This window comes from Leptospira sp. WS58.C1, assembly GCF_040833995.1.
Classification (GTDB): domain Bacteria; phylum Spirochaetota; class Leptospiria; order Leptospirales; family Leptospiraceae; genus Leptospira_B; species Leptospira_B cinconiae.
The window spans coordinates 3,513,830-3,629,172 of record NZ_CP162137.1 but is presented as its reverse complement, the minus strand read 5'-3'; the positions used below and the strand labels follow the sequence as shown (position 1 = coordinate 3,629,172).

Below are 115,343 nucleotides of genomic sequence, written 5' to 3'. Positions count from 1 at the left end.
ATACAAATAATGGAAAAGGTGGAAATGCTTCCAGTTCCGTTCTGGATATTTCCGGGGCGGGAGGAAGAAGGGACATTATCGTAACTTGGGCGCATTCTAAAGAACATGCGGTTCATATGGCCTCAGGGGCATACAGAGTTTGTTATAAAAAAGGTTCCGATTTTAGCGGGGAAGGAGATTCCGGGGTAACCTGTGATACAGATGTTATGTATGCAGGAGATCCTTACACTGCGAATTATAAAACGATCACGGTGAGTTCCGCTGGGACATGGTATATTAGAGTAAAATCTTTTTCTCAATTTAATGCAACGGGTTCCCCATTCTCTAAGCCGATCCAGGCAAAAGTAAGTTCTCCAGGATACTAAAGAAATATTATGAAGAATAAATTTACATTATTCGCTCTTATTTTTTCGATCTTCTCTATCGGCTATCTTTTCGCTGAAAAGGAGACTTATATAGCTCCGAATTGGAGCAAACTTTTGGATCCTGCGGGAAATACGGATAATAAAAAATATTATAAAAGGGATTCGAAAAGAAAATTCAAGTCTTCGGAAATTTTAGTGAAGTTCAAGGACAATGCAGGTGACTCCGTTAAATCTTATGCAGTCGGTTCCTTTAATGGAAAAGTTTTGAACAATCTAGATGAGACTGGAATTTCACAAGTAGAGTTGAGAGAAGGACAATCCGTGGAAGAGGCATTAGCCGAGTATTCTTCTCATCCCGATGTGGAATTTGTTCAGCCTAACTATCTATATCATGCAAGTACATCTCCAAACGATCCGATATACGGTCAGTTGTGGGGAATGAATAATACAGGGCAGGTTATTGCTACTGCTTCTTACTCGGGTCCTCCTACAAATAATCCAGGTACCAGCGGCGACGATATGAGAATGGAGAGTGCATGGGATGTGAATACGGATTGTTCTAATACTATTGTCGCAATTCTCGATTCGGGAGTGAATTATAATCACACCGATCTAAACGAAAATATGTGGAGCTCAGCTTCTTGTGTTTCGGATAAAGGTGTTTCTTTAGGTTCTTGTTCGAACGGATGGGATTATGCGGATAACGATTCGAATCCTATGGATTTAAACGGTCATGGAACTCACGTGGCAGGTACGATCGGCGCCAAAGGAAACAATGGGACCGGAGTTGCAGGAGTTTGTTGGACTGCGAAAATTATGGCGGTTCGAGTTTTGGATCAGTTAGGCTCCGGAGACACTGCTACAATTATCAAGGGGATCAACTTTGCGGTACGGAATGGAGCTAAGGTCCTAAATTTGAGTTTGGGCGGTCCGGATTATGATTCTGCCATGCGTTCTGCAATTGCAAATGCAGGCAGAAAATATGACGCGTTATTCGTGGTTGCCGCAGGAAATGAAGATAACGACCTCAAATCCGACAATTCCTATCCTTGCGAGTATGATGAAGCGAATATTCTTTGTGTGGCTGCTTTAGACCAAAAGTTCCAGTTAGCAAGTTTTTCCAATTATGATTCTTCCAAGAAGAGAGTGGATATAGGTGCTCCAGGTACGAATATTCGTAGTACCTGGGCAGGTGCAGAGGCTACTTCTTCTTTAGCGTTTGCTAGTTGGACAAAATCGAATTATCAAGGAACAGATTGGAACTCGACAAATTGTCCTCCGACAGTACTTTATCTATCTACTAGTTGTGCTACCGCAATCCTAGGCACTTCTAATTCCGGGTATACATCAAATACTTACGCTTTGACTTTTGCTCCGATCACAATCCTTTCGGGCGCAGATGCGGTTACCGCGAGAATGAATTTATTTTTGGATACGGAGGCTGGATTTGATGGCATCAATATGTACACGTCCGTTTCCGGTAACGAGTTCGATATATTCAATTCGGTTAATAAAGTAGGAAGCCTTTCGGGAGAAACGAACGGAAAATTGATTTCAAATTTCGAGGTTGCAGCCCCGAATTGTGTAGGTTCATCGAATTGTTCTTTCGGGTATGAATTCATTTCGGACTCTTCTATCAATCGGGCCGGTGTTGCCATAACGGCATTTAATCTGATAACTTTAGATATTGATAATATAAACCAATATAATACGATCAACGGAACCTCGATGGCTACTCCTCATGTGGCCGGAATTGCAGCTCTGTTGAGATCCTTTAATCCTAAATTTACTTATTCGGATACGATAAAAGCTATAATCTCAGGCGGTACAAGTACCAGTTCTTTACAAAACATTACTAAGTATGGTAAGGCCGCGAATGGGGACGGAGCGATTCGGAATTTGGAAGCGCCGATGGATTTGAGCATAGATGTACCTTAGATCTTTGTTAAAGACGATTTCGATCTTTCTTTTTATATCGTTTGGCGCTCTTTCTATATTTTCGCAGGGATTTCCGAAGAACCTTCCTTCTGAAAAAGGAAAATATGTGAAGCCTGGGCGGATCGTTCCAAACGAATATATTTTCAAACTAACTTCCGGAACTAGCTCGGAGAGGATTAAGGAACTAGTTCCTAATGCTACGGTCCTGAATATAGAAACAATTATGGAAGACATGTATAAGGTAACGTATAAGTCCGATCCCGGCATTGGTATTCTAAAAGCGGCGGCTTCCAAATCCGGCTTCGTCGAATCGGTACAACATAATTTAGTCTATAAATCCTTTTAGAAATCGTTTCAGTAAATACTTTATAAAAATAATATACAGTTATTTTTCGGAAAATCCTGCGTGTATCCATTTTGCGATTTGGTCGAGAGCATTTTTGGCTTCAGGGATACTTCTTCCTAAATTAAAAAACCCGTGGATCAAAGTTTCATAAGTTTTGATCTCCAATTTTACTTTTGCTTTTTGAAGAAGGTCCGCATATGCGAGTCCCTCGTCCTGTAGTGGATCAAATCCTGCGATCAACATATACGTTTTAGGTGTATGAGAAAAATTCGTTTGTTGGAAAGGTGTGACTCTTGGATCCTTCCAATCTTTAGAATTAGGCACGCTATGATATTTGAAATAACGAAGTAGATCTCTAGTAAGAGCGTATCCGTTTGCAAATTCGTCCACACTTTTTCTTTCTTGGATTAGGTCAATCCAGGGATAGATAAGTATTTGGAATTGAGGAAGAGTCAGTTTTTCTTTTTTAGCTCGAGTTGAAATGGAGATCGCTAAATTTCCACCTGCAGAATCCCCGCCTACTGCGATCCTTTTAGGATCAATTCCCAGTGACTTTCCATTTTCCCTTACCCATTTATAAGCGGAATACGCATCTTCCCAAGAAGAAGGATACATATATTCGGGACCTAATCTGTAATCGACTGCAAGTATCGCCCTTCCGGAAGTTTTTGCTAAGTATCTCAGAGGCGGATCGTGAGATTCCAGATCTCCGATCACAAATCCACCCCCGTGAAAATACAATAAACATGGTTCCAGGTCCTTAGATATATTAGAAGAATATAACCTAACCTTAATCCTAGGTCCTGTTCCTGGGATGGAAAAATTTTCGATCCTGGGAAGGTCTACCTTTTCCAAATCAAAAAAACCCATTATATTTTTGAAAAGTTTTCTCGCCTTAAGCGGTGGAAGATCTTCCGGTTTCGGCTTTATTTTAGCTAAAATTAATGCGGTTCGGACCTTGGGATCCAAAGTCCTTCCCCTTTTGATATCTTTTCCAAAGACACTGAGTATTGAATTCGGAAGAGAAAGTAAGGCTCTGGCCGCTAAAGTCTCAAACTTTTGCCAGAGCACTTTTTTTCCTTGGTTCCGATTTTCCGTTTGAGTTTTGTTTACCGGATTGTTTATACTTTGCTTTGGATGGAACAGGTAATGTTCGCAAACTTTTAGAGGCTCTCTTTTTACCGGCTTTCAATTCTTTTTGCATATAATACAGAAAGTCCTCATAATCTACCTGCATCGTATGTCTTGCAGAAGTTACGTATCTTTTTTTCATTTTCTTTTCGTAATCTTGGATCTGCTTTTCCATTTCTTGGACCGTAGGCAGGCTGTAATTTCCGGTCAGATATTCTGCCAGCCATTTTCCTTGGAACTCCGCGAGAGGCATGATCGCTCCTAAAGGCTGATACAATCCTACAAAAAATATATTATTTAAATCAGGTTTGAAAGTTCTGTGAAACAAAGGAAGATGATTTTCAGGAGCGGAGATAAATTCAGGTTTGAAGAATGGAAACTTAACGTTATATCCGGTACAATAGATGATCGCATCGATCTCTTCCTCCGAACCGTCGGCAAACTTTACTTTGTTTCCATTATATTCTTGGATCACAGGTTTGTATTTGATATCCCCTCTTCCGAGCCTTACTAAAATATCCTGTGAGATCGTAGGGTGGGCTTCACCCGGCTTGTGGTCCGGTTTAGGAAGTCCGAAATCTTCCATCTTTCCAACGCCGATCTTTAGCATTGTCCCGAATAGAAATTGTTTTAACCAAAAAGGTGTTCCGGGTGGAAGTAACTCTGTTTGTTTATCCAAAGGTTTTCCGAAAAGATAATTCGGGATTACCCAAGCCCCCCTTCTGGAACTTAAGAAAACTTTTTTCGCGACTCCCGGACGGCTTAACTCGACGGAAATATCCATTGCACTATTTCCCATACCTAGGACTACAACTCTTTTACCTACCAATTGGATGGGATGTTCGGGGTCCACATAGTCGTGAGAATGTATTATCTTTCCGTTAAATTTACCTGGAAAGTCGGGCTCCGGCCAACGCGGAGACCAATGATGTCCGTTCGCGACGATCACTGCGTCGTAAAATATTTTTTCTCCCTTCTCGCTAGTCACTAAATACGTTCCGTCGTCTTGGGGTTCAACTTTCGCAACGCCGTTCTTGAATTTGATATGCTTACGAAGACCAAAGTGCTCCACATAATCTAAGAAATATTTTTGGATCGGTTCATGGTTCGGATAATCCGCATACCAATCGGGCATAGGATAATCTCTGTATTCCATTCTATCCCGATGAGTATTAATGTGTAATGATTTATAAATATTGCTGAGACCGTTGTCGTTTTTAAATCTCCAGTTACCTCCTACGTCGCTTCCTCTTTCGTAACAGTCGTAGGGTATTCCTTTGTCTTGCAATGATTTACAAACGGTGATTCCACTAGAGCCTGCGCCAATAACGCAGACTTTCGGCAACTCTTGCATATCGTTCTCCGATTTTTTATTAGAGTAATAAAACGAATTAGTAGTAGAAGTTTTTCGAACGCTTAGTCAAGCCCGAAAATGGATTGAGTTAATAATTCGATATGTTTAGGTCGGACTTATGAAGACAGAAGAGAAAACAAACGTTCATTTCGATTACGACTATATCATAGTGGGTTCCGGTTTTGGTGGAAGTGTTTCCGCTATGAGGTTAAGCCAAAAAGGGTATTCTGTCTTGGTGATCGAGTCCGGCAAAAGATGGACCGCAAAGGAATTTCCGAAAACGAATTGGTCCATTCATAAATACTTATGGATGCCTAGATTGGGTTTTTATGGGATACAAAGATTGAATCTTTTAAAGGATTTTTTCCTAGTCAGCGGTGCTGGAGTGGGAGGAGGATCGTTAGTATACGCTAATACACTTTACGTTCCTTCAGAAAAAACGTTAAATCATCCTACATACAAAAAGATCGGGGGCAGAGACGGGATGCTTCCTTTTTATAAAGTAGCTTCCAAAATGTTAGGAGTAGTTCAAAATCCTCACTTAGACGGATCGGATGCAATATTAAAAGAGATCGCAAATGAAATGGGAAGGGGGGAAACGTTCTCCGCTACTCCAGTCGGAGTATTCTTCGGAGAAAATCCCGGGCAAACTGTAAAAGATCCTTTTTTCTTAGGAGAAGGCCCCGAAAGGACTACCTGCAATCTTTGTGGAGGTTGTATGGTAGGATGCCGTTTTAATTCTAAAAACACATTAGATAAAAATTATCTATTTTTTGCGGAGAAGTTAGGAGCGAAAGTCCTTCCTGAAACGAAGGTAACGGATATAGTTCCTTTAAACGACAGAGGGGAAGCCGATCCGGATGCGAGCGGAGAATTCGGTTACCAACTATCTACTCGATCTACCACCGGTTGGTTCGGATCCCCTAAAAGAAAATTTAAGGCTAAGTCCGTCGTTCTTTCTGCGGCAGTGATGGGGACTGTCGGTTTACTTTTACGTTCGAGAGAAGCAGGACATATGAAACGTCTTTCTCATTGTTTGGGGGATGATGTTCGCACGAATAGTGAAACGGTTTTAGGAGTTACCAAGTTCGGAAAGGATGTGGATTTTTCCAGGGGAGTTGCGATCACTTCCTCCATCCATCCGGATGAACATACTCATATAGAACCGGTCCGTTATTCCAAAGGGTCTGACTTTTTTGGAACGCTTGCGAGTGTGTTGACAGACGGAGGAGGTTTCTTTCCCAGACCGCTTAAATATTTTTTTACTATGTTCACTCAGCCTATCTATTTTTTGAAAGCTTCCTGGCCATTCGGTTTTGCTAAAAATTCCCTTATTCTTTTAGTCATGCAAACCTTGGACAGTAAGGTAAAGCTGGTTCGAAAAAGAAGAATATCCTGGCCTTTCGAGAAGTCCATGACTTCTGCGATTAGTTCGGGAGACAAGGTACCTTCGTATATTCCGATCGCAAACCAAACCGCAAGAAAGATCGCTAAAAAGATAGGAGGTATTCCGAGAAGTTCCTTAAACGATGTTCTTTTGAATGCACCTATTACCGGGCATATTATGGGCGGTTGTGTAATGGGCTCAACTCCCGAAGAAGGTGTGATCGATTTTGAAAATAAAGTCTATGGTTATAAGAATCTAAGGGTTTGTGATAGTTCAATGATTCCCGTAAATTTAGGTGTAAACCCTTCTCTTTCGATCACTGCTATGACGGAAAGAGCGATGTCCTTGATCCCTCCAAAAGATAAGAAGTCCGTCACAAGTTTCGAATTCGAAAGGAAATTCGGGATCACATCTGTGGTCTTTCCAAAAATTTGATCCGAAAAAGATAGACCCAGGCTTAGTTAATGGAAATTCTCTCCGAATCGGGTATCTTCGATCCGGAGAGAATTTTGGGCTTATTAAAAGAAAGTTTAAAGGATTTTTTTCAAACCAAACGGGATTGGATCTCTTTTGCTGGAGTGTTCTTTCTTTTTTTAATCTTTTGGTCTTACAATTACTCCTTTAGATTTGCGCCACTTTTTACCCAGGCATTAAAAGACAATCAGGTCGGATTAAGTTTATTCTACTTTTTATTTTTTGCTGCGGGTGCCTTGGTAATTTATCCGATCTCTCTTTCATTTTATGGAAAACTAAACGAATTCAGACCTTCTATTCCTTTAATCTTAGGTTTTGTGATCGTTCTAGCAATTGTTTGTTCTGCAAGGATCAGGGACTCTGAACTTTTCAATTGGGTTCCTTCTTCTTCGGTAGAAATTGCAATGTTAACGGTGAACTATGTTGGAACCATTCTCGCATACGTTGCTTTGCCTTTAATCTGGATCATTCTCCGCAAAAATTCTCCTGAAAGATTTTTAGGACTAAATAAGTCACCGAAATTCGGGGAAGTATTGTTTTTATTGGGATTGATGCTTCCGATAATCGCGATTGCTTCCTTCTCTCTCTCTTTTCTTTCCGTATATCCGCGATTTGCGGGAAGAATGTCAGACGGCTATTTGATCTATCCTCCCGCTTTATGGATCATTCTATTCGAAATTTCTTATGCGGCAGACTTTGCGGTTTTAGAAACTTTTTTTCGAGGGTTTATGGTTTTTCCTCTGGCATCCAGAGTGGGAAGTAAACCCGCAGTTTTAGCCATGTCATTCATGTACGGTCTACTACATTTTACGAAACCTCAATACGAAGCATTAGGTTCCTTTTTCGGGGGATTTATCTTGGGGATGATCTCTTACCGGACTAAATCGGTATATGCAGGGATTTTGATACATATTGGGGTAGCGCTGGCAATGGAACTTGCCGCCACATTACAGTTTTTATACTTTATGGAATAAAAGTACGGCGAAGGAATATGGGGAGCCGAACGGATCCTAGTTTAGAAAAGTCCTTCATTCAGCAAAGATTTGATCATTAAACTATTCTAGGCCATTGGCGGGCAAAATTCGGTTTTCAGCTTCTTATCAAAGATGTAAGCTTGGAGAAAGAGCTTCCTTCAGGCAAAAATATGATCCAACTCAATCGCCCTAGTTTATTCAAAAATTCTAATTTTTATGCGGGAGAATGGAGAACCTTCTCTCAAACGTTTCCCGTATTCGATCCCGCGACAGGAAAAAAAATAGGCGAAGTGCCGGAGCTTCCTAGGGAGGAAGTGAGGAGGGCTTTGGAATTTGCCGAGAAGTCCCAAAAGGAATGGGCGAAGACTATTCCAAAACAAAGAGCCAGACTTCTTCGGAATTGGGCGGATCTAATGATCCAGAACAAAGAAGACCTGGCAAAAATTATGACCTGGGAACAGGGGAAACCCTTAGCCGAATCCAAAGGAGAGATCGATTACGCAGCTTCGTATTTGGAATGGTTTTCGGAAGAAGCGAAACGAACATACGGAGATTTGATTCCCACTCATAGAAAAGAAGTTCGATTGATGGCATGGAAAGAACCCGTCGGAGTTACCGGGATCCTAACTCCCTGGAATTTTCCTTCTTCTATGATCACTCGGAAAATTGGTCCTGCGCTTGCGGCAGGATGTGTAGTCGTTTCGAAACCTTCGGAACTCACTCCTTATTCCGCGATAGCGTTAGCTGTTCTTGCAGAGGAGGCCGGAATTCCCTCAGGGGTTTTCCAAGTTGTTACCGGTCAGCCGGAACCGATCGCAAATGAGTTTTTAGAAAATAAGATCGTTCGAAAGATCAGTTTTACAGGATCTACTAGAGTGGGGAAAATCCTTTTAGAAAAATCGGCAAAACAGGTAAAAAAAATTTCCTTGGAATTAGGTGGAAACGCACCCTTTATAGTTTTCGCCGATGCAAATATTAAGGAAGCGATACGCGGAGGAATTATATCAAAATTTCGTAATGCAGGACAAACCTGTGTTTGTACGAACAGATTTTTGGTAGAGGAAAAGATCGCAGAAGAATTTGCTCACGGTTTAGCGGAAGAAGTTTCCAAATTTAAAGTTGGGAACGGTTTTGAAGAAGGGATCAATATTGGTCCGTTGATTCATCCTGCAGCGGTCAAAAAAGTGGATTCTCATTTACAAGATGCGATCGAAAAAGGAGGAAAACTCCTTATCGGAGGAAAGCCTCATTCGTTAGGCGGGAACTTTTATGAACCGAGCGTTCTCTCGGGAGTTTCCGAAAGGTCGTTATGTTTTCAAGAGGAGACCTTCGGTCCCCTTGCACCGATAAAAAGTTTCAAAACGGAAGAAGAAGCCTTATTGATTGCAAACGCAAGCGACGTTGGTTTGGCATCTTATGTGTATACAAGTGACCCTGCCAGGATTTGGAGAATTTCCGAGGCTCTTGAAGCCGGAATGGTTTCCGTAAACGAAGGCATTCTATCGACCGAGCAGGTACCTTTTGGCGGTGTAAAAGAATCAGGTATGGGAAGAGAAGGCTCCAAATATGGAATAGAAGAATATCAGGAAATAAAATATATCTGTTGGGGTGGGCAAGGTTAGTCGTAGAAACTTCGAATCCTAGCTGTTAATTTTGTAAAAAAAATTTCGTCTTCTGAGTTCGGACTCCTTTTCGCATTTTCCTTGACGGATGGGTCATTCGGATCAATTTTCTTAGGCTGCCCTTCTTTATGGACCCTTTTTATTTTAATTTCTATTTTTTCGGATCCTTACTCGCTTCTTTATTCTCATTGTATGTTTCCTTTTTCTTTCTGACAATCAAGGACAGAAGTAAGGCGGCGTTTCATTTAGGTCTTTCGAGTTTATCTACTACCATCTTTCATTTCGGATATTTGGTTGCGTTTTGTTCTCCGGAAGAATGGACCATCTTTCACAGATGGATAGTGATCCCATTTCCGATGGTGGGTTATACTCAGCTTTTTATCTTCTTCTTCTATTTCCCGACTCCTAAAAAGGAAAAGTTAGGGCTGGCTTTATATGCGGTTTTGTATGCGGGCGTTATAACTTTAGCGATCTTTTATATTATTCTTTCCTTAAAGTCTACTCGAAGTTTCGTGATGGGTAGCCATTATTGGGATTTCGAAACCCATCTTTTCTATAAAATTTTCTCACTTATTGTTTTTCTTTATAACTTCATCTTTTTGATCGCAGCGGTCTGGAGAGCAATCGTAGAGAAGGGAGCCGAACGAAGATCCGTTATCTACATAACTGTCGCATATCTTACCATTACACTTCTGCCCGGCATTACTAATGCTTTAAGTAGAGAAGGAACCGTCTCTAGAGCGGTGTACCAACAAACAGCAGACATTCTTCTTGTTGCAGGATTATTTTTAATACTCATCGTTTATGTGAACGCTACCAAGGAAAGGACCACGATCTTAAGCAGGATTGTAGGAGTGAGTATGGCGACTTTCCTTCTCGCATTCCAGCTAGTGGGATTTGCCATATTAAACGGTTATGATTCTTCTTTCGATCTGATCAAAAAAGAAGAAGCTAAACTGGTCGTTTTACAGGGAGAAACGCCGCAAGGATTCGCATATTTGACTTCTTTTGATCCGAACGAAGATCGTTTTCGAACAGAACGGGGATTTAAGGATCCAAGATTCGATTCGGAAGATAAATTAGAGATCCGTTTCTTTTATATCGCGAAAAATCTTACAAATTTAGGTACTCTTCCGGCCGAAACAAGATGGGAAAGATCCAATACAATTTTGGAAAATTCCCCCAAAGAATTTTATGCATATAAAGAAGGACTAAAACAATTTTTAGGATCTAAGGGAAGTGAACCTGTCTCCGACGAAGATATACGTGAATTTTTCAGACTTCTCAATAAAAAACTTAAAGTAGTAAGAAGCAAGTATTCTCACCTACCTTCCAAATCGGATGCCCCTGCTATTTATAAACTTTTAAAATCGGAAGAAGTAGGCCTTTCAGCAATATTAGAAAATGTGAAAGGTAAGGCCGAGGCGGATCTTGAGGCGGATATATCGGCTTCGGATCTGGATAAAACGGTCCTTCTTCCATTAACTCCGATCCGAGAAGTGGGAGAAAGGATTTATAGAGGAACGAAATATTATAAAGTAGGAGATGAGAAACCTCAGTATTATGTTTCGTACTTGGTTGTTCATCCTGCAAACGGAAATGTTTACGAAGTTGGATTCACTTACAAATCCTTTCGTACATTCATACATGAACCTGCCTTGATCCTGGTCGTATGTTTACTTGCGATCGTTTTGGTGATCAGTCTTGGATTTCGATTCTTCTTTCAAAATGCTCTTATCAAACCTATGGATGAGGTTGTAGTCGGTTTAACTGAGGTCAATTCCGGAAACTTGGATTATAGACTAGAACCGAGAGTAGAAGACGAGATCGGATTTATCGCTAGATCTTTTAATAGAATGGCAAGGTCCATCCAAGCGGCTCGCAAAAGGTTGGAGCAGTATGCCAACGAGCTAGAGGAAAAAGTAAAGGAAAGAACCAAGGAATTGGAACAAACCTTGGGAGAAGTCCAAGAACTCAAACAGCAACAGGACGGGGACTATTTTTTAACTTCTCTTTTGATCAAACCGCTAGGCGCAAATAAAGCGATTCATGAAAACGTAAAGGTGGATTTTTTACTCGAACAAAAGAAAAAATTCACTTTCAGAAGATATCATGACGAGATCGGTGGGGACTTAAATATCTCCAATCATATAGAATTGAAAGGTAGATCATATACGGTGTTTTTGAATGCGGATGCGATGGGAAAATCCATGCAAGGAGCAGGCGGAGCATTGGTATTGGGATCCGTTTTTGAATCGATCATAGAAAGGACCAGGCTCGTTGATAATATGAAAATACAGTCTCCGGAACGTTGGTTGAAAAACGCATTTACGGAGTTACATAAAGTCTTTGAGAGTTTTGACGGTTCCATGTTGGTTTCTTCGGTAATGGGACTCGTAGACGACGAAGTCGGTATTTTATATTATATTAATGCAGAACATCCTTGGACGGTATTGTATAGAGACGGGATTGCAAGTTTTATAGAAGACGATCTGATGTTCCGAAAACTGGGAACCACCGGAATGGAAGGTCGTATATATATTAAAACATTCCAATTGGAGCCCGGGGACGTGATCATTGCAGGCTCAGACGGCAGGGATGATATTCTTATCGGAACCGACGAGGACGGGGGAAGGATTATCAATGACGACGAGAAACTTTTCCTCAGAATTGTGGAAGAAGGTAAAGGAGATTTAAACGGTATCTATAATTCAATCATTGGAAAAGGTCCTCTTACGGATGACCTTTCTTTGATCCGACTTTCTTTTAAAGAAGATGATTCTGAACAAAAAATTCACGACGAACAGAAACAAAGGATAAAAGAGTTACTTCATAGAGCCAAAGAAACTTCTCAAAACAAAGATGTTGCGGAAGCGATTACTTATTTGCAAGAAGCGGAAAACCTGGACAGCCGCATTCCTGAAGTGAAGAAAAATTTCGTAAAATTATTCTTAAAACTTAAAGATTATCCTAAAGCCGCACGTTACGCGGAAGACTATCTGAATATCAAACCTGTAGATAAGGAAATTTTGTATGTTGCTTCCTTCTCTGCAAGGAAAGCCGGCCAATTAAAAAAAGCCTTGGACTTTGGGGAGAGGTTAAGGCTGAGAGAACCAAACCATTTTAAAAATCTAATGAATCTGGCTCAGGTGTATATCGCTTTAAAAAATTATGAACGGGCGATGTATATGGTTCAATCCGCTTTACATTTGGAGCCTGAAAACGAGGCAGTACTTCGGATTCGGGATGTTCTTCGAAAAAATTGGAATCCGAAAGACGTGTAATTTTTGCGTTTTGCTCGGATCTTTGCAGGCTTTTTCTTCAGCTGATCCCTGAACGTAAAATGTAAATGTGAGTTTTTGCTCGCTTTATAAAAAATGTATCGATTCTCTCAGGCTTCCATTTGAACTTAGGGTATTCATTCTATAAAACCATAATATGCTTCGGAGGTCGTTAATGGACAACGAACGAACCACGGAAAAAATAGCGGCTTTAGGTCCTCTAACTATCGGTAGGATCAGGATCGGCCTGGTTTTTCTATTTTTAGCCTCCCTAGCGGCTTCTTGGGAGCAAAGCACTTTCGAACAGAATATGGCTTACTTGGGTGGGACGATCGCGATGGGGATTGTTTCCGCTATAAATCTGTTTTATTCCTTTAAAAAGGGAACTATCCCGAAACGGATCGGAATGTTCTCCGTTATTTCCGATATAATAATTCTCGGATGTGTGATGTTCTTTGCGGCATCCACCGAAAAAAACATGTCTTCCGGGATTATACGGCAGATCATATTATATGCAATTAACGTAATATTTATCGTATATTCCGGATTACTTCTTAGTCCTAGATTCGTGATTTTAACCGGATTCGTATCCGCAGTCTGTCAAGGGATCGTGATATTGAATTGTTATCTTCATGGTGTTGTGTTTTCGGAAGAACCTTTGGAAGTTCTTTCTCCCGGATTTGCTTCTATCTCCGAACAGGTACTCAAATTGATCTTTCTTATCGTGATCTCCTTCATAGTGAAAAGTGTGATCAACATATTCTCACTTTTGCGTAGTGCGGAAGAGGAAAAATTAACGACGATCTTAATATCCGGAAACGAATTAAGAAAAAGTAAGGGAAAAATGGATTCTGCAGCCGTTTCTTTACGGGAAAAATCCAGATCTTTACGGAATTTTTCCGACGAGTTTTTTGATGTGATCAACAATCATGCCGCTTCGTTTGACGAGATCGGAAGTACTCTCAGCCAGTTTTTATCTCAAATTGAAAGCGCAGCTGCGACAGTAAAGGATCAATTCGGAAGAATCGAACAACTAGTAAACAAAAGCCAAAGTTTGAGGACCTTAATCGATAAGATCGCTGATTATTCTTCCGAATTGAATGAGCGTATTTACTCGGTTCAGAACACAAGTAAGGAAGTGACAAAATTCGTTTCCGGACTTTCCGAATCTTTGGAATCTTTGGGGGAATCGTTTCGATCCGTAGGCGAAGTTACGGACATTATGGCCGAAGTAGCGGATCGTACTAATTTACTTTCTTTGAATGCTTCCATAGAAGCAGCAAGAGCGGGAGTTGCAGGAAGAGGTTTCGCAGTGGTTGCAACGGAAGTTTCCAAACTTGCGGAAAGTAGCGGTCAAAATGCAGCTAGGATCTCGAAGATCATCAGAGAATCCAATAATTACGTGGCTAACGGAAGAAATACCGCTTCCGTAACTTCCGAAAAAGTAAGAGATCAGGAAAATCAATTTACTACGTTTTTGGAAAGATTCAACGAGTTGAATGGACTATTGGAAAATCAGATCAAAATAAACGACGAATTTCTGTTTAGTTTATCCGAATTACGAAAACTTTCTGCGGGGATCGAGACTTCATCCAATGAACAGAATACGGGAGCCTCTATGATCATGGGTGCTATCTCGGAATTACAAAGTTCAATGGATTCTTTATTAAGAAAAAGCGAACTTTTATCGGACACAATCAAAGTTTTGGAAGAAGAAGCAGAACTTCTCGCGAAGGAAAATTGATTCATAGTCCGTCCAAGACCTATTCCATCGATCCATACTAGGCACAGGCTTCAGGAGCCTGGGACAGGCCCCTTATATCGGATAAACTATCGGAATTCGTTTCAGGTTTTTTAAACCATTGCGTTAACTTTCTTTTGCAATAAATTTTCCATGAATAAATTTCGAAAAAGGATCGATTTATTCTTCCTTTTGCCGTCTTGGATATTAGGTAATAAAAATATACCTAAGGCGGGTTTTTCTAATATGGCGATACGTTCCGAAACGGAAAAAATTCTCGCTCAAGGTCCGATTACGATCAATAGGATCCGATTCGGTCTGACATTGCTTTATTTTGCATCCATCGCAATGGGATACAAAAGAAGTACCCTATTCCAAAACTCCCTTTATATTCTCGGGACTTCTATTATGGTGATGTATGTCACCTACTCATTCCTCAAAAATAGGTTTGGGAGCGGAGTATCTCCTTTTTTAGGAAAAGTTTTCATAATAACCGATGTGGTCGTTCTCTGTTTGGTCATGATCGGAGCGACTACCGAAGATTCGAAGCTTGCCTCGAATATTATCAAACAAGTTGTGCTTTATACGATTAACGTTATTTATATTGTTTATGCTGGACTGTTGCTTTCGCCCAGATTCGTATATTTGATCGGACTTTTAACTATCTTCTGCCAGACTTTGGTAACAGTGAATGCGGCAAATACAGGGGTTATTTTTACCGAAGACAGCATAACTTCCATCACCCCCGGTTATGCAGCTATGTCTGAACAGATTACCAAAATGTTGTTCTTGTTGACCACGGCATTCATTGTGGTTGCGGTAATTAAAATCTTTCTTCAGCTAAAGAATGTAGAAGAGGAAAAATCCCAAGCTATCGAAAAGTCCAAGGCGGACTTAGAACACGGCAGGATCAGAATGACCGAATCTGCAGTTTCATTGAGAGAGAATTCGAAAAAGTTAAAAGAGTTCTCGGATGATTTTTCGGAAGTAATCAGCAATCATGCCGCTTCTTTCGAAGAGATCAGTTCTACCATGGAAGAATTTATGGCACAAACAGAACAGTCCGCAGAAACTGTAAAAGACCAATTTTCAAAAATTGAAGGTTTACTGGGAGAAAGTAGAAACCTCAATACTTTGATCGATCGGATTTCCGGACATTCCAATGATTTGAATCGTAATATGGATATAGTATTGGAAGCGGGAAAAGCGGTCAGCGAATTTGTAGATGGGCTCAGAACTTCTTTAGAATCTTTAGGTAGTTCTTTCCGTTCCGTGGGAGAGGTGAATCAGATCATGTCTGACGTTGCAGATAGAACCAACCTTTTATCTTTAAACGCATCGATTGAAGCCGCTAGAGCCGGCGCTGCAGGAAGAGGATTTGCAGTAGTTGCAACGGAAGTTTCCAAACTTGCGGAGAGTAGCTCCGAGAATGCGGATCGTATTTCTAAAATAATAAACGAAAGTACTAAATACGTGCAAGTCGGACAAAAATCCGCTCATACAGCAAATGAAAAAGTGAAGGAGCAAGATACTTTGTTCACAAACTTTTTAGATAGTTTTAAACAACTGAATCAACTATTGGGCGAACAGAAAATAGTGAACGAACGTTTTTTGAACAGTCTTTCAGTTTTAAGAAATTTATCTTCCGATATTGAATCCGCTTCCAAAGAGCAGACTTTAGGAGCAAATGCGATCATGACGTCGGTTTCTTCTTTACAAAGTTCAATGGATTCTTTGTTAAGAAAGAGCGAAATGTTGGCAGAAACCATCAAAATTTTGGAAACCGAAGCGCAAACATTGGCTTCAAAAAGTTAGTCGTACTTCAAATAAAAAATCCGAACTAGTTTACTTAGAAAAACCTTGAATTCTAAACACTAGAGATTAGAAAAGTCGCTCCATGGTTTACTTTAACTCATGGGCGATCTCTTCGCTCATCTGTTCCATTTTTACTTTTATCATTTTTGCCTTTTTAGCTGCGTTAAAGAAGAAGGCGAATTATACAAGTGCGTTCTCTTATCTCTTTCTTTTCGTTTTTTTGATTAATTTCGGATTTTTTTTCTCAGCGATCTTTCCCTATCCGGAAGCGGCTTATCATCGGATAGTCACCGGTCCTGCAGCGGCATTCGGTACGATTTTTCTTTGTATTTTCGCGTATTTATATCCTAGGAACGATCATCCAAAAGAAGCAAAGTATGTGATCGGATCTCTACTTGGGATCTCCGCAATTACGATCTCTTATTCTTACTTTCAGATCTTTACTAATAAGCCTTTATTCCATTTTGAAGGGCAGATCTATAACTACCAGCAGAAGGTGGGTAACCTTTTAGCGATATCCCTTCTTGTATTTCTTTTGGTCATGATCTTTATTCAGGTCCGGAAAATTATCAGAGCAAATAAGGAAGAAAGAAAGGCTTTAATACAAATGTCTTTGGGGATGGACCTTACTTACTTGGTCCCTGTAGTTTCTAATCTTTTGTTTAGGGAAGGTGTGATCACTTTTAACGCTTTCCAGCAATTGTACGTGGGTTTTATGATCTTGGGTTATTTTACCCTAACTATATTATTTATTAATAATACAGTTGATAAAACTTCTTTTATGACCAAGATCATTGGAATTACCGTGGCGACCTGTTTGGTCTTTGCTCAGGCATTTTCAACCGTAGTAAATCTAAAAAATGAGTCCTTATTCGATGAGATCAGTATAAAGGAAGCACAAACTTTTCTGAATACAGGCAAATCCGAGGGTTCTTCGATCGCGTATGCGGTTTCTTTAGGAGATTCTTCCACTAAACCGAAGGTTTTGATAAAATCCCCCGGAATTGAGCCGAATTTAAATTTGGCGCAAAAGGAAATTTTAGAAAATAGAAAGTCCGGAAATTTCCAAAAAAGAACTCCAACTACGAACGTACCTAAATCAAGTTTAGAGAATTACGTACCTTCTCCAAACGATCTGTTTTATTCTTATTATTTGAGAGATGAAGTGGGAGAAAGAACTCTTCTGGTCGCTTTTCCGTATCTACATTACAGAAAGTTTTTGGATGAAACGAATAGCTGGCTAGTGCTATTAACTCTTTCTCTTGTATTCGTGATCTTAGTTCTCTTTCCATTCTTCTTTAATCGGAGTTTAGTACGTCCTTTAAATACTTTGATCCGAGGAGTTGGAGAAGTAAATTTAGGAAATCTTACGATCCGCATTCCTGTGCTTGTGCAAGATGAGATCGGTTATCTATCCGAATCTTTTAATAAGATGGTGGGGAGTATTTTAGAAGGAAGGACCAAGTTAGAAGAATACGCAGACACCTTGGAAGAAAAGGTGGACGCTCGTACAAAAGAAGTTACCGAAAAAATGGAAGAGATCCAATCGCTTAAGGTACAGCAGGATGGAGATTATTTTTTAACGTCTCTCTTAAGCAAACCTTTGATGACGAATTGGAACAGATCGTCTTTGGTTACGACTAACTTCTATATTGAACAAAAGAAAAAATTCGTATTTAAGAATAAAGAATCGGAAATAGGAGGAGATATTTGTATCAGCGGAAATCTCTTATTCGGCTCTGAAAAAGAAAGATGGTCCGTTTTTCTAAACGGGGATGCTATGGGAAAATCCATGCAAGGAGCGGGAGGGGCCATTGTGCTCGGGACAGCTATGAACAATATTATGGCCAGATCCGCAAGTCAAGGAAAGGTCCTGAATATTTCTCCGGAAGATTGGGTGAGAGAGGCTTACCGTGAGTTGGATGATATCTTCAGGACATTCGACGGAGTTATGATGGCTTCGGCAATTCTCGGCCTAATCAACGAAAGTACCGGAAAAATGTATTATTTTAATGCCGAACATCCTTGGGCAGTACTTCTCCGAGACGGCAAAGCTTCTTTTTTAGAAAGAGAATTAACTTTACGTAAACTAGGTTCTCCTTCCGAAATGAGTTTTCGGATTTTGGAATTCGATCTGAAGCCAGGAGACATTCTTTATGTTGGTTCGGATGGAAGAGACGATATCAATGTAACGGAAGACGGGGTGAATTGGACAATGAACTCCGATGAGAATGTGTTTCTCAAAACCGTGGAAGGATCCAAGGGAGACCTGGATAGTATAGTGGATCGTATCCATAGTTTGGGTGCGTTATCCGACGACCTTTCTTTGATACGGATCGGATTTCACGAAAAACTTTCATCGAATATTACGGAATCCAAAACTAGCATCCCGGAATCGGTACTAAGAAAGTACACGGAAGCCAAGGCATTATTACAACAAAGGGAAATAGGTACAGCAGTCGTATTATTGGAGGAAGCGTTACAGTCCGTTCCATCTTTCAAAGCGGCCGCAAGATTATTAGGTCAAGTATATTATGATAGAAAGGAGTATGATCCTTCTTCTCGCTGGTTCGAAAAATATTTAGAATTTGATTCAGATTCTCCGAATATCTGGTTTCTACTTTCGGTATGTTATAAACATTTAAAAGAATATACAAAGTCGAGCTCTGCAGCGGAGAAGGTTCGCAGTTCCCAACCTCATCGTCTTGCAAACCTAATCAATCTTACGGATAATTATAGACTATTGGGCCGTTTTAGCGAGGCTCGTTCCGTCCTGGAAGTTGCATGGTCGATAGATGCGGAGAGTCCAGGAGTCAGAAAGCTGGACGAACTCTTGAAATCGAAGGGCTACTAAAACAAATTTAGATTGTGGAATCGGCCATTTCACAATGTTTTGTAAAAAAGACCCTTTAGAAACCGGTTCGACTCCCGTTTCCATAGCCTGCCATAATCAGGAACTCCAAAAATTCGAGATCAAGCCTTTGGCATTAAGTCTCATTCCAAATCGCAGGGTATCTAAAGGTCAAAGGTAGAATTCGAGGTACCACAATGGCTAATTTATATTACGATAAAGATACGGATCTTTCCGTATTAAAAGGAAAGACCATCGCCGTAATCGGATACGGAAGCCAAGGTCACGCACAAGCTCAGAACATGAAAGATTCCGGGCTGAAAGTTATCATCGGTCTCAAGGAAGGATCCAAATCCAAAAAAGAAGCCGAAGAAGCCGGTTTCGAAGTATTCTCTGTTTCCGAAGCCGCTAAAAAAGCGGACATTATCCAAATTCTAGCTCCGGACGAGATCCAAGCTGATATTTATAAAGCGGATATCGAGCCGAATCTGAAAGACGGAGACGCATTAGTTTTCTCTCATGGATTTAATATCCATTTCGAATTCATCCAACCTCCTAAAACCGTAGACGTTTACATGGTGGCTCCAAAAGGACCGGGACACTTAGTTCGCAGAGTGTATGTAGAAGGCGGCGGAGTTCCTTGTTTGATCGCCGTAAACCAAGATGCAACCGGAACTGCGAAACAAAGAGCGCTTGCTCACGCAGCGGGAGTCGGTGGCGGAAGAGCAGGGATCTTAGAAACTTCTTTCAGAGAAGAGACTGAAACGGATCTTTTCGGAGAACAAGTAGTTCTCTGCGGTGGTCTTTCCAACTTGATCATGGCGGGATTCGAAACTCTAACCGAAGCGGGGTACGATCCTGAGATCGCTTATTTCGAATGTTTACATGAAGTTAAACTGATTACCGACTTGATCTACGAAGGTGGTTTAGCTCGTATGCGTTATTCCATTTCCGGAACTGCGGAATACGGAGACTATGTTTCCGGACCTCGTATCATCGATGCGGGTGTTAAAGCCCGCATGAAAGATGTTCTTGCGGATATCCAAAAAGCGAACGGTTCTAAGTTTGCAAAAGCTTGGATCGCGGAAACTAAAGCAGGCTATCCTGAATTCAATAAGATGAGAGAGAAAAACGCAGGTCATCCGATCGAGGATGTTGGTAAAAAATTACGCAGCATGATGAAATGGCTGAGTAAATGATAAAATTCTAATAAACTTGGATAAAAAAAGGCCGGACTTTTTCCGGCCTTTTTTTTATTACTAAACGATCTTTGTGATCCAATTAAGCGGGATCCTTCTTAGTAAACATCCATGCCCAGGCAAGGAATAATATTTGGAATGGTAGTCGAATCAATGTTAAAAGAAATTTGGGGTCTTTTGATTCGTAAGCGTTCAAGCTCATTTGGATGTTCGCAGGAAAAACCGCGATCAATAGTAAGATAATTCCCCAGGCGGCGAACACTCTGGTTGATTTAGGTAGTAAGGCTAGAGCGAGTAAAATTTCGCTGACTCCCGCCAATATATTCACCTCATAATGATAAGGTATATATGGGGGCATCATTCCGTAATAAAATTCCGGGATAATAAAATGAGCCGACCCTGCTAATAGATAAAATGCAACCATCAAATAAAAAAGAATCTTTCGCACCTTAATACCTCGGGTATTAGACAAAAATAGGAGATCAAATTTATCTATTTTGACCTGAATCATTTAGAATGAACCTTATGGGATGAAGGAATTTCATATTGTCCCAAATAGCAGCGAATTTTTGGCAGAATACGTTGGAAATTTCTTGCCTGAGCCCCTAAAATCAGCCAAAGTTTGGAAAAAAAATCGAAAAAACCCGGGTCTTACGTCCGGCAATTGCTCTTAGAAGGTATCTATCCTTAGGGCAAAAAAATAATGACAAAGCCTAGCTTTTTGCTATTTTGAGACACCCAAGCCAGGAGGCTCTGATTGAAATCCTTAATTTCCATAATCGGAATTTCCCTCTTTTTGTTTTCCACCGATGTGTTCGCACAGAAAAGGTTAGGCCTTATCTTCGGATCCAACTATAAAGGAAACAAAGCCGGAATTCCGGAATTAAATCTTTGCGAGGCGGATGCCAAATATCTACACGATGAGATCAAACGTGTAGGAAAATTCGATGAAATTAAAATTGTTTTAGGTAAGGACGTAACCAAAGACAATATTCAGAAAGAAATTAAGGCTCTTGCTTCCAAAGCAAAAGCGGACGATACGGTTTTTCTTTATTTCTCCGGTCACGGTGCTTTTCAAAGAGATGAAAAAGCAAAGAACGGAATGAGAAACCTGATCATTTGTTATGATAGGCCTCACCTTTCCGACGACGAATTGAACGATTATTTAGAAGGGATCAAATCTCCTAAAACGGTTTTCGTTTTCGACTGCTGCTTCTCCGGCGGGATCGCTAAAAAGGGAAAGGCAACCAGAGGATCTGCCAATGTTCCGATCCCGGAAGGTAGTGATGGAACAGTCAAACAAGACTCTCAGGATTTTTTCTTCCAAGATAAGGCGATTATTTCCAGTGCGGATGATAATCAAACTGCAATCGAAGTCGGTGGAACGATCAATCACGGGATCTTTACGTACAATTTCGGAAAGGCTCTCTCTAAGGGGGATTTAAACCAGGACAACGTGATCACCGCACTCGAAGCATTCTTCGCTTCTAAAGACGAAACGGTGAATATGGCTAAAAAGTACGATCACGAACAGGTGCCTCAGATTTCGGGTAACGCGTCCGGTATCTTCTTAGCCGGAGAAAAAAAGCCCGAACCTCCAAAACCTGTTGAGCCGGTTAAACCTCCCGTAAATCCGACTCCGGTTCCGGATGTACAACCTCCTAAACCTGAGCCTGAAACTCCCGTTGTCACTAACGAAGAACCTCCGGTTGTTCCTACAAATCTGAAAGGTGATCTTGTGATCAAAACCACGATCATCCAAGACAGAGCTTATGCTGTTTCCGATCTTCCTCCGGAGATCCGTTTGACTTCCGGTAAGAAGAGAGTGGGAAATCGGTCTATTAGAGTACTTATCGATGATAAGGAAGTGGATAAAACCATCACTACCGAATCTTCCAATTATTGGGGCGCGACTAAGAGAATGGGAAAACTGACACCAGGTGCAACTTATACCTTAACAGTCAAAGGTGTACCTGCCGGAGTTCATAAGGTGACCATTCAAGCGGACGATTATCCGGAAATTCAAAAAACCCAGGCTGTCCTTCCTAATAAGAGAAACGATCTGGAAGTGGTAACCTCTATGACCGGCTATGGCGCGATCCGAGGAAAAGTATTCTACAGAACCTTGGATAATCCTGTGATCAATCAACCGATCTTCATGCCTACGATCACAAGCGTGACCGGTATCCAAAAATTGAATACCGATCAAAACGGTAACTTCTGGTTTACAAACCTGAAACCGGGGGAGTACGAGATCAAAGCTACATTCGCGGAAGATCTGAATTTGAATAATGCGGATATTAAGGTAAGAGAAGGAGAAGTAACTGAAGTGGATATTATCCTGAACGTAAAACTTCCTTCTACCAAAACCAAATATTAAGAAATTTGAATATTTATAGTCCGTTCAAATATTTCGGCTATAAATTTAGTATATAATTTCGGGCTTCAAGAATGTGAAGACAGGTTCTTAGGTCTCAGGAAGCCTCTCGGGAAATCGAGGGGCTTTTTTTGTTCCTGGTTTGGGTTTTAATCTTTTTGGAAACTATTCCATTGTTTGGAATTGATCCTTCTTTTACGGATTTCGACTAAAATTTTCATTTGTTTTCTATCCAACAAATTTCCCGCTTTTAGACCGAATTCCGGTAAAGCGGTATCGTTTGTAAGATTGGCAAAGGTTTTTCCGATTTTTGCGAAGGAACTCCGTAGATCCGGATCCATTTCGGGATATATCATAAATCGCCTCCGTGCGACCCCATTCGGGAAAAAAGGGAGAAAGTTCCGGCTTTTCCGTCCTTGGAAAGGAAGCTTTCTCCCAAACTGTACTTCGGGACATTGTGAAAATACTTGAGATATTTTTTTTCTTGTACTAAAAGAAAGTACGGAGTAAATTCGGTAAAAATGCAGATCCGTCTGGAAAATAGGACCGGCAAAAGATCGGGTAGATTCGTCGTTTATGAGTACGGAACGGATCTATTCGGCTACGTCTACGTAGACAAATTTTTGGGCCGCGATAGAGGTAAAATGGTCTCCAGATGGTTGATGCAAGACGTCGGTTCCCTGGTTCGTCTTTTGGACCATGAAATATACAAAAGAGAGACCGAAAACTACGAGAACGTTACTATAGCGGTATGAACCCCCTGAATAGGGTCCGTCGACTTGGATCCGAAATTTCCCGTCTGGGCAAGATCATTCAAAAGGAAGAATCCGCTCTTTCCTTATTATCCACTTTCCGGATACTTTCCTTCTTATTCTTTATCGCCTGGGTTGTCGGAGTTTATCTTTTCCGTACAGTATCCGATCTGTATTATTTACCTTCTATTCTTATCTTAGCGATCTTCTATCGTTTATTATCTACATACCAAAAGAGAAGGGAGAAGATCCGAAGATTACATGTCTGGTCCGAATTCCTAACGGCTCAGATTTCCAGGATCGAGTTGGATGGGAAACGTTATCCCAAGGCCAAGAGAGAATATTATAAAAATCTTGTATTAGAGACAGGACTTCCCGCTTGGACGAAAGATCTGGATTTTTTGGGGGAAAAGGGGATTTTTTCTAGAATAGACACCACTGTTATCCAGAAAGGAACTTCCAGATTTTTAGGATACTTTTTGGAAACTCCCGATGAATCCAATGTGATTGCAAGACAAAACGCAGTATATGGGCTTTCCAAAAAAAGTAGGGTCGTACAAAAGTTACTCAGACAATTTAGGTTGTACGAGGCTTCTTTTCCGGCGAGAAGAGAAGGAGAAGAAGAAAAACTTCCCTCTTATATTCCGAAGATCGGGAACTTACAGCCGGAACGTTCAGAAAAGAATAAGATAGATTTTCCCTTTAATTTATTTGAAGAAGAGCCGAACGCTTTTTGGAAATCCTCCTTTGGAAAAATGGCTGGAGTGTTTAGAGTTTTATTTCCTTTTTGGTTAGTTCTTATTTGGCTTTTAGTATTGGGAAGTTTTCTATTCGGGCAAACCTGGGGATTCGGGATCTTCATTCTACATTCCGCATTTTTCGGATCTTATAGAAATAGATCCTTAAAAATGTTACAACCCATTGCGGAAGACTCCGAAACATTAGAGGAATTAGGAAAACTTCTGCTCTATATTCGGTCTTCGAATCTTACCGGAACAAAAGGAGAAGTTTTTCTTTCCAATTGGAAGAAGAAAGAATTAAAAGATTCTTGGAAAACATTCCTGAAAATTTCAAACCTAGCGGCTTATACCCAATCTCCTCTCGCTCATGCCTTATTGAATATTTTATTTTTTTTCGATCTTTGGATCTGGAGAAGGTACTCATCTTGGTGGAATCAGGATGGAACTTCCTTAAAGGCTTCCATGTCGGATCTCGCAGAGTTGGATTCCCTACTTCCGCTTACAAACTTGAGTTGGATAGAGCCTGGGTTTACATTCCCTAAATTAGAAAAATCGAATACGACGATCTATGCGAAGGATCTTGTTCATCCGTTGATCCCCTATGAAAAGAGAGTGCCGAACGATCTGGAGCCTATGCAACCGGGGAAACTTCTTCTTTTAACCGGATCGAATATGTCGGGAAAAACAACATACTTAAGGGCGCTAGGAATTTCGGGAATATTCGCGATGGCAGGCGGACCGGTTCCTGCATCCGAATTTATTACTCCTATCTTAGAAGTACATTCCAGTATACGTAACGAAGACTCTGTAGAAGAAGGAATCTCTTTCTTTTATGCGGAAGTCAGACGTTTAGGAAGAATATTACAAGATATTAAAAATTCCGACAAAGGTAGATTAGTTCTATTGGACGAGATCTTAAAAGGTACGAATTCCAGAGAAAGGACAATTGCCTGCAAAGGGATCCTGAAGAAGTTAAGACAGTACGGAGTATTCGGGATTATTACGACCCATGATCTAGAATTGGCGGACTTGCCCGAGCTTTCTTTGTTTCATTTCAGAGAAGAAATAGAGAACGGCAAAATGACTTTCGATTATAAGATCAGATCAGGTATAGTCCAGTCCAGCAACGCTCTGGAAGTTTTGAGATTAGAAGGTTTGGATCTGGATTAAATTTGACTTCGATTGGTAACCGACGTCTCTCTTTTTTGTCTTGCCGACAAACTCTCTAAAATTCTAATCAAATGAAAAAGATGAAACGTTTACCAAACAATCTTAAATTGATCGGCGGATATGCCATCTACTTTGTTCTCATTCTAATTTTTTATAAAGCGGCTTTTCTTTGGGTGTACTCCTATCGATTAAAAGGTGCGGAAACCAAAGATATATTATGGGCAATCTTGGTAGGACTAAGATTCGATATTTCAGTGATCGGAATGATCTTGGGGCCGTTCGCTTTTCTTTCCTGTCTTCCCTATTTGAATCGTTTTAAGTTTTTTAATTTTTTTTGGGGTTACTTTCCGATCCTGATCAGCGTTTGGATGCTTTCTCATTTGATCGCTGATATTGTTTATTTCGAGAATGCGAACAAACATATCGGCTATGAGGGCTTCGTATTTCTAGGAAAAGATATGGGTGTGATCTTAAAGTCCGCCTTCGAACAGAATCCATTTCTTGCTGTCGTTGCTTCTCTTTTAATTTTGGTATTTTTACCTTTATCCACTTATCTTTTCTTAAAATTTAATCCGTACAAACACGAGCCAGAGTCTTGGAAAAGGGATTCTATTCTTTCATTTGTTGTTTTAGTAATCGTTATTTTTGCGATCCGAGGAGGAGTTCAGGAAACTCCTTTAAGAGCGAGTAATGCAATCGTTTCCGGACATTCTTTCGTAAATAATATCGCGTTGAATGGTGTGTTCACTTCTATCATGGATCTGAAAAGCCAATCCATTCCGAATTATCTGAAATTGGAAACGAAGGAATCGGTCCGTATCGTTCGGGAAGAGATTTCCTATGATGGTGCGGAATTTGTAGGAAAAAAATATCCTTTATTAAGAAAACAAAAACAAACTAATAACGGAAAACCTCCGAATATCGTTTTGATCCTTTTGGAAAACTGGACCGGAAAATTTATAGATCCGATCAGCGACGGAAAAGTTTTCGGAAAGGAACTCACTCCGAATTTTAATAAACTCTTAAGAAAAGGAAGATTTTATACCAGGTTTTTTGCCTCAGGGGGAAGAACTACGAACGGTATGATGTCTATCTTGACCGGTTTGCCGGATCGACCCGGATTGACTGTGGTCCGTACCCACCAAGTCTTGGGAAATTTTTCCGGGATCGGAAATATCTTCAAAGGTTTGGGATACGATACGTTCTTTGTAACCGGTGGAGATTTAAGTTTTGATAATAAAGCGACTTTAATGCCTCATTGGGGATTCGATACCGTTATGGGCGAGAAAGAGATCGCTAAATTGGATCGATTCAAGATCGGAGCCTGGGGTTATGACGATGCGGATGTGCTTCAGGTATTGCATGAAAAAATTTCGGAATCCAAAAACCCCTTTTTAGGAGTTTCTCTAACCTTATCCACACATTACCCGTATCGTGCTCCAGATCCTAGGTTCCGGATCTTTAAAGAAGATGAAAGAGACTTTGAATATCTAAATGTGTATCATTATGCGGACTGGGCTTTACGGGATTTTATGGATCGTGCGGAAAAATCAAAATATTTCGATAATACGATCTTTATCTTCGTAGCAGACCATACTCATCACCGTTATTTGGATTATTATGAAGACAGGAATATTCCGTTTTTAATATATTCTCCTGGAAGAATATTGCCTGCTATCGACGATAGGGACGCTTCTCAATTGGATGTGATCCCTACGATCCTGGGTCTAGTCGGAAAAGAAACGTACTTCTCCGCTATGGGAAGAAATTTGCTTGCTCCCAAAAAGACGGAATCTGCGTACTTTGCCTATGGAAACTTGATCGGTTGGATCGAGTCGGATCTATTCTATATCCATTTCGTGGATGGAAATCGTAACTTAAAATATTCCGCAAAAGGCCCGAGAGAAGAAGTTAGTCTTTGCGATACGCAGCCTGAGATCTGCGATTCTCATTTTAATAAGGCCAGAGCCTTTTTGAATCTAAGTCATGAGCTGATGAATCAGAATTTGGTATTTCCAACCAAAGAAGAATTGCAAAGAAAAGAGTATTAACTATTTCTCTTTTGGTTTTTTGTCCGAGTCGGAACTGCTACCGCCAAACAAACCGGTAACACCATCCCATAGATCTCTGACATATTCTCCGATCACGGATCCAGCGACCCCACCTGCATATGGTCCACCGAGTGGAATAAGATAAGGCCCTAGGAGTGTCATACCAGTATACACACTTCCGAGCCAGATCGGATCCACGTAAGGTATACTTTTTCCGAAAGTTCCCGTATAGATGATCGGGATCTGTAGTCCTTTTCCTATTAATTTTCCGCCGAGACGAAGATGGAGTCTCATATCAATTTTTTGATCGAAGCCTACGGTACCTTTCCCGTCCACATCCATTCCACTGTTCTCAATCTCTAATTTCATATTGGGAAAGTACATTTCATTGCCTGCAACTTTCACATCGGACTTAAGAGTAACGAATTTTAATTCTCGCCCATCTACTCCTTTGAATGCGATAATTTTACCTAAGGTATTCAAGACCGGAACCATGAAGTTTGCGTAACCGACCAGCTCTCCATTTTTGATCGTGATGTTCCCTATACCTTTCATGTTTGCAAAAAGTTCCGTCATGGAGTCCCGGGAATGATTTTTGATCTGTGTTTCAAAGGAAAACCAGCTAGAAAGTTCGCCTTCCATAATTTTTTCGGACAGATAGGGAAGAAGAACCTTTTCCACCTGAAGTCTATGCGCGTCTCCTTCTACTTCTATCTTAGGTATATCCGGATATATTTTAGCTTTTCCTAATATCTCTCCGTTATAGATATAAGCATGGAAATTCGGGATAGAAAGTAGCGGATCCACGTACTTCGCTTCTATTTTGATCTGGGCAAATCTATGTTTGAATGCGAAAATATTATTCAATTCCCCGGTAAAATAGAAAATACCCGGAGGAGAATTGGGATCGAAAAGATCTTCCCTGACTTGGAATAGTTTTCCTAGTTTTAAAAGATTATGATAATCTCCATAATCCGCTTTGATATCGAACTGGCCTAAACTCCTATTCTTCCAATTCACGCTTCCTTTTGCGGTAACCTTTGCTACTCCTTCCCAAACGGCTTCTATAAAAGGAAATGCGACCTTTTTATTGATGAGATCCAGATCAAAGTCCACATTCAATCTGATATTTCCGAAAGGAAGTCCTCCCTTATAAGAAAGGTCTTTAACTTGATTCCGGACTTTGAATTTGAATATAGTACCTTCTTCCTTTACTACTTCCGTTCTTCCGGAAATTTTTGTCTTAGAAAAATCACCGGCAGGAAAGATTGTAAATACTTCTCTAAGTAATGAAAGGGAAAGTTCTTCGGTTTTTAGGACGGCGCTAAACTGCAATTTTTCCCAATTCACCGGAAAGTTTTGCAGGCCTCCTGTCATTTCCAGATCGATAGGTTGATCGTCTATTCTTCCTTGAAAGAGGAGATCCACATCCTTTCCGTAGAAAGAAACGGAGACTTGGGACTTTTTGAAATAAACTATATATTTTTTATCGTGACTTTGTTCGTTGTATACTAACGTAAAATTATCTACTTCTATATTTTTTAAACTGATTGCAAAAAAGTCCTCAGTAGAAAATCCGATTCGAGAATTTACATCGTCAAAAAGTTCTTTTACGTTACTTTTCTGTTCGGCTTCTTTTTTCTTTCCATTCAAATATTCTACTATATCAAAAGTTCCATCTTTTCTTCTTTCTAAATGAAGGGATCCTCCGTTGATGGAAATATCCCGGATCTCTATCATTCTTTTTATCAAACCGAACCAGGAAATATCTATATCTACTTTATCACTAACCGCGATCAGTACATTATCTTTCCGGATCTCTATTTTATTCAGCTCGATCCCTGGAAATGGAAGAAGATACAGGTCCGACCCTTCTACCTTAATGTCCAGGCCGGTGGAGCTTCGAAGCCTATCTAGTATGAATTCTTTATATACATCCTTTCTTTGCATAAAAGGGATATAAACGATCAGTACGAATAATAATATGAAAAATCCGAGCGCGGAAATATACCGGATCTTATTTTCCTCTAAATATCGATTGATTACATCCCAGGAACGCATTTTATTTTCCTTCCGGAAAATGACAATAGGACTTATGACCTTCACCTAGATCTTTCCATTCGGGGGCCTTTTCGGAACAGATCTCTTTTGCGATAGGACAACGAGTGTGGAAATGACATCCTTTAGGTTTATTTAATATACTAGGTACCTCTCCTTGTAGAGGTGTTTTTCGGGTCTTACGATTCTCTACTTCGAATATAGCTCCGAATAAAGCTTTCGTATAGGGATGGGAAGGTTTATCCACGATCTGAGGCTTTGTACCAACTTCCACGATCTTTCCCAGGTACATGACTGCGATCTTGTCCGAGATGGATTTTACGATACCTAGATCGTGAGAAATGAAAAGGTAAGAAAGTCCGAAATCCGCTTTTAGTTTTTGTAATAGAAGAAGTACCTGAGCTTGGTTGGATACGTCTAAAGCGGATACAGCTTCGTCGAAAAGTATAAATTCAGGTTTAAGGATAAGTGCTCTTGCAATCGCAATCCTTTGTCTTTGCCCTCCGGAAAATTCGTGAGGATATCTGTTCAAGATCTCGGGAGAAAGTCCTACTTTTTCTAAAATTTCCGAAGCTTCCTTTTCCGCTTGCTTATCCGTATAATTTTCGTGAATAAAAAGTCCCTCGGTCAATATTTCCTTAATATTCCTTCTTGGATTTAAAGAAGAATAAGGATCTTGGAATACGATCTGGATTTGTTTTCTGAGAGGTAAAAATTCTTTGTCTTTAAGCTCTAAGATCTCTTTTCCTTTGAAAAATATGTAACCTGAATCCGTTTTTAGCAGTTTCAGTATCGCTCTTCCTAATGTGGATTTTCCGCAACCTGACTCTCCTACTAGGCTGAATGTCTCCCCTTCTTCCATTTCCAGGTTTACGTCTTCTACAGCTTTAATGACTGATTTTCTGACGCCAAAGAAACCTTCTTTTCCGTAACTTACGTTCAGATCTTTTATCTCTAAAAGTTTCATCGAGTAAGCTCCTCTTTCTCATTTAAGAAGCATGCGGAAAAATGACCCGTTCCATTCATATTATTTAATCTAGGTTTTGCGGTCTTGCAAGGCGAGAACACGAAATCACATCTTTCCGAATAGTGACAACCTATAGGATAATCTCCGGGAGAAGGTAATCTTCCTTCAATCGGTTTAAAAACACCGGTCCGGGAGAAATGAGAAGGCAAAGAATCCAAAAGATCCTTCGTATATGGATGGTTCGGTTGGTCTAAAACTTGATCCACTGTTCCAAGTTCTACGATCCTTCCTGCGTACAATACGCAAATCCTGTCGGCGATATGGCTGACCAAACCGAAATCGTGGGAGATAAATAAAACGGATAAGTTCATCCTTTCCTTAAGTTTTAGTAGGAGTTCCACCAACTGCGCTTGGACTGTAACATCCAAAGCCGAAGTAGGCTCATCTGCGATCAAAAGTTCAGGATCACACATCAGTGCCATTCCGATCCCAACCCTTTGTAAGATCCCACCGCTCAACTGATGAGGATAACAATTCATCCTTAATTTTATGTCGGTAATTCCTACCGCTCCAAGGAGATATTCGGCCTTATCTTCGGCTTCTTTACGGGTCCCGAGTCCGTGTTCTAAAAATCCTTCCGTCATTTGGTCCTTTATTTTACTCAAAGGATTTAAAGCGGAGAAAGGTTCCTGAAAAACATACGAGATTTTTTTTCCTCGGACCTTTCTTAAAGTTTCGGGGTCGGTTCGAAGAAGATCCGTTCCTTGGAATAGGACCTTTCCGTCCGCATATCTAAACGATTCACGAGGAAGTAATTTAGTGATCGCAGCGGCACAGACAGATTTTCCACAACCCGATTCACCAACGAGTGCTAGAACTTCTCCTTTACGGATCTCGAAATTGATATCTTCTAATAACGGTACAAACCTGCCTGCTTTGGAAAGTTCCAGATTTAGGTTGGATATTTGGAGAATCGCTTCCGAATTCATTCGTACGTTACCTTCTCCTTAGAATCAAAAGAATCACGTATCCCTTCTCCTATAAATGAAGAAAGAAGAATGGTCGCAGCCAATGACAAAGAAGGAAAAGTGATCAACCACCAAGCTCTGAGATTATCCCTTCCTTGGCTGATCATTTCTCCCCAAGACGGATTGGGCGCCGGGATCCCATAACCTAAGAAGTCCAAAGCGCTTAAGATAGAGATCGCACTGATAAGTGCAAAAGGTAAGAAGGTAACCAGTGGAGTGATCGCATTCGGGAGAATATGATTTTTCATAATACTCCAAGAGCTAGCGCCTAACGCTTTAGCCGCATCTACATAAGTCAGGGACTTGGATCTGTAAAATTCTCCCCTCATATACATGCTGATGCCTATCCAGCTCAATGCGGAATAAGTGATCCCTAATACGATAAATCCCCTTCCGAAAAAAGAGCCCATGATCAGTATCAAATATAAAAAGGGAATTGCGGATAAGATTTCGATTATCCTCTGTAAAATGATATCCGTTCTTTTTCCGTAATATCCTTGGATCCCGCCTACGATCGTTCCGAAGATAAATTCTATAATTACTAGTATCAGTCCGAAACTCATGGAATTTCTGTAGGCGTAAAAGATCCGTGTGAATACGTCTCTTCCTCTATCGTCCGTACCGAGCCAATGTTTTAAACTAGGAGAAGAAGGTGGATTTTCGTCGTCTTCGATAGTTTCTAAATTATCTTCGTTATATCCGTAAGGAACAGGAGGAAATAAGATCCAGTTATCATTACTCTCCGCGAAATCATCCCGCAATTTTAGTTTTTTATAATTTATAGGAGAGTACTCCGATCCTCCGAAATCCTTATCGGTATAACGAAAGAAGATGGGGAACTTCCAAGAATTTTCGTACGAAACGATCCAAGGTTGATTATTTGCAAGTATCGGCGCGAATAGGGAAATGATATAAGAGGTTCCTAATATCCAAAGAGAGATCCATGCTTTTGTATTGGATCTGAATTTTTCGAATCTTCTTTTAGCGAGAGAGTTCATGTTTCGAAATTGATCCTAGGGTCGATAATAACGTAACAAAGATCGGAAAGGATATTTCCGATCAATGAAAGAAAACTTTGGATCAGCAAAAGTCCCATCATCAGATTGGTATCTCTTTCCGTAACCGCTTGAAAACTGAGTAGCCCGATCCCGTCTATACTGAATACCAACTCGATGATTAGAGATCCCGCTAGGACTAAACTTAGATTGGAACCGAATCCGGTGGCGATCGGGATCAAACTGTTCCTAAAAGCATGTTTGTAAATAGCATCTTTAAAAGATAAACCTTTGGAAATTGCAGTCCGAACATAATCCTTAGAGATCTGATCCAAAAGTGAGTTTTTCATCAAAAGAGTAAGCATTGCAAAGGAACCGGAAACGTAACATAGTACCGGTAAGAACATATGCTCTGCTCTATCCATGATCTTTTCTAAAAAGTCTAGGTCTTCGTAATTATCCGAATATTCGTGACCTAATGGAAAGACGGAAAATACCTCTCCGGAAGAGAACAAATATAATAACAACATGGAAAGGGCGAATACGGGGATGGAGTATGCGATCAAAATTACGATGCTGGTACCGCTATCAAACGGTTGTCCGCTTTGGATCGCTTTACGAATTCCTAATGGAATACATATCAAATAAGAAAGTAAAAATCCGGAAAGACCGAAAGTGAGAGAAACGGGAATTTTTTCGAAGATAAGTTCATTCACAGGCCGAGAATGTAACCGGGATTCTCCCAGATCCAAACTCGCCACGTCCCATAACCAATATAAGTAAGCAATCGGGAGCGGTTTATCCAGACGTAACTTTTGCTTTAGGATCTCTATTTCTTCGTTATTGATCAAAGAAGATCTGGCCCCGTCTTCGTTGCCGTAACCTCTTAATTTAGCGATCTCTCGTTCTAAGGGTCCACCTGGAGCCAAGTGGGATAAAATAAATACTAGGAATGTGATTCCGAGAATAGTAGGAACGATCAGCAGGATCCTTTTTAAAAAATAATTTCTCATTCGGATTAAAGTTCGTTATATATCGCAACCCGCCTCGGGCATCGAACAATTTTCCATACCGATTGCCAGGGATAAAGGTTTTTTCTCCGGCCGGTTTGGCAATTAACGGAAAGGTTTTAGCTCTAGGTAACCTTTTCCTTTTACGGATCTTCCTTCGATCTCTCCGCCGACTTTGACCGCACCCTCCCAATAAATGAGTCCGGTGCTAGATCTTGCATCAAACTCCTGCTCCTCGAATCTAGGCGAGATATTCAAATTAAATCGTTCGGAAATTAATTTCCATCGTAATTTGTAGGAATTTCCTGTTTGGTCGCTTTTCCAGGCCTTGTCCTCCGGAATAAATTTCAGATCGTTCTCATTTTCTAAAGAAGTCACTTTTCCGTCCGGAGAACGATAAGTACCGAAGGTTTCAATATCTCCCGATCGATTCTTAAAATTGAATGCCATAATATCGGAGCCATCTTCCATTTGAATGCAGATCCAATCCCAGGAAATGTCCTTCGAGGAAAGATCGAACGCAGCGTCCGTACCTTCCGGACTACTCCATTCATGGTCCATCCAACTTGTCCCTGATTTGACATGATATTCTTTTCCTTCTAAATAGAGGGAACCTTTGGTCTCTAAACGAGGAATACTATAGTAATAAGAGAAAAATTTAGGATTCTTTCTGCTCTTGAATGATTTTCCGTTTTTGCCGTGTATTAGTATGTTTTTAGGTTTGGTGCTGAGTTCTAGTTCCAAACCGAAGCCTGATTCCGTCCTAGGAAATGCAGTGATCCTAAAATCCGCAGGGCCGATGACTTCCATTCGATAGTCCCCACTCCATAGATTGGTTTTGTCTTGTCCGGCAACTCCACCTAATTCTCTTTCGATGGTTTGGGAAATTTTGTGCTTTTCGTCTTCTAGATCGGAGATCGCAAAATGTACAGGATATAATGCGACTTTCGGTCCTAGATAAGCTCGGAAGAAGCTTAACTCATATCCTAACTCTTTTCCTTCTTCCGTATCCAGTATACCTATGAAATAACACCATTCCACTCTATATCCTTTATGGAAAAAATGATCCTGGGGAAATTTAAAACCTTTGCCTGGAGTTTCCTTTAGATCGGTTTTGGGAGCGGCAAATCCGATTCCACCCGAGAATAAGAATATACCGGAGAACAGAACTAATACGAAGATCCAAGAAATCCTTTTCGGTTTTTCGATTCTATTGGTTATAAAATTGAAGGGCATATAAATCGACCTTTTCATTCTAATCGGGACAAAGTCCTGGAAAATTAGACCCGACCATGGTTTCTTTTCCTTTTTCAGTATTCAATCGATTCGTTTTTTTATTTTAGAATTGAAGAAGGTCTTAAAATTTAGAATACATCGGGTGGTCTTCGGACCGGTCTTAAACATGGGATCATAATTATGGGAAATCCTAAACCCAGAAGAGAAAGACAGAAAGTCAAAAAATTCCTACAGTATGTTTTCGCGAGAGTATTAGTAGGTACTCTTTCCATTTTTCCTTATGTTCTAAGGGGAAAGATCCTATTTTATATCATTCAGTTCCTAGCCAGAACGACAGGCGCCGTTAAAAAAAGGATCGAAAGACATATACGGACCGCGTTTCCTCAAAAGTCGGATTCCGAGATACAAAAATACATTCTTCATAACCTCAGAAATCTCTCCCATATGGCAAATGAGTTCTGTGAAGAACCGAGAATGGACAGAAAATTCATAGATCAATGGGTGACTTTCCTGCCGGATAAAAAAACTCATACTCGCTTATTTGAGAAAGGTGGGATCTTGGTTTTAGGCCATTTAGGTAACTGGGAAACAATGGGGGTTTCTATCTGCTATACCGCTCCTAAAAACGATCTGTACGTTTTTGCAAAAAGGCAATCTAATCCTTGGTCGAACGCTTGGATCGAACGGAACAGAGCATCCCAAAGGATCAAGTTGGTTTATACGGATGAAAGCCCTAGAAAGGCCTTAACTCTTTTAAAACAAGGAAAGTTAGTCGCTTTTATCTCGGATCAGGACGCGGGCAAAACGGGATCCTTCTTTCCTTTTTTAGGAAACCTGGCTTCCACATTCTTAGGACCGGCAACTTTCTCCAGAATGACAGATGTGCCTATCATATTCTGCAGTAGTTGGTATGATAAGGCCGGAAAATTATATTTTTATGTGGAAGAATTCGAAAGACCGAATTTGGACCCGAGAAAAGACCCGGAACTTTGGGAGAGAGAATTCACTTACAAATGGGTAAAACGTTTGGAAGAAGAAGTCTACAAACATCCGGGAGATTATTTCTGGTTGCATAGACGTTGGCATACTAAGCCGGAAAATAAAGAAGATCTCGATAAGTTTTGGAAAGAATATAGACCTTCTTCCGAAAGTTCTAAGGTTTGATCAGAATGTAGCCGGTTTAGGGGAATTTCTTTTTAGTTCCGCAGTTTCCAGATCTGCTTCCGAAGTTTGGTATGGTAGATCTTGGGATATAAATAATTCCACACAGACTCCGCAGTCTTTTACCACTTCTCTAAAATGGATCTTATTCTCTTCACTTGCTTCCACCCAAAGATCCTTTAACTCTTTCGGATCTTTAGAAAGATCGAATAGACGTTCTTTGGAAGGATTAGAATTGAGATTCATTATATAATGATAATTTCCCTTTATATAACTGATCCCGACTTTATACAAAGAGATCTCGTTATTATTGGTAATGATAATCCTACGGTCCCCATAAATATCTCTGAGTAAGGACCTACCTTCCAAGTTTGCGGAATACCTTTTGATCGCAGGATTGTTTTCCAGATTCAAAATATCTATAAAAGTCGGGATCAAATCCGTGTTTGCCACGGGTTTTTCCGTATTTCTTCTTATCGCTTGCAGGTTTACGGATTCTTTTAGGGAATCCGGAATATATAACAGCATCGGAATGGAAACGGTTTCCACATAGTTGCTATCTATATGCCCCAGGTAGTCATGCTCGAAAAGGGATTCTCCGTGATCGGACGTGAAGATCACTACCGTATTTTCCAAAAACCCTTCTTTTTTTAGATAAGTGTACACATCCTCAAGAAGGCTATCAAGATGTCGGACGGAATTATCGTATTGGTCAGGTACTGAGTCGACTGGGAAGAACTTGGACTCCTCCGGTACTATATATGGAAAATGATTCGTGTTGAGGTGCAGAACTCCCGCGAATCTTTTATCCGAAGTTTTTAATCCGGACAAATGTCTTTTGAATTCTTTGACCGTTTCCCTATCATCGATCCCTATATCGTTAAATACATTTAACCCGCTTCTTTCTTTATCCCAAAGGAAATCGATCCCTGAGTTTTTGAAAAATCCTTCGAAGTTATTCCACTGAAGGTTATGGCTTGTTATATAAAACGTTGAAAGCCCGGCGGATTTCCCATACTCCCAAAACAAAGGATACGTATGTGTCATTGGCACCGGTTGTGCTGGAGAAACTCCGGTCAGTAAACTCGGAAAAGAGAGAAGGGTTGAGCTGGAATTGGAATACGCCTTTTTGAATAAGAAGTATCGGTTTCTGTCCGCAGTTTGGGCGAATTTTGACATGAAAGGAGTGGTGTTTCTTTCGTAACCGTAAACTCCCAAACTTCCTTTTCTTAAACTTTCAGTTACTACGAAAAGAACATTAAATCCCGGACTGGAAACGATTTGAGTGAGCCTAGGTTTGTTCCTAGACTGTAAACCTGCGGATCCTAAACTATCGCCTGTTAGGTGATTGTATAAGTTCCTCCAAACGAACGCGATCGTATTGGTATCCGAAACATATACTTGGTCGTTAAATCTGGTATTATTATGTAGGAAACCACTGATTGTTAAGAATAAGACCACTACTGCTATTCTAACAGGTACTTGGAATTTGTATCTTAAAGGTTCTTTAGTCGCGGTAAACCAAAGAGAAGCGCCTAAAACGATAAAAGAGAGAAGTCCGAAAATCAAAGAAGATTTGGTAAATCCCCCCTGCACGATCGTCCAACTGTTCAAAGGTTCATGGAATATAAAAGAGAATACGAAAAAATTAGGCATGATGCCCGTATACGCGTAATAACCGTACGAACCTAATAATGTTCCCGTATAAAAAGATAGGATCAGAAAGAATACGATATTGAATGCAAGCTTCGATCTTCGTTTGTATAATATTCTGAGAAGAATGATCGCTGCAGAATAGAGAATAACGGAATATACGAATGAAAGGAAATAGAACGCCCACTGTAAAGGTTTGAATGTGGGTAATATTTCATCTCTAACAATAAAATCTGAAACTAGTATTACTACAGGCAGAACCCAGACGGAATAACGGGAGAATATCTCTAGTATATTTTTTTTATTTATAGTTCCCATCTTTATCCAAAATTCCTGATGATATGTAATTCGTCAATTACACCAAGTATATCATACCTTCTCAACGACTAAAAAGAAAGTTATAAAAAATGAATATTAGACCGATGTTCAGTTATGATTAATGTCAATTCCGATTCTTTCTTCTGAATTTTAAATGGAACGAATCCAATAATAAATGAAACTCTCCGGTCTAAATCGAATACGAGGAGTTAGACGTGCTTAGCCGTCGGATCGTTATGTTTTTTGACAAAGTATAATTAGATAGATGGATGAGTTTCCAAAATATTTAGATGGATTTTTTGATATTAGGAAAGATCCAAATCTTGAGAAAGGCAATGAAGAAGCTTTCTATCTTCTTCCAATCCTTCTTCCGCCTATTCATTATTGCAAAGTACCATTCCAAGCTTAGTCAGATGAAAGCTTATCCTTCCCTTTTTTTGGGACATAATTAAAAGTTTCGATTTAAAGGATTATTACAGGGCGGTAAATTCGGCAGAGATTTAGAATTTTTTAAGCATATAAGGAGATTTTGTTGATCCGATAAAAATTCTCTATTCTGTACCGACTCCGGTGGGAACCTTGTAATATAGCATCAACTATACTTTACAAATAATCCAATATATAAAATTTTGGTACATTATATTGGTCAGCCTTAATTTGGGTGCGTCCAATATAAAAAGGTTCGATTTCGATGAGTCCATCCGATTTGGAAGCAAAATTAGAAGGTTTGAGCTTAGAAAATTCTTTGGCGAAAATTTCCCGGGATTTTCCTGGGCAGGCGGTGTTTTCGACCAGCTTTGGTCTGGAAGATCAAGTAATCACTCACGCAATCTATTCCCAAAATTTGGACATTCGTATCTTTACATTGGATACCGGTAGATTGTTTACCGAAACTTACGAACTTCATAAGCGTACGAATGGGATGTACGGGAAACGTATTCAAACATTCTTCCCGGATGCACAAGCGGTGGAAGATCTGATCAATGAGAAAGGTCCGGATTCGTTCTACGATTCCATAGAAAATAGAAAAGAATGTTGTCATATTCGTAAAGTTGTCCCTTTGAACAGAGCTTTAAAGGGAGCTAAAATTTGGATCACCGGAATTCGAAACGACCAATCCGGTTCCAGAGAAAATTTAACCAAAGTGGAGTTGGATACCGGAAGGGATATTTTGAAATTCCATCCTATTCTGGATTGGTCTTGGGAGGATGTGCAACAGTACGTCCAAGACAAAAATATTCCGTACAATCCTCTTCACGATAAGGGATATCCCAGTATCGGATGCGCTCCTTGTACAAGAGCGATCATGCCTGGCGAAGATTTCAGAGCCGGGCGCTGGTGGTGGGAAAATGAATCCACGAAAGAATGCGGACTGCATTGGGTGGATGGAAAATTGGTAAGAAAAAAAGGATCAGAAGTATGACGACTAGAACTCGATTGTCGCATCTCCAACAACTAGAGGCGGAATCCATTTATATACTTCGGGAAGTTGCCGCCCAATTCGAGAGACCTGCGCTTTTATTTTCGGGAGGAAAGGATTCGATCACTTTGGTGCATCTCGCACTGAAAGCTTTTCGTCCGGGAAAGTTCCCGTTTCCATTGGTACATATCGATACCGGTCATAACTTTCCGGAAGCATTACAATTTCGTGATGATCTCGCGAACCGTATCGGAGAAAAACTGATCGTTAGATACGTTCAGGATTCCATAGACCAGGGAAAAGCAGTGGAAGAAAAAGGAAAATTCCCGAGTAGGAATGCGATCCAAACCGTTACTTTATTAGATACGATCGAAGAATTCAAATTTGACGCATGTATAGGCGGAGCGAGAAGGGACGAAGAAAAAGCCCGTGCAAAAGAAAGAGTATTCTCCGTACGAGACGAATTTGGAAGTTGGGACCCTAAACTACAAAGACCTGAACTTTGGAATATTTATAACGGAAAGATCCATGTAGGAGAAAACGTAAGAGTTTTCCCTATCAGTAACTGGACCGAGTTGGATGTTTGGGAATATATTAAAGCCGAGAATATTCCTCTTCCTTCATTGTATTTCTCTCATAGAAGACAGATCGTTTGGAGAGAGAATGTTGTGTTTCCTGTTTCGGAATTCGTAACTCTTGATTCTTCCGATAAGGTGGAAGAAAAAACCGTACGTTTCAGGACTGTTGGCGATATGACCTGCACAGCGGCGGTGGAATCCGAGGCGAATTCATTGGATGATATCATTCGTGAGATCCAAACTTCCAGAACTACGGAAAGAGGATCCAGATTGGATGACAAACGTTCGGAAGCTGCAATGGAAGAACGTAAAAGAGGCGGTTACTTCTGATGGACCTATTACGTTTTATTACTGCGGGAAGTGTAGACGACGGGAAATCCACTTTGATCGGTCGTCTTTTGTATGATAGTAAATCCGTATTCCAAGATCAGTTGGAAGCGATCGAAAGGACCGGACAAGTAAACGGTCAGATCAATTTGGCTCTTTTGACAGACGGACTAAAAGCGGAGAGAGAGCAAGGGATCACGATCGATGTGGCCTATAAGTACTTCTCCACTCCCAAAAGAAAGTTTATTATCGCGGATGCTCCAGGGCATATCCAGTATACTCGCAATATGGTGACCGGCGCTTCCAACTCGGAACTTGCCATCATTCTGATAGACGCTCGTAAGGGAGTGATCGAACAGACTTACAGACATTCTTATATCGCCTCTCTATTAAAAATCCCTCATGTAGTTATCTGTGTGAACAAGATGGACTTGGTGGATTTTTCCAAAGAACGTTTCGATGAGATCGTGAAAGATTATAAAAACTTCGCCTCCGACCTGGAATTTAAAGGATTGGAATTCATACCGATTTCCGCTCTGAACGGGGATAATGTCGTAGATACTTCTCCCAATATGACCTGGTGGAAAGGGAAAACACTTCTGGGTTATTTAGAAGATCTAGAGATCGAAGTGGATGAGACCAAACACGAGCCTAGATTTCCTGTACAGTATGTGATCCGTCCTCAAACGGAAGAGCATCATGATTACAGAGGATATGCAGGCCAGGTCAGAAGTGGAGTTTTTAAAAAGGGAGACGATATCGTAGTTCTTCCGAGCGGATTACGTTCTAAGATCAAATCCATTCATACGTATGAAAGCGAAGTTGAAGAAGCTTTTGCTCCTATGTCCGTTACGATCCTTTTGGAAGATGAAATAGATATTAGTCGTGGGGATATGATCGTAACCGATAAACATCAGCCGACTGTATCTCAGGATATAGAAGCGGAACTTTGTTGGATGGATGCTAAGTCATTAGTGCCTGGAAACAAATATCTTTTAAGACAGACCACAGGTTCCGTAAAATCCGCGGTCAAAGAAATTTCCTTTAGAATAGATATCCAAACCCACGAAAAATTAGAATCTTCTCAACTTGCTTTGAACGAGATCGGAAGGATAAAGATCAGAACTGCCAAACCGATAGCGTTCGATAGTTATTCGGAAAATCGGGGAACAGGAAGTTTTGTTTTAGTGGACGAAGGTACCAATAATACCGTGGGCGCCGGGATGATCGTAGGAGCCTATTGATCTAATTTAATGAATACCGAAGTGGGAAAAGTATATTTGGTGGGTGCAGGTCCCGGAAATCCGGAACTAATGACCTTAAAGGCCCTCAGAATATTAGAAAAAGCGGAAGTAATTTTGTACGACGCATTATTGGATTCTTCCTTTTTGGAATATTTCCCTTCTACTTCTATCGTTCATTATGTGGGCAAAAGGGCAGGCCAACATTCCGCTACCCAAGAAGAGATCCAAGACCTGATCGTTCGATATTCTCTCCAAGGAAAATCCGTTGTTCGTTTGAAGGGAGGAGATCCTTTCGTATTCGGTAGAGGCGGAGAAGAATTACTCACTTTAAGAAAACATAAAATTCCGTACGAGATCATCCCTGGCGTTAGTGCATTAAGTGCGGGATCTTCCGGAGCAGGATTTCCTCTTACACATAGAGGACTGTCTAGACAGGTTCTGGTCATGGACGGTCATACCGTTTTGCAAGAAAACACCGATTGGAAATGGTTCGCGGATTTCAAGGGCACGATCGCTCTGTTTATGGGAACTTCGTCCATTGTACAGATCACTAAAAAATTGATCGATAACGGGGCTTCTTCACTTCTTCCGGTTGCTTTGGTAGAAAACGCAAGTTTAAAAAATCAGAAGACAACGGTGACAAATTTGGGTAGAATTCTCGAAGAAGGTTTATCCAAACAAAGTTCCGGGCCTGGAATTATCTATATAGGTCCCGTAGTTCATCTGATCGGAGAAACCCCTGGACTAGATCTTCGGGGATTTGCCTCTCAAGGAGAAGAAGTATGAACCAACTTCTTCCAGTATTTATAAAATTAGAAAATAAAAAAGTGTTAGTAGTAGGCGGAGGAAACGTTGCTCTCGAAAAACTGCAACACTTGAAAGACACAGGCTGCCTACTCACAGTTATCTCTAAAGAATTCAAATCGGAAACTGTTCGTTTGCTTTCCTCCGTAAAAGAAGCAAAAATGGAAACAAGAGAAGTGCAGGTGTCCGATCTGGACGGTTTCGATCTGGTATATTCCGCCACAAACGATAGGCAAACCAATCGTGATCTTGTGGAATATGCCAAACAAAAAAAGATCTGGATCAATTGTGCGGACGATCCTTCACTTTGTGATTTTTATTCTTCCGCATATTTTGATAGGGGACCGGTCCGTGTGGCGGTTTCCACCCAAGGAGGGTTCGCCGGACTTGCCGGGACCATTCGCACCATTCTAGAAGAGATCCTTCCAAAGGACCATGACCAAGAATTGGAAAACTTATTAGAAATCCGTAATTTGAGCAAACGTAAACTAGGCGATCCGGAAGAAAGAAAAACGGCTCTCAAATTTTTGCTGAGCGAGTTTAAAGAAAAATACTTATCAACGGATACGAAATAATAGGAAGCTAATCCAAAAGGACGAATACGATCGATGTCAGAAGAAAAAGAACTTAGCGAAGTCGAGCATATCAAAACCGCCTCTAGGGGACTAAGAGGAAAGATCGGTACTGCTATCGAAACAGGAGCAGACGGATTCGAGGATGACGACAAACAATTGATCAAATTCCACGGAATGTACCAGCAGAAGGACAGAGACCGTAGAAAGGACGAAGCTGGAGAATTTATCGAAAATCCTACATCGTTTATGATCCGAGGAAGGATCCCGGGTGGAAGGCTTACTTCGGACCAATACATGGTCTGGGACGATCTGGCCGATAAATTCGGTGGAGGTGCCTTACGTTTAACGACTAGGCAATCCATCCAGATGCATACGATCCTTCTGAAGGATCTAAGACCGATCATGCAGGCGGTGCATAAAGTGAATCTTTCCACTATGGGGGCATGCGGTGACGTTGTGCGTAACGTTACTCAAGCTTTAAACCCTTGGGGGAACAAAGAGCTTAGCCAATTGGACCCGATCGCTCAACTTTTATCCGATCATTTTAAATATAAGAGTAACGCCTACGCCGAACTTTGGTTAGGTGAAAATCAGATAAACAAAGAGGACGAACCTGATCCGATCTATGGAACCACTTATCTTCCTAGAAAGTTCAAGGTGGCTGTGACTCTTGCAGGCAATAACTCCGTCGATATTTACACCAACGATATGGGATTCGCGGCCACTTTAGATGCGAACGGTCAGATAGACGGTTATTTCGTATTCGCTGGCGGTGGACTCGGAATGACCCACAATAAGGCGGATACGTATCCTAGAGCTGCTGACTTGCTTGGTTGGATCCCTGAAAAAGACCTGATCTCCGTTGCGGAAGGTATCGTAACTTCTCATAGAGATTTCGGAGATCGTACAAATCGTAAACATGCTCGTTTGAAATACGTTTTAGCTGATAAGGGTGTGGAATGGTTCCGCTCCGAAGTAGAACGCAGATCCGGTGCAAAATTCGATCTCGATCGTAAACTTCCTAAATGGGAAACTCCGAATTATTTGGGTTGGACAGAAAGAGCGGATGGAACTCTTGCATTGGGATTCCATACTCTTTCGGGAAGGATTAAAGATTTTCCTTATAAACCTTTAAAAACCGCTTTGAAAGATATTATTTCCACTTTCAAGCTTAGTGTGCAGGTGACTGCCGATCAGGATTTGGTCTTGATGGGTATTAAAAAAGAAGATAAGGATAAATTAGAAGCTAAATTAAAGGAATATAATATTAATCCTGCTTCTCCTAAACCTTTGTACGATCGCGCACTTGCATGTCCTGCACTTCCTACTTGCGGTCTTGCATTGACCGAATCCGAAAGGACCTTCCCACAATTACTGGAATCCATCCAAAAAGTGATCGATAAGCTGGATCTGAACGACAGAGCTCCTATCGTAAGAATGACAGGATGCCCTAACGGATGTGCTAGACCATATTCCGCAGAGATTGGGATCGTTGGTCAACAAGCAGGAGGAAAATACTCCTTATTTTTTGGAGGAAATCCGGAAGGAACCAAAGTCGGCGACTATGTTGCTAAGAAGGTCCCGTTCGCAGACATTCCTATTCAACTAGAGAAAGCTTTCGAAGTTTGGAAAAAAGAAGGAAACCCGAACGAAAGATTCGGAGACTTTGCCGCTCGATATTCTTTGGATAAGTTCAGGGAATTGCTAGGAGCGATGTAATTCCAGTTTTTAGCTAGAGTCTATTTCAAAAACCTGTAATAGACCCGTAATAGTTTCTTGGAGTGAGTTCTTTTTGCCTTCCCCTTCGCCTGCACATCCTGTGCAGAGCTCCGGGTCGCTTCGCCATCCTGGCTTCGCTTTCAGGCAAAAAGAACTCACTCCAAGCTATTCCGGTTAGAGTATTTTTTTTTAGATAGGTTCTAGAAAAACATCTCAAGAGTCTCGAACTTCCATTTCCAAATTTTCTGAGAAGAAAATCCCGCAAGTAAAAGTCCTGATCCGTACTGCAGAACGGAAGTAACCGATCCCAATTTATCCGACGTATTATCTGTCAAAGAAAGACTAATATCTCCTTCTTCATCCATAGAAATAACGTAAGCTAATTCTCCTTCAATCGGCTTAAAGAAAAACGGAAGAGAAGCGAGTATTCTCTTTAAGAGCGGAAAATTTTGTATCTTATCGATTGCGATATGTCGGGGAGAAGATAAGGCGATCCAAAAATTTTTTTGAGAGTCTGAACTGATCAGAGCGGGACTACCGGGAAGATGTGTGATAAAGAACTGGTCCTTGCCGGCCTTCTTTCCTTTTAACCAGAAGCGAGAAACACGATGCCTATACTTTTCTCCAAAAACTAAAAAATCTTCGGAAGAAGACAAGCTGATCCCGGTAGGATGATAAAGATCCTCTAAAATCGTTTTTACGTCTTGGGTCCTTGGATCGTAGGAAAGAATTCTGCCGTTAGGTTTGGATTCCAATTCTTCCAAATAGGAATCTTCATAAGAAAACTTTCGGCTGACTTCGGTAAAATAAACTGTTCCGTCAGAGGCAATATCCAAACCGTAAAGGTTAGTTAATGGATTTCCTTCCGAATCTTCTCGGAGGAGTACATTTTCATTTCCTTTGGAATCGTAAAATGCCAGACCTAATCCGGAAACGCAGGCGACCAGATTTTCCTTTCCGTCGAATACAATTCCTAGCGCTCTTCCGGAAGTTTTAGCAAATCGTTCCGTTTGTCCGTCGGTTTTGATCTTGTAGATATTTCCATCGGAAGAACCCGTATAAATGGCTCCTTTAGAATCCACCGCAAGACCGAAAGGTTTTTCGACAGGCGATTTTTCGTTGACTACATTAGATATAAATAATATATCTCTTTCTTCTTGGCGGATGATATCGTCCGGCTCGTAGTCGGTCGGATCCGTTTTGTTCCAACCAAATAGAATGAATATCCCGAAAACCAGGAAAATAAAAAAAGAAGGGAAAAGTATTCTGATAGAGGGATTAGAAATAGATCGATAGAACATCAGACATGACCCTTAAATACGGGCCTTTGTCTCAAACTATTTCTCAACACTTCAAAATGTAAATGAAATCCGGTGGCTCTTCCGGTCATTCCGACTTCTCCGATCAACTGTCCTTTTTTGACCTTTGTGCCTGGAGATACCAATACTTTGCTTAAATGTCCATACTTGGTTTCGTAACCCAATCCGTGTTTTAAAATGATCAGTCTCCCGTAACCTCCTCTTGTTCCGGAAAAGGAAACTTCTCCGTCAGCAGATGCATACACAGGTGTTCCTTCTTCTGCCGCGAGGTCGATGCCACCGTGAAAAGTATCCTTTTTAGTGAAAGGGTCCTTTCTTCTTCCGAATTTGGAACTGACTCTTCCTTCTTCCGCTAACGGATCGGAGAAAACTAATCCGTAAAAAAAGTTTTTCTCTTCTTTCGGTAATCCTCTTCCTGGAACGAACCAGGATTTTCTGAGGTCATCATAGTATAAGAACTTGGGAGAGATCCGAAAACGGGCCGCGACTTTTTTGCGTCCGGATTCGTCGGGAGAATGTTCTTCCGAGTCGTAAACACCTCTCATATTCGGGATCAAAAGTTCCATCCCCGGGTAAATGTCTTGGGGAGAGGCTAATTCGTTTACGGAGGAAAGAGTGTCCAGGTCCATTCCGGTCCTGGCCATGATCTTAAAAAAAGTATCCTTAGGTCCAACTTTATAGACTAGGAATCTAAGAGGGACCAGATCTTTTTGGTCCAAGTTGGAAACTGAAATTTGAAGGTTATATTTTATCTCTTCTCTGACTCGAATGATCTTCGTGTCCGAATATTCCAAACTTTTTAATGGGAGACGATCGTAAACTGCTTGGACCTCGCTTAAAGAGATCAGGATGAGTGCGGATAACAAAATTTGGAGATGTCTTTTGAAAGAAGGCATATCTTTTCTCTAGTCGGCAGATCATAAAAAAACAATGACGCAAAAAATCCCCCGTAAATGATTGGAAGGGCCCTTTGGAATGGATTTAGAAAAGGAAGATCAAAAACTCACACCTGGCAGAGACGTTCTGCTCATGGGCCTGATCCAGGTTTTTGTACTGTTTATCGGTATGTATTCCTATATGAAGGTCACCCGATTTCAAGTAGAAAGCACCTTATCCATAAAAACATCCAAGCAGAACTTTGTAAAAGAAAAAGAAATCGTAAACACTTTACCTTCCGAGGTGGTTTGGAACGAACCTGCCTCTGCCGAAAAAGCGGTTAGAGAGTATACCGAATTTGTAGTCACCAAACGTCCATGGTTATTGTCCTTGGACAGAATTATCTGGGGATTATGCTTTCTGGTTCCTTCTTACTTTTTTATTCGAAGGATCGCACGGATCGAAACCGCCGAGTTCACCGATTCCGCAGGTGGGAGAGATATACTTGCGGGAGTTGCGACCGGATTTGCTACATTCTGTTTTGTGAATGTAGCAAGTAGTTTGATCTTTTTTATCATAGGCAAACCCCAATCCAATTATATGGAAATCATACTTACCAAAAATCTTTTTCTAAATTGGAAATTATTAGGATGGACCCTGCTTGCAATCGCATTCGGAGCCGGAATATTCGAGGAATTTTTTTTCAGGGGATTTTTGCTCAAATACTTTGTGGAAAAAAACCTGAGCTCCATAGGACTAATTATCACCTCCGTTATTTTCGGGGTTGTACATTTTAACGGGGGATCTTATGTGGCTCCGATCCTTCTTATCTTTGTGGGATTTTCATTTGGAATTTCTTATTTAAAAACCGGTAATATATGGGTGCCTGTGACCGCACATATCACATATAACGCATCCATGCTTTTGGCCGGATTTCTGCTTGGGGATCGGATCTCTTAATGAACATGCAAAAAAAAATTCAACATAAAATCCTAAAAACCTTATTCGTATTTTTCTTTTTGTCTTCCTTCTCTTCCGTTTATGCAGGGGAAGTTTTCGAATTAGAAGGTGATCCCGGGGAGAACGATATCAGGCTGCTTTCCGCATTGAACCGATTGACTTATGATAGGATATTATCCGACCAAAATACGAAAGGTTTTGCATTCAGATACGTTTCTAAATGGTATTCACCCTTACGATTGGACGTATTCGTTTTAGGACTTGCAAAAAGAGAAAAGATGAGTTTGATCCGGATCGAGTCTTCTAAAAAAGGAGCAGAAAGGGTCTTTAGAAACTTTCTCCAGGAAGAACTCACTAAAAAAGAGTTAACTGGAGGGCTCGGAATTTATAACTCCGCGGACGTTTCGGAAAATGTAAAATTCGAACCTTATCGTAAAAGTTATTTTTGGAGCGAATCCTTAGCATTGATCCATCCGGCTGCTTCCGTCTTTTATAACTCTTATAAATCTCCTGTCTACGGGGGTTCGGATAGAATTAAAGGAATATTCGGTTATCTCATCACGGATCTTTTACTCGCAGGGGTCGGTTATTATTATGCGACTACTACGATGGAGAAGAACAGTGCTCTCGAGTCTTATTTCCTAAAACCTACCGCTTCCGGAAATGTTTTGGATTCTCCCGGAGCGCCTGTATTTATCGGTTTATTGATCATTCCTAGATTGTATAGAATGATCGGCGGTTGGCAGGATACCTATACCCATAATAGGATCATGGAGATCTCGGTTTCCAAATCGTTTTAAGGATCTTTTATGTTCGGAAAAGTCTTACAAGAGTTCCGAAAAAGACCGCTATCGTCTTATTTCACCATTAAGGGCAGAAGGTCTTTATTTCTATATTGTGTTTTGACCGGGATCGTTTCCGGCTTGGGAGCACTTCTTTTTTCCAGAGCGCTCGCCTGGGCGGAATACATTTCTTTAGAATCAATATCAGGTTTACATAATACGCATTCGGGCGGAGAATTTTACGTTTCGCTTGAACCGATTGCCTCCATTTATTTGGGAAGATGGGCGCTTTTGGTACTTCCACCTTTAGGAGGATTAATTTCGGGTTGGATTATCTGGAAATTCTCTACGGATTCCGCCGGTACTGGAACGGATTCCTTGATAGATTCTTTTCATAATAAAGAAGGTAAGGTGGACCCTAAAGTCCCTCTGATCAAGTCGATCGCAACCGTTTTCACGTTATCTTCCGGAGGAAGCGGAGGAAAAGAAGGTCCGATCTCCTTGATCGGCGCCGGATTCGGTTCCTTAGTCGCAAATTTAACTAAGGCGGGTGCAAGGGCAAGACGCACTCTATTACTCGCCGGGACTGCAGGGGGTCTAGGTGCCATATTTCATGCACCTTTAGGAGGAGCATTAACCTCCGTAGAGATGGTATACAGAGAAGATATAGAAAGCGATACATTGGTTCCTTGTATCATTTCTTCGGTAACTGCGTTCCTGACATATTCTTCCTTTAACGGGTTCGGTTCCGTATACAAAGTTCCGGAGATCGGCTTTATTGAATATAAGGAACTCGTCTTTTATTTGTTTTTAGGGATCGTGTGTTATTTGAACGGTGCCTTTCTTATCAAGGTGTTTCAGTTCGTTCAGGAATGGTCTAAGAACTGGAAATTTCCGATGTGGGGCAAACCTGCGTTAGGCGGAATTCCTGTAGGCATCATAGGTTATTTTTTACCTGAAGTTCTTGGGACTGGGGCAGGAGTTCTGCAAGATGTATTGGAAGGTAGCTTTCAATTTCCGAATTACGCTTCTTCTTTGGATCGAGATATACAGATCATTTTTTTCTTCTTACTACTTGCATTCTTAAAAATTATCACCACTTCGTTTACGATCGGAAGCGGAGGATCCGCAGGAATGTTCGGACCTTCCTTATTTATTGGCGGGATGTTGGGTGGAGCGCTCGGCACATTTGCAAAATTGGTTTTGGGCTATCAGGTATCCGTCGCTTCTTTCGTGCTCGTAGGAATGGGAGCCTTTTATGCGGGGATTGCAAGCGCACCGATCGCAGGAATGGTGATGATCTGCGAGATCATAGGAAGTTATTCACTTCTTCCTCCTTTGATGATCGTTTCCATCATAACTTTTGTGCTTTCTCACAAATTGAATTTGTATAAAAGCCAGAAAAATACTCGTTTCCAATCCCCCGCCCATGATTGGGACATGAACCGAGATTTATTGGAAGGAATACGGATCGAAGATATTCGGGATAGGCTCAGGAATATTGCAGAAGTCAAAACATCCGTTTTACTCTCTCAGCTGGAAGAGGAAGCTTTGAAGATCAACGCCAGCGATTATATCGTAATACAAGAGAATGGAAACTATTTTGGGATGATATCCTTACGCACCAGTCGATTATTTTTAGAAGGAAGGGATCTCACTCAAAACCTGATCCTTGTAAAAGATGTCGCCGACACATCCATTCTTCCGATTTCCATCCGAACAAACCTGGCGACCGCATTTAAGGCCCTATTGGATATGGGGATGGATAAGATTCCTGTGGAAGAGAATGGAAAATATTTGGGATATTTACGTTATGCTGACATTATTTCCATATATTTTGAAAAGACTCGATCTGCTAAGCCGGTTTCAAGCACTTAAGCTCAATTTAGCTCCTTCTTTAAAAGCTAAAAATATATGTAGCGTTCATTCTTTTACAATAATCAATGTTTATCTTCAAATTTTAGCTATTTTCACTTTTTTATGAATAAAAACACCTAAAGGCTCTTTTTTTGATTTTAGTGGACAATTTTGGGCTTTCCGCTAAGATACGGAAAATTTTTAAAAAATAACTGATGTGTAATAAAGAGATCAGCCAATTCTAGATGGGTTAGAGTAAGTTAAGGAATTGGTTCAAAGCAGGAAGGGACAATGCGAAACAGAGTTTCTAGTCAAAAAATTATCTCCAGGTCGAGGATTGCCCTCGCAGTTTTGGGGATATTGGGAGTTGGCACATCCGAGCTGACTGCCGGTAGTTATGGGGATATATATGGAGCCCACGCGGGTGCAGCCGGGATGGCCGGGGCAGTTACCGCTACGGTAAACAATTCGTCTTCGGTTTTCTATAATGTTGCCGGATTGGGAAGATTGAACGAAGCGGATTTGTTCATCGCTCAATGGGAACAAAAGGAAAAAGAGAAAGAAGCAGCGGCTAGCGGAGAAACTCCCAAAGACGCAAATGGGAATCCTATTCCTCAGGAAGGTCCTTTGTTGAACACCGAACCTCAAACAGAGGATGGTGGAGCTCCTGCTAAGTGGTACAAAAGAGCTTGGTTTAATTTCAGAGACGGCTTTGCAAATATGGGAAAAGGGATGTTCACGTATCAGCCTCTTCTCCGTCCGAACCGTCCTTATCATGAAGTGTCTTTTTTAGGAACTTACGCAAACCCTACGTTAAAGAATAACGCTCCTAAAAACGAGAACACTAAAAACCCGGATGACAGTTACGTTGGTTTGGGTTTTACAATGAACCTAAACGAAATTTTCGATATAGGTAGAACCATCCGTTTCGGATTGAATGCTATCGTTCCTGCTTCCGGAAATTTGATGGTAGTGAACGATCAAAACCCTACCGTTCCTAGATATCTTAATTCAGGAAAAAGTAATGAACGTCCTACTATCATGGCCGGGGTCGGTGTGGAACTTTGGAAGGACCGTTTGTTTGCAGGGGTTGGTATCACCGCTCTTGCTGGAGGTTCCGGTGCGATCTTGCTAAAAGACGTTCCGATCTCTCCGGATCCAGTAACTGCTAACTCACAGGTAGTATTAACTTTAAAGCCTATCATCAATCCGACTTACGGTCTCCAATTCACTTATGGAAAATGGAGTGCCGGGGTTTCGTATAAAAGAGAAACCTATCTGTCTGCGGACCCGATCCCTGCCCGGGCCCAGACTACTCTTTTAGGGATCCAATTGGATTTTGATCTGGCTTTATTGGATCAGTACAACCCGAGAGTTTGGTCTTACGGTATAGGATTCAGACCGACAGAAAAACTTTTATTAAGTGTAGATGTGAACAGAGAGATCTGGAGTTTATATAAACTTTCCAGGATTAAGGAAAAATATTCCGAGCCTTTGGATTTCCATGACACAACCAATGTTCGTATGGGAGCAGAATATGCTTTCCGTCCTTTCTTGAAGTTTCGAGGAGGGATCGGAAAAAGACCATCCCCTGTTCCACATTACGCGGGGGAAAACAATTGGATGGATAACGATCGTATGATCTATTCCCTAGGTGTTTCCTATATCTTCAACGGAAGGAATTTCGCATTCTTGAAAGATAGATTGAAAAACCCGGTAATTTTCGATTTAGCTCTTTCGAACCAACAATTGAGAAGTGTTGAGATAAATAAATATACTCCTACGGAAAGGAATCCAAACTATAATTATGGCGGTTATATCTGGTCGGTAACCTTCTCCGTAAGCTTATTCTTCTAAACTTCTTCCCATTGTCGGGAAAATGAAATAACATTTGTTATCTAATAGCTCCATCTGAGGCGGAATTCGAAACCCGCCTCGGTTCTTTTTCTTGACCGAATGATCGCTACAGAGATAGTCGAAACTCGGTATAGAGATGGAAAAGAATATTATTGAACTGATCACTCCCGTTTTTTTCGTATTGGTAGTAGTGGAACTGCTTTATTCCGTATTTGGGAACAAACCGTTCTATCGTTTTAAGGATTCCATCAATAATCTTTCAGCCGGGATTTTTATGCAGATATTCACTGTGTTTATCTCTCTGGGATTAATGGCGGTCTATTCCTGGGTATATGCAAAATTTGGAATATTGAACATTTCCAACGATTCCTGGATAGGCTGGGTGTTTTGTTTCGTTCTGGCGGACTTCTTCTATTATTGGTATCATAGGTTCGGACATGAAATAAATATTTTCTGGGCTTCCCATGTTCCTCATCACCAAAGTGAAGATTATAATTTTACGGTGGCTTTAAGACAAGGAGTCACTCAGAATACTTTCTCCCTACCTTTTTATCTTCCTTTGGCAGTGATGGGTTTTCCTCCTATCATGTTCCTTCTTTGTATCCAGATCAATTTTGCTTATCAGTTTTGGCTTCATACTAGAGCGATCCCTAAGTTGGGAATTTTCGAGTGGGTGTTCAATACTCCTTCCCAACACAGAGTACATCACGGAAGGGATCCTAAATATATAGATAAAAATTATGCAGGAACCTTTGCGATCTGGGACAGAATGTTCGGATCTTATAAAGAGGAAGAAGAAGAACCTATCTTCGGGATCGTAAAACCGATGCAGACCTGGAGTCCAGTTTGGACACAATTCCATTATTTCGAAGAATTGTTTCTTCTTTCCTGGAAGACGAAAAGTTGGAAGGATAAATTTTTAGTTTGGTTTAAACCTCCGGGTTGGAAACCGAAAGATCTGGGGGAATCTGTCGTTCCTCCAGAGATAGACCGATCTAATTACCAAAAATTTAATACACATATTCCTTATACACTTCTCGCGTATTCCATTACTCAATTTTTCTTTGGGTTGGGCGCATCTATGGTATATATAGAGTTCAAAAAAGAATTACCTCTATTGGAAATGTGCACTTTAGGTTTTTACGTGCTATGGACTCTTTGGAATATCGGTGCGATCTTCGAATTAAAAACTTCGGGAATCGTCTCCGAACTGATCCGTCTGGCTTCTATCGCCGCTTTGACCTACGTGTATCCTTTCGATTTCACTCATGTGGAACGATTGACTGCGGTTCTTCCGATAGAAACTTTGAAATATCTTCCTATGTTAATGAAACAGGTCGCATTGATCTCGTTTTTCGTGTTGGGAGGTTTTTTGGTTTCTCAAAAACGGTTTTTCAGCATCAAAGGATACACGCCTAAAACAGTTTAATCCCGGTTTTTTGAGCTAGTTTTTAGAATGAAAAGCGCCTTTTCAAAGAAGGCGCTTTTTTTATGGCCGTGAAAATAAATTGACGAAGTGTGTTTCGGCAATATCCACTTAGAACCTATGATTTCCCGTTTTTCCTCCTTGGTTCTTGCGACTATCTTTCTGATCTTACTAGGGACCGATTTTTTTGCACAAGGATCCGACTCCTCCGAAAGTGATACACCCACAGCGATTACGGAAGAAGAGAAGGCCTCCAAGTCCCCGGTCTCGGTATCGTACGCTAGAATAGATTCCGTTCTTTTATATTCAGACTTGGTTTACGTAACAAGGCAATCCGAGGTTAAACTTCCGGTCGGAGTTTCGGAAGTTTTATTGGGAGAAGTCCCGATCGCTTCTTTGGATAAAAGTGTGATCGTCACATTTACGGATCCGAATAAAAAATTTAAGATCAAAGGGATCCGAGTATCGGAAAAAGCTTCTAGAAGAAAAAAATCCCAAGAAGCGGAAGAATTAGAAAAAAGAAAAGAAGGTCTACTCTTGGCATTAAGCACAAAGTCCAGAGAGGTCCAAGACCTTTTGGATTGGGAAACTTCCATCAAATCTATCAAACCCTCTATTCGAGAAAAAGACGGACTAGTGGAGAAGATCGACTCCGAAAATTTTTCCTCTTTCCGAAAAACATACGCAGAACTTGCGGAAGATAATACAAAACTTAGATTATTAAAGCTGGAAGAATTGGATCGAATCCGGGAAGAATTTTATATAGTTACTACTAAACTTGCTCATCTTGCAGAAGGAGATACGCTTCGCAGGAAAGAGATCCGATTGGATGTGGAATCCGATTCCGCAAATGTTTTTCCTTTCGAATATAAATATCTGATACGAGGCGCGAACTGGTATCCTCGTTATACTTTGGAATTGAATCAAAATGGACAAGAGGCGGAATTAGGTTGGCATGCTTTAGTTAGAAATGAAACCGGAGAGGATTGGAAAAACGTTCGATTAGAATTTTCCACGGCTAATCCGAACCAAGACATAGACTTACCTGAGTATCGAGAATATAGGATCGCTTCCAAGGAAGTTGCAGTGTATTCGGGAGATGAGGATTATTCCGCCGCAGACAAAGAGTATAACGCGCCTTCTAAACCTTCCGCAAATGCCGGCAGTGTGATCCAAAGCAAAAAAGAATCTAAGAAAAAAGCTCCTGCTCCTAAGGTTTCTCAAAGAAGTAAGGCAGAAGAGAGAATAGACGACGTCTATTACCAAGAGAAGAACGATAGTCCTTTGATGCAGTCCCGCGCATTGATCGAAGGAAATTATAAGGATAGATCCAATTCACTTCGTGTGGAAGAGAATATGAACAGGCTGCAAGGAGAACTTGCGAGCCAAAAATATTCCTTCGACCAAGGATCTTATGAAGAATCCATTCGATATGGAAAGGAAGCTCTTCGCAGATTTTCCGGTTTGAGAGAGAGTTCCAGAAAAGAATTGAAAGAACTCGAAAACGAAGTACAAAATCTTCTGAATAGATCCTCTCAATTAAGTTCCGATAAAAAATATTCCAATCAGTTGATCGCTCCGGGAATTTCTTCCGAAGGATTTGATTTCAGATATATCGCTCAGTCTCGAGAAAAAATCCCTTCCGATCGAACATTGAACCGGGTCTTTCTTCGCAAAAGAAATATCTCGGTTCGTCCAGGGTACGAGACTTCTCCCCTTACGAACGATGGAGTTTTTCTGAACGTGGTATCTTCGAATACGGAAAGGGAACCGCTACTTGCAGGTCCTCTCGAAATTTATTCCGGCGAAAACCTTCTTGGAACTACAACCGTCTCCACTCTAAAACCCGGGCAAGAGATCAAAATGGAACTTGGTCCTGATCGGGATATCAAGGTGGAAAGAAAGCAGGAAAAACTGGATGATAAGTCCGGGATCATTTCCCGCAAAAAGAATATCCGATATAGAGTTACCATTTCCGTTAAAAATAATAAACGTAGAGCCGTTCCTGTTCGATTGATCGATCGTATTCCTTATACGAACGACGATAGCGTACGGGTAGAATGGGCTCCCGGGACGGATACTCCTAAGTCCAAAACCGAAGACGGGATCCTGACGTATGAATTCGAAATAGGGGCGAATTCCCGCAAAACGATCCAGTTTGAATACACAGTCTCCTATCCTGCGGACAATATCCTGAGAGAAACTCCAGGTTCGGATTCTTATTGAGGCTAATCATGAAAAATTATAAAAAATTAATATATTCATCTCTCGTTCGTTTTACTTTTCTATTCGTTTTGGTTTCTATTCCCATATTCGGAAAAGAATTCAACCTTCCCATCAAGGAAGTGACTGTTCACCAAGGAACTGCTCAGATCCTCAGATCCGGTCGAGTGCAGCTAGAACCGGGCACAAACAAGATCGAGATCTCCTATTTGCCTGTTTCCCTTTTAGAAGAAACCTTAACAGCTGCGGTCACTTCTTCTCAGGTAGAGGTCACGGGTTCCAGGACTTGGAAGGAAGAAGGTACAGCCGCCTCGAATCCGGAAGTCGCTCAACTCCAGAAGAAAGTGCAACAACTGGAAAAGGACATGGAAAGTATATTAGCAAAAGAGAATGATCTAAAAGCAGAAAAGGATCTACTATCCGAGATGCGCAAAAAGGTTTCGGATGTTGTGGGCCGTAATCTTCTCTATGGTAGGGTAGAGGGGGACGGAAAAAACTGGGGGGCCTATCTCAAAAAAACCAGAGATGAAGCAGTTTCTATTTTTGCATCTTGGGAGAAGTTGGAAAAATCCAAACGTAAAGTCCAAACTGAACTGGAAGAAGCAAGAGCACAACTTTCACTCTTATTGTCTCAAGCGGAAAAAAGTACACGTACTACTTGGGTCCAGATCGTAAACACCGGTTCCGAGACTAAAAGTGTGGAACTTCGTTTAAGCTATTTGGTTTCTAACGCCGATTGGAGACCCGCTTACATCCTGACTGCGGATGATGCTTTAAGTAAAGCTAAGTTAGAATATATAGTGGAAATCAGACAAGAGACGGGAGAAGATTGGAGAGGGGTCCAACTTCTTCTTTCTACCACTAGACCGGACCTGTCACTCAGAAGGGACAGGCTTCGTCCATTACGATTATTTGATGTAGAGGTGGACTCAAAGCAGGAAATTCTCACCAACCAAACTCAGGCAGTTGGAGCCGCTCAAATGCCAAACGAAGAATCAAATATTCCTACTACGGAAGAACCTTCTCCCTCCAGCGAAAGAGGGAGTGGATTTCTATTCAGGCTTCCTAAAACGATCACGTTAGCCTCTCAAAAAGAATCTAGAAAATTCGAGATGTTATCCTTTAATGCGCCCATCCAGGTTAAAACGATCGCTTCCCCCAGGTATAAACCATTTCCTCTTTTAGAAGCCGAATTCCAAAATATGGGTGAGTTTCCGATTTTACCCGGTGAAGTTTCTTTGTTCAGAAGTTCAGGACTTGTGGGAAGGACAAAAGTCCCCTATGTTTCTCCTAAAGAAAATCTTTCCGTTTCATTAGGAACGGAAGGTAGTTTAAGACTTTCTTATAGAAAAGATTGGAACCAAACGAAAGAAGGATTGATCTCCACTCAGAAAGTGATGGAGAAGAAAGTTTATCTCAGTTTGGAAAATTTTGGCAAAGAAAGTAAAAAGGTAATCGTAAGAGAACAGATCCCTATTTCCGAGTCTGCCGGTGTAAAAGTGGAAGTGAATGACGAGAGAACCACTCCAGGTTCAAAAGAATATCGTCTTAATTCCGGAATTTTAGAGTGGAGTTTGGAAATTCCGGCTTCCGGCAAAAAAGAGATTAAATTGGAATATAAGGTAACATATCCTAACAATCAGAACTTGGATTTTTTAAGATCATTTTAAGATCTTACTTTGTAAGGTTTCTTTCTCCGCTTCTGTCCACGGAATTTGGGATACCTTGTGTGTCCCAGAGTTCTAATTCCAAATTAAAAGGAAGATGCGCCGGTGCAGAGATCTGAAATTCACCTTCTCCTTTTCTTGCTTGGAAGCAGATCTGTTCGGTTCGTAAAACTCTTTCCGGTTCGCTAGTTCTTTGTGGATTCCAGTTTTGTGTTTTCGTAGGAGAGGAATTTTTTCTTTTTAAATTTAGAATTACACATTGATTATCAGAGTCCGAATTCTCAAAAACGAATTTGACTCTGTAAGAATGTTCCTCCGAATCGGTTTGTTTCTTTTCGATCTCGGAGATCCGGATCTTGGACTTTTGTTTTTCGGGTTCTAGTTCGGTTCGTTTAGACAGAGGTTCTTGTTTTAAAAGATCTTCGATTGCAAGGAAGAAGTCGCTATCTTCTCCGACATTATAAAATTTTCCGTTCCCTGTTTTTGAAAGAGACTGCATGATCCTTTTTTCATCCGGTTTTAATCCAAGTCCTAGGATATACATTTTGAAATTTACGCCTTTTTGTTGTAAGACTTGGAGTTCTTTTTCGGGATTTCCATAACAACTTTCAATTCCATCCGTTACTAAGATCAGATCCGTCGGAGTTTTTCTTCGGATAATATAATCACCTGCGATTCGGATGGACTCTGCAAGCGGGGTCGCCCCGGAAGGGGTTAGGCCGAAAAGTTTGTTTTGAAAGCCGGGACGATTTCCTTTTTCTAATGGTTGATAAAGTCTAGAAGATTGGCAACCGGGGAGACGATTTCCGTAAGCGATAAAACCTACTTCGGTCTCTTCAGGAAGTTTTTCTACAAAATGTCGAACGTACTTCTTAGCTAAATGTACTTTTTGGTAAATCCCTAGATATTCGTTCATGGAGCCGCTTGCATCTAAGATAAACAATTTGGCGCTTTCCGATTGTCCGGGCATAACAAGTTCGGGAGATGTATCCGAAACGATAAAGGAAGGATCAAGAAGTAAGAATATGAGTAGAATATACTTTATATATTTATAATTAATATGGGGTTTATATCTGAATATTTGGAAAAAGAGCATTGGCGATCCGAATACTATATTCCTTATCGGACAGAAGTAAAAACACCTTAGAATCTATCGCAAATAATCTTTTAGTATTTCTATTTATGTCTTATTTGTTATGAGTTGAGTATTATTTCTTATTCCAATAAACGAACTGAGGATAAGATTGTATTTCTCCGAATCGGATCTTAAGACAAGAAACGGATCCATACTCTAGAACCAAACGAAACGAATTCTCCAAAGGAAAACCTAATACGATAGAGGACAAACATCGGATGGGTCCGCCGTGGGTGACCCAGATTGTTTTGTATTCCGATATTTCTCCTTCTTCTTTTTTGAGATTTTCCCAGGACCTTGCTTCTTGCAGACCTTCTTCCCAAGATCTTAAGATCCTTGTTTTTAATTCGGAATAGGTTTCCCCACCTGGTGGTCTTCTGTTTACGTAGTCTTCCATCCAAGGATCCGTTTCGAATCTAGGAAGGTCTTCCCACAATCGTCCTTCCCAATCACCGAAGTCCAACTCTTGGATCTTCGAGTCCACTTTCCAAGCAGGAGCGTTCGATTTAGATTCCTGATGTTTACTGATATATTCCGCTAAACTATAACATCTGAATAAAGGGCTGGTCCGGATAGAATGCACTTTTTCTGGAAGAAGTTTCAGCACATTCTCCGCTTCTTTTTCAAAACTGGAAGGTAGTCCTAGATCGGATTTACCATAACAGGTTCCGGGTTCCACTTCCGGGGTTGTATGTCTGACTAAAAAGATTTCCATGCGGCAACGATCCCGATGAGATATAATAATTCGGTGACTTGTTGGACTGCACCTAAACAATCTCCCGTATATCCGCCTAACCATTTTTTATAAAAATTCCTAAGATACAAATACCCGAAAGTTTGCAATAGAAAAGGATACAAAATAAATCCGAAAACCCGGTCAGATGGAAGATAGTTATTATGTAAGAAAGCGAGCCAAGGAGCCAATCCCCAGATCCCAGCGATGATTACATTAGAGGTTTTTAATGTTTGAATGATGGGTTTTGCCTTGGACAGCTGATCTTCTCTCACATAAGAAAGTGTTTTTGCGGTAAATAGAGCCCAAAACCTACTGGAAGAATGAGAAGAAATTATAGTTATAAATAGCACTTCGATAGAAAAATCTTCCAGAGATTTATAACAGAAAAATTTCAGGAGAAGTACAAGAATGATCCCGATGGTCCCAAAGGCACCGATCCTACTGTCCTTCATGATATCAAGGATCTTCTCCTTAGTCCAACCCCCGCCGAAACCGTCGCAAACGTCCGTAAACCCGTCTTCATGAAAAGCTCCGGTCACCAAAACGGAAACGGCCATTGCCAAAACGATGCTAATCTCCCAGCTCAAAGAAAGATGTGAAACCCACAGGACGAACCATGTCGAAATTCCGACAATCCATCCTACTAAAGGAAAATATCTGGAAGAAGAATTAAGATATTCGTCGGAATGTTCCACCCATGCCGGAACAATGATGCGGGTATTATAACGTACGGAGGAAAAAAAAATGATCAATTCTTTGCGGATAAATCCAAACATGCAAAGACGAACTTATTCATTCCTCCGATTCGATCAGCGAGAATTTACCTCGCGCTTAGTCTTTTTTTTCCGAAACGCCCGCGGATTCGAAGCTTGCCATTTCTCTCAAAAATGCCAATGCGGATTCTAAAATAGGATAGGCGAGTGCGCATCCGGTCCCTTCTCCCAAACGAAGCCCGAGATCTAAGATAGGATCTGCGTCGAAAAATTCGAGAATCAATCTATGACCTTGTTCGGAAGACTTATGAGCAAAAACCGCGTTTCGAACGATCTTCGGCTCAATCCTGGAAGCTGTTAAGAATGCGGAACTTGCGATAAAACCGTCAACTAAGATCAAACGATTCTCTTTATAAGAAGAAAGCATCGCTCCGCAGATCATCGCGATCTCGAAACCTCCGAACTTAGAGAGGACTTCAATCGGATCTTTTGGATTTACTTGGTGTTTTGCCCTGCATTCCGCTAAGATCTTTTTCTTACGATCTAAAGATTCGTCGTCTAAGCCGGTCCCTCTACCCGTAAGGTCTTCCGCGGAACGATCCAAAAAAACGGAAGCGAGTAGGGAAGCACTGGAAGTATTTCCTATTCCCATTTCTCCGAAACCGATCACGTTACAATTTTTTGGGATCCTTGTTGTTGCGATCTCTCCGCCGATACGGATGGCTTCTTCACATTCTTCCCTAGTCATAGCCGGTTCGTTTAGAATATTCCTAGTGCCTGATGCGATCTTTGCAGATATAAAATCAGGATGAATTTGTTCGAAGTTGCCGGAAACTCCTGCATCTATTACTAACAATTTGATCCCATGTTGTTTGCAAAATACGTTGATGGCCGCTCCTCCATTCAAAAAGTTTAATACCATTTGGTATGTGACTTCTTTTGGAAATGCGGAGACTCCGGAGTCCGCGAGTCCATGATCCCCTGCGAACACCATTAAATGAGGATTGGATAATACGGGATCTATAGTGTTTTGGATCGTACCTATACGGTAAGCTAGATCTTCTAATTTTCCCAAAGCGCCTAATGGTTTCGTCTTGGTATCAATCTTATTGCGTAAATGTTTATCTAAGTTCAATTGGTATACATCTTTAGGGCGGATCATATTGTTTTCACTTTCAAAAATTTAAATCGTTAAACCGAAAAAAGGATCGGAAGATCTCTGCTTCGGTTTTAAGTCAAGGAGTCACAGATCTTGCTATAACTCCGTCTATATCGGGATTTGCATGAGCCGCGTCAATCGGTAGGGTTGATAGGATTGTTTTTGCCGCAGAGATTTTTATATAGGCAAATCCATTCGTTTGGATATCGGTCTTCAAACTTCCATCACATCCTGTCCCTGAATTTCCAAAATTAGGATCGGCTAGGTCGAAACCGTCTCCTCCTCCGCCACCATTAACGATATCCGTATCAAAAACTTCCGAAACGGTCATAGGATTTGTATCCTGATTATAAACGAAAGGTGTGATACCTGCGAATCTTTCCCAATAAATTGGATTTCCTACAAAAGTGTTCGGATCGGGGTTCGTATATTCAGGATCCCAACCGCACCAATTGATTAAATCGTTTCCGACTTCAACGATTAAAGGTTCCATAAATACGTTGTTAAAAGGGTTGGAATCGTTTTGTACCCCGATGAAAAAAGGATTTTCGTAAACTATAAAATCGATCCCGCTTACGGGAAGAACCTTAACTCCGGACCAACGAAGTATGATCGCAGATCCGCTTCCGGAATCTTCTAAACTATAAACGTCCAAGGAGCCGTTAAATTTTCCCTGACCGCGAACTCCATCCACCAAACAATCGGAATCTTTGAATCCGACCCCGTTACTTGTCGGTGCAGAAACGATTTCATCGGCTACAAAAATTCCTCTACCTGTTTCCGGATTTTTCGAATCACAGGAACTTAGGAAACCGGATCCCCCTAAACCTAAAGCAAGAAGCGACTCGGCAGCGGATGAACTCTTGGAATCCTCACAATTGACGAGCCCAATAGAGAAACAGGCCAATATTAAGGAAATTTGAAATATTTTCATAAGGATTTCTTGCTCAACCTGTTTCTCTTATTCGATCTTAATTCAATTCAAGCCTGCTCCAAGGAGCCGGATCGAAACCGCTATTTAAACCGCAACCTGCGTTAATGTCGCTTGGATCGGAATAATAATCCAAATCATCGTCTTTGGCGGATGCTAAAGTTGTTTGAGTAGATACGTCTGAAAGGTCCGGACAAACGTAAGTTTTACCGTCTTTAATCGTCCATCTATACCAACCGTAACTTCCTTGAGAGAAGGAAGAATCTGAACGGAAGCGAACATAAATGACTTTTTTATTCGTATCGATCTCTTGGATTTCTCCGTATAAATAACTGTTTCCGTAAGTTTCGTCGAACATGGTTTGTGCGACTAAAGAAAGGGAAATATTGTACGTACCAACGATTTCATTTCCCGGCGCAGTATAAGTCCCGCCCGGGTAATCGGAAGTTCCATTGTAGTAATTGTAATTGCCCGCAATCGGATTTAATCCTGCAACTGCTACTAAAGCAAGTATGTTCTGATCGTCGGATTTTTTTGAATCTCCCAAATCGAAACAATTCACAAATACGAATAGTGAAGTGATGGTTAGCAGCAAGGTCGCTAGTTTTCTGAATCTTTTCATTTTTCTCTCCTGGTTCTGCCGGATATCGCAGAAAAAGAAAATAAAAGCAAAATTACGTTAGTCGATCATTGATCTTGTTCAGATCTGAACGATTGTGTATTTGCGGTGGTTTCTTTTTCCGTTCGAGAGCCCCGACATTTTAACTTTCGGGGCCCCATCGCAGAAAGCGCGGATGCGCTCAAGAGCGAGATTTACGATACTCCCCAACCTCGAGGTTTCAGTATCGCGGGGAAGATCTGGCTTATTCCGTTTAAAACGGACATCACAGTTGCGGGTCAGCGCGGGATTTTCACCCGACTTCCTCCCTGAAAGCGTAATTCCAGGTTTTGGTTTAGCGCTTCCCCTGGCAAGGGAAAAACTATTAGGATACGAAAGGTATCTATTCCTTGCAATATCGGAATAAATCTGCGATATTCAAAGTATAGGGACGGATTGGAACGATTCGGTGCATAATTTAAGATCAATGAGACTTATAGTTCGCAAAAAATTCGGGAAAGATCTTTCATAGACCGAAAATAAAAGAAAGAGTTCTAATAAAACTTCTAGAGAGGAATCCGATGAAAATTACCCGATCCACTTTTCTAAAAGCCGGAATTTTAACCGCCGCAGCTTTATTAGGAAGTCGTAAGGGAAATTTATCCGCTCAAAATACAAACTCCGGGAAAAAGGTGATCATACTTGGTGGGGGACTTTCCGGACTTTATTCCGCGTACATTCTAGGAAAAACAGGAAGTAAGGTAACTCTGATAGAGGCTACCGACAGAGTTGGAGGAAGAGTAAGATCCATACAGGATCCTTCCGGTCATGTGGTGGAGCTAGGAGCGGAATGGGTTTCTTCGGAGGATAAAACGGTCCGCAGTTTGGTTAGAGAACTGGGATTAAAATTGCAACCTTCTCCTTTGATCCCTGATCTGTTTTTAGGGACTTACAAAAAAGCGGGCACATGGGAACTTTCTTCTAAATCCCAGGAGATCCTAAGTAAATTAATATCACAAAATTCTAAATTAGATACGGCTCAACAACAAGCCTTGGATCGGATTAGCTTTTATAATTATCTAATATATCAGGGAGTCAATCCGGAAGACTTGGCCTTGCTTGGCCATAAACTTTCTCTTCATTACGGAGATAGTATTCGCGTTCTATCCGCCGAAAAAGTTTTAAGCGATCTTGCACAATTCCCCCAAAGGAATAGTAGAATCGAAGGTGGAATGGAAAGTATCGCCAAAACCTTGGTGATGAATATAGAAAACACCGAATTCGTTTTTTCGGATCCCGTGCTGTCTGTGGACCAGGATTCTTCGGGAGTTACGGTAAGTACAACTTCCGGCAGAAAATTTAACGGTTCAGCTTGTATATGCACTTTACCTGCGAATCAAATTTCGAACGTAAAATGGAATCCGGGACTGGATAAGGAAAAACTATTGGCCGCATTGAGAGTTCGCTATTCGCAGATCTTTAAATTGTTTTTGGTATTAAAAGAATCGCCATGGGAATCTTCTCCTTTTTCAGTCCATTCGGATGCTGCCGCTCAATTTTTATATGATGCAGGTACCAAGTCGGATACCGGAGATAAGGTTTTAGGAGTTATAGCTAACGGAGATAGATTTTCCGTATTCGATTCTGCCAGCCAAGACCAAAAAGTGGAATATATTCGCCTCACTCTCGATCGTTTGGGTTTGAAGAAGGACTTGCAGATACAAAGATTCTATTTTACGGACGCTAAAAAAGATTACGTACCCAATGGGATCGCCGAATTTCCACCGGGAAGTTTTGGATCGGAGATCATTCTCAGAAAACCGTTTGATCGTATCTTCTTCGCAGGAGAACATACCGGAGAAATTACCGGAACAGTAGAGGCGGCATTAAGCTCCGCGATCAAAGCCGTAAATCTGGTTTAAACAAAAAAACCCGGAATCACTTCCGGGTTTTTTTATCTTAAGATACTAAGTCGGAAGGTTAATCTTCGATCACGCTCATTGCGTATTCGGATATAGCATCCCTTCTTTGTTCCGCAAAGTCTTTGTGGAACCAAAGGTTTTGGATCTTAGAAGCTTCTTTCTTGTTTCCGATGGTGATCTTGGTCATACACTCATCGACTGCGAACTTCATCGCTTCTTTCCCGGTCTCTCCGAGTCCTTTGTTTCGTTTTTTACGAACGATCTGGCCTCCGGATTTTTCCACTCGTTTGACTAAGGCATCGTAATCCTTATCGTCGATACAGAATATGGTCTCTGTCTTTTTGGAATCTCCCATTTTAACATCCACCTCGTACAAAGGTGCGCTGGAAATATGGATGAGTCCTAGGTCGAAAAGTTCCGGCCAATACTCGTAAAAGAAAGAAAGCATTAAGGAACGGATCGCATATCCGTCAAAATCCGCATCCGTGATGATACTTACTTTTTCATAATTCAGTTCGTCTATAGATTTTACTTTTTGGTCCAAAGGAAGACCTAGTATCGCGACTATGTTCTTTAGCTCTTCGTTTGCGATCGCTTTTGCTAGGGAAACTCCCTTGCAGTTCATGGGTTTTCCTCTGAGAGGGAACAGACCATGAAGTTTTGGATTTCTTGCGGGACGAAGACCGGCAATCGCGGAATCTCCCTCCGCTACGAATAATACCCTTCCCGAATCTCCCGGTTTTCCCGTAGGAGGCATGAGTTTAGGTATATTCATCTTACTTGCTTTTTTGAGTCCGCGTTGTGCGTCTTCGAAAGCTTTTAGTTGGGTACGTTTCTCCATTTGGAGTTTAACTTCTTCCAATAATCCGGTTTTTTTAATAAACTTATCTAAGTGTTTATCCACCGCATTACGGATGTCTTCGTTTAAGTCGTTGATCAAATAAGATTTGTCCTGAGATTTAAAACGAGGATTGAGCAGCCTCATGTTCACATACATGTGAAAGCAGTTTCTTACGTCGTTACGAGTACAGCTTGTTTTGAGTTTTTTCTCTAAGGAAACGATCTGGCTTTTTTTACGGACCTCGTCACAAAGTCTATTTTCCAGATACTCGATGGCTGAACCGCCTTGAGGAGCAAATATGGAGTTCACCCAAGTCAGGTTTTTGTTCTGTCCGATCACTAAGTAAGCTTCTAAATGTAATTGGGATCCGGCAGACGGTGCATTGTAATCCAATTTGTAGTAAGTCAGATCGGAATGTGAGAATATCTCATCCAAACCTTTTTTGAACTTAAACTTTTCCTTCTTACCTTTATGAACGAACTGCACTTCCAATCCAGGATTGGTCATTGCAATGTCCTGCAGATACTGTTTCATCAGATCCACGTTGAAGGAAATATCCAGGTTATTGAAATACTTGGGATTAAGTTCGAATTCGACCGAAGTTCCGTGATCTTCTTTGGAGCCTTTTTCGATCGCCTCAATCATATTCGTTTTTTTGCAAATAGGATTCAGTTTATCAATCTGATCTTTTGTGAGAACTGGGCAGTCGTCGAATTTTCCGTGCTCGTCGAAATACAGGAAAGCTTTTTCTGTGTCTTCTTTGGAAAGTTTATAAGAACGGATCTGCTTCTTTGCGTCTTCGTGAATCGTGAACAGTTTTTTGAAAGTGACTGCGTCGTTAGTGGTTTTTACTTTAAAATAAGAAGAAACCATTCTTACAAGGGAGATACCTACTCCGTTCTGGCCGGCAACATGGTCTTGTTTTACCTGGTCGTCGAAGTTCTCTCCGTACATCAAATGTAGAAATACACCTTCCGCATTTTTTGCAGGGATACCCCTTCCGTTGTCGATGACACTTACGGTCTTTCTGTCGGAAGACAATTGGATGACCAATTTGGACATCTTATCCTTTTCAGGAATGGATTTATCCTTTTGGTTTTTGCGGTACTCGTCCACCGCGTTCATACAGGCCTCGTCCAAACATTTTAATTTGGCGGGAACGTCTTCCAATTCCTCATGGACGATTTCGTATAAATTGTCGCTGTTCTTACGGAAAAAATGCTGCTCGAATGTGGAAGTGGAGTTTTGCCCCAACCACATTCCGGTCCTCATCCTTACGTGTTCTACGTTGGAGAGTTTCTTGAAGTGTCGTTCTCCTCCGGACGTGGGCTTCTTTTCGGTTTTGGTTTTAGCAGTGCTCATTCCTTGTCCCATTTATCCTTCAGCTCGGTTAATTCTCCGATCATGAATTCCGTTAATTTTTTATCTTCTTTCACAAGCCCTTGGTATCTGGAAAGGGCGGTTTTGGCCTCTACAATGGCTTCTTCACATTTGCGAACTTCTTCTAAAGTCATCCTGTAGATGGGGATGGAGGCCAACCATTCAAAATATTTGAATTTTGCCTTCTGTAATTTATCCTCGAAATCCTTCTTGGATTTGATACCGATCACTTTTTCGTTCCATTTTTCTTTGATGAAACGGATCAATTCAGAGTTTCTTTCGATCTTCTCTTCTTCCAGACCTGCCAAACGTTTGAATCTACGGATCAAGTGGGTCTTTCTGAAATCGCAGAAACGTTTGATGATCTCTTCCGGTCCGAAATTTTTCAAACGACCGTCGTAAGTGATTACGTTATTGGCTAGAGTTTGAGTATCTTCTTTGGAGATTACCGCTGCGATCTCTTTCGCACTAGGCTTTTCTCCTTTTTTATAGTTCAGTTCTATACGGAAAGTTTGGCTGGAATGATCCACATAGTCTTTCAGCCAGGAATCTTTTCTTTCCAGAATATCATCCAGAAGATTGATTACCTTTTCCCTATTCCAGTTCATAGGTGCATCTGTAAGATACAGAGTATCTCCTTCCCAAGTAAAACCGAAGGTAGTAGTCATGGTAATATTACCGGCCTCGGTCTTGGCCATTTTCACCTCACCCTTGTAATCCTTGTACCAAGGTTTTAAAGGCAGAGGCTTTTTGGTTTTGAGATAATTAACCTGAGAATTAATAATATCGGAAAGTTTGTGTCCCGGGATAAAACAACGGAAGCCAGTTGCAATTCCCATAATATTGTTCAGAAGGACTATAGGTACTTTTCCTACGAAGTGGATCGGTTCGTCTTCAGTCTCGTCGTAGTTTTTTACGTAATCGATATCCGGCAAACTTTCGAAAAATCCCAGATCTTTTACGAAGTCGGAAAGTTTTACCTCGGTGTATCGAGGAGAAGCGATTGCGCTCGGATCTAAAACGTCGCCGAACGTACCTTCTCCCGCAACTAGGGGGTGGTTGTTTGCGAACGTAAAATCCTGAGCCATCTGAGAAAGAGCGTCTTGGATGGATCTATCTCCGTGTGGGTGATATCCCATCGCGAGTCCTGCTACTTTTACGGTCTTCGTGAACCGGTTGCGTGCGTCCGAATTCCACATTGCCCAAAGAATTCTTCTCTGGACGGGCTTTAAGCCGTCGATTTCGTGAGGAATTGCCCGAGAATCGCAGACATATCGAGAATATTTTCTCTGATCGTCGTTGACTTGGTCCTCAAACGGTATTTTAGGGAAGTTTTCTTTACCTGATTTATTGGAATCTTTCATAGGACTTTTATTGCCAAAGGATTTTAGGACGGTTTTACTGTCAACCTTTTAACGTACTACCCGAATTCGTACATACTTTTTAGGAAGAAATCGACTCAAGTTGCAGTAATTCTTACTTTCTTGTTGGGAAACACCGATAAGGAAAGAAAATTTCCCGGTTTTTCCTTGAAGATTCGGACTAAAACGGGAAGTTTTTCAAGAAATCCTCTTTTTCCGGCTGTATTTTTTTGGAACCGAAGTCTCGATCTTATCTCACAGCAACATTCTTCTCACTAGGTTTAACCACCTATTTACTTTTTCTAATGTCTTGTTCTCTTTTGACGGAATGGACGGAAGAAAAACCTTTCGTTTCAGATCTTCCCAGTATTCGGATCTATTCCAATATTAGTTCTATCCCTGCAAGTTCCGAATCTTTCCGGAACCAGCCAGGTCATCTGAGATACTTAGTACTAGTGACCCAAGCTTCTAAGGAAAAAATTTGGACCGGTGAAGTGGATCTTTGGGAAACAAAAGAAGATTTTCATACTTCTCTCCCTAAAGGGATCGTTTTTCCGAAACTCAGTTTTAAGGCTTCCTTATTTTCCGGTTCTGCCAAATTAGAAGACGGGGAATCTCCTCATCCTAAACAAGTTTCCTTTCATCCCCAGGGAGTTCTCTCTTGGAATTGGGAAGGAGAAAGTTTGAGATCCGGAATACAAACTTTATCTCCTAAACAACTCAGTATTTCCGATTGGGGAATCCTATATAATTTTTCCCAATCAGGGATCGTATGGGTTGCTAAAGAATATAGAAGTTTAGGTAAGAATGTGGAATTGAATTGGGAGAATGTTCGCAATAACCGCACTTACTTGACCACGGATTACACAAGCCCGGGCGGTAAAAGTTTTCCATACGCGGACTACGATTATAAGAACCAAATATTTCAATACGTAAATATGGCAGAAGGTAGACTTCCCGTTTGGACTTTCAAAGAGGAAGGTGAATATCGTTGGGTCTGGGGAATTCTTCCGGAGGATCTACTGACTTCAAAGAATATATCGAAATGGAAACAGAAGAGAAGGGATGAATTCATACCTATACATTTTTATGATGCAGCCAATAATATTCCGTTTACTGCCTCGGCCGATTTGAAGAACTATCCAATCATCCTCTTAAAAGATTACGACAATGCCAGAAAATAAGGAAGTTAGAACCAGGTTTGCACCGTCACCTACCGGTTTCCTTCATGTGGGCGGAGCTAGAACCGCTTTATTCAATTACTTATACGCCAAAGCCCAAGGCGGAAAATTTTTATTAAGGGTAGAAGATACGGATCAAGCAAGATCTACCGAAGAATCTTTTAAAACCATACTTGAATCCTTAAAATGGCTGGGAATAGAATGGGACGAAGGTCCTCATGTAGGAGGTCCTTACGGTCCTTATGTTCAATCGGAACGGATTTCCATCTACAAAGAATATACGGAGAAGTTGATCTCCGAAGGAAAAGCTTACCGCTGTTTTTGTACTCAGGAAGAACTAGAAGCAAAGAAAAAACAAGCAGAGGCGATGGGGGTTCCGTATGTATACGACGGACTTCACGCGAATATGAGCGAGGCGGAAGTCCAAGAAAAACTGAAAGCCGGGACTCCTTATTCTGTCCGTTTTAAAACTCCTTCCAAAACTCTGATCTTCGATGATATCATCCAGGGAAAAGTGAAGTTCGATACGAAACTGATCGGAGATTTCATCATTGTAAAATCGGACGGCTTCCCTTCTTATAATTATGCAGTGGTTGTGGACGACGGGCTCATGAAAATTTCTCATGTGATCCGTGGGGTGGGCCATCTTTCCAATACACCTCGTCAGATCCTGATCTATGAAGCATTGGGTTTCCCGGTTCCGGAATTTGCTCACGCATCCGAGATCGTCGGGATGGACGGTAAAAAATTGTCCAAACGTGCTGGAGCGACTTCTATATTAGCATTTCGTGATTTAGGTTATTTACCGGAGACGTTCTTAAATTATATGGCTCTGTTAGGATGGACATCTCCTGACGGCCAGGAATATCTGCCAGGTAACATTCTTCCTAAAACATTCGATGTACATCGTTGCTCTAAATCCCCTTCTACTTTTGACGTATTCAAAAAACCGAAAGGTGGAGATGAAGAAGTTGCGACTAACTTCTCGAGCTTAGATCAGATCGCAGAAGCGATGAACCCGAAATCCAAATTGAATTGGCTTTCTAACAAATACATCAGAGAACTACCGATCCAAAAAGTAGCGGATAGTCTAGCTCCGTTTTTAGAGAACAGAACGGATATTCCGGAAGAATACAGAGATCCTAAAAACAAGGAATTACATTCTTTAGTCGATAGTGTTCGAGTGTATCTGGACAATTTACGCCAGGCTCCAGACTATATTGCGGAATTTTTCGTATCCGACCTGAAGGTCCAAGAGGGGGAAGCGAAAGAAATTCTTTCCCAAGAATTTTCTCCCAAAGTTGTCTCCACATTCTACGAATTATTAAGAAACTCGGATCCAAAGACCGATGAGGATTATAAGGCTTTGATGACCCAAACGGGAGAACAGACCGGCCAAAAGGGAAAGACCCTATTTATGCCGATCCGAGTATCCGCAACCGGCAAGGCCCATGGACTAGAGTTACCTATCCTATTTCCTCTCTTAGGGAAGGAAAAGCTACTCAAACGAATAGAGAAAATCTCGGTACAAGTAGGAATTTCTTTACCTTAGGATTTTTTCGGGGGATTTTTGTTGCAAAACCCCCCTTTCGCTCTGTATTACTATACTAGAGGACTTCTCAGATAAGAAATGAGGGATACGGCCGATTCACTTTTGGTTAAACATCATTCGGGTTCGTACGTTATGTTCCTACCTCCTGATTTAGCTAGCATTCGGGAGTTCAGAAGAGCCCTTCGCCAATCTTTAGAAGAGAATACATTCATCTCTAAAGATATCCAGCAGATCGAACTAGCAGCCGATGAGGCACTCACCAATTCCATTTCCGCAAATTATAATTCTAGTTCGGAAGAAACAATCATTTGCAGATGGATCGTTAACGATTCTAAGTTCACTTTATGGATTGTGGATTACGGTTCCGGTCTGAAAAAAGAAAAGATAGAAGAGCAAATTGCGGAAGCGAAACCTTCTTCCCTACAAGATTTCTTAAAAAAAGTAAAAACCTACCAAGAAGGCAAATGTGAAGTCCTTCCGAACAGAGGAAAGCTTACGCAGCATAGGAACTTGGGAAAAGGTTTACTCATTATGCAATCCTTAATGGACTCGGTAAAGATCATGTATCATTGTAAAGAAGGAAAAATTTCCTCAGACCCTACCGATTCCAGTATCCGCGGGTCTATCATCGAATTAGCATTCGATTCTAAAAAACACTGACTTTGACTTTAAATGAATACGCTCAATTTCTTTTAAGTTCTCCCAAGTTAGAGGATAAGTTATATTCTCCGGAAAAAATGCCGGAAGATATTCTTTGGCCGAATTTTCTTCCGAAGGACAGACCGGAAAGATCATCTAAAATATCATTCTCGGATAAAAAATCAAAAATGCCCCGAGTGGAACATTTGAATTCCGAAGAAAATCGGATCCTTTCCCTCCATCATTTTGCTAATCATGAGCTTATGGCCGTGGAGATATTTGCTTGGGCCATATTAAAATTTCAGAATGCTCCTTCTTCCGTTCGTAAAAGTATGTACAAGACGATCTTGGAAGAACAAAAACATCTGAAACTTTATTTGGGATCGATCCGAGAATGGGGAATGGACCTAGGAGATCGTCCCCTCAATTATATATTCTGGAAACAAACCCCCAATATGCAGACATTGCAGAAATTTTTTGCGATCATGGCCCTTTCTTTCGAAGGAGCCAATTTGGATTTTTCTATGATCTATAAAAAAGCATTCGAAAAATTCGGAGACCAAAAACGGGCCGATATCATGCAGATCGTTCATGAGGATGAGATCCGCCACGTAAAAAGAGGAGCTAAGATCGTATTCTCAGACGGGGTTTCCCAAGAACGACAATGGGAGAAATATCTGGAATATCTGACCCATCCATTTACTCCCAGAAGGGCAAAGGGATTTTTATATTTTCCGGAACTTAGGACCAAAGCCGGATTATCGACCGAGTTTGCAGAGGCCCTAGGAGCTTATACGGACGAATACGATGGTACTACAAATGCTAGAATCGTAAAAAATGTGTTAGGTATGGGGGCTAGTTAAGGCCTAGGAAATCGATAGACATCTGCTTTTCTTGGAAAGAAGCTGTAGTTCAGAATATGTTTCGTTTTGTTTCTTTTGCACGAGTACTGATTCTTTTTTCAGTAGTCATTCTTCTCATAGCTTGTAATTCAAAAACGCCATCCGATTCCCAGATCGTTTCGTTAACCATTCCGGAGGCCGAAGAAAAAAGTCCGGATGTAGTCCTAAAAAAATTGGGCAACCTGGACGAGGATCCGGATCTGGAAACATTCGCCTTAGTTCGCAATGGAACCGAAGAGATACTCGCAGTTTTCAAAAAACAAAACGGAGAATGGACTCTCAAATCAAAGATCGGTTTTAATCTTCTTAATATCGGTCCATTTGTTCACGATCCTAAGGTTTCCGCTTGGAAAGCCGGGGAAGATGAGAATACAAAGGAATCCGGCTACATAGTTAAAAGAATTCTAATGGAAGAACTTCCGGGAGATTCTTTCAATTCTCTCTTTTTGGAAGTTTTAAGCGAAGAACCGCCTTTAGGGCTTTTTTCCGTTCCGTACGTGATCCGCAAAGGTGAAAAAATTCTAGACGGACTTGCTTCTTTAAAGGATCATCAGTTTTTAGCGAAATCGAAACGTATAGATTTTTCCTATAATAAAGAAGAGAAGAATCTCACCATCTTTCCGAATAATCGGACCTACGCTCAAAATTTTAACTTCAACGGATGGGAAATGGTTCCTGACGTTCCGAACGTGGCCGCTCCGGGGTTACTAAGTGTCGAAGCTCCTACGGATTGGAAAAAGGATACTGCATCCGAGGTGGTGATCTGGTTCAAAAACAGAGGATCTTATTCAGGCACTACCTATATCAGTCTTTCTTTTCCTCAAGGAGGAAAAGTGGAAGTGGATTCCGGCAAAGAAGGATTGAGATATTATTCTCCGGGATCTTCCGTATATTCTTTCGAAAAAAAATATATCAACTCCAAGGTTCCTTTAGTGGAAATTACCAAAGAAGGTTGGGCGAGAAACCATAAATACGGAGTTCGTTTTAAATACACTCCTGAAGTGGATGGTGTTCCGAGTTTGTTGGTGCGTTCCAGTTCCAAGTCTTATAGAGAGACGATCAATCTTCCTACGGATTACAGTTCCGTAAAAACCGAAATAGACCAGCAAGGTTTCAAAAGTTACCCTCTATCTTTGGTTCCAAGAGGAAAGTCCAAATAATCGGATAATATCGTGAGTAGTTTCGAAGAACATAAACTTAAACAAGCCAAAGCAGAGATCGTTCGAGCTCAGGTGGAACGTTTCCGCAAATTTTATGCGGATTATTTTCACCTGGAAGAGACGATCTCCATGGTGGAGTATTTTTTCGAAACCATTTACAACTTGGACGGAAAAGAAGCATGGATGCATCTCGCCTTGGACACTTATCAAAAAGTAAAAGGTATGATGAAGGAAACCACCAGAGCGAATCTAGAAACTTTGATCGAATTAAACAATCTAACGGATCATTTAGATTCTGAAATGGCAAAGCTGTTGGTCCAAAGGGATTGGGACGGTAAAAAACTTACCAGAGAAGAATACGACGATCTGTACAAAGCATACGGTCATAAAGAAGAAAGAAAAAAACAGTTAGAGATCGTTCTTCATAACCTCAGAACATTTTATGAACTAGCGCATAAACCTATCTCCGCTTATCTGATCCGACCTGCCAGGTTTATGGCATCTCTATTGGGAGTTTCTCTTTTATTCGAATCGGTGGAGAAGGCATACAACGCAGTTTTACCTGTGTCCCCTGAAATTTTTGTTTCTTTTATCGAGCAAGTGGAGAGAAGAGAGACGGAATATCTAGAGTCCGCTTTTCTGAATGGAAAGCAGCCTAAGGAGTCGTCTGCTTGAACGGAAGATCACGTTTTTCCAGATACAGAAAGCCTGTCGAAACCGGAGATGAGAATCGCGACAGATGGCTTTTGACGTATGCGGATATGATCACCCTTCTTCTCGGACTTTTTATTATTTTATACTCTATTTCGCAAGTAGACCAAAACAAATTGAAACAAGTGGCGGACTTGGTTCGTGGTGGATTCGGTTTAGGAGAATCCTTTTTTGAAGGTTCCAATATCACATTGGAAGAGGATCCTTTATTACAACCAAGGACCCAAATCTATCGTTTCTGGGAAAGGATCTCTTATGCATTAAAAAAGCTGAAAGAGAAAACGAAATTATTCATCGGAATCAACGAAACGGAAGAAATCCGTATACAAGTATTCGCACCATCCTTGGGAGAAGGTGAATTTCATCCGGATGAGGATACAGACTTCACATTCAAAAAAGTCGCGGAAGTCGCGCAAGGTATGGATGTGGACATCACTTTAAGAGTTCAGGTCCCTTATGCAGAGCAAGCTGGCCAAGGTTTTAGAAATACTTGGGAATACAATGCACATCGTGCAAGTTTGATCGCGGAAACTTTGTCGGAAAAATACGGTATTTCTCGAGATAGACTCTCCGTCCAGGCGTATCATGGATTTAGAAAGTTAGGACCGGAAGAAGGTCCCAGCCCGGAAATAAAAGCCTCTCAAGAAAGAATAGAAATCATCATTCGTAAACGAGGAAAGGAAGAATAAGGAATGATCTCTAGACTAAATAAAACTTTAATTCCTTTCGGATTGGTACTCGCATTGGTGGGAGCTTTCTCATCCGGTTGTTCCAAAAAGAAAAAAGTTCCGGCTGCAGCGGAATCTATTTGGAAAGCCGATCAGGATGGAGTGGGGAATTCCAGCGGGTTTGTATGGGTTTCCAAGTATTGTGAAAAGGTCAGACAATGTGCGGACCCGGACATGAAAACCTTGAATCCGGATTCTGAGGCTATTCTAGAAAAAAGACTAAGAAAGGATTTTTGTTTAGAAAAATTTAAAGAATCCAAAGTGTATACTTTGGCTGCGCAAGAACCTAAATTGGTTTTAGGCAGGACCATTTCCTGTTTGAAAGCGGCTACCGAGGCAGATTGTTCTCTGATCAAAAAAGGAGTTTCCGAACTTTCGGAAGATTGTAAATGGTTACAAGCTCTGCAAAACTCCAGAGAGTAAAAATATAAAGGTCTGATAAAAGACCCGGGCTTTCGGCCCAACCGTGGACTAAAGATACGATCTGAAATTTTCGGAGGCGAACCTTGCTCAGAGGTATCAAAAGACTGAATCGTTACGAGAAAAGATTGCTCAGGATCGCAAAACTGGGCGGCAAACTCGTAAAAATCAACCAAGCAGGTTTTTCCAGAAGGACTGAGGAAGGTTTTCGTTTTCCGATCTATAGTTTGGAAATAGGAACAAAAGAAGGTCTTGAAAAACATCCGGTTGGAATTACCGCCGGTGTTCATGGATTAGAGACCATCGGTATCCAGATACTTATCGATTTTTTGGAATATATTATTCATCCTAGATCCACGGGCTTTCTTCCCGAATTAAAAAAAGGTAAATTAGGATTAGTTGTTATTCCAATTGTGAATCCCGGAGGAGTGGCCGCAAAGACTAGGGCAAATCCAGGGGGTGTGGATCTGATGAGAAACTCAGGAATAGATGCGGAGAAACCTCTTCCGTTTTTCGGGGGCCAAAAGTTCTCGAACAAACTTCCCTATTTTAGGGGACACGGATTAGAACCTGAATCCAGAACTCTTTCTAGAACTGTTTTCGAAAAATTCTTTCATGTCCGAGATTCTATCTTGCCTGTTCTGGATTTACATTCGGGTTTTGGAACGGTTGATAATGTTTGGTGGCCTTATGCTTATACTCATAAGCCCTGTCCCGATACGTTTTTATACGAAAGGATCGCTTCTCATTTGAAGGGACATTGTGGTCATATCAATTTTGCGTATGGTCCTCAGAGTGCGAGTTACACCACTCACGGAGATCTCTGGGATAAGTTTTACGATCATTACCAAGAGTTGTATGCGGAACAAGCCGGTTGGAGTTCTAAATTCCTCCCCTTGACATTGGAAGTAGGGACCTGGTCGGATATCAAAGAAGAACCATTGAAGTTATTTTCTAAAAAAGGGATCTTTAGACCTGCCGAACACAATAAGAGCGAAGTTTTGACAAGGTATAGAGGTTTTTTAAGGGACTTTGTACGTTTAGGTCTGACAAAACCTAAGGACTGGACGGAAGCTCAGTAGTTTCTGCCGGTGCTTTGGAGAATTTAAGAAGGCCCTAACTTTTCTAAAATTTCCTTGGGAGTTTCGTAAATCCCTTGGCTTTTATAGATCCAGGCGAGACGATCCAGCTCTTTTAAATGGCCTAATACTTTAGAATCTTCTAAAGTAGGATTTTTCCTTCTTAATTTTTTCAGTTCCGTAAAAAAGGAAAAATTATCCTTGTTCCGATCTAAAAGATGGCCTGACAAGCCTATACATGGGCACGCCTTGTTATCATCGATCCACATTCCGCATTCTTTGGATAAAAATTCGGATAGTTTCTTTTTCGAGCGGGAAAGTTTTTGACGAAAGTTTTCCGCGCTGATTCCTATAATTTCGGCTCCTTCTTCGCTACTCATTCCGTACACCGAGGATAATACGAATACGATCCTGTCTGCGGAATTCAATTTTAATAGAACAGCATGTACACAGCCGAATCGGATCTCTTCTTCCAGGATCTTGCTTTCTACCTGATCTTCTAAGGAAACGGAGTTCGGTTTAGAAAGGTATTCTTGGCGTATTCTGCTTAGATATACGATATTCTTAGGTCTTTTGATCGATAAAAGATGATTGCTCGCGACAGAATATACCCAAGTTGTGAATTTACTCTCGAACCTGAATCCCGAGAGTTTATTAGAAATTTTGAATAATATCTCTTGGGTAGCATCTTCCGCTTCTTGGGGATCCCATAACATTCTTAAAGAAAGATTAAAGATATAATCTTGGATCTTTTCCAAAAGTATTTCCATCGCCCTAGGTCTTCCTTCTAAGGCGATCCGGATCATATCCGTAAACTCGTCTTGTATGGTTACGGATCTTTCCATTCTAAGCTGCGATCCCTTTCTTCCTAAGATAATGTTCCAAATTTCTGGCAGCTTCCGATCTCACCTTTCCTTGGACGAAAGGTGTCCATCCCAAAAGTACTCCGGGAGTGCCTAAAGCCATTCTGGTCCATTTCCAGAGAGGAAATCTATCCTTTTGTCTGACCACTTTTCCGTTTTTAAATAGGAATTCGGATCGGATATGGTTTTGAACCTTTCTTCCGGTTTTTGAGAATAGATAAGTGGCAACCCAATATGCGGTTCCACTTTCAGTGTCAGCGTTTGCTTCTAATAACTCGATCGTAGCGTTCGGATCCATTCTTTCCAAAAGCATGGACCACATTCCTGGTACAGCTCCGCCTTTTAATTTCGGAAAAACAGGATCTGAAAATTCGACGTCTTGTGAGTAAAAGTCCGCGATATTTGCGGAATTTCTAGAATGAAAACTTTTATAAAAGTCTCTGATTTTGGCTTCGTTTGGATGCATGTGAATTTCCTTTTTGATTTCGCATATTAGGATCGAATTTGCCGATTTAGTGTGACTGGATTTAGTAAAAATTTTCGGGAAAAGATAAAAAAAGGCCCGCTAGATGGCGGGCCTGAAAATCATTCGGACAAGCGGATTAAACTCGTCCGAGGCAAGGCGAATAGAAAACGCCATAAGGCGTTGGTGTAAACTCCAGTTAACGAATATGAGTCAAGTGATAACTCTTACTGGAGAGTAACATTTCAATAATATACTATATAGAATCGGAAATCGTTCGGGATTATAGACATGAACGTTTTTTGTTTGCATCCAATTGAATTACAAAAAAATGTTTTTAACACATGATCCGAATTTCGTTTTTATTTTTCCTTCTCCTTTCGAGTTTCGGTTCTATCTTTGCAAAAGAACTTCCGTTCATTCTAAAAACAAACGAACATAATAAAAATATTACACCTGAACTTTACCTTTGGCAAAAAACAGATACTGAAAATATTCCTCCTCCTTCGCATCAGGTCAACGGCTGGAAAAAAATTGGAAGAAACGCCTTAAATTTCAATTTTTCAAAAAGATCCTATTGGTTAAAATTCAGAATTCAATTTAGAGAAGAAATTCGTGAAAATCTTTACTTCGTGATCCGATGGAAAGCTCATGATTTAGCGGAATTATATACCCCAAATGGGGTAAGTCCGATACAAAGAGTGGGAGATACATTATCAAAAAATGATTGGCCCGTAAAAAACGTCCTCTATCCGACATTGCTCTTGCAAGGAGAGCCAGGTGAAGAAAGAGAATTTATCGTTCGGCTTAAATCGGAATCCATTATGTCATTTCCGATCGATATTATGGATGAGGCAGGTCTCAGAGCAAATCTTGCCATAGAAACAGGAGTATTTTCACTCTCCGCATGCTTATACGGAATGCTTATCCTGGTGGCTTTATTGTATTATAGAGCTACAGAATATAAGGAATTTCTACTATATACCTGCTATGCTTTTTGTATGGGAGCATCTTACGACGTAAATTACGGAAATGCAATAGAGCTATTTTGGGAAAATTCCCCTCTTTGGGCCGAGAAAGTGAATTACTTTTTCTTTAATTTGGGCGGCATTTTCGGGTTTCAATTTATCCGAAAATTTTTGGAAACAAAAACTTTTTTGCCTTGGGTAGATCGAATTTTATTCTTTTTTGCGATAGTTTTGGGTTTTACACTTCCGCTTATTTTTGCGACGGAAACCATCGCCTATCTCACTCTTACCAACGAGATCATTTATTCCGTTTCTATTCCGATGATCCTGATTTCAGGGATCTATTTGAGAGGACGGGGAAATCGCAAATTAAATCTGTTTTTGGTTTCTTGGGGATTGTATCTTACTCTAGGATATATTAGTATTTTTTACTATATGGGATTTTTGGAATACGGATTTTTTACGGTCTATTCGGTGCCTCTTTTCTTTCCTGCGGACCTTCTTATCCTTCTTTATAATATTATCCAAAAATATTCCCAGAATTTGGAGGAGAAGAATAGTCTACTCGAGACTTTGAGAGGTTTCCTAGATAAGCCCAGATATGCTCGTTCTAAGATCTCCGGCCTCGATGTAGATGAGTCTCTGAACTCTCTCGAAAATCTGATGAATATGGAGAAATTATTCGCCGAGGAGGAAGTTACGATCCAGATGGTGGCCTCTAAGGTAGGTTTGAGCACTCATCAATTATCCGAACTTCTGAATTCCAGATTAGGTATGGGGTTTGCGGCTTATTTGAATTCTAAAAGAATAGAAGAAGCGAAACTTCTGCTAAAAAACGATACCGAGGACAATATTCTGAATATTGCGTTTGCAGTAGGTTTCGGTTCCAAAACTTCTTTTAATGTGGAATTTAAGAAGGCGACGGGTCTTACTCCTAAACAATACAAAAGTTTCGTACAAAAGGCGGTTCTATAAGAACGTCCTAAAAGTTTAGGTTAACGATACGTATTCCGTTCCGAGCTTAGATAGCCTGGGACAGGTTCTTATAGGAGCCGGGAAATTTTTTCGAGTCCTGAGTGAAACAATTCCGTCTCGGAGATCAGACTGACCACTATACTTCCTAAGTCTTCCTCGAGTCCGAACATGGAACCCGGGTGGACTAATACTTTCTCTTTTTGTAATAATCGAAAGGAGAACTCCTCGTCGTTTAAGAAGGATTTGGATTGTAATATCGTATACCATCCCCCCTTCGGAGAAGTATAAACAATTTGAGGATGAGAAGAACGGAAACTTTCCAGAATCTGCAAATTTCTTTGTATTCTCCTTAATACTTGGCTCTGGATCATATTTCTCCATTGGAATAATTCAGGAAGAGCAAGTTGTATCGGAGTTCCGACGGAAAGATAAGTATCGGAGATGATCTCTAATCTTTCCTTACATTCTTTTTTCCAGTTAGTAGGACCACCAACATGGATCCAGGAAAGTTTCATTTGAGGAAGTGCGAGTATCTTTGATATTCCGTTTACAACAAACAAAGGAAAATCGGTATGAAAGAAATCGATTTGTTCCTGATTTTTTTCATACAAATAGTCCGAGAATACTTCATCTAAAACTAACGCTATCTTTTTGAATTTAGAAATGATCCTTAGTCTTTCGAATTCTTCCGAGGTAAGAGTACTTCCCGTAGGATTATTCGGAGAAACTAAAAATAAGATCCTAGTTTTGTTTGTGATCTTAGAATCTAAATCTTCAAAATCGATTTTCCAACCATCATCCTGATTTAGTTTATATGAATTGAATTCTACTCCTTCCAATACGGATAGAAATTCAAAGAGCGGGTATCCCGGTGAAGGGATGAGAACTTCTTCCCCAGGATTGCATAATAGTTTTATTAAATAAGAATACGCCTCTGATGAAGAAGATGTCAAAAAAAGGTCCTCTTCCGAAATGATATGTCCTTTTTCTTTGTAATAATTTACGATGGATCTTCTCGCGTTGAACGTTCCTTTCGGATCCGGATCATATTCCATACTTTCCGGTTTTTGAAAGGAATGTAGTATTGCTTCTCTTGGATAGACAAGCCCGACTTTAGTAGGATTGGAAACGGTTAGATCTATCCAATCCTGTCCGGAGTTCCTAAAAGATCCTAAAAGTGAATAAAGATCGTTCTCTCCCGGAATAAATTCGAATCTGTCGCTAAAGCGAGGAGTGTTTTCCGAATCCATGCGGTTTTCTTAATGTATAAATCTGTTCCAGAGATACAGAAGAAGGGAAAGTCCGATGCTGATCAGAATGGAAGTCGCAAATGGAAAATAGAATCTGAAATTTTCTCTCTCGATCTTGAAGTCTCCCGGTAAATTTCCGAGAGAAGAGATAAACGGGAGTTTGGAGCCGAAAAGGATAACGGCTCCGATAACCAGGAAAAATGTCCCGATCCAAAGAAATGTTTTACCTAGCGGTTCCATATCAGGTCCACTTGGAATCAAGAACTGGCGGAGAGGGGGGGATTCGAACCCCCGGTAGGTGTTACCCTACGCTTGCTTTCCAAGCAAGTACCATAAACCGCTCGGACACCTCTCCGGTTCTTGGTTGCGATTACGATGATTTTCCAAGGAGCGGTCCGGTCAAGGAGATTCGATCCAAAAGTTCCGAGCGGAGGATTAGGACTTTTTCTCTGAAATAAATTGGGCCGCTCTTTTGGAGAATGCCATGATCGTATAGCTTGGGTCCACGGAAACCGCCGTAGGAAATACGCTGGAATCGCTCACATATAAATTCGAAATTCCATGCACCTTATGTTTCCAATCTACGACTGAAGATTTAGGATCCAATCCCATTCTACATCCGCCGGCTGGATGGGGAGCTGCCATCGCCATAGAAGCGGGTGTTAATGGAAGCGAATCCACAACGCCTATCTCCTCTGGTTTAGTTAAAACGGTTCTTTTCAGATCCGGAAGGATCACTTTATATGCGCCTGCTTTAAAGTTCAGAGTAACTTGTTTACGAATGCAGTCTCTGAGTATCTCTTTAGTAAGCGGTCCGAAGTTGTACTGCACTTCTCTTTTCCCGCTGGATTTGACTTCTATTCTTCCTAACTCGGTGTCCGGATCGTCTATCCAACCTATCGTGCCGCCGAGTCTAGGAAGTTCTTTCATAACCTCGAAATGTTCGGCGCCGAATCCCGGAACCAAAGCACCAATCGCTGCCGGTTGTAATTGATTGGCCATGATTAGATAACCGCCTTCCCTATAAATGCCGCCCGCATAACGTGCCAGTCTGAATTCTTCTACACCGTATGCCGATGGAATATTTCTCCATTGGATAATCGGTTCCTTGTAGAGAGCATGGACGAATGGAGAAGGATTGATCGCCAAAAATTCTCCCAATGCGGGCAACTTTTTTTTGAGCCCGTTTTTAAGAAGAAAGGTGGAACTCCCGAAACCTCCTGCGGCGACCACGACTGTGTCCGCTTTAAAGCGCAATTTCACTTCGGATTCTTTTTGAGAAGGTCTGTCTATCACAACCGCTTCTAATCCGACTACTTTGTCTCCTTCCAGTTCCAATTCTAACGCTTTAGTATCGGCGTAAAGGTCAGCTCCTAATGCCATAGCCATCGGGATATGAGTGATTAATTGGCTTTGTTTTGCTCCGAACATACAACCTTGCATACAATGTCCGGACTTTTGGCAATTCTTGCGAGCTTGGGGAACCGGGTTTCCTTCCCATCCTAATTCTTTCGAAGCCTTACGAACCAATTGGTTCATTTTATTATAATTTTCTTCCTTTGCAGGATGGACATTTAATGTGTCGTCTAACTCTTTCCAAAACGGTTCTAAATCTTCCGGCCCATGACCCAATACTCCGAATTTGTCTTTCCAGAGTTCCAATCTATCTTTAGGAGTTCTATAACTGTCCGCCCAATAATGAACGGAGGCGCCGCCCACGTTCTTTCCATACACTATATTGACAGTACCATCCGCAGTGGTTGCCATATTCCTTTCTGCGGAAACTTTGCCAGCCATATTCAATTCATGATTATCGAATGTTCCGGTATGATAGTAACCTCCTTCTTCGATTAAGGTTACCTTCTTACCTAGTTTAGCTAGTTCATAAGCAACGGTGGCTCCCCCGCAGCCCGTTCCGATCACTAAAACTTCGGTGTGGATCTCCTTGGACTCGCCTAAATTTTTCCATTCGTAAATTTTACCCGACATCGGAACCTCCTACTCGTTTGCGATAATAGATCCTGGATTCGCTTAACTTTTCCGGAGGATTTAAAAACGGTCCGTCATACGAAATCGTTTTGAAAGTGGATTCGTGTCCGTAGTACATTAGAAAAATCGGCATTCTCAAATTTGCCCAAACCGCTCTGACAGTATCCGAGTCGGATTGATTCAACTCCGATAGGAACTTTCTTCTACTTTCCAAGGAAAGTTTGGAGAATCTGGAAAACTTCCAATGGAAGAATGGAAGATATTCCAAAACCAATATTAAAGTTTTAAAGTCCTCGGATAAGAAAGGATCTACGAAATAAAATTCTTCATCCAATCTTTCGAGTACCTTGGCTTCTTTATACGTTGGAGCTCCAACAGCTTCGGGTAAGATAGCTTCCGATAATGCGGCCAGGGTTTCTAATTCCGATTCGGAGAAAAATAATACCTTAGGTAATTGTCCGGAAGATCTGTTTAAAATACAAATAGATCCCCCGAGTACTAGAGCTCCCGAACCGGCGAGTCCCAGTCTCAAGAATGTTTTACGGGAAAAACGCGGGGCTGAATTTGCCATTGCAGTGTTTTCCTTTGATTCTTGGAGTTGTCAATCCTATCCTACCCGTTTCCCTATAGAAAACCAACTTGACGTTCCAAACGTTCGATAATCCTTAGTATTCATGGCAGATAAGAATGACAAAGTTCCGGAAAATGTTCCGGGAAAATTCTATGTTGATAATAGCTGTGTTCCTTGTAATGACTGCTTGGAAGAGGCTCCTCAACTTTTGAAATATACCGACGATGAGTCTAAGGTATATTTCCATAGACAGCCTGCTACTCCGGAAGAAACAATTGCCGCTCGCAAAGCGAAGGAAATTTGTCCTGTCGAAGCGATCGGTGACGACGGAGAATAATCGGTCCGGAGTTTTTCGGTTTTATGCCGATCGAAAAACTTCCCCAGAAATCAAATTACATTTTTCTAATTCTCCTATCCTATTTTAACCCTTTCAAAAAAGAACGCCCACGCGAAAAAAAAGGCTCCATCGGAATCGAATTCCCAATAGTAGATCACTCGTTCTATAACGAAAGGATTAGTTCGAGTGACATTTGAAATCTTAGATCGGTTTATGTTGCGGAAATAAATCCCTTACATTTTAGGATTTTGGGCCTTTTTTACTCGCAATGTACTCGTCTATGCTGTCTTTATATGTATTAGTCGATAGAGCAAGTTCTTGCATTTTATGGAAGAAAGACCGGGCCAAGAAGAAATCAAATTGGATCAAAACCAAGATTTGTACCGGGTCTTAATCGAAACCAGTCGAGAGTTGATCTGCCTCCACGATCCGGAGGGGATTTACTTATACGTTAATCCGATTATTGAAACTCTTACCGGTTTTAAACCGGGAGAATTGTTGGGCCGTGACCCGTACGATTTTATTCACCCTGATGATCGGCAGCGTATTCGTACGGATTCTCATAATCCTGCAAAAGAAGGAAGACCAACGGTCGCTACCCAATATCGTTTTTTAAAGAAGGATGGGGACTATGTTTGGTTCCAAACGTTGACCCAGCCTATACGAAATAAAGAAGGCAAGGTAACTCACTTAAACACAACTTCCAGAGATGTTACGGACCAAGTACAGCTAACGGAGAGTTTGCAGCAGGAAAAAAAATTTTCCTCTATTATGTCGGAACTCGCAAAGGTAGGAGCCTGGGAATCTAATATTGAAACCGGGATTTTATATTGGTCATCTGAAATTTATAAGATCTTGGAGAGAGACCCTTCTCTCGGAATTGATAGGGATACCGTTTACCAAAAATATTCTTATCCCGAAGATCTGGAAAAATTAAAGGAGAATAACTTAAGAGTTTATCAGAAAGGTGAGACTTACTCTGTAGAGCATAGGATGGTCACTGAGACGGGACGAGTTATCTGGGTAAGGACTCAAGGGAAGCCTGCTTATTCCGATGGAAGGATCGTTGGTGTATACGGAGCGATGCAGGATATCACTCTTTCTAAATTGGTGGAAGAAGAGATCCGTCTAAGTGAGAAAAAATTTTCGGAAGCATTTCATAGTTCTGGTAACGGGATCATCCTTCTGGATAGGAACGGCCACTTTTTGGAACTGAATCAGTCATTCGCTAAGATGTTGGGGTATGAACCGGATGAGCTTCTTTTCAAATCTTTCCAAGATATTACTTATCCTGAAGATCTGAATATAGGAGCAGAAGCATTTCGTAAAATAATAAATGGAGAAAGAGATAGCGCTCAATTTGCCAAAAGGTACTTACACAAAAAAGGACATATCGTATGGGTATTCATCACCGGGGTTGCGGTTCGAAAAGATTCAGGAGAGTTGATGTTCATTGTTTCTCAGATCCAGGATATTTCCCGCAAACGGATCTTAGAAAATATCCTTAGAGAAAAGAACGCAAGGCTAAGATCCGTAGGGACTCACTTGAAGGAGAGAATCTCTCAGTTGGAGGAATTCAACCAGATCGTTTCCCATAATATGAGATCCCCGATCGGGAACATCTCCACTTTAGTTAAATTTTTAGAAGAAGCAGAGACGGAAAAAGAAAGAGTCGAATACATGGACTATCTCAAGACGACCTCCGACCAATTACTTACTACATTAAACGAAATCGTAGAAGTTATTAAAATACGACAAAGTCCGAAGGTTGTTTCGGAAGAAATCCTGTTTGAATCCGTATTTTCCAGAGTAAAGGCAATGTTTTTGGGCCAAATATTGGAATATGAGGCGGAAATCATCGCAGACTTTTCGGAATCTCCTTCTATTATTTACCCTCAAGTGTATTTAGAGAGTATATTCTTAAATCTACTTTCCAATTCTTTGAAATATAGATGCGAATCCCCTCATCCGGTGATCCGATTTAAGACATACTGGTCTCACGGAAATCATATTTTGGAAGTGCAGGATAACGGTTTAGGAATTGACTTAAATAAACATGGGGATCAGATTTTTAAATTACACAAAAGATTTCACCGGAACACCGAGGGAAGGGGTTTGGGTCTATTTATGACCAAAAACCAAATCGAATCCTTGGGGGGCGAAATCCATGTGGAAAGTACTCCCGGTCAGGGCTCTAAATTTATCATTCATCTTTCGAAAGCAAATGAATTCACTATCTAAAAAACAGAAACTTTTACTCGTCGATGACGATGCGATTTTTGTGGAAATCGCCAAAAGAACCATCGAAAAAACCGGCGCGGTCGAAAGTTTAAAAGTATTTCAGGATGGAGAAGGTGCGATCAGCTTTTTGCGAGAACATCAAAGCGATCCGGATATCATTCCTGATTTTATATTTTTGGATATAAATATGCCGTTTATGGACGGTTGGCAGTTTTTAGACGAGTACGCCAACTTTGTGAACTCGCTTAGCAAAAAGCCGGAAATCTATATGGTTAGCTCTTCCGTGGATGATTCAGATCTTAGAAGAGCGAAAGAAATTCCATTAGTAAAAGATTATATAATCAAACCTGTGTCTTTGGATTCGTTTAAAAAGATCCTAACAAACCAGTCCTAATTATTCTCCTCCACCTAGGGAAAAGGCTCTTTTTCCTTGGAACTTATATAAGTTATCAGTTTGAATACTATCCAAGCCGGCTTCCGAGATCCTAAGTAATAATTTTGCGATCTGTTCCGGCTGGATCTTTATAAAGCCGTCGCCCGATTCTGTATCCGGAGTTTCCGGATTTACGAATCTGCATCTCCAATGATCCGTTAAAAAGGTTTCGGGAGCCCCGTTCGGATAAACTTTCACTCCTCTATTCGTGATCATTCTGAGTTTCAGATCTCCTGAGACGGCACTTAGTTTTTTTGCCAGCTCTTCGGACGTTCCGGGAACCCAATCTAAAAATACATCCACGCCTACTAATTCTTTTTTTAGAATTGTCCTTTTGTATTCCGGTATATGGATCGCTTTTGCTTTTCCAAAAGAGATAGGTTTGAATTTTTCGGGAAGATGTCCTAGGTTTCCGATAACAGCTTCTCCGAATTCTTTTGTTCCTACTTTGATACGGCTTACACCAGCTTTGTAGATATCTCCGGTGTGGATCCCTTCTTCGATCGTAAGTAACCAAGCGTTTTGGATCTTGGCTGCGATATCGGGTTGTCCTAAGTGGACAAGCATCATGACTGCTGCGTTGATCAGTCCACTTGGATTTGCGATATTTTTTCCCGCTATGTCGGGGGCGGAGCCGTGGATGGCTTCGAACATGGAGACAACTTCTCCTATGTTTGCAGACCCTGCCATACCTACCGAACCAGCGACCTGAGCGACTATATCGGAAATGATATCTCCGTATAAATTTAAGGTAACCACTACGTCATAAGTTTGAGGTCTTTCCGCTAAATGAGCCGCACCGATGTCGATGATCTCGCTTGCAGCTTCTATATCGGGATATTCTTTTGCAATTTCTTTGAAGACTTCATGAAACAATCCATCGGATTGTTTCATAATATTGTCTTTTACCATCGCGGTTACTTTCTTTCTGCCGTAAGCTTTTGCATACTCGAATGCATAACGTATGATCTTCTCGGAGCCTGGTCTGGAAATTAATTTTAGACATTGTACGGTGTCGGAAGTTTGTTTGTGTTCTATACCTGTGTAAAGGTCCTCTTCATTCTCCCTTACGATAACCACGTCTAACTTCGGATGTTTAGTATCCACGTAAGGGTAAAGAGAAATACAGGGTCTAACGTTAGCGAATAGTCCTAAAGTGGTTCGAACGGTAACGTTTAAACTTTTATAACCGCCACCTTGAGGGGTTGTGATTGGAGCTTTAAAAAATACTTTTGTGTCGCGGAGAATATCCCAAGACGCCGGTTCTATTCCTGCACTATGGCCTTTTTTGTAGACCTGTTCTCCGATATCTATAAAGATCGGTTCAATGCTCGCACCTGCCGCTTCTAAGATCCTAAGAGTAGCGTCCATAATTTCCGGACCGATCCCATCTCCTTTAGCGACAGCGATTTTTTTCTTCGAGCTCATACCGACCTCCGGCGAAATAATTATATATTTTCGAATATGTGCTCAAATATCGGATGTAGGAATTCCTACAAAACGTTTTTGAGATAGTAAAATCTTACTTCAACCGATGAGGCAGCCTAAGTCAATCTGGATTAAGTCCAGGGATAGAATTCCAATACATCTCTCTCTTTCAGAGTTTCCGTATCCGAAAATTGGACTCCGAGTCCGTCCGAAAAAATTCCCGCTCGAATATCTCCACTTCCATTAAACTTCTTTTCCGATAAAAAAGTTTGGTCTTTGGTCTCATAAGAGACCGGGAAGAACTCGGTTAGTTTGTTTTTCTTCTTTCTTTCTCCCGCGAAAGGCAGATAGATCGGTTTCTCAGAAGGAAGTCCTAAAAATTTTCTCAAATACGCTTCTACAAATATCCGGAAACAAACCTGAACGCTAAAAGGATTTCCCGGGAGACCAAAAACTGCCTGGTCGTTCTTTTTACCGAACCAAATCGGTTTTCCAGGTTTGATCCTTACTTTATGAAAGATTTCCTTCACCCCGGAGGCTTTCAGAATTTTAGGGACCAAGTCTAAATTTCCCATAGAGACTCCGCCGGAAAGAATGAGGAGATCCGAATCTAATCCTTCCTGCACCGCTTTTTCCAAAAGGATAGGATCATCTCCGGCTCTAGTAACGGATAGAGGGACTATACCATATTTTTGTAATAAAGATCGGATAGAGTAGGAATTGGAATCTCTAATCTGCCAAGGTTTCGGGATTTCACCGGGACCTACGATCTCGTTGCCTGTCGAGATCACTCTCACTCTGGGAAGTTTGGAAGTTTGGATGGAATATTTTCCCAAAGAAGAAAGTAAAGACAAGACGGAAGCGCTAATGAAAGTACCTTCTTTTAGGATCTCTTGGTCTTGTTTTAGATCTTCTCCTTGGATCGCTATATTGGAGAAAGGGGCGGATTTCTCCGTACGAAAGCGAACCTGTTTCTTTCCATTAGAAATTCCTACATCTTCGGAATCTTCTATCTTTATAACGAGATCAAAACCATCCGGAACAGGAGCACCGGTCATAATACGAATGGCTTCTTCTCCGTTTTCCAATTGGAAAGATTCTCCCGCATGTAATTCTCTTGTATAAGAATAGATCCGATTTTCCGAAAAACCTTCGGACTTCAAAGCAAATCCATCCATGGTCGCCCGATGAAAAGGAGGATAATCCCTATCCGCATAGATCTTTTCTCTCAGGACTTTACCAAGAGAATTTTCCAAGTTTGTATTTTCGGAAAAAGAAACACTCGCAGCAGATTCGACGAGTGAAAGCGCCTCTTGGACAGAGATCAATGTCCTTCTCCTCTCATCATTTTTTTTGCGTGGAATACGGCGGGAAGAATGGCCTGCAAACTTTCAGTCGCCCCATTCGTACTTCCCGGAACGGACACCACTAAGGTTTTGCCTATTCTACCTGCGATAGATCGGGATAACATTGCAAATGGAGTCCGATCTTGACCGAAAGATCTCATTGCTTCCGCGATCCCCGGGATCTCTTGTTCTAGGATCTCCTTAACCGCTTCCGGAGTATTGTCTCTGGGGCCGAGCCCGGTCCCACCTGTGGTGACGATCAGATCCAAACCTAGTTTAGACCATTCTAATATTGTATTTCGGATCTGTTCCGGTTCGTCAGGTAAAATTTCCGATTTAACGGTTTCTACATCATGTTCTTTTAATAGATTTAGGATTGCTTTTCCGGAGCCGTCTTCTCTTTTTCCTTGGAAAGTGGAGTCGGAACAAACTAAGATCCCTGCCTTAGAGCCTGCGGCAAATTTCGTGATCTGAGAGTCCGTTTTTCCTCCCTTCTTGTCTAAAAGACGGATCAAGGAAATTTCTAACTCTTTATCGATTGGTTTTAGTAAATCGTAAATCACTAATGAAGCTACGCTTACGCCAGTCAAAGCTTCCATCTCTATGCCAGTTTTTCCTATGGACTTAGCTGTGGCCAAGATTCGGACAGCGTTTTTGTCGGAAAGGACTTCGAATTCTATTTGGAAGGAATCAATGGAGACTGGATGGCAATGAGGGATCAATTCTGCAGTTTTTTTAGAACCTAAAAGTGCGGCTGCCTTTGCCACTCCGAAAAGATCTCCTTTGGGAAGGGTGTTTTCTTTGATCCTGATAATGGTTTCCGGTTTGCAGAATACAAAACCCTCCGCTTGGGCAGTTCTAAGCGTTGTTTTCTTTCCGGTGATATCGTTCATGCTTCCTCTTGGCGGGAATCCGCAGGAATCAATATAATTCTGCGCTGGAAAACTGCGAGTAGTTTACCTGTGTTTTTGTGTAAAAACGTTTTGTTGGAGTTCCTACAGCGTGTTTAAAGATAAGATTAAATGACAAGATCCAGGATGGAGCAGTTCCTACATTTGCAACAGGAACAAGGCCTACTAACAATAGGAAATCCTACCTTCATCTTTTAGTCTTTGTAACTCCGTATAAAAGCGAATGATTTCCCCAAAGATCAAAAGTGCCGGTGTCTTGATCTGGAATTTTTCCGCTTTCTCTAGACAGGTATCCAGATTTGCTAACACCAATCTTTGGGTGGGAAGTGTAGCGTTTTCAATGAAAGCCATAGGAGTGGAGCCTGAATTTCCGGATTCCAATAAATTCTCCCGGATACTTTCCAGACTGTTCAATCCCATATAAACCAAAACCGTTTTATCTTCTAAGATCAAGTCTTCGAAACTTTCCGGATTTTTTCCGGTTTTCTTATGACCTGATAAGAAAAGGATCTCTCTTGCATATTCTCTATGCGTGAGTGGAATTCCCAAACTGGAAGCTGCCCCTGATGCTGTTGTGACTCCGGCTAAAATTTCACATTCAATCCCTAAGGAAGCAAGATATTCTATTTCTTCTCCGGCTCTTCCGTATATGGAAGGATCTCCGCCTTTCAACCGAACTATATTAGAATATTGTTTAGCATATTCCCCTAATTTTCGATTGATCTCAGTCTGGAGACAGCTATGTTGTCCGATCCTTTTACCTACATATTCCAAGACTGCGGGTTTTTTACAGTATTTCAAAACTCCCGCAGAAACCAGATCATCGTACAGAACTACATCAGCTTTTCTTAATAGTTTTACTGCACGAACGGTGAGAAGGTCCGGATTACCCGGGCCTGCGCCTACTAAATATACTTTTCCTGCGGTGAAATTCATGATCCTAACCCTGAGTTCCCGGGTCTTCGATCCCGATATAAACGGTCCCGTCCTCGATATGGACAGGGTATGTTTTTACGGAATATTCTTCTCCGCTGATACAAGCTCCCGTCCTTAAGGAGAATGATTTTTTATGCATAGGACATGCAACTTTAGGTTCTCCTTGAGAATCACCGACCATTCCTCTCGATAAGACCATGTCTTCTGTGTGAGGACATTTATTCTCGCATGCAAACCATTCATTCCTGGAACTGAAATGAAAGATTGCGATTTGTTCTCCGTAAACCTTGGCGCAGACTCCACCATCGTCCGGAAATTCACTTATTGTACTAACGGGTATCCAAACAGGTTCTTTTGCGGTTGTGTTCATTTTTATCTCCTAGTTCGAAACCAATTCTTTTTTAGGCCAGTCTACAGGACGCTTTTGTCCTCTTTCTTCGATGAAACGTACTGTAGGATCTGAATCTTCGCTGTTTATAAAATGTTTATATTTTTTTTGTTTTTCAGGATCTTCTACCACATCCTTCCATTCACAAACGTAGGTCCCGACAAGATGATTCATCTCTTCTTCCAGGTCTTTGTTGATGCCGAGTCTGTCATTGATGATCACATCTTTTAGATATTCTATCCCGCCTTCCATTTGCTCTAACCAAGCGGATGTTCTAGTAAGTTTATCCGCCGTTCTGATATAGAACATTAGGAATCTATCAATATATTTGATGCAGGTCTCTTCGTCCAAGTCTGCAGCAAGAAGGATCGCGTGTTTAGGATTTACTCCTCCGTTCCCGCCGACATAAAGGTTCCAGCCTTTTTCAGTGGCGATGATGCCGAAGTCTTTACCTCTTGCTTCCGCACATTCTCTGATACAACCTGAGACTGCTGATTTTAATTTATGAGGAGCTCTGATCCCTCTGTATCTTTCTTCGATACGGATCGCAAATGCGGTGCTATCTTGTACTCCGTATCTACACCAAGTAGAACCCACACAACTTTTAACGGTTCGCATAGCTTTACCGTATGCATGCCCGCTTTCGAAACCTTCTTCCACTAGGTCTTTCCAGATGTCGGGAAGTTGTTCCATTCTTGCGCCAAGTAGATCTATCCTTTGACCGCCGGTGATCTTGCAATAAAGATCGTACTTTTTCGCGATCTGTCCGATCACGATTAACTTATCCGGAGTGATCTCACCGCCGGGGATACGAGGAACGACGGAGTAAGTTCCGCCTCTTTGGATATTAGCCAGATACTTATCGTTGGTATCTTGGATCTCTCTATGTTTTTGGATCGGTTCGTTATAAATGCTAGCAATGATAGAAGCCACAGCAGGTTTACAAACCTCGCAACCGTTCCCCATACCATGAGAGCGGATCAACTCTTCGAAACTGCGGATCCCTTTTACCTTTGCGATCTGGAACAACTCTTGTCTGGAATATTTAAAATGTTCGCATACATGTTCCGTAACCACTTTCCCTTGTGCGCGAAGTTCTTCCTTCAAGATGGAATTCATCTGAGGGATACAACCACCACAACCTGTTCCGGCCTTGGTACATTCTTTTAAACCTTTCAGATCGGAACAAGAACCGGAACGGATCGCGCCTAAAAGATCTCCTTTAGAAACGTTATTACAAGAACAGATCTTTGCATCGTCAGGAAGAGAGCCGAATGCGGATCCTTCTTCAGATGGAGTACCTACGATCAAGGACTCCGGCTCGGCAGGAAGTTCTACATTATTTAAATAAAGAGTGAGAAGGTTGGAATATGCATCCGCATCTCCTACAAGTATTCCCCCTTTCAGTTTTTTACCGTCAGGAGAAATTACCAATTTTTTATAAACCCCCGTCCGAGGGTTCGTGTAAGCGATAGGAAGATGTTCTGTTTGCCCTAACGCATCGCCGAAAGAAGCGACATCCACTCCGATGAGTTTTAGTTTTGTGGAAAGATCGGAACCTGCATAAGATTTTGTTTTTTGTCCAGGGCTGCAAAGATTATAAGCGAGTATTTCAGCCATTTCATAACCTGGGGCAACAAGTCCGTAGATCATTCCTTTATGAAGCGATACCTCTCCGATCGCGTACACGCCATACACATTCGTCCTTAACTCGTCGTCTACGATGATCCCGCCTCTTTGTCCGACCTCTATTCCGGAGTTTTTTGCCAGTTCATCTCTGGGTCGGATACCTGCAGAAATAATCAACATCTCCACTTCTAAAACGGATCCGTCTACAAATTCCAGTCCTTGGAAATTAGAATCGCCTAATGCTTTTTTGGTTTCTTTGTTTAGATGAATACGAACGCCTAGGGATTCTATTTTTGATTTTAGAACGGAAGAAGCTGCCTCATCCAATTGTCTGGGCATTAAACGAGAAGCGAATTCCACCACATGACTTTCTTTTCCCATGTCTAAAACCGCTTTAGCGGCTTCTAAACCTAATAAACCTCCGCCAAGTACTGCGACTTTGGAGACTTGTTTAGCATAAGTCATGATCTTTTCTAAATCTTCAATAGTTCGATAAACGAAAACTCCTTGTTTATCAACACCTTCGAAATTCGGAACAAACGCGGAAGAACCGGTAGCTATTACTAGTTCATCAAAGGGTAATTCAGTCCCGGCAGAAGTGACGACTTTTCTGGAAACCGTATCCACTGAAATAGCGGGCTCCGAGAGTAATAAGCGGATCCCGTTGGTTCTATACCAATCGGAAGGAGAAAGATAAAGTGAATCTGCGGATCTATTCGTGAAATATTCGGAAAGATGAACCCGATCGTAAGCTCTCCTAGGTTCTTCTCCTAGAATAGTTACTTCAAATTTTTCAGTACCACCGTACTCTGCGATCTTTTCGGCGAATCTATGACCCACCATTCCGTTCCCAAGAATTACTAACTTCCGTTTCATTTTTATCTATCTCCTTTCCCTTTTAGGAGTCGGCTTAAGCCGACTCCAATTCTAAGGATTCGTTTTTTCTATTTCTTTCCCAAACATAAGTGTTCATCATGAACAGAAGGAAGGCGGATAACGCAACCACCACTGACAGAACGACGAATCCTATTGAAAAAGAGCCCGAAACCGCTTTCAGACTTCCTAATAGATTCGGAACGAAAAATCCTCCTAAACCTCCGAATGCTCCGATAAATCCCGTGATAATCCCGATTTCTTTGCTGAATCTAAGAGGTACGAGCTGGAATACGGAACCGTTCCCTAATCCTAAAAAGATCATTAGAGTTACGAAAATCGGAAGTATGATCCCGACAGTTGGTAACCAAGAGACGGCTATCAAACAAGATGCGACTCCTGCGAATACGGTTAGTAAAACTGTAACTCCTCCGAATTTGTCGGAAAGATATCCTCCGATCGGGCGAACCAGACTTGCACCTAAGATACAATAAGAGGTGTATAATCCTGTAGTAACCTTATCCACACCGTATTGATCATGAAAGAAGATGGGAAGAAAGCTGGCTATACCTACGAAACCGCCGAACGTTACGCTATACAGTAAACAGAAGAATAAAGCGTCTCTCGATTTGATCGGTACTAAATATTGTTTTAAAGGTTTTTTGGAAATTGTTCCCGGACAATCTTTCGCAAAAATTAAGAAGAATACGAAGGCAAAAGCTAATGGAATAAGAGCGAGGCCGAAAACGGCATGCCACCCGAAATTTCTTGCAAGATCAGGAGCGAAGAATGTTGCGATCACAGATCCGCTATTTCCGGCACCTGCGATACCCATTACTAAACCTTGGTATTCTTTAGGATACCATCTACTGGCTAAAGGAAGCGCCACTGCAAAGCTTGCGCCAGCCGTTCCTAATAATAATCCAACCACGAACACTTCAGGAAGAGTATTCGCAAATTTCCAACCCATCAAAAGGGTGAACATTGTGATCCCCATTCCTGACAAACCGACAATCTTTGATCCGTAACGATCAGAAAGCAGCCCTAAAGGAATTCTTAATAATGTTCCTCCTAATAGAGGAACGGAAACCAACATACCTTTCTGAGCAGGACCTAGTTTGAATTCTTCTGAAATAAAAACACCCAAAGCGGCGAGCAACATCCATACCATGAAGCTGAAATCAAAGTATAGAAAGGAGCTCACAAGCGATGGAAAGTGACCGATAGATAGAAATTCACGAAACTTTTTCATTTAAAGCTCTCCGTTAACGAGCAAAAATGCTCACACGCAACTTATAGCAAGAGTCATGCCAAATATATGGATTAGTTTTTGAAAAACATCGTATTCAGTTAGAATCATATAAAAATTTAGATTGAGGTCTTCTTTTTCGAACATTAATGTAAAAATCATCGATGTATGATTAAAGAAGGAAGAGCGAAATAGCTAGAAAATACGCATATATTGTACATCATGCTTAATTTAAATGCGCACCAATTGCATTCGCTCAAGTTCCATTAAGAGGTTTTGCTTGTTTAGATGGTCTGTGAATAATTTTTATAATTTGGCATGAAAATTGCTAAAAATGAATTTGTGAATACAAAAAACGGATTTAGAAGTACTTGTTCTTACTGCGGAGTCGGATGCGGAGTATTGATTCAGAAAGAGAGTGAAACCGGTTTTACCGTCCAAGGAGATCCGGATCATCCCGCGAATAAGGGAATGCTCTGTTCCAAAGGGTTGAATTTGCATCACACCGTTCTGGATAAGAGCGACAGGCTTTTATACCCAATGGCAAGAAATCCTAAAACGGGAGAATTACAAAAAACGGATTGGGACTCTGCGTTAGGAGAGATTGCTTCCCGTTTTAAAAATTTGATCAACGAATACGGACCCGATTCCGTCGGTTTCTATGTTTCCGGACAATTATTGACGGAAGAATATTACGTCGTGAATAAACTGACCAAAGGTTTTTTAAATACGAATAATATAGATACAAACTCAAGACTCTGTATGAGTTCGGCAGTTGTAGGTTATAAGATGTCCTTAGGTGAGGATAGCGTTCCGATATCGTACGACGATATAGAGATTGCGGATTGTTTTTTGATAGCAGGAGCCAATCCTGCTTGGTGTCATCCGATTCTTTTTAGAAGAATAGAAGATAGAAAGAATTCAGACCCAAATGTAAAGATCATAGTGATTGATCCTAGAAAGACCGAAAGTTGTGAAAACGCTGACTTACATCTTCAAATTATACCCGGAACCGATATATTATTATTCAATGCTATTGCAAGAAGTCTGATAGAGACGGGCGGATTAGATCCGAATTTTATAAAATCTCATACCGAAGGTTTTGAAGAGCTGAAAGAAAAAGTTTTTTCTATCAGTATGAAAGAATATGCGGATTCTTGCGGAGTACCGGAAGAATCCATCAGGAACGCTGCAAGTCTCATCGCAAATGCAAAAGGATTCTTAACTCTTTGGGCAATGGGTTTGAACCAAAGTGTCGTAGGAGTTAATAAAAATTTAGCCTTAATTAATCTGAATTTGATTACAGGAAAGATCGGCAAACCGGGTTCCGGCCCATTCTCCTTAACCGGTCAACCGAATGCGATGGGCGGAAGAGAAGTCGGAGGACTATGTAATCTTTTACCTGCTCATAGAAATCTTGCGGATGAAAGTCATAGAAAAGAAGTGGCGGATTTTTGGGGAGTGGAATCCATTCGGGACAAGCCCGGTTATTCTGCTACGGAGATGTTTGAAAATCTCAAGAGCGGAAAGATGAAAGCCATCTGGATCGTTTGTACAAATCCCACGGTAAGTCTTCCCGACGCAAGGACAGTAGAAGCGGGACTTCGAAATGCCGAACTAGTAGTTGTGCAGGATATTTCCAATCGACATGAATCCATTCCATTCGCTCATTTTGTTCTACCTGCTGCCGGTTGGACAGAAAAGCAAGGCACCATGACCAACTCAGATAGGAGAATAACGTATCTGCCTAAAATTTTCAATCCTCCCGGCGATGCAAAGGCGGATACTTGGATACTGACAGAGTTTGCGGAGAAGATGGGATTCGGTCCTTCTTTCCACTATAAGAATGAAGAAGAAGTTTTTCTGGAACATTGTATGCTTACTAAGGGTACTAATCTGGATATTGCAGGATTGGATTATTCTATCTTACAAGAAAAAAGATCCGTACAATGGCCTTTTCCTTCCAAGGACCATGAGGGAACTCCTCGATTATTTTCTGACGGAAAGTTTTATCGTCCGGGGGGAAAAGCAAAAATACATTCAGTCGAACCTGAGGATACTTCCGAAAAAACGAACGAAACCTTTCCTTTAATTCTTACTACCGGCAGGATCAGAGACCAATGGCATACGATGACCCGCACGGGAAAGGTGCGAAAGCTTAAGGAACATAAAAAGGAACCTTATCTAGAGATCCATCCGATCGATGCAAAAAAAAGAAAGATCCTTGATTCCCAGATCGTAGAAGTCAAAAACGAAAGAGGCAGTGTTCGAGTTAGAGCAACGATTACGGAAAGTATCCGACAAGGTACCGTGTTCTTACCTATGCACTGGGGAAGAAAGAACGGAAACGATGAGGCAAGAGCGAACAATCTCACAAGCTCTAAGTTCGATCCATTTTCCAAACAGCCCGGGTTTAAAATTTCCGCAGTGGAAGTCCTTCCTTATAAAAAACCTAAGGAAAAAATACTGATTATAGGAGGAGGCAATGGTACTCTCGCTTTCCTTAGAAAGTTCAGAGCTATCTCTCCTGAGGATGAGATCACAGTCTTATGCAAGGAAGAACATCCATTTTATAACCGTATTCTATTGCCCGATCTTATCAGTGGAGATAAACAATTCTCCCAATTATCTGCGGTGAGCGAAGAGGAAATAGAATCCTGGAATATAGAAGTAAAACCTTCCGTCTCCGTTTCCGAGATCCTTCCGGAAGGAAAGAAGGTCAGAGATTCCCAAGGTATTTTATATTCTTATAATAAACTGATCATTGCCACAGGCAGCAGACCTTCTATCCCTAAATATATCCCGGAGAAGATGTTAGGGGTTTTCAGTCTTCGTTCAAAAAACGATGCGGACCGTATTAAAGGATTTTTTGTTCCGAATACTCATGCGTTGATCGTAGGCGGGGGTTTGCTCGGCTTAGAGCTTGCTGCCGCATTAAGATCCTTGGATGTAAAGGTGACCATTCTTGTGAGAACGGATCGATTAATGTCCAAACAATTGGATGAGATCTCGGGAGAAATTTTAAGAAGAGAAGTAGAAGCAAGAGGAATACGGATCTTATTCGATACTGAAATCTCAAAAGTATACGGATCGGAAAGATTGGAGAGTGTTAAGTTCAGAGACGGTTCCAGCATTCGTCCGGATGGGATCGTATTTGCAGTCGGTACGGTTCCAAATTTGGAACTAGCGAAAGAAGCAGGACTGAATTGTAAGTCCGGGATTTTAGTGAATGACTTCTTACAATCCAGCGATCCGGATATTTATGCGTTAGGAGAAGTCGCTGAACATTCTACCGGAATGTATGGAACCGTTGCTGCCACGGAAGAGCAGGCCGAGTTCGCCGCTTGGCATATATACGGATATAAGATCGCTTCATATTCCGGCTCGATGCATTCTAATCTTTTAAAAATACCGGGTTTGGAATTAGTTTCCTTAAGATTGCCTGATGTACCGATGGACGAGGCAGGTCCCGAATACGAAGAGATCGTATTTTTCGATAAAAGAAAGGGCCGTTATAAAAAATGTATCATTAAGGGAGACCGTTTGGTTGGAGCGATTTTAGTCGGAGACAAGTCCGAATTTTCGGAATTTAAAACGATGATCTCCTCAGGAATCGAGTTAGGAGATAAAAGAGATAAACTTTTGACAGGATCTTCTCCACTTAAACCCCCGATAGGGGCATTGGTCTGTTCTTGTAATGGAGTAGGAAAAGGGAATATAGAAGAAGAGATCCGAAACGGTGTCTGCGATCTCAAGACTCTTTCCGAGCAGACCGGAGCGGGAACGGGCTGTGGAAGTTGTAGGCCTGAGATACTGAAAATAATAAGAGAGACCGAAGCATTCGCTCCGGTTTGAGAACTTTCGAAGAATAGAAGAGGGATTAGATCACTCTATATCCAGATCTATATCGGGTTTTTCCGAGATAAAATCGTCTTGGGAGTAGATCACTTCCAAAACATCGTCCATCCAATCCGGGGCGCTGTCGAACAAAGTATCCTTTGTTCTGTATTTTTCTATGATACGATTGTGCTTGATGATCTGCTCTTTGGTAGCTGCGTTCATATTATTAGCTTCGGTCGAAACGGTGGTTTTATTTCGCCTACGTAGGAAAAATAGAGAAAGATATTTCCAAAAAGTACAAGAAAAATTCGTTATAATCCGGATTTTTTTCTCCGACAAGAACGTCGGTCGAATAAGTTCTTTTATATAGAACGAATGTTAGGTTGTACTATATTAGAAGATAATAATAAAAAACCCGGTGGTCTTTTTAGGGACACCGGGTCTATAAAAGGAAAAATTTGCTTTATTAGAACAGCTCGTTCCCTTTGAAAAAGAAGCTGATCTCTAATGCAGCATTGTCATCGGAATCGGAACCATGTACTGCGTTCGCTTCTTTACTTTCCGCAAATAAGGCTCTGATCGTTCCTGCAGCAGCTTCTTTAGGATCGGTTGCTCCGATCACGTCTCTCCAATGTTGGACCGCATTGTCTCTCTCTAAAGCGGCTGCAACGATCGGTCCGGAAGACATATAGCTGCAAAGGTCGTTATAGAAAGGACGAGCTGAATGTACTTTATAGAATTGTTTTGCGTCTTCCAGCGAAAGTTTAAGGTATTTTAGTCCTAAAATTTTGAATCCTTCTTTTTCGATCCTTTGTAGGATATCGCCGACATGTTTGTTTTTTACTCCGTCGGGTTTGATCATGATAAATGTTCTAGCCATTTTTATTCCTTAGTTACTTGTGGTATAATTTTTTAAGTAATGCTTTACTAACGTGTTCCGGGACCTGAGCGGATACGTCCCTTCCGTGTCTTGCCACTTCTTTTACGATTGTGGAGGAAACGAAAGAATAGTCGTTCGAGGACATTAGGAAGATGGTTTCCACTTCGGGGGCGAGTTTTTTATTCATTAGGGAAATTGCATATTCATAATCGAAGTCCGTGACCGCTCTTAATCCCCTGATGATACTTTTAGCTCCTCTTTTTTTACAATAGTCCACTGTCAGTCCTTCGAAAGTGTCTATTTCCAGATTTTCCCAACCTTTGGTCGCTTCTCGGATGAATTCTATTCTTTCTTCGATCGAAAAAAGAAGACTTTTATTGGAGTTTACGGCGACACCTATGATCACTTTATCGAATAGACCTACAGACCTTTGAAGAATGTCCAAATGCCCTCTCGTTAAAGGATCGAAGGAGCCGGGATAAACAGCAATTCTTGTCATTTTTTACGCAACCTTGCCGCTTCTTTTGCCGGCAGTCCGTATAGGTTGATAAAACCTTCGGCATCCTTTTGGTTGTACAATTCTTCTTTTTCGAAAGTTGCCATTTCCGGATTGTAAAGTGAAACCGAGGATTTTCTTCCTACGATGATGCAGTTTCCTTTATATAGTTTCACCTTTACGGTTCCGGTTACGAATCTTTGAGTCTCGGAGATGAACGCTCTCACTGCAGCCATTCTGGAAGAGAACCAATGTCCGTTATAGATCAGCTCCGCAAATTCTGCGGATAATTTATCTTTATGATGTTGTGTGTCTCTGTCGATCGTGATGGATTCCAGGTCTCTATGTGCATGGAATAAAATTGTTCCACCCGGGGTTTCATACACTCCTCTGGATTTAATTCCTACCAATCTGTTCTCTACGATGTCCACTCTTCCGATCCCGTGTTTTCCACCGATCGTATTAAGGGTGTCCACTACTTGGTACGGATCCATTTTTTTACCGTTAACGGCTACACAATTTCCCTCAACGAAGTCGAGTTCCACATACTCGGGGGAATCCGGCGCTTTCTCGGGGGAAACCGTAAGAAGGAACATATCTTCATTAGGTTCTCTATAAGGATCTTCTAATATTCCACCTTCATAAGAGATGTGCATTAGGTTCCTATCCATAGAATACGGTTTGGAAGCAGTAACCGGCACAGGGATACCTTTGGACTTCGCATATTCTATTAGGTCTGCTCTTCCTCCGAAGGACCAGGTTCTCCAAGGAGCTATAATTTCTTTTTCGGGAGCCAGGGATTTGAAAGCCAACTCGAAACGGACTTGGTCGTTACCTTTTCCGGTTGCACCGTGAGCGAATGCATCTGCTCCTTCTTTTTTACCGACCTCTACCATCGCTTTTGCGATCAAAGGACGAGCTAAGGAAGTTCCGAGCAGATATCTCATCTCATAGATCGCGTTTCCTTGGATGGCGGGGTAGATAAAGTCCCTTGCGAATTCTAAACGAAGGTCTTCAATATAAACTTTAGAGGCTCCGGTTTTGATTCCTTTTTCTTCCAGGCCGGTGAGCTCTTCTTTTTGGCCTACGTCTGCGGTAAATGCTACCACTTCGCAACCGTAGGTTTCCTTCAGCCAGGTAAGAATTACGGATGTGTCCAATCCGCCGGAATATGCTAATACGATTTTCTTTATGTTCTTTTGAGCCGCCATTCTAAGGATAGGGAAATCGCTGGACCCCTCCCGACAAGTCCGATTTTCGTTGGAATTCCTACATAAGATTCGGTCCGGCTGGAATTGTTAAGATTTTCCGGGCCAGTTTAACTTCTCCGCGAATGCTCTCAGGATCAGAATTAAAGCATAGGTATCCATCTTACAATAAGCGATCAGATCGGCTTCCACTCTTCTTTTTTCCTGCTCGGTTACGTTCTCGGTCTTGACCCTTAAAAATTCGAAATTTGCGATATGACCCGCATTAATAGTGAGTTCTTTGTAATGGGCACCCGTTAGTACAGGAAGAACCACTTTCAAAGACGTGGTTCCTTCTTGATCCGGGTGATAATAATCATAATCCCAGAACGGTTTCGCTAGATCGGAAAAATCGGACTCAATTGACTGGAACCATTCTTTAAATTTAGGATAAGCTTGGACGGATTCTTTCAGGCAACGTTTTTCAAAACTATCGTTGAATGCTAGGATAGTTCCTCCCGGTTTGATATGCGAGGCAAGAGATTCAAGGATCCCTAACCGAGGATCATTATCATGATCGTCCAGATAGATGTACTCTTCCGGCGTTTCTCCCAGGTCATTTCGAAGGATATGTAAAGAATATAAGAACGGTACATGTTGGAAAGGATGTGTATTCGGATAAACAGGTACGGGGGGATTAATCGTCTCAAAATCCAAACAATATATAGGAAACTTCAATCGATTTAGATACGATAAGAGTGCGTCTCGGTCCAGATATTCTTTTCCGGTCTTTACTGCTTCTACTTGGATCTTCTGGCGATGGGTAAATTCGGAATCCGGTTCTACCTCGGATAGATTTCTTATACCTTGATCCCAAAGAGTAAGAGTGAGTTCTTTTCCCTCTCTCAAGGTGAATAGATCTCCCGGAGGAGAATCCGAATAACAGGATTCCGGATGGATACAATTTCTGGGATGATTGCAATGTTTGGAGAAGATAGTGGAAGGAATTTTATCGTTTTCTAATATTTCTAGGAGTTTGTACGCTTTTTCCTTTGTGTCTTCCAGATTGGCTAAAGTTTCTTTACTACAATCCTTTTTGTGAAATAATCGATCCGGATCAATTTCCGCTCCGTTAAAAGTATATTCAGAACTTACCGTCCATACTTGAGTAGAAGTCACCTTATATCCGGCTTCTTCCAAAACCATTCTGATAAATGAAAGTTCGGAAATATGCGTCTTCTTGACGGAAGAAGATGCCTTGATAATAATTGCCTGCCAACCTTCTTCTTGTGGAATCAGAAAGTCGGCTCTTGTATCGAAAAATTTCGTTCTGACGCATGCTCCTTTAACGGGTTGTTTCGAATCTAAATATGATCTCGTTTTAGGATCCTTATATCCCCCGTGTTTTGCATCCGGGAAAAGATTACCCGCGATATCTTTGAGCAAAGACTTTTGTTTAGGTGAAATGAACTGATTGGAAATGTCGAACTCAAGGTTAGGTTCTTTTAGAAATTTCCAAAACTGTAATTCGCAATGCTGGCCTATTTGGAATGCGGTTCTTCCTAATAGAGGGAGTTCTTTTTCTCTATAGGGGGCCAGAACATCGAATAGAAGTTTTCGTCGTAGAGATTCAGGAAAAAGAAAAGACAACCGCCGAATCGAGGTTCTTAGTAATTTAGGAACCGAATCCATGGCGGAGTCTTTTCATTTCCGACGGGAAAATTCCCGATATCGGAAAGTTAAGCCAAAAGTACCTTGATATCTTTCGGACTGGAAGCGCTGTAAATTTTGTTCTCGGAAGTTCCCAAATTTGCTTGGGTCAATTTTTGAGAAACAACACTTGGTCCAAAATCGATACCGACTAACTTTGGAGTCTTAACGAAGGTAGCAATCGCTTTGTCCCAATAAAGAGCTTTGATCAGAACTTCTCTGAACAAAGGTAGGCTGATATCCGCATCGTTTTGGTAATTTCTTCCGTCGAAGATAGAATAAACAGGGATCTTTAACTCGGAACCTTTGTAGCTGAATCCGATCCTTTCCATATCTTGTGGAACGGTTTTTTCAGTCTCCTCCATGATAGGGCAATGAAAAGGAGCGGTAGTTCTCAAGTAGACGAATTTTACTTTTTTCTCATCCATTTCCGCTTTGAACTTTTTGCGGAAAGCAAGAAGTGCTTCCGGTGTTCCGGAAACGATATTAGAATCGGGAGTATTAAATAGAGAAACATAAATCGCTTTAGTTCCGCTGAGTCCAAGTTCCGCATTTGCCTTTTGAACTCTTTCGGAAAGTTCAGCAGCCGTGTAACCGATGACTGCAACCATTGGAGCCGGTTGTTTGTCTCCGATCTCTTCGTTACCTTTTAGAACTTCTTCAGAAGGATTATAAACTCCGTAAAGTTCCTGAGCTCTATATCCTAAATATAGAATGAATTTTAAAAATTTAGAGTAATCTTTGTAGAAGTCGGCGCCTTCTTTTCCTAAGGCCACTAATACTGCAGGAACGATTCCTTGGCTATGACCTGTTGCACCGCTTGCGTTTGCGATCAACTCGGAAGAGGCAAAACCTTTGTTCACTAAAGAGACGTAATTTGCGGTTTGTGTTAGGAAGATACCTACGATGGAGACCGGCGCACTACAGAGATAATTTTCGTCAGGCGCGGAGTCTGGGTTTTTGATCCAGGATTCGAAATCATACCCTTGGGAAATGATATTTTTGTTTAGACCGGGGACTTCTTCAGATAGTGCTTTGAAAGCTGTATCAAACAATTCTTTTAAAGAAGGATCCGTTTCGTAAAGTTTAGAAAGTTCCTTCAACCAAGGAGAACCCTGACCTCCGAATTGCAAAAAAAGTTTATTGCCTTGAGCTTTCGCTTCGTTCAAAAAGTTTGCTACTGCCATATTATGCCTTGTTATAAGTCGTTAGAAGATGCTTTTCTTTCCAGCCTTGGGTTCGCAATTCTTTTTTAAAGAGCTTTTTCGTTCTGAATAGCGTTCGTAAAGAACGACCGTTCCATTAAACATCCGATTGTTCGCTTAAAATCTCTCAAAACCTTGCGGTTCCGTCCTTCTCCGGGAAAATGATTGACCTAGTCGGGTCCGCATGAGGTTATTCTTTCCAAAACCCTTCTAATTAGAAATATCTTCTAATCTCCGGTAGGACCGGACAGAAAAAACAATATGATAAAAGTAAGGAACCTTTCCAAATTTTACGGAGAGAAATTAGCCATTGATCGTTTGAATTTCGAACTCAAAGAGGGAGAAATTGTGGGCTTACTTGGCCTTAACGGTGCAGGAAAAACAACTACGATCCGAATACTTACCGGTTACCTGATGGCAACCGACGGATTATGCGAGTTGAACGGACTTAACACGTTTGAACATCCTTTGGATGTAAAGAAGAAGATAGGATATCTTCCGGAAACTCCTCCTCTTTATCCGGAATTAACCGTGATGGAATATCTCACCTTTGCCGCTAGGATCAAGCAGATCTCGGAGGCGGATCTTTCCTCGGAATTGGATCGAGTTTTAGGCCTAACTGATCTGACTCAAGTGAAAGAGAAAGTGATCGAAACTCTATCTTTAGGATTTAGAAAAAGAGTCGGGATCGCTCAAGCTATTTTAGGAAATCCTGAAATTATCATTATGGATGAGCCTATCTCAGGCTTGGACCCTAAACAAATAGTAGAAATCCGTAATCTAATCCATGGCCTGAAGGAAAAACACACCATTCTTCTTTCCAGCCATATCCTTCCGGAAGTTTACAAAACCTGCAATCGATTCCTGTTCTTGCATAAGGGAAGATTGGTATACCAATGTGACCGCCAGGAACTGGAAAAAGAAATGGAAAATCTTTCCGGACTCGAAGTGACCTTATCCGGGAAATCCAGATCGGAAACGGAAGTTTACCTGAATGGGATCGCGAGCAGATCAGGCGCGACCTTAAAATTCGTAGGGGAAGATTCCGTTGGTTCTACATTTCTAGTTAGTACTTCCTCGGAAAGGAAGTTTAAAGAAGAATTATATGCCGGGATCTCTTCCTCCGGTATCCTGCCTGAATTTATCCGCAAGCAGGATGTGACCTTAGAACAAATCTTTATGAACAAGGTTTAATTCATGTTTCGAAATATTAAATGGATCTTCTTAAAAGAAGTTAGGGTATTTTTCGGCACCTATTTGGCTCCCTTGGTTTTGGGTGGGACTGCGTTCTTAAATTCATTATTCGTTTTGATCTTGAATTTTAACTCAGGAACGAATTATACCGAAACCACAATCATTACTTTTATCTCCTTTATGAGCACAATGTTGATTGCGATGCTGATCGTTGCCATGGGTTCTATAACGGAAGAAAAAAACAGAGGAACGTTGGAGTTCCTATTTACCGCTCCTATTTCCGATCTGGAGATCGTAGTAGGTAAATTTTTATTCGGAACGTTTGTATGTGCGATCATCTCCGTTGCAGTGGACGGTCTCTTTCCGCTTTTCCTCTATTTCTTTTGGAAAGCTCCTTTATACATAGTTGCTTCCGGTACGATCGGAGTTTTTTTACTCGGGCTCTTCACCTTTGCAGTCGGATTATTCGGATCTAGTTTGGGAAAAAACCAAATGATCTCTCTTTTGATCTCGATCGCGATCTTGTTGACTTTATGGGTGATCGGTTACTTCTCCCATCTATTCGATGCCGCAACTCGTAGCGTTTTGTTTCACTTGCATATATTTACTCACTTTATCAGTTTTTCAAAAGGAGTGCTCCCTTTGAGCAGTACCGTTTTTTTTATCAGTGGAACGATCTTCTTTTTGTATCTTACAGTAAAAGTTTTAGAATCTAGGAGATGGAGAGGATGAGATCAAATTTAATGTCTAGAATTCTTTCCTGGACTTCCATCGTATTTTTATTACTCTTCTTCCCTGTTTATGAGTCTTTTTCAAGCGCAGGAGTCCGATGGGCGATTTCCATTCTTGTAATTTCTATTATCGCTGGATCCGGATTTTTATCGTATTTAAGTTCCAAAAAAGAAGATAAGGAGATCAATTTACTCATCTCTTCCGGATTGGGCATTGTTTCTTTGGGAATTTATTTCCTGAGAGTCTATTTGGAAGATCTTTCTCTTCAAAAAGGGGGAACTGCTCCGGTTTGGATCTCAAACTTAAGGGAATTCCTTTTGGTCTTCTTGGTATTATTCGTATTGGGAAGCGTATTCTTAGGATTATTAAGAGAATGGGAGAGAAGCTCCTTCGAAAACCAATCCAGTCTGAAAGGAAGAAAACAAAGCCTTGTCAGGGACTTTTTTCTCGGGACGGGGATACTTCTTCTTATACTAATATTAGCGAATTATATTTCCGTAATGAGAAATCATAATTTCGATCTGAGCTCCAAGGGAGTTCATTCCTTCTCCATCGAAGCCAAAAAGATCCTGAAAGAAATTCCCGAAGGTGGAGAAGTGGACGTAATAGCTTTTTATCCTCGCCCGCTGGACAGCACCGCTCGAAATGCGGATGGAAGTTCTTCTCTCGCGCTAAAAAGAATTCGTCCCGATCTGGAAATTTTACTCAGCCAATTGGTCTCTATTCATCCGGGATTCAAAGTAAAGTTTATCAATGCGGATGTGGAACTGGATGAAATTGCCGAATTCGGACAGGTTTCTAATGGTAACGTTTTGATACGTTATCGTAAAGCAGGTTCTATTGCCGGTCCGTATCCCGAGCAAAAGGTCGGAGTGAAAGATAAATCCGAACTGGAAGATCTGGAAAGAAGATTGGTCCAGGCTTTTATGAACGTCACCACCAAAGAAAGAAAGGTGTACTTTACGGAAGCGAATGGGGAAAGATATTCCCAAACTTTCCAAAATCTTCCGAACGAAAAGGTGGTCCGTTTTGCGGATTCATTATCTTTTTTGAATTTTAAATCCACCGGGATCGGTTTCCAAAATAATTGGCCTCCAAAGATCCCCGATGATGCGGAATTTCTGGTAATTGCGGGACCTACTGTTCCATTCTCCCCGGAAGCAAGGACGTCCATTTTGGATTTTGTTTTTAAAAAGAAGGGAAAACTTTTCATCACGATCGAACAAAGAGGCGGGGAAAGTTTCGATTGGCTTTTAGAAGCCGCGGGATATTCTTTTGCAAAAGGCAATCTTTCCCAAAGTCCAAGTCGGGCTCCTGGTTTGATCTTAACCAAAGCTTTTAGAGATCATGCGATCGAAGAATCCCTATCTAAAAAAGACACCGGGATCGTATTTCCTTATGGAGGATATTTCGAACAAAAACCTCCCGCTAATCCTGCAGATATAAAGTTAGACGCTTCTATCCTGTTGGAAACCGGAGGAGATGTTTATCTCGATAAGAATGGAAACGGAAAACAAGAGAAAGAAGAAGAGAAAAAAAATCTTCCGGTCGCTTTGGTATTAAAAACCAAGTCGTCGACTCCGGTCATTCCGCCTGCGGATCCGAATTCACCCCCCACAATATTGCCGGAAACAAAATCGGAAGACGAAGGACGGATCGTGATCTATTCCGGAACTTCCTGGATCACGAACCAATATCTTCCTTACGAGGCGAACTACGAACTTGCGGGAGCTTCCGTCACTTGGATGTACCAAGACGTTAGTCTTCCTGCGATCCCTCCTAAAAAAGAAGAGATCGAAACCGTTTCCTTAACGGACGGGCAGAAAAGAGCAGTTTGGATCTTGGGAATGTTCTTATTTCCCGGACTCATTGCGGGTCTAGGTTCCATCTACGTGATCAAAAGAAGAAAGGCCGGGCAGAAGAATGCGTAATAAACTTTATTTACTCGGCCTCGTTGTCGTTTTACTCTTTTTGGCCTTCTTCCTTGTGGAAAAAACTAAGGAAGATACAACGGAGATAGAATATTGGAAACTTTCTTTGGATCGGATCGAATATTATCCGCCTAGTGAACAATGGATAGAAAAGACGGGAGAAAAATTTTATTCTAAACCCTTTACGATCTCCGTGAAAGAAGGGATTCGAAAGGGAGAAAAATTTTTTACTGTCTTAAACAAAGACACTGAAACCGGAAAGGAAATAGAATACGAAGGCGGTTATAATTCGGAGAATACCGTCCGAGATTTCGGGACTTATAGAGTAAAAGGGACCGAAGAAGTTCTAGAAGGCGTACAGATCAAGGAATCCTTACAAGTAGGGGAAGATTCACCTAAATTAGTTTTTTATTCCGGCAATATTTCCAAAACTTTAAGGATCGGAAAAAAACATTCCTTAGGTTCTACTCGAGTAATCTTGCATGAAGGGCCGATCCGAAATATACTGACCTCTTCTTCCTATTTATTCGATAGATTCCAAAAAGGTCCTCAAGACTTCCGTCAAAAAAGTATTTTGACCCTAAATAAGGAATATGTAAAAGAAATTTCTTATGTAGATGAGAATGGTACTTCAATCCGAATCGATAATACTCCTTTTGAATCGAATAGTATTAAAAAAAATTTCTGGCGCAGGCTTTCCGGCGAGATCATTTTGCTGGAACCTAAGTTTGGCGAAGATCTATACAGATACATGACAGGTTTGAAGGTGGAAACTTTTCCTGATGATGAGAATGGCGCCGGTTTTGGCATTGGAAATATACTCGCTCCCGGTGCCGAGAAGTCCGAATTTTCTTTAGCTAGTGTAAAGGTTTTGATTTCCGACGGGAACGAGATCGTATATCGTTTTCATAAAGAGACCAGCATTGGAGATAAAAAACTGACTCCTGTGATCCGAATTATAAATTCTAATTTTAAAGAACCTCCGGTTTATGTAGTGGCAAATGCATTTACTCAAATTCAAGCTGCCGCGACTGCGATCAAAAACGCAAAAGCGATCGTAAAACCCGCTAAAACAAAGCCTGGAAATACCTCTCGGAAAAAATAATGTTTTTGATCACGCCGAACTCGGAACTCACTGAAGTAGAAAAGTCCAAACTTTCTCTATTGGATAAAATTTTCAGGGCCCCTACGGAAGCTTTCGATCTTTATCTTAGAAATCCATCTTTGGGTAGAAAGGAACTATTAAGATTACATTATGCGCTTTGGCTCCTTGCCCCGATTTCGAAAATTGCGGGGAACCTGATCAAGATCGTTTTGGACCTGATCTTCGGAGAGGAAGTGGATCTTAATCTATTCTCCGGAGTGATCACTTCTCTTATCATCTATCCTGTTATACTTTTAGTAGTTTCTCAGTATGATGTGGTCCGAGTGTTTTATAGAAAAGTGGATCGCACAAAAGGGGAGAATTATCCCGCCGCCGACGTCCTGACGCTTGCATTTTTAGCCTTCTCCGCTTCTTCTATCTTTTGGATCCTTCCGAGTCCGATCAATTTGGGATTAATAGGGATTTCTTTTTTGTATTCCGTATATCTCTCCTTTATAGGAATGAAAAGAGTGAGCGGAGTAGAATCTAAAGAAATTCTAATATTCTTCCTTTTTGGGACAGCGTATCTATTAAGTATTTCCTTGGTTTTCGTATTCATCTATAATATTATTAGGACCTTATTAAATTGAAAATTCATCTGATAGGGATAGGCGGGATCGCAATGGGAAACCTGGCTTCCATGCTGAGAAGTCTAGGCCACGAAGTTTCCGGCTCCGATGCCGGAGTATATCCTCCAATGTCCGATAAATTAAAAGAGTGGGGCATACCTTATTCAGAAGGTTTCGATGCGGAGAGAGTTAAAGGCAAAGATCTAATCGTAATCGGAAACGCGATCTCCAGAGGAAACCCTGAAGTCGAAGAGGTCCTAAATTCCGGATTGGAATATGTTTCCATGTCCGCCGCTTTAGAAAGATATATTCTCGCCGGAAAAAAAGTGGTGGTAGTTGCGGGAACTCACGGCAAAACCACAACCACATTTTTGATCCATCATTTATTGAAAGAAGTAGGATTGAATCCCGGATTATTCGTAGGCGGGATCCGTAAGGACGGATTTCCAGGTTTCGAATTCACGAACGGAAACTATTTTGTGATCGAAGGAGACGAATACGATACGGCATTCTTCGATAAGGCCTCCAAGTTTTTACACTATAGACCTACCTATGCGGTCTTGAACGCATTAGATTTTGATCATGCAGATATTTTTAAGGATATCGGAGAGATCGAAACAATGTTCTCCAGATTGTTGAGGCTCGTGCCTGGAAACGGAAAAGTATATTACTGGGCAGGCGCCTCAAATCTAAAAAGAATTTGTGGAGAAGCTTCTAAATTCGTAAAATCGGAAGCGTTCGAATTTAATAAAAAGGATTCCTTTCTTATTTGGAAGAAGGGAGAATTATATTCCGGAGAAAGACTTCTCCGTCCTGGATTTTTCGGAAACCATAATTATAGGAACGCGGAAGTCGCGCTCAGGGTTTGCGAAGAAATATTAAAAAAAGAAAATATTCCAAAAGCTAAGGAAAAGTTACTGGATGCTTTGGAATCTTTCCCCGGTGTAAAACGTAGACAGGAGATATTATTCGAGTCTGCGAGAAGTATCTTGATCGAGGACTTTGCCCACCATCCCGTTGCGGTAGAAGAAACGATCCGCTCCGTAAAGCAGAGATTTCCTGGTTTTAAAATTATCAGCTTATTCGAACCCCGAAGCGCTACTTCCCATAGAAACGTTTTCCAAAAAGAGTACTCTTTTGCATTTAAGGGTTCTGCAGTGACCATGATTACGGAAATTTATAATCTGAAAAAGGTCTCCAAGGACAGCAGATTGGATGTAAAAAAGCTGATCCTGAAACTTCCAAAACATTCGGGGACCCTTCCCTTTTACTGCAAGGACCCTAAGGATCTGGTCCAGAAAGTTCGGAAAATCCTTCCCCAATTCGAGAAGGATAAAATCCTGATCCTAGCGATGTCCAATGGGGCTTTCGGCGGAATTTATCCTTCTTTGAAGGAATTGGTCGGATCTAGAAAATGAATCTATCGGAAGAATTAGACAAAATTTTTGAAGAAGCGAATCGTTTGATCGGATCTTCCGTCGACGAAGCGGATCTGGACAAAAACAAGAACGAGTATTTGGGTAAAAAAGGAAAACTTACCTCAGTACTCAAAAACTTAGCGTCCTTATCTATCGAAGAAAAAAAAACCGTCGGCCAAAAGGCGAATGACCTTTCTAAAAGTCTGGAAGAGATCGTTTCCAAAACCAGAGAAAATCTCAAGGCCAAAGGTTTTAAAGAACAGTCCGAAAAAGAATGGTTCGATGTTCTTCGTCCATTGGGAGAGACAGAGCCCGGCACATTACATCCTATTACGAAAATTCAATATGAGATCGAGGACATATTTACCTCGATGGGTTTCGAGATCTGGGACGGGCCGGAAGTTGAAACTGACTTTAATAATTTCGGCGCCTTAAATTTTACGGACGATCACCCTGCTCGAGATATGCAGGATACTTTTTATTTGGAAAACGGAAACCTTCTTCGTACTCACACTTCCGCGATCCAAGTGCGTGCATTAAGAAAATTGAAACCGCCTTTCAAGATCATCGGACCGGGACGTGTATTCCGTTACGAAGAAGTGGACGCTTCTCACGAAACGTCCTTCTATCAGATAGAAGGTATGGTGGTAGGAAAGGACATCTCCGCGGGTAATATGCTCTATACGATGGAAGTCCTACTTTCAAGAGTTTTCGAGAAAGAAGTAAAGACCAGGTTGAGACCCGGATTTTTCCCGTTCGTAGAGCCGGCATTCGAGTTGGATATCAACTGCCAGGTCTGCGGAGGAAGCGGTTGCTCCGTATGTAAACAATCCGGTTGGTTGGAGCTGATGCCTTGCGGTTTAGTACATCCGAACGTTTTCAAACTGAACGGTTTAGATCCTCAAGAGTGGACCGGATTTGCATTCGGACTCGGACTTGACAGATTAGTTATGATGAAATACGGGATCCATGATATCCGTTATCTACATTCAGGGAACCTGAGGTTCTTAAAACAATTCTAATATGATTATCACTCCGATCCAAACCAGATGGAACGATTTGGATCCTTTCGCGCATGTGAATAATGCCAGATACATGTCCTATTTTGAGATAGGACGAGTGGATTATTGTTCCAAAAAATTCAATACCAAAGATATCTACGATGTTCCATTCTTACTCGCAAGAATGGAAGTGGATATGCTTAAGGCAGTCGAATTATTTCATCCGATAGAAGTTTGGACCTGCGTTTCTAAAATCGGGAATAAGTCATGGGATTTTACTTCCTTAATACGACATACGGAAACCAAGGAAATTTTTACTAAGGCAAAAACGGTCCAAGTGTCTTACGATCATAGGAATAAATCCTCTATACCGATCCCGGATTGGATCCGTAAAATTTTGGTAGAGGATTTGGAGATATTCAAAGCCACATTTGAAAAAGCGGATTGAATTTTTCCTTTTACCTGCGGTCTTTGAAAAACAGAACACAAAAATTTTCGGAGTAGTGAGCGGTAGATTTTCGCAAAGGTTAAAAGGAGAAGGTCGTATATTCTGGAGCAAATTCAAGCCCGGTGCATTTTAAACTTTCTATCAAAGATCTCAAAAGAATGTCGGGAAAAGTCCGGAAGAACAATCCAAAAGTATTCCCGAAGTTTAAATGATTTATAACTTTGGGGATAACTAGGAATCCCCACGGAGGTAATAAATTCTTTACAAAATATAAAAATTCAACATCGTTTGCTTCCTTTTGGAATTTCCAATGAAACGAACCTTCTTAACTATTCTAATTTATTCCTTCTCTTTTCCCGTATGGTCTCAAACTGCAAACCTTTGGCAAACGATAGTCGGAGGAGAACAATACAACGGCATGATTGCCAAGGATTGTCCGGAAGATCTGCCAGGTCACTTTATTATGTTAAAAGACGGAGGCTCCGTTATCATCGGATCCGCCAACGATTGTAGTAGGCTCGATACGCATGCCCTAGCGGAGAAAAGAAAATATTCCAATGCCTGGGCAACCAAGATTGACGGGAACGGAAATCCTGTTTGGTGGAAATACTTATTCACGGGAAAACCGATCGACCTTGGCGGATACACCCAATTCGTTTTGAATCATGAAAGTGTACTTTCAAAACTTTCTCATGAAACTTCGGATGGCGGGTTCGTAACAATGGGCACCATGGGTTCCGTCGAAAAGAAACAGCTTGTATTTATGAAATACGATGCCGATGGAAAACTGCTTTGGGACAAATATCTTTTGCCCAAAGACTTTTGTGATTCTTTTTGTGGAGAAACGGATGTAAGTGTTTGTCATCTACACGAACTTTCGAACGGCAAATGGACAGCGATCGTTTCCGTTCAATATAGATTAGAAAAAGAAACAAAAGAGGGAAATACTACCACGATATCGAGTACTATAGAGACTGCATATTTTTTTGTTCGGTTTTCTAAAGATGGAGATATTAAATTCGTAAAATACCTAAAGGATTTTAAGAACTTTCCTGAAACTAGTTTAGGATTTTCTGATGGAGGAGTTTTACTTGCAGAGAATACAAGCATCCATTCCGGAAAGGAATCCCAAAAGGATGTGATCCTCCATAAAATTGACGAGGACGGAAAGCCTGTTTGGAAAAAACAATATGGAAAACCGGGAATAGAGGAATGGGCTTCCAAGATCATTTCTGTTTCAGACGGGAATCTACTTTTTGCAGGTGCTGTAACTCTAAATTCTAGGAACACTCAGACCTGGCTCATGAAATTGAATCAAAACGGGGAAATAATCTGGGAAACTATACAAAAGATTGAAGGACTCGGATTTTTAACGGATATAATCGAAACCCCGGAAAAAGATTTTATGGCTCTTTCCTCCGATGGAGAAGGTCCTTTACGTTTGGTGAAATTTTCCGCCGAAGGAAAGAAACTTTGGGAGAAAAAACAAACGAAAAGATTGTATTCAGCCTATCGAATCCTGAACGTTTCGGACGGATTTATTATAGTGGCTTACACAAAAGGAAAGCCTGCGATTTATATAGATCCGATTCTGATCAAAACGGACAAGGAAGGGAATCTTTCAAAGGATGCGGTTCGGAAAAATTTTACGAATTAGGAAACCATAATATATTATAGATCGGGCCAGCTTACTCCACACAGTTCACTTGGCATTCCGCTCCTGCTTTTTTTAGGATCTTCACTATATTCGGGTTTTCGTACCGATTCTTTTGGACCGCCCAGTCCATCGGTGTCCAACCGATATTATCTTTTTCGTTTACTCTTGCACCTGCTTGGATCAAAAGTTTTAAAGATTCAGGGTGTCCACTTTCCGCGGCCTTGTGAACAGGTGTCCATCCATCGTCATTCTTTAAATTTAGATCCGATCCTCTCTGCAAAAGTAATCTTGTGATCTCGGGAAAT

At 41.2% G+C, this 115,343-nt stretch carries 94 protein-coding genes, 1 tRNA gene and 1 riboswitch (2 of these 96 running past the window's edge); of the genes, 53 read left to right on the top strand and 42 right to left on the bottom strand.

The genetic code is table 11. The features are described from left to right. The 3 genes in view from AB3N61_RS16655 to AB3N61_RS16645 are tightly spaced (at most 9 nt apart) and all read left to right on the top strand, a layout consistent with a single transcriptional unit that may run on beyond the window. A protein-coding gene (locus tag AB3N61_RS16655) for a choice-of-anchor D domain-containing protein (RefSeq protein ID WP_367898137.1) crosses the window boundary here: on the top strand, positions 1-365 show its 3' portion. 1,066 nt of this gene lie to the left of the window's left edge; 365 of the gene's 1,431 nt are visible here — the last part of the coding sequence; its start codon lies off the left edge, out of view; its stop codon occupies positions 363-365. Positions 366-374: 9 nt separating this feature from the next. Next, on the top strand, positions 375-2,303 hold the full coding sequence (locus AB3N61_RS16650) for a S8 family serine peptidase (RefSeq protein WP_367898136.1): 1,929 nt from the start codon (positions 375-377) through the stop codon (positions 2,301-2,303). Continuing rightward, positions 2,293-2,649 (top strand): hypothetical protein, encoded by a 357-nt coding sequence (locus AB3N61_RS16645; RefSeq protein WP_367898135.1) that lies wholly within the window; start codon positions 2,293-2,295, stop codon positions 2,647-2,649. The genes AB3N61_RS16650 and AB3N61_RS16645 overlap by 11 nt, the downstream gene beginning before the upstream one ends. A gap of 39 nt (positions 2,650-2,688) precedes the next feature. Here the strand turns inward: AB3N61_RS16645 and AB3N61_RS16640 are convergent, their stop codons facing one another. Together AB3N61_RS16640 and AB3N61_RS16635 are read right to left on the bottom strand one after the other, a co-directional pair. After that, entirely contained in the window at positions 2,689-3,720 is a 1,032-nt protein-coding gene (locus AB3N61_RS16640; RefSeq protein ID WP_367898134.1) for an alpha/beta hydrolase, read from the bottom strand. Continuing rightward, positions 3,701-5,134 carry a flavin-containing monooxygenase gene (locus AB3N61_RS16635; protein ID WP_367898133.1) on the bottom strand — a complete coding sequence of 478 codons (1,434 nt, stop codon included), beginning with the start codon at positions 5,132-5,134 and terminating at the stop codon, positions 3,701-3,703. The genes AB3N61_RS16640 and AB3N61_RS16635 overlap by 20 nt, the downstream gene beginning before the upstream one ends. Before the next feature lie 118 nt (positions 5,135-5,252). On the opposite strand from AB3N61_RS16635, the gene AB3N61_RS16630 reads away from it, so the two are divergent. From AB3N61_RS16630 to ilvC, 8 genes are all read left to right on the top strand, one after another. Next, on the top strand, positions 5,253-6,956 hold the full coding sequence (locus AB3N61_RS16630) for a GMC oxidoreductase (protein ID WP_367898132.1): 1,704 nt from the start codon (positions 5,253-5,255) through the stop codon (positions 6,954-6,956). A 29-nt stretch (positions 6,957-6,985) separates the two neighbouring features. Then, positions 6,986-7,969, top strand: a complete 984-nt coding sequence (locus tag AB3N61_RS16625) for a CPBP family intramembrane glutamic endopeptidase (RefSeq protein WP_020769167.1) — start codon at positions 6,986-6,988, stop codon at positions 7,967-7,969. 170 nt (positions 7,970-8,139) lie between these two features. After that, positions 8,140-9,591, top strand: a complete 1,452-nt coding sequence (locus AB3N61_RS16620) for an NAD-dependent succinate-semialdehyde dehydrogenase (protein ID WP_367898131.1) — start codon at positions 8,140-8,142, stop codon at positions 9,589-9,591. A gap of 128 nt (positions 9,592-9,719) precedes the next feature. After that, a complete protein-coding gene (locus AB3N61_RS16615; RefSeq protein ID WP_367898130.1) occupies positions 9,720-12,875 on the top strand; it encodes a SpoIIE family protein phosphatase in 3,156 nt (1,051 codons plus the stop codon). Between the two features lie 172 nt (positions 12,876-13,047). Beyond that, entirely contained in the window at positions 13,048-14,616 is a 1,569-nt protein-coding gene (locus AB3N61_RS16610) for a methyl-accepting chemotaxis protein (RefSeq protein ID WP_020769114.1), read from the top strand. Between the two features lie 243 nt (positions 14,617-14,859). Next, the gene (locus AB3N61_RS16605; RefSeq protein ID WP_367899109.1) at positions 14,860-16,428 is read left to right on the top strand and encodes a methyl-accepting chemotaxis protein; all 1,569 of its coding nucleotides are present in this window, start codon (positions 14,860-14,862) and stop codon (positions 16,426-16,428) included. A gap of 82 nt (positions 16,429-16,510) precedes the next feature. Then, complete coding sequence (locus tag AB3N61_RS16600; protein WP_367898129.1) at positions 16,511-19,282, top strand: SpoIIE family protein phosphatase; 2,772 nt, start codon at positions 16,511-16,513, stop codon at positions 19,280-19,282. 194 nt (positions 19,283-19,476) lie between these two features. Beyond that, positions 19,477-20,478: a ketol-acid reductoisomerase gene (ilvC, locus tag AB3N61_RS16595; RefSeq protein WP_020769171.1), complete on the top strand. Its 1,002-nt coding sequence runs from the start codon at positions 19,477-19,479 to the stop codon at positions 20,476-20,478. A gap of 82 nt (positions 20,479-20,560) precedes the next feature. On the opposite strand, the gene AB3N61_RS16590 is transcribed toward ilvC, so the two are convergent. Then, the gene (locus AB3N61_RS16590) at positions 20,561-20,926 is read right to left on the bottom strand and encodes a hypothetical protein (protein WP_036089342.1); all 366 of its coding nucleotides are present in this window, start codon (positions 20,924-20,926) and stop codon (positions 20,561-20,563) included. Positions 20,927-21,235: 309 nt separating this feature from the next. On the opposite strand from AB3N61_RS16590, the gene AB3N61_RS16585 reads away from it, so the two are divergent. Continuing rightward, on the top strand, positions 21,236-22,858 hold the full coding sequence (locus tag AB3N61_RS16585) for a caspase family protein (protein ID WP_367898128.1): 1,623 nt from the start codon (positions 21,236-21,238) through the stop codon (positions 22,856-22,858). 146 nt (positions 22,859-23,004) lie between these two features. On the opposite strand, the gene AB3N61_RS16580 is transcribed toward AB3N61_RS16585, so the two are convergent. Continuing rightward, positions 23,005-23,211, bottom strand: a complete 207-nt coding sequence (locus AB3N61_RS16580; RefSeq protein WP_020769014.1) for a hypothetical protein — start codon at positions 23,209-23,211, stop codon at positions 23,005-23,007. A gap of 165 nt (positions 23,212-23,376) precedes the next feature. On the opposite strand from AB3N61_RS16580, the gene AB3N61_RS16575 reads away from it, so the two are divergent. The 3 genes from AB3N61_RS16575 to AB3N61_RS16565 all read left to right on the top strand — a co-directional run bounded on the left by AB3N61_RS16575 (position 23,377) and on the right by AB3N61_RS16565 (position 27,568). Then, positions 23,377-23,610, top strand: coding sequence for a hypothetical protein (locus tag AB3N61_RS16575; RefSeq protein WP_020769226.1), 234 nt, complete (start codon positions 23,377-23,379; stop codon positions 23,608-23,610). Continuing rightward, complete coding sequence (locus AB3N61_RS16570) at positions 23,607-25,517, top strand: MutS family DNA mismatch repair protein (protein WP_020769400.1); 1,911 nt, start codon at positions 23,607-23,609, stop codon at positions 25,515-25,517. The genes AB3N61_RS16575 and AB3N61_RS16570 overlap by 4 nt, the downstream gene beginning before the upstream one ends. 80 nt (positions 25,518-25,597) lie before the next feature. Next, positions 25,598-27,568, top strand: coding sequence for an LTA synthase family protein (locus AB3N61_RS16565; protein ID WP_367898127.1), 1,971 nt, complete (start codon positions 25,598-25,600; stop codon positions 27,566-27,568). On the opposite strand, the gene AB3N61_RS16560 is transcribed toward AB3N61_RS16565, so the two are convergent. The 6 genes from AB3N61_RS16560 to AB3N61_RS16535 form a co-directional block, all read right to left on the bottom strand. Next, positions 27,569-29,629, bottom strand: coding sequence for an AsmA family protein (locus AB3N61_RS16560; protein ID WP_020769225.1), 2,061 nt, complete (start codon positions 29,627-29,629; stop codon positions 27,569-27,571). Between the two features lies 1 nt (position 29,630). Further along, a complete protein-coding gene (locus AB3N61_RS16555) occupies positions 29,631-30,593 on the bottom strand; it encodes an ABC transporter ATP-binding protein (RefSeq protein ID WP_020769410.1) in 963 nt (320 codons plus the stop codon). After that, entirely contained in the window at positions 30,590-31,582 is a 993-nt protein-coding gene (locus AB3N61_RS16550; protein ID WP_020769192.1) for an ABC transporter ATP-binding protein, read from the bottom strand. The genes AB3N61_RS16555 and AB3N61_RS16550 overlap by 4 nt, the downstream gene beginning before the upstream one ends. Beyond that, positions 31,579-32,619: an ABC transporter permease subunit gene (locus AB3N61_RS16545; protein ID WP_367898126.1), complete on the bottom strand. Its 1,041-nt coding sequence runs from the start codon at positions 32,617-32,619 to the stop codon at positions 31,579-31,581. The genes AB3N61_RS16550 and AB3N61_RS16545 overlap by 4 nt, the downstream gene beginning before the upstream one ends. Next, complete coding sequence (locus AB3N61_RS16540) at positions 32,616-33,629, bottom strand: ABC transporter permease subunit (protein WP_367898125.1); 1,014 nt, start codon at positions 33,627-33,629, stop codon at positions 32,616-32,618. Before AB3N61_RS16540 ends, AB3N61_RS16545 begins: the two co-directional genes overlap by 4 nt. A 102-nt stretch (positions 33,630-33,731) precedes the next feature. Beyond that, positions 33,732-34,862, bottom strand: a complete 1,131-nt coding sequence (locus AB3N61_RS16535; protein ID WP_020769318.1) for a lipocalin-like domain-containing protein — start codon at positions 34,860-34,862, stop codon at positions 33,732-33,734. 180 nt (positions 34,863-35,042) lie between these two features. Between AB3N61_RS16535 and AB3N61_RS16530 the strand changes: the two genes are divergently transcribed. Beyond that, on the top strand, positions 35,043-36,026 hold the full coding sequence (locus AB3N61_RS16530) for a lysophospholipid acyltransferase family protein (RefSeq protein WP_020769418.1): 984 nt from the start codon (positions 35,043-35,045) through the stop codon (positions 36,024-36,026). Here the strand turns inward: AB3N61_RS16530 and AB3N61_RS16525 are convergent, their stop codons facing one another. Beyond that, entirely contained in the window at positions 36,027-37,994 is a 1,968-nt protein-coding gene (locus AB3N61_RS16525) for a phosphoethanolamine transferase (protein ID WP_367898124.1), read from the bottom strand. Positions 37,995-38,685: 691 nt separating this feature from the next. On the opposite strand from AB3N61_RS16525, the gene AB3N61_RS16520 reads away from it, so the two are divergent. From AB3N61_RS16520 to AB3N61_RS16495, 6 genes are read left to right on the top strand one after another with little or no spacing between them, the layout of a single operon-like run. Continuing rightward, positions 38,686-39,417, top strand: a complete 732-nt coding sequence (locus tag AB3N61_RS16520) for a phosphoadenylyl-sulfate reductase (protein ID WP_020769316.1) — start codon at positions 38,686-38,688, stop codon at positions 39,415-39,417. After that, on the top strand, positions 39,414-40,322 hold the full coding sequence (cysD, locus tag AB3N61_RS16515; protein ID WP_020769398.1) for a sulfate adenylyltransferase subunit CysD: 909 nt from the start codon (positions 39,414-39,416) through the stop codon (positions 40,320-40,322). Before AB3N61_RS16520 ends, cysD begins: the two co-directional genes overlap by 4 nt. Next, positions 40,322-41,563, top strand: a complete 1,242-nt coding sequence (locus AB3N61_RS16510) for a sulfate adenylyltransferase subunit 1 (protein ID WP_367898123.1) — start codon at positions 40,322-40,324, stop codon at positions 41,561-41,563. The genes cysD and AB3N61_RS16510 overlap by 1 nt, the downstream gene beginning before the upstream one ends. A 9-nt stretch (positions 41,564-41,572) precedes the next feature. Beyond that, on the top strand, positions 41,573-42,349 hold the full coding sequence (gene cobA, locus AB3N61_RS16505; protein WP_367898122.1) for a uroporphyrinogen-III C-methyltransferase: 777 nt from the start codon (positions 41,573-41,575) through the stop codon (positions 42,347-42,349). Further along, positions 42,346-42,942: a bifunctional precorrin-2 dehydrogenase/sirohydrochlorin ferrochelatase gene (locus AB3N61_RS16500; protein WP_367898121.1), complete on the top strand. Its 597-nt coding sequence runs from the start codon at positions 42,346-42,348 to the stop codon at positions 42,940-42,942. Before cobA (AB3N61_RS16505) ends, AB3N61_RS16500 begins: the two co-directional genes overlap by 4 nt. Positions 42,943-42,975: 33 nt before the next feature. Then, complete coding sequence (locus tag AB3N61_RS16495) at positions 42,976-44,661, top strand: NADPH-dependent assimilatory sulfite reductase hemoprotein subunit (RefSeq protein ID WP_367898120.1); 1,686 nt, start codon at positions 42,976-42,978, stop codon at positions 44,659-44,661. A 200-nt stretch (positions 44,662-44,861) separates the two neighbouring features. On the opposite strand, the gene AB3N61_RS16490 is transcribed toward AB3N61_RS16495, so the two are convergent. After that, positions 44,862-45,962 (bottom strand): SMP-30/gluconolactonase/LRE family protein, encoded by a 1,101-nt coding sequence (locus AB3N61_RS16490; RefSeq protein ID WP_367898119.1) that lies wholly within the window; start codon positions 45,960-45,962, stop codon positions 44,862-44,864. Next, on the bottom strand, positions 45,962-46,876 hold the full coding sequence (locus AB3N61_RS16485) for a peptidoglycan DD-metalloendopeptidase family protein (protein WP_020769215.1): 915 nt from the start codon (positions 46,874-46,876) through the stop codon (positions 45,962-45,964). The genes AB3N61_RS16490 and AB3N61_RS16485 overlap by 1 nt, the downstream gene beginning before the upstream one ends. Before the next feature lie 79 nt (positions 46,877-46,955). On the opposite strand from AB3N61_RS16485, the gene AB3N61_RS16480 reads away from it, so the two are divergent. The 7 genes from AB3N61_RS16480 to AB3N61_RS16450 all read left to right on the top strand — a co-directional run bounded on the left by AB3N61_RS16480 (position 46,956) and on the right by AB3N61_RS16450 (position 57,631). Beyond that, complete coding sequence (locus tag AB3N61_RS16480) at positions 46,956-47,816, top strand: CPBP family intramembrane glutamic endopeptidase (protein ID WP_020769016.1); 861 nt, start codon at positions 46,956-46,958, stop codon at positions 47,814-47,816. Beyond that, positions 47,816-48,616, top strand: coding sequence for a hypothetical protein (locus AB3N61_RS16475; protein WP_036089267.1), 801 nt, complete (start codon positions 47,816-47,818; stop codon positions 48,614-48,616). Before AB3N61_RS16480 ends, AB3N61_RS16475 begins: the two co-directional genes overlap by 1 nt. A gap of 9 nt (positions 48,617-48,625) precedes the next feature. Then, positions 48,626-50,476 carry a chloride channel protein gene (locus AB3N61_RS16470; protein WP_367898118.1) on the top strand — a complete coding sequence of 617 codons (1,851 nt, stop codon included), beginning with the start codon at positions 48,626-48,628 and terminating at the stop codon, positions 50,474-50,476. A gap of 270 nt (positions 50,477-50,746) precedes the next feature. Next, positions 50,747-52,312, top strand: a complete 1,566-nt coding sequence (locus tag AB3N61_RS16465) for an OmpP1/FadL family transporter (RefSeq protein ID WP_020769029.1) — start codon at positions 50,747-50,749, stop codon at positions 52,310-52,312. A gap of 136 nt (positions 52,313-52,448) precedes the next feature. After that, complete coding sequence (locus AB3N61_RS16460) at positions 52,449-53,741, top strand: sterol desaturase family protein (protein ID WP_020769362.1); 1,293 nt, start codon at positions 52,449-52,451, stop codon at positions 53,739-53,741. A 117-nt stretch (positions 53,742-53,858) separates the two neighbouring features. Beyond that, positions 53,859-55,964: a mucoidy inhibitor MuiA family protein gene (locus tag AB3N61_RS16455; RefSeq protein ID WP_367898117.1), complete on the top strand. Its 2,106-nt coding sequence runs from the start codon at positions 53,859-53,861 to the stop codon at positions 55,962-55,964. A gap of 8 nt (positions 55,965-55,972) precedes the next feature. After that, positions 55,973-57,631, top strand: a complete 1,659-nt coding sequence (locus AB3N61_RS16450) for a mucoidy inhibitor MuiA family protein (RefSeq protein WP_367898116.1) — start codon at positions 55,973-55,975, stop codon at positions 57,629-57,631. Positions 57,632-57,635: 4 nt separating this feature from the next. On the opposite strand, the gene AB3N61_RS16445 is transcribed toward AB3N61_RS16450, so the two are convergent. The 6 genes from AB3N61_RS16445 to AB3N61_RS16420 all read right to left on the bottom strand — a co-directional run bounded on the left by AB3N61_RS16445 (position 57,636) and on the right by AB3N61_RS16420 (position 62,924). Next, entirely contained in the window at positions 57,636-58,724 is a 1,089-nt protein-coding gene (locus AB3N61_RS16445) for a vWA domain-containing protein (RefSeq protein WP_367898115.1), read from the bottom strand. Between the two features lie 112 nt (positions 58,725-58,836). Further along, positions 58,837-59,478, bottom strand: coding sequence for an alpha-ribazole phosphatase family protein (gene cobC, locus AB3N61_RS16440; RefSeq protein WP_020769380.1), 642 nt, complete (start codon positions 59,476-59,478; stop codon positions 58,837-58,839). Continuing rightward, positions 59,463-60,275 (bottom strand): adenosylcobinamide-GDP ribazoletransferase, encoded by an 813-nt coding sequence (locus AB3N61_RS16435; protein WP_367898114.1) that lies wholly within the window; start codon positions 60,273-60,275, stop codon positions 59,463-59,465. The genes cobC and AB3N61_RS16435 overlap by 16 nt, the downstream gene beginning before the upstream one ends. A 55-nt stretch (positions 60,276-60,330) precedes the next feature. Further along, a complete protein-coding gene (gene cobT / locus AB3N61_RS16430; RefSeq protein WP_367898113.1) occupies positions 60,331-61,374 on the bottom strand; it encodes a nicotinate-nucleotide--dimethylbenzimidazole phosphoribosyltransferase in 1,044 nt (347 codons plus the stop codon). A 73-nt stretch (positions 61,375-61,447) separates the two neighbouring features. Beyond that, positions 61,448-62,305, bottom strand: coding sequence for an LIC_13355 family lipoprotein (locus AB3N61_RS16425; protein ID WP_020769180.1), 858 nt, complete (start codon positions 62,303-62,305; stop codon positions 61,448-61,450). 37 nt (positions 62,306-62,342) lie between these two features. Continuing rightward, positions 62,343-62,924, bottom strand: a complete 582-nt coding sequence (locus AB3N61_RS16420) for an LIC13354 family exoprotein (RefSeq protein ID WP_020769096.1) — start codon at positions 62,922-62,924, stop codon at positions 62,343-62,345. Between the two features lie 192 nt (positions 62,925-63,116). Beyond that, positions 63,117-63,243: riboswitch (adenosylcobalamin (AdoCbl) riboswitch) on the bottom strand. A 238-nt stretch (positions 63,244-63,481) separates the two neighbouring features. On the opposite strand from AB3N61_RS16420, the gene AB3N61_RS16415 reads away from it, so the two are divergent. Beyond that, positions 63,482-64,822 (top strand): flavin monoamine oxidase family protein, encoded by a 1,341-nt coding sequence (locus AB3N61_RS16415; RefSeq protein ID WP_367898112.1) that lies wholly within the window; start codon positions 63,482-63,484, stop codon positions 64,820-64,822. A gap of 58 nt (positions 64,823-64,880) precedes the next feature. Here AB3N61_RS16415 and AB3N61_RS16410 read toward each other — a convergent pair whose 3' ends face one another. Beyond that, the gene (locus AB3N61_RS16410) at positions 64,881-67,025 is read right to left on the bottom strand and encodes a toprim domain-containing protein (protein ID WP_036089325.1); all 2,145 of its coding nucleotides are present in this window, start codon (positions 67,023-67,025) and stop codon (positions 64,881-64,883) included. Then, positions 67,022-68,407: a DNA gyrase subunit A gene (locus AB3N61_RS16405; RefSeq protein ID WP_020769313.1), complete on the bottom strand. Its 1,386-nt coding sequence runs from the start codon at positions 68,405-68,407 to the stop codon at positions 67,022-67,024. Before AB3N61_RS16405 ends, AB3N61_RS16410 begins: the two co-directional genes overlap by 4 nt. Positions 68,408-68,634: 227 nt before the next feature. On the opposite strand from AB3N61_RS16405, the gene AB3N61_RS16400 reads away from it, so the two are divergent. From AB3N61_RS16400 to AB3N61_RS16360, 9 genes are all read left to right on the top strand, one after another. Further along, positions 68,635-69,588, top strand: a complete 954-nt coding sequence (locus tag AB3N61_RS16400) for an LIC_13346 family putative lipoprotein (RefSeq protein WP_367898111.1) — start codon at positions 68,635-68,637, stop codon at positions 69,586-69,588. Then, positions 69,575-71,137 carry a glutamate--tRNA ligase gene (gltX, locus tag AB3N61_RS16395; RefSeq protein WP_036089259.1) on the top strand — a complete coding sequence of 521 codons (1,563 nt, stop codon included), beginning with the start codon at positions 69,575-69,577 and terminating at the stop codon, positions 71,135-71,137. The genes AB3N61_RS16400 and gltX overlap by 14 nt, the downstream gene beginning before the upstream one ends. 78 nt (positions 71,138-71,215) lie before the next feature. Beyond that, a complete protein-coding gene (locus AB3N61_RS16390) occupies positions 71,216-71,797 on the top strand; it encodes an ATP-binding protein (RefSeq protein WP_036089257.1) in 582 nt (193 codons plus the stop codon). Positions 71,798-71,799: 2 nt separating this feature from the next. Continuing rightward, positions 71,800-72,639, top strand: a complete 840-nt coding sequence (locus AB3N61_RS16385; protein ID WP_367898110.1) for a DUF455 family protein — start codon at positions 71,800-71,802, stop codon at positions 72,637-72,639. Positions 72,640-72,695: 56 nt separating this feature from the next. Then, on the top strand, positions 72,696-73,838 hold the full coding sequence (locus tag AB3N61_RS16380; RefSeq protein ID WP_367898109.1) for an LIC13341 family surface-exposed protein: 1,143 nt from the start codon (positions 72,696-72,698) through the stop codon (positions 73,836-73,838). 12 nt (positions 73,839-73,850) lie between these two features. Then, positions 73,851-74,513 carry an FFLEELY motif protein gene (locus tag AB3N61_RS16375; protein WP_020769079.1) on the top strand — a complete coding sequence of 221 codons (663 nt, stop codon included), beginning with the start codon at positions 73,851-73,853 and terminating at the stop codon, positions 74,511-74,513. Next, complete coding sequence (locus AB3N61_RS16370) at positions 74,510-75,238, top strand: flagellar motor protein MotB (protein WP_367898108.1); 729 nt, start codon at positions 74,510-74,512, stop codon at positions 75,236-75,238. The genes AB3N61_RS16375 and AB3N61_RS16370 overlap by 4 nt, the downstream gene beginning before the upstream one ends. A gap of 3 nt (positions 75,239-75,241) precedes the next feature. Beyond that, a complete protein-coding gene (locus AB3N61_RS16365) occupies positions 75,242-75,700 on the top strand; it encodes a hypothetical protein (protein ID WP_367898107.1) in 459 nt (152 codons plus the stop codon). Between the two features lie 83 nt (positions 75,701-75,783). Further along, a complete protein-coding gene (locus tag AB3N61_RS16360; RefSeq protein ID WP_020769338.1) occupies positions 75,784-76,779 on the top strand; it encodes a M14 family zinc carboxypeptidase in 996 nt (331 codons plus the stop codon). Between the two features lie 23 nt (positions 76,780-76,802). Here the strand turns inward: AB3N61_RS16360 and AB3N61_RS16355 are convergent, their stop codons facing one another. Continuing rightward, entirely contained in the window at positions 76,803-77,621 is an 819-nt protein-coding gene (locus AB3N61_RS16355; RefSeq protein ID WP_020769220.1) for an RNA polymerase sigma factor, read from the bottom strand. A gap of 1 nt (position 77,622) precedes the next feature. Further along, complete coding sequence (locus tag AB3N61_RS16350; protein WP_020769198.1) at positions 77,623-78,105, bottom strand: nuclear transport factor 2 family protein; 483 nt, start codon at positions 78,103-78,105, stop codon at positions 77,623-77,625. A gap of 341 nt (positions 78,106-78,446) precedes the next feature. Here AB3N61_RS16350 and AB3N61_RS16345 point away from each other — a divergent pair, with 341 nt between their 5' ends. Further along, positions 78,447-80,045, top strand: a complete 1,599-nt coding sequence (locus tag AB3N61_RS16345) for a 7TM diverse intracellular signaling domain-containing protein (RefSeq protein ID WP_020769340.1) — start codon at positions 78,447-78,449, stop codon at positions 80,043-80,045. 68 nt (positions 80,046-80,113) lie between these two features. On the opposite strand, the gene AB3N61_RS16340 is transcribed toward AB3N61_RS16345, so the two are convergent. The 5 genes from AB3N61_RS16340 to AB3N61_RS16320 form a co-directional block, all read right to left on the bottom strand. Next, positions 80,114-81,295 carry a pyridoxal phosphate-dependent aminotransferase gene (locus AB3N61_RS16340; RefSeq protein ID WP_367898106.1) on the bottom strand — a complete coding sequence of 394 codons (1,182 nt, stop codon included), beginning with the start codon at positions 81,293-81,295 and terminating at the stop codon, positions 80,114-80,116. A gap of 9 nt (positions 81,296-81,304) precedes the next feature. Beyond that, a complete protein-coding gene (locus AB3N61_RS16335) occupies positions 81,305-81,535 on the bottom strand; it encodes a DUF2905 domain-containing protein (RefSeq protein ID WP_367898105.1) in 231 nt (76 codons plus the stop codon). 25 nt (positions 81,536-81,560) lie between these two features. After that, positions 81,561-81,650 (bottom strand) — tRNA-Ser (locus AB3N61_RS16330). Between the two features lie 80 nt (positions 81,651-81,730). Then, on the bottom strand, positions 81,731-83,284 hold the full coding sequence (locus AB3N61_RS16325) for an FAD-dependent oxidoreductase (RefSeq protein ID WP_367898104.1): 1,554 nt from the start codon (positions 83,282-83,284) through the stop codon (positions 81,731-81,733). Then, positions 83,274-83,855 (bottom strand): hypothetical protein, encoded by a 582-nt coding sequence (locus AB3N61_RS16320; protein ID WP_020769319.1) that lies wholly within the window; start codon positions 83,853-83,855, stop codon positions 83,274-83,276. Before AB3N61_RS16320 ends, AB3N61_RS16325 begins: the two co-directional genes overlap by 11 nt. Positions 83,856-83,958: 103 nt before the next feature. On the opposite strand from AB3N61_RS16320, the gene AB3N61_RS16315 reads away from it, so the two are divergent. The 3 genes from AB3N61_RS16315 (at position 83,959) to AB3N61_RS16305 (ending at position 86,827) form a co-directional block, all read left to right on the top strand. After that, positions 83,959-84,192, top strand: coding sequence for a ferredoxin (locus AB3N61_RS16315; RefSeq protein ID WP_020769378.1), 234 nt, complete (start codon positions 83,959-83,961; stop codon positions 84,190-84,192). A 327-nt stretch (positions 84,193-84,519) separates the two neighbouring features. Further along, on the top strand, positions 84,520-86,433 hold the full coding sequence (locus AB3N61_RS16310; RefSeq protein ID WP_020769138.1) for a PAS domain S-box protein: 1,914 nt from the start codon (positions 84,520-84,522) through the stop codon (positions 86,431-86,433). Next, a complete protein-coding gene (locus AB3N61_RS16305) occupies positions 86,417-86,827 on the top strand; it encodes a response regulator (RefSeq protein WP_020769158.1) in 411 nt (136 codons plus the stop codon). Before AB3N61_RS16310 ends, AB3N61_RS16305 begins: the two co-directional genes overlap by 17 nt. Here AB3N61_RS16305 and AB3N61_RS16300 read toward each other — a convergent pair whose 3' ends face one another. The 7 genes from AB3N61_RS16300 to AB3N61_RS16270 all read right to left on the bottom strand — a co-directional run bounded on the left by AB3N61_RS16300 (position 86,828) and on the right by AB3N61_RS16270 (position 95,629). Further along, complete coding sequence (locus AB3N61_RS16300; RefSeq protein ID WP_367898103.1) at positions 86,828-88,294, bottom strand: NADP-dependent isocitrate dehydrogenase; 1,467 nt, start codon at positions 88,292-88,294, stop codon at positions 86,828-86,830. It lies immediately after the preceding gene. 131 nt (positions 88,295-88,425) lie between these two features. Beyond that, entirely contained in the window at positions 88,426-89,622 is a 1,197-nt protein-coding gene (locus tag AB3N61_RS16295) for a molybdopterin molybdotransferase MoeA (protein ID WP_367898102.1), read from the bottom strand. Then, entirely contained in the window at positions 89,619-90,533 is a 915-nt protein-coding gene (moaCB, locus tag AB3N61_RS16290) for a bifunctional molybdenum cofactor biosynthesis protein MoaC/MoaB (RefSeq protein ID WP_367898101.1), read from the bottom strand. Before moaCB ends, AB3N61_RS16295 begins: the two co-directional genes overlap by 4 nt. 183 nt (positions 90,534-90,716) lie before the next feature. Beyond that, positions 90,717-91,487: a uroporphyrinogen-III C-methyltransferase gene (gene cobA / locus AB3N61_RS16285; RefSeq protein WP_367898100.1), complete on the bottom strand. Its 771-nt coding sequence runs from the start codon at positions 91,485-91,487 to the stop codon at positions 90,717-90,719. A gap of 4 nt (positions 91,488-91,491) precedes the next feature. Beyond that, a complete protein-coding gene (gene nirD / locus AB3N61_RS16280; protein WP_367898099.1) occupies positions 91,492-91,857 on the bottom strand; it encodes a nitrite reductase small subunit NirD in 366 nt (121 codons plus the stop codon). A 9-nt stretch (positions 91,858-91,866) separates the two neighbouring features. Then, positions 91,867-94,380, bottom strand: coding sequence for a nitrite reductase large subunit NirB (gene nirB / locus AB3N61_RS16275; protein ID WP_367898098.1), 2,514 nt, complete (start codon positions 94,378-94,380; stop codon positions 91,867-91,869). A 34-nt stretch (positions 94,381-94,414) separates the two neighbouring features. Then, entirely contained in the window at positions 94,415-95,629 is a 1,215-nt protein-coding gene (locus AB3N61_RS16270) for a nitrate/nitrite transporter (RefSeq protein ID WP_367898097.1), read from the bottom strand. A gap of 315 nt (positions 95,630-95,944) precedes the next feature. Between AB3N61_RS16270 and AB3N61_RS16265 the strand changes: the two genes are divergently transcribed. Next, a complete protein-coding gene (locus tag AB3N61_RS16265) occupies positions 95,945-99,481 on the top strand; it encodes a molybdopterin-dependent oxidoreductase (RefSeq protein ID WP_367898096.1) in 3,537 nt (1,178 codons plus the stop codon). Between the two features lie 30 nt (positions 99,482-99,511). Here AB3N61_RS16265 and AB3N61_RS16260 read toward each other — a convergent pair whose 3' ends face one another. The 6 genes from AB3N61_RS16260 to AB3N61_RS16235 all read right to left on the bottom strand — a co-directional run bounded on the left by AB3N61_RS16260 (position 99,512) and on the right by AB3N61_RS16235 (position 104,926). Next, entirely contained in the window at positions 99,512-99,688 is a 177-nt protein-coding gene (locus AB3N61_RS16260) for a hypothetical protein (protein ID WP_020769068.1), read from the bottom strand. 244 nt (positions 99,689-99,932) lie between these two features. Further along, positions 99,933-100,346 (bottom strand): nucleoside-diphosphate kinase, encoded by a 414-nt coding sequence (locus AB3N61_RS16255; protein ID WP_008593886.1) that lies wholly within the window; start codon positions 100,344-100,346, stop codon positions 99,933-99,935. 13 nt (positions 100,347-100,359) lie between these two features. Next, positions 100,360-100,845: a pantetheine-phosphate adenylyltransferase gene (gene coaD / locus AB3N61_RS16250; RefSeq protein WP_020769314.1), complete on the bottom strand. Its 486-nt coding sequence runs from the start codon at positions 100,843-100,845 to the stop codon at positions 100,360-100,362. Further along, entirely contained in the window at positions 100,842-102,053 is a 1,212-nt protein-coding gene (locus AB3N61_RS16245) for an argininosuccinate synthase (protein ID WP_020769181.1), read from the bottom strand. The genes coaD and AB3N61_RS16245 overlap by 4 nt, the downstream gene beginning before the upstream one ends. Positions 102,054-102,140: 87 nt before the next feature. Continuing rightward, the gene (locus AB3N61_RS16240; protein ID WP_367898095.1) at positions 102,141-103,721 is read right to left on the bottom strand and encodes a DUF2779 domain-containing protein; all 1,581 of its coding nucleotides are present in this window, start codon (positions 103,719-103,721) and stop codon (positions 102,141-102,143) included. A 47-nt stretch (positions 103,722-103,768) separates the two neighbouring features. After that, entirely contained in the window at positions 103,769-104,926 is a 1,158-nt protein-coding gene (locus AB3N61_RS16235; RefSeq protein ID WP_367898094.1) for an ACP S-malonyltransferase, read from the bottom strand. A 279-nt stretch (positions 104,927-105,205) separates the two neighbouring features. Between AB3N61_RS16235 and AB3N61_RS16230 the strand changes: the two genes are divergently transcribed. The 9 genes from AB3N61_RS16230 (at position 105,206) to AB3N61_RS16190 (ending at position 115,038) form a co-directional block, all read left to right on the top strand. After that, complete coding sequence (locus AB3N61_RS16230; protein ID WP_367898093.1) at positions 105,206-106,138, top strand: ABC transporter ATP-binding protein; 933 nt, start codon at positions 105,206-105,208, stop codon at positions 106,136-106,138. A gap of 3 nt (positions 106,139-106,141) precedes the next feature. Further along, the gene (locus AB3N61_RS16225) at positions 106,142-106,870 is read left to right on the top strand and encodes an ABC transporter permease (RefSeq protein WP_020769135.1); all 729 of its coding nucleotides are present in this window, start codon (positions 106,142-106,144) and stop codon (positions 106,868-106,870) included. After that, positions 106,867-108,801 (top strand): Gldg family protein, encoded by a 1,935-nt coding sequence (locus AB3N61_RS16220; protein ID WP_367898092.1) that lies wholly within the window; start codon positions 106,867-106,869, stop codon positions 108,799-108,801. The genes AB3N61_RS16225 and AB3N61_RS16220 overlap by 4 nt, the downstream gene beginning before the upstream one ends. After that, a complete protein-coding gene (locus AB3N61_RS16215; RefSeq protein WP_367898091.1) occupies positions 108,794-109,906 on the top strand; it encodes a DUF4340 domain-containing protein in 1,113 nt (370 codons plus the stop codon). Before AB3N61_RS16220 ends, AB3N61_RS16215 begins: the two co-directional genes overlap by 8 nt. Then, entirely contained in the window at positions 109,906-110,535 is a 630-nt protein-coding gene (locus AB3N61_RS16210; protein ID WP_367898090.1) for a hypothetical protein, read from the top strand. Before AB3N61_RS16215 ends, AB3N61_RS16210 begins: the two co-directional genes overlap by 1 nt. Then, positions 110,532-111,932: a UDP-N-acetylmuramate--L-alanine ligase gene (locus AB3N61_RS16205; RefSeq protein ID WP_020769019.1), complete on the top strand. Its 1,401-nt coding sequence runs from the start codon at positions 110,532-110,534 to the stop codon at positions 111,930-111,932. Before AB3N61_RS16210 ends, AB3N61_RS16205 begins: the two co-directional genes overlap by 4 nt. Further along, entirely contained in the window at positions 111,929-112,954 is a 1,026-nt protein-coding gene (pheS, locus tag AB3N61_RS16200; protein ID WP_020769132.1) for a phenylalanine--tRNA ligase subunit alpha, read from the top strand. The genes AB3N61_RS16205 and pheS overlap by 4 nt, the downstream gene beginning before the upstream one ends. 1 nt (position 112,955) lies before the next feature. After that, positions 112,956-113,381, top strand: a complete 426-nt coding sequence (locus tag AB3N61_RS16195; protein ID WP_020769002.1) for an acyl-CoA thioesterase — start codon at positions 112,956-112,958, stop codon at positions 113,379-113,381. 310 nt (positions 113,382-113,691) lie between these two features. Then, positions 113,692-115,038, top strand: coding sequence for a hypothetical protein (locus AB3N61_RS16190; protein WP_020769284.1), 1,347 nt, complete (start codon positions 113,692-113,694; stop codon positions 115,036-115,038). 31 nt (positions 115,039-115,069) lie between these two features. On the opposite strand, the gene AB3N61_RS16185 is transcribed toward AB3N61_RS16190, so the two are convergent. Continuing rightward, a protein-coding gene (locus tag AB3N61_RS16185; RefSeq protein ID WP_367898089.1) for an ankyrin repeat domain-containing protein crosses the window boundary here: on the bottom strand, positions 115,070-115,343 show its 3' portion. 2,117 nt of this gene lie beyond the right edge of the window; the window shows 274 of its 2,391 coding nt (coding positions 2,118-2,391); the start codon falls outside the window, past its right edge; it ends in the stop codon at positions 115,070-115,072.

What these genes read in the sequence shown, in the direction of transcription:
- ilvC (WP_020769171.1), top strand. Translation starts at nt 19,477, where the DNA reads ATGGCTAATTTATATTACGATAAAGATACGGATCTTTCCGTATTAAAA.
- AB3N61_RS16490 (WP_367898119.1), bottom strand. Translation starts at nt 45,962, where the DNA reads ATGTTCTATCGATCTATTTCTAATCCCTCTATCAGAATACTTTTCCCT.
- AB3N61_RS16555 (WP_020769410.1), bottom strand. Translation starts at nt 30,593, where the DNA reads ATGAAACTTTTAGAGATAAAAGATCTGAACGTAAGTTACGGAAAAGAA.
- AB3N61_RS16325 (WP_367898104.1), bottom strand. Translation starts at nt 83,284, where the DNA reads ATGTCGGGTAAAATTTACGAATGGAAAAATTTAGGCGAGTCCAAGGAG.
- AB3N61_RS16380 (WP_367898109.1), top strand. Translation starts at nt 72,696, where the DNA reads ATGTTTCGTTTTGTTTCTTTTGCACGAGTACTGATTCTTTTTTCAGTA.
- AB3N61_RS16495 (WP_367898120.1), top strand. Translation starts at nt 42,976, where the DNA reads ATGTCAGAAGAAAAAGAACTTAGCGAAGTCGAGCATATCAAAACCGCC.
- cobA (WP_367898122.1), top strand. Translation starts at nt 41,573, where the DNA reads ATGAATACCGAAGTGGGAAAAGTATATTTGGTGGGTGCAGGTCCCGGA.
- cobT (WP_367898113.1), bottom strand. Translation starts at nt 61,374, where the DNA reads ATGATCCGCCCTAAAGATGTATACCAATTGAACTTAGATAAACATTTA.
- AB3N61_RS16635 (WP_367898133.1), bottom strand. Translation starts at nt 5,134, where the DNA reads ATGCAAGAGTTGCCGAAAGTCTGCGTTATTGGCGCAGGCTCTAGTGGA.
- AB3N61_RS16540 (WP_367898125.1), bottom strand. Translation starts at nt 33,629, where the DNA reads ATGAGAAATTATTTTTTAAAAAGGATCCTGCTGATCGTTCCTACTATT.
- AB3N61_RS16230 (WP_367898093.1), top strand. Translation starts at nt 105,206, where the DNA reads ATGATAAAAGTAAGGAACCTTTCCAAATTTTACGGAGAGAAATTAGCC.
- gltX (WP_036089259.1), top strand. Translation starts at nt 69,575, where the DNA reads ATGCCAGAAAATAAGGAAGTTAGAACCAGGTTTGCACCGTCACCTACC.
- AB3N61_RS16240 (WP_367898095.1), bottom strand. Translation starts at nt 103,721, where the DNA reads ATGGATTCGGTTCCTAAATTACTAAGAACCTCGATTCGGCGGTTGTCT.
- AB3N61_RS16405 (WP_020769313.1), bottom strand. Translation starts at nt 68,407, where the DNA reads ATGAAAGATTCCAATAAATCAGGTAAAGAAAACTTCCCTAAAATACCG.
- AB3N61_RS16605 (WP_367899109.1), top strand. Translation starts at nt 14,860, where the DNA reads ATGGCGATACGTTCCGAAACGGAAAAAATTCTCGCTCAAGGTCCGATT.
- AB3N61_RS16345 (WP_020769340.1), top strand. Translation starts at nt 78,447, where the DNA reads ATGATCCGAATTTCGTTTTTATTTTTCCTTCTCCTTTCGAGTTTCGGT.
- AB3N61_RS16270 (WP_367898097.1), bottom strand. Translation starts at nt 95,629, where the DNA reads ATGAAAAAGTTTCGTGAATTTCTATCTATCGGTCACTTTCCATCGCTT.
- moaCB (WP_367898101.1), bottom strand. Translation starts at nt 90,533, where the DNA reads ATGAACGATATCACCGGAAAGAAAACAACGCTTAGAACTGCCCAAGCG.
- AB3N61_RS16315 (WP_020769378.1), top strand. Translation starts at nt 83,959, where the DNA reads ATGGCAGATAAGAATGACAAAGTTCCGGAAAATGTTCCGGGAAAATTC.
- AB3N61_RS16300 (WP_367898103.1), bottom strand. Translation starts at nt 88,294, where the DNA reads ATGAGCTCGAAGAAAAAAATCGCTGTCGCTAAAGGAGATGGGATCGGT.
- AB3N61_RS16225 (WP_020769135.1), top strand. Translation starts at nt 106,142, where the DNA reads ATGTTTCGAAATATTAAATGGATCTTCTTAAAAGAAGTTAGGGTATTT.
- AB3N61_RS16535 (WP_020769318.1), bottom strand. Translation starts at nt 34,862, where the DNA reads ATGCCCTTCAATTTTATAACCAATAGAATCGAAAAACCGAAAAGGATT.
- AB3N61_RS16220 (WP_367898092.1), top strand. Translation starts at nt 106,867, where the DNA reads ATGAGATCAAATTTAATGTCTAGAATTCTTTCCTGGACTTCCATCGTA.
- AB3N61_RS16350 (WP_020769198.1), bottom strand. Translation starts at nt 78,105, where the DNA reads ATGCATCCAAACGAAGCCAAAATCAGAGACTTTTATAAAAGTTTTCAT.
- AB3N61_RS16265 (WP_367898096.1), top strand. Translation starts at nt 95,945, where the DNA reads ATGAAAATTGCTAAAAATGAATTTGTGAATACAAAAAACGGATTTAGA.
- AB3N61_RS16355 (WP_020769220.1), bottom strand. Translation starts at nt 77,621, where the DNA reads ATGGAAAGATCCGTAACCATACAAGACGAGTTTACGGATATGATCCGG.
- AB3N61_RS16500 (WP_367898121.1), top strand. Translation starts at nt 42,346, where the DNA reads ATGAACCAACTTCTTCCAGTATTTATAAAATTAGAAAATAAAAAAGTG.
- AB3N61_RS16470 (WP_367898118.1), top strand. Translation starts at nt 48,626, where the DNA reads ATGTTCGGAAAAGTCTTACAAGAGTTCCGAAAAAGACCGCTATCGTCT.
- AB3N61_RS16560 (WP_020769225.1), bottom strand. Translation starts at nt 29,629, where the DNA reads ATGCGTTCCTGGGATGTAATCAATCGATATTTAGAGGAAAATAAGATC.
- AB3N61_RS16510 (WP_367898123.1), top strand. Translation starts at nt 40,322, where the DNA reads ATGGACCTATTACGTTTTATTACTGCGGGAAGTGTAGACGACGGGAAA.
- nirB (WP_367898098.1), bottom strand. Translation starts at nt 94,380, where the DNA reads ATGAAACGGAAGTTAGTAATTCTTGGGAACGGAATGGTGGGTCATAGA.
- AB3N61_RS16310 (WP_020769138.1), top strand. Translation starts at nt 84,520, where the DNA reads ATGGAAGAAAGACCGGGCCAAGAAGAAATCAAATTGGATCAAAACCAA.
- AB3N61_RS16645 (WP_367898135.1), top strand. Translation starts at nt 2,293, where the DNA reads ATGTACCTTAGATCTTTGTTAAAGACGATTTCGATCTTTCTTTTTATA.
- AB3N61_RS16570 (WP_020769400.1), top strand. Translation starts at nt 23,607, where the DNA reads ATGAACCCCCTGAATAGGGTCCGTCGACTTGGATCCGAAATTTCCCGT.
- AB3N61_RS16190 (WP_020769284.1), top strand. Translation starts at nt 113,692, where the DNA reads ATGAAACGAACCTTCTTAACTATTCTAATTTATTCCTTCTCTTTTCCC.
- AB3N61_RS16255 (WP_008593886.1), bottom strand. Translation starts at nt 100,346, where the DNA reads ATGGCTAGAACATTTATCATGATCAAACCCGACGGAGTAAAAAACAAA.
- cobC (WP_020769380.1), bottom strand. Translation starts at nt 59,478, where the DNA reads ATGGAAATCTTTTTAGTCAGACATACAACCCCGGAAGTGGAACCCGGA.
- AB3N61_RS16420 (WP_020769096.1), bottom strand. Translation starts at nt 62,924, where the DNA reads ATGAAAAGATTCAGAAAACTAGCGACCTTGCTGCTAACCATCACTTCA.
- AB3N61_RS16215 (WP_367898091.1), top strand. Translation starts at nt 108,794, where the DNA reads ATGCGTAATAAACTTTATTTACTCGGCCTCGTTGTCGTTTTACTCTTT.
- AB3N61_RS16625 (WP_020769167.1), top strand. Translation starts at nt 6,986, where the DNA reads ATGGAAATTCTCTCCGAATCGGGTATCTTCGATCCGGAGAGAATTTTG.
- AB3N61_RS16530 (WP_020769418.1), top strand. Translation starts at nt 35,043, where the DNA reads ATGGGAAATCCTAAACCCAGAAGAGAAAGACAGAAAGTCAAAAAATTC.
- coaD (WP_020769314.1), bottom strand. Translation starts at nt 100,845, where the DNA reads ATGACAAGAATTGCTGTTTATCCCGGCTCCTTCGATCCTTTAACGAGA.
- AB3N61_RS16390 (WP_036089257.1), top strand. Translation starts at nt 71,216, where the DNA reads ATGAGGGATACGGCCGATTCACTTTTGGTTAAACATCATTCGGGTTCG.
- AB3N61_RS16365 (WP_367898107.1), top strand. Translation starts at nt 75,242, where the DNA reads ATGATCTCTAGACTAAATAAAACTTTAATTCCTTTCGGATTGGTACTC.
- AB3N61_RS16485 (WP_020769215.1), bottom strand. Translation starts at nt 46,876, where the DNA reads ATGCCTTCTTTCAAAAGACATCTCCAAATTTTGTTATCCGCACTCATC.
- AB3N61_RS16610 (WP_020769114.1), top strand. Translation starts at nt 13,048, where the DNA reads ATGGACAACGAACGAACCACGGAAAAAATAGCGGCTTTAGGTCCTCTA.
- AB3N61_RS16320 (WP_020769319.1), bottom strand. Translation starts at nt 83,855, where the DNA reads ATGGCAAATTCAGCCCCGCGTTTTTCCCGTAAAACATTCTTGAGACTG.
- AB3N61_RS16455 (WP_367898117.1), top strand. Translation starts at nt 53,859, where the DNA reads ATGATTTCCCGTTTTTCCTCCTTGGTTCTTGCGACTATCTTTCTGATC.
- AB3N61_RS16545 (WP_367898126.1), bottom strand. Translation starts at nt 32,619, where the DNA reads ATGAACTCTCTCGCTAAAAGAAGATTCGAAAAATTCAGATCCAATACA.
- AB3N61_RS16475 (WP_036089267.1), top strand. Translation starts at nt 47,816, where the DNA reads ATGAACATGCAAAAAAAAATTCAACATAAAATCCTAAAAACCTTATTC.
- AB3N61_RS16650 (WP_367898136.1), top strand. Translation starts at nt 375, where the DNA reads ATGAAGAATAAATTTACATTATTCGCTCTTATTTTTTCGATCTTCTCT.
- AB3N61_RS16305 (WP_020769158.1), top strand. Translation starts at nt 86,417, where the DNA reads ATGAATTCACTATCTAAAAAACAGAAACTTTTACTCGTCGATGACGAT.
- AB3N61_RS16450 (WP_367898116.1), top strand. Translation starts at nt 55,973, where the DNA reads ATGAAAAATTATAAAAAATTAATATATTCATCTCTCGTTCGTTTTACT.
- cysD (WP_020769398.1), top strand. Translation starts at nt 39,414, where the DNA reads ATGACGACTAGAACTCGATTGTCGCATCTCCAACAACTAGAGGCGGAA.
- AB3N61_RS16525 (WP_367898124.1), bottom strand. Translation starts at nt 37,994, where the DNA reads ATGGGAACTATAAATAAAAAAAATATACTAGAGATATTCTCCCGTTAT.
- AB3N61_RS16425 (WP_020769180.1), bottom strand. Translation starts at nt 62,305, where the DNA reads ATGAAAATATTTCAAATTTCCTTAATATTGGCCTGTTTCTCTATTGGG.
- AB3N61_RS16580 (WP_020769014.1), bottom strand. Translation starts at nt 23,211, where the DNA reads ATGATATATCCCGAAATGGATCCGGATCTACGGAGTTCCTTCGCAAAA.
- AB3N61_RS16480 (WP_020769016.1), top strand. Translation starts at nt 46,956, where the DNA reads ATGGATTTAGAAAAGGAAGATCAAAAACTCACACCTGGCAGAGACGTT.
- cobA (WP_367898100.1), bottom strand. Translation starts at nt 91,487, where the DNA reads ATGAATTTCACCGCAGGAAAAGTATATTTAGTAGGCGCAGGCCCGGGT.
- AB3N61_RS16340 (WP_367898106.1), bottom strand. Translation starts at nt 81,295, where the DNA reads ATGGATTCGGAAAACACTCCTCGCTTTAGCGACAGATTCGAATTTATT.
- AB3N61_RS16260 (WP_020769068.1), bottom strand. Translation starts at nt 99,688, where the DNA reads ATGAACGCAGCTACCAAAGAGCAGATCATCAAGCACAATCGTATCATA.
- AB3N61_RS16445 (WP_367898115.1), bottom strand. Translation starts at nt 58,724, where the DNA reads ATGCTCTTTTTCCAAATATTCAGATATAAACCCCATATTAATTATAAA.
- AB3N61_RS16465 (WP_020769029.1), top strand. Translation starts at nt 50,747, where the DNA reads ATGCGAAACAGAGTTTCTAGTCAAAAAATTATCTCCAGGTCGAGGATT.
- AB3N61_RS16620 (WP_367898131.1), top strand. Translation starts at nt 8,140, where the DNA reads ATGATCCAACTCAATCGCCCTAGTTTATTCAAAAATTCTAATTTTTAT.
- nirD (WP_367898099.1), bottom strand. Translation starts at nt 91,857, where the DNA reads ATGAACACAACCGCAAAAGAACCTGTTTGGATACCCGTTAGTACAATA.
- pheS (WP_020769132.1), top strand. Translation starts at nt 111,929, where the DNA reads ATGAATCTATCGGAAGAATTAGACAAAATTTTTGAAGAAGCGAATCGT.
- AB3N61_RS16550 (WP_020769192.1), bottom strand. Translation starts at nt 31,582, where the DNA reads ATGAATTCGGAAGCGATTCTCCAAATATCCAACCTAAATCTGGAACTT.
- AB3N61_RS16460 (WP_020769362.1), top strand. Translation starts at nt 52,449, where the DNA reads ATGGAAAAGAATATTATTGAACTGATCACTCCCGTTTTTTTCGTATTG.
- AB3N61_RS16415 (WP_367898112.1), top strand. Translation starts at nt 63,482, where the DNA reads ATGAAAATTACCCGATCCACTTTTCTAAAAGCCGGAATTTTAACCGCC.
- AB3N61_RS16600 (WP_367898129.1), top strand. Translation starts at nt 16,511, where the DNA reads ATGGTTTACTTTAACTCATGGGCGATCTCTTCGCTCATCTGTTCCATT.
- AB3N61_RS16210 (WP_367898090.1), top strand. Translation starts at nt 109,906, where the DNA reads ATGTTTTTGATCACGCCGAACTCGGAACTCACTGAAGTAGAAAAGTCC.
- AB3N61_RS16335 (WP_367898105.1), bottom strand. Translation starts at nt 81,535, where the DNA reads ATGGAACCGCTAGGTAAAACATTTCTTTGGATCGGGACATTTTTCCTG.
- AB3N61_RS16195 (WP_020769002.1), top strand. Translation starts at nt 112,956, where the DNA reads ATGATTATCACTCCGATCCAAACCAGATGGAACGATTTGGATCCTTTC.
- AB3N61_RS16520 (WP_020769316.1), top strand. Translation starts at nt 38,686, where the DNA reads ATGAGTCCATCCGATTTGGAAGCAAAATTAGAAGGTTTGAGCTTAGAA.
- AB3N61_RS16235 (WP_367898094.1), bottom strand. Translation starts at nt 104,926, where the DNA reads ATGGCAGTAGCAAACTTTTTGAACGAAGCGAAAGCTCAAGGCAATAAA.
- AB3N61_RS16575 (WP_020769226.1), top strand. Translation starts at nt 23,377, where the DNA reads ATGCAGATCCGTCTGGAAAATAGGACCGGCAAAAGATCGGGTAGATTC.
- AB3N61_RS16565 (WP_367898127.1), top strand. Translation starts at nt 25,598, where the DNA reads ATGAAACGTTTACCAAACAATCTTAAATTGATCGGCGGATATGCCATC.
- AB3N61_RS16245 (WP_020769181.1), bottom strand. Translation starts at nt 102,053, where the DNA reads ATGGCGGCTCAAAAGAACATAAAGAAAATCGTATTAGCATATTCCGGC.
- AB3N61_RS16630 (WP_367898132.1), top strand. Translation starts at nt 5,253, where the DNA reads ATGAAGACAGAAGAGAAAACAAACGTTCATTTCGATTACGACTATATC.
- AB3N61_RS16435 (WP_367898114.1), bottom strand. Translation starts at nt 60,275, where the DNA reads ATGTTTGGATTTATCCGCAAAGAATTGATCATTTTTTTTTCCTCCGTA.
- AB3N61_RS16615 (WP_367898130.1), top strand. Translation starts at nt 9,720, where the DNA reads ATGGACCCTTTTTATTTTAATTTCTATTTTTTCGGATCCTTACTCGCT.
- AB3N61_RS16410 (WP_036089325.1), bottom strand. Translation starts at nt 67,025, where the DNA reads ATGAGCACTGCTAAAACCAAAACCGAAAAGAAGCCCACGTCCGGAGGA.